Genomic DNA, 115,343 nt, shown 5'->3' with positions numbered 1-115,343 from the left:
ATTAATACTGTTGCCAGACCATATTTCAATAGGTGGAATTTGTCAACTGCACCAGCTAACAAAAAATATAATGACCTTAGCCCAAGTATAGCAAATATATTGGATGTAAATACAATTAAAGGCTCACGAGTTATAGAGAAAATAGCTGGTACTGAATCAACTGCAAAAACTATATCGGTTGCTTCAAGAAAAACCAATGCAACAAATAATGGTGTAGCATTCCTAACTCCATTAATCTTAATAAAAAACTTATCTCCATCAGTTTGGTGAGTTACTGGTAGAAATTTTTTCATTAATCTTACAAGTAAATTTTTTTCAGGTTCAATTTCTTTCTCACTTGCAAACAGCATTTTAATTCCAGTTAATAACAAAAATAATCCAAACACAATAATAACCCAATTATACTCCATTAAAGCAGAACCAATGGCAATAAATATTGCTCTGAATACTAACGCACCTAAAATTCCATAAAATAATATTTTGTGTTGATATTTTAAAGGTATAGAAAAATAACCAAACACCATTACAAAAATAAATATGTTATCAACAGATAAAGATTTTTCTATGACATAACCAGTTAGAAATTCCCATCCAACACGGCTTGCTTCTTTCATTGCATCAAACCCAGGTATGGCTAAAAGTCTTGGATCTGTTGTAAATTTCCATAATGCATATTGATAAAAAAGATAATTAAAAATCAATGAAAGTGATACCCAAACAACACTCCAAATAGAAGCTTCTTTAAATGAAACCTCATGAGATTTTTTATGGAAAACTCCAAGATCAAGAGCTAACATTAAAAATACAAAAACTGTAAAACCTACGTAAAACAACCAATAGTCTGAGAATGGAAAAAGTTCTATCATACAATTATACTTAAATATTTAGGAAATTAAAATGGAATTATCAATTTAAAAATTAATTATTTATGGAGTTTAATAATCCATAAAAGTTACTTTACCTGAAGTAATATCATAATATGCACCTACTATTTTAACTTGTTTATCATTAACCATATCACTTATCACTTTGCTTCCATTTAAAATATCAGTTATTGTCATTTTCACATTGTTTTTTGAAGATTCATCTAGCATTGTATCTTTGTCTGTAGAATCACCTTTAATTGCAGGTTTAATTTGGTCAACAAGTTGAGTAAGATTCCCAAGTTTTGCATTGTCAATTGCACCTTTTACTGCACCGCATTTATTATGCCCCATTACAACAATTAGCTTTGTTCCCTTAACTTTTACAGCAAATTCCATACTACCAAGAATGTTTGGATCTTCAACATTACCAGCAACTCTTGCAACAAATATATTCCCAAATCCTTGATCAAAAATTATCTCTGGTGGTACTCTAGAGTCTAAACATGATAAAACTAATGAATGAGGATGTTGATCGTTTTTATTTTGTTCAATTTGTTTATCATAATTGATATTCTTCATTTTATGTTTTAAAAATCTTTTGTTTCCTGCTTTCATTTCTTCTAATGCTTCATCTGGTGTGTTTATCTTTTTGTGTTCATCCTTAGGGTTACCAACTTTTTTGATTAATAAATCAACAGTTGCTTTATTTTCACTACCTCCAAAACTAACATTTGGACTAATAGTTAAGGATAAAAAAGTTAATACTAAAAATGATAATAATATCGTTTTTTTCATTTGTTTGTTAAATAAATTTAGTTAAAATTAAGATTAAATATTTTGTTTTGAAAATAATAAAAAAGACCACTAAGAAATCTTCTATGATTTTCTTAGTGGTCTTGCTATAAATTAAAATATATGATAAAATATTTCTAATCAATTTAATTATTGCCGGAAACATATATGTTTCGTACTGACGACAATAATAATCCTGTTACAGGAAAAAGCTACTCCCCAACTTTAGGCTTTGACGAAGATTGGTTTTATATATTTTAAAAATTATTTATTTAATAATTAAATTATTTAAAATTATAACTTAACCTACCAATTATCAAACTCCCAATTGCCGGAGCTCCAATAACCTCTGCATGCCTTTGAATAAATGGATTTCCATTACCACCATCTACAAAAGTTAACAAATTAGTTGCACTTAATGTAAAAGATGCTCCATCTAAAAAAGGTAATTGATATCCAACTGTAAGATCAACTACTGAATAAGAAGGAATGCTACCAATATAAGCTCCACTATTTACTCTGAAACTATCAATATGTCTTAGCTTTGCTTCAGCATTAAAACCTAAACTATTATTATGATAGTTAACACCAAAAGCATATTTAAATTTTGGAGCATTTAATGCAAGATCAGCTACACTATCAAGATTTTCAAAAAAGTTTTTATTTACACCAGACATATTTCCAACTATAGAAATATTATCAAAAATATTGTATTGGAATCCAAAATCATAACCATTGAGAGTAATATCACCATAATTCCTATATGTAAGTATTACTGCTGTTGGGTCATTTATCGCTTCTCTTGGAGTAATCTGCCCAAGTGGAATGCCAGCACATCCAATTGCAAGCCCAGCAGCATTAACTGCTGCAGAATCTGCTCTCATTCCAGAAGCTTTAAGTACATCTGTGAAATAATTTTTCAAATCGTTATATCTCATAAAAACAGTTGGAGTTATAACTTGCAAAGGACCTACAAAATCTTTATAATGAGAAGTATAAAGATCTAAGCTCAATGACAATTTATCAAATAATACTCCTTTATATCCAAATTCAGTTGTTGTTGTAATTGTTGGAGCAACTGGTTTTCTATCTGAAACTAAATTACCTGTTAACGGAGGTAGAGAGAAATCTCCAGCACTAGTATTTAAGCTTTTCACATCAACTTTTACAACACCAGCAGGAGGTGCAGGAATAGAAGTAATATCGTATCCTTTTGTTTTTAGAAATCCTTGAATCTCAGGCCATAACCTATTTATACTATCAATTGGAATTGCTTCATTTTTATTAGCTTTAAATGGAGAGTGCATTAAAGGCCTTCCATTAAACATCTCAAATGTAAATCCATTTTTTGGAATTCCAGTAGCTCTGATATTAAAAGCTGCACTTTTTCCAGCTATAATATCTAAAAAGAGTTCATTAGTTCCAGGAGTTGAAAATGCTCTATTAAATGTTAATCTTAATGATTGATCTTTAATTGGATTATAAACTATTGCTGCTCTTGGGGAAAAAATTACATCTTCTAATCTACTATGTTTATCAATTCTACCAGCTCCAACTAAATTTATTTGATCATTCACTTTAATATCACTTTGTAAATAGCTACCAATTTCTGTTGTGTTATCATCATTTTCATTAGATCCAGTTATAGTAGAATCAGTTACTGGATTTGTTAGTACTAAATCTGCTCCATAAGTCAACCTGATTATAGATATCGGTTGATAAGAATGTTGAATTTGAGCTGAAGTTGTTGTGCTTTTATCTAAAATTTGTTGTCCTGTTCTGAGTAAATATGTAGTACCCGCATTGCTTTGGTTCCTAAAGATTTGAAAGAATAAATCTTTAAACAAAAATCTACCTTGAAAATACATATACTGCCAATTTTGAGCTTGTCCAGCTCCAACACCAGTTAACTCCATGTTCTTTACAGCGTTGTTAAAACCAAAAGCACCAATAATTGTCATGTCGTTCATTGGTAAATAATCTAATCTTAATTCTCCACTATATTTTTCAATCGTACTATCTCTAATCCCAATTTTACTTCCATTAATATTTTTAGTTGTATCTGCTTTCCAATCGCTTATAGCTTTTACTTCTGCCGGATCTACATAACTCCAATCAGTCCCCTTTAAGTATTGACCAGAAATTTTATAACCAAGATTTTCTCCAATTACTCCAGCATGCCTAATTGTACCTTGTAACAAATCTCTAGTTCCAGTTGAAAAACTTAAATTAGTTCCTTGTGATGAAAATGGTGACTTTGTAATAATATGCATTACTCCACTTGCAGTATTCGGTCCGTATAAAGCTGCACCAGGACCTCTAATAACTTCAATTTGTTGAATATCATCATTTACTAAAGGGATAAAATTATATGCATTTAATCTTAAGGATGGGACACTAGCAATTTTGTTGTCAGTAATAACCATTAGTGCACCAGAAAATAAATTGTTAAATCCACGAGCAACAATATTATTTTGAGTTAATCCAGATTGAATAACATCTAACCCAGTTATACCTTTTAAATGATCAGCAATTGAAACTGTAGGCTTTTCTTGAATTGTTCTAGTATTTATTATAGAAACTGAAGCAGGGGCAGTAGTAACCTTTTCTTGCCTTCTAGAAGCTGATACTATTATTTCATCTAAGTTTAAATTGCCAGGACGAATTACAATTTCAAGTTCAGTTGTTTTGTCAGCAGATATCTCAACATTTTCTCTTTCAACTGTTTCGTATCCAATGCAAGAAACAATAACTTTATACTTCCCTATTGGTATGTTCTTTACTTTATACGAACCATCTCTTGATGTTATTGCCCCTAATTGTCTTTGCGAACTTTCATTCTTTATAACTTTAACAGTAACCCCTGTTATCGGTTCGCTGTTTGATTGTTCAATTATTTTACCAGTTAGAAAACCGGTTTGAGCAATTAATAATTTTGAAGATATAAGTAAAAATACATAAAGAAGAAAAATCGAAAAATGTGATTTCATAAAATTAAATTATATATTTAAAATTTTGACTCGTCAAATTAACTCAAAGAAATTTCGGGTAATTTATGATTTAAAAATTTGTTTTTTAGTATTATTAAACTATTATACAAAGATACGATTTGATTTATTTTATAAATTACAGTTTATTTAATAAATAAAAATCCCAATTACTATATATAAAAGTAATTGGGATAAATAAGTAAACTAATTTATATCTGATCTAACTCTTAATTAGTTATTTAACAATACTAACCATTTTTTTATCTATTAATTCTCCATCAGTTGCAATCAAAATATACATTCCACTTGATAATTCTTTAAAATTTAAATCAGTAGAATAATCTGCACCAGATTGTACATTATCCAAATTCTTACTTAAAATTAAATTACCTTTCAAATCATATAAATTGATTGTTATTTTTTCTGAATTACTATTGATAGTAACATTCATTTTGTCATTAGCAGGATTAGGTGTTAATCTTGTTATACCCAAAGATCCACCTCTTGTGCCACGTAATCCGCCACGTGTACACATATCCAATGCTTTAAAGCTACCATTTTTAGTATCAGCAACTATTACTTTTCCACCAGACCATACTGGTGCTGAATAGAATTTCAATGGTGTTACTGAATCATTTCCTAAAAGAATATACATTGGTATTGTTACAATTTTCCCTGATTTTGGGATATTACCAGATAAAACTACTGTCATTATTGCTGTATCTCCACTAAATGTAATATTTCTTCTTAAATTCTCATCTACAGGAGTTAGCATTGTTCCATTAAATGAAATTTTGAATGTTACTCCAGTCGGATTTACTTTTTCCAATTTAATTGGAGGTGTATTATAGCTAATTATAATATCAGTCCTTGAATCAGGTTTTGAATCAGGTTTCTTTGTAAATCCGGTTGTATCATTCAATCTTAATGTTACAATAGCTTTTCCATCTTCACCATTTGCTTTTATTGGAGCTGAAAATGTTTTAATGCATGGATCTGTTACGGTAATTCTAACTGTATCATATCTTTCACCAACTTCTGTTGGGGTAAATCTAACTCTAACAACAAACTCTTGACCAGGACCAATCACAGCAGAAGGTAATAATGCTGGTGTTGTTGATACAATCGAAAATGGAGCTAATAAATTTGAAATACTGCTTACTGTAACTGGCAATGTTCCATTATTTTTAAATCTTACATCTTCTTCTCTTAGTGTATCAATTTCAGTTGTATCCATTACTGTAATAGTATTAATTGGATCTAAAATTGAACGTTTGAGTGTTAGTTTTGTTGGATTACTAGTTACATCTGGTTTACATGTACCACTTAAAACAACATCATAAATTGAATTATCATCTTGATCTGTTGTATTTGAAGTTGTATAAGTTGAATTTGTAGCTCCTGGAATTATTATACCATTTTTTCTCCATTGATAAGAAACTCCAGTCCCGTTTCCATTTGTTGAAAATGTTGCTTGAGACCCTATACACACGTTTTGATCAGTTGGTTGAGTAGTAATAGAAGGAGCTAAATTTACTACAACAATTGTTTTTCTACTCGTTACATCCGGTTTACAATCTCCACTAATAATTACTTCATATTCACCAGCATCGGATGCACTAGCACTTGTTAATATCAATGTGCTACCATTAGACCCAGGTATATTAACACCATTCTTCTTCCATTGATATTTAATATTTGTTCCAGTTGCAATAACTCCTAGACTCACTTGATTACCTGCACATACTGTAACATCTTGAGGTTGAGTTGATACAACTGTTGCGTTATTAACAATAAGTTTTCCAACTTTTGAGACTATGCTGCTACATGGTAATGATACAGTTACATCATAATCACCTGCATCATTATTTGTTACAGGATTAATAGTATAAGATGATAAAGTAGCCCCATTTATGTTTACACCATTTTTTCTCCACTGGTATGTTACTCCACCACCTGCAGTAACATTGAAAGTATAGCTATCACCTGGGCAAACAGTAGATCCAACAGGATCAATTGTTATTGAAGGTGAAAGTTCAATTTTTAATTTAGCAACTTTAGATGTAACATTAGGAGGGCATCCACCACTGATAACAACTGTATAATCTGCTTCATCGCTAGCAATCGCTGAGGCAATAGTATAAGTTGATGTTGTTGCTCCGTTTATTAATTGACTATTCTTGAACCATTGATAATTAATATTAAATCCAGTAGCAGAAACTGAGAATGTTGCTGATTTATTTAAGCAGACCGCTTGAGATACTGGTTCAGTTGTAATTTTTGGCTTTCTATTTACTGTTAAAATTACTGTGCCTGTCACTGCTGGAGCACAAGTACCTGTTACAGTTACTACATAATTTCCTTCATCAGCCGGAACTATATTATTAATTGTTAAATCCCCATCTGAAGCAATTGAAAATCTTCCACCATTAGTTATAGCATTATTTGTTGGACCCTTCCAAGCAACGCTAACTCCTGTGCCACCAGTTGTTATATCATAAGTAACACTTCCATCTTCACAAATAGTTTTATTTACTAATCCCGAAATTGTTGGAGATGTTTGAACTATTAACTGTCCTGCACTCTTTGCCTCTCCACATTTGTTTTTTGCAATTAATGTATAAGTTGCAGCATCTGCATTTTTTACTCCAGTAATAGTTAAAGCTGTTGTTGAAGCACCACTATAAGTTGATCCAGTTCCTGTTGGTCCATTTGCAATTGCAACATTATTTTTTGCCCAACTATAAACTACCGTTCCAACTGGAATACCTGTTACAATTGATCCAGCAAATGTTACATTACCTCCAGGGCATACAGTTTGATTTGACAATTGTGTATTAATTGTAGGAATATCTAAAATATCTAATCTAGATGAAGATGTTACTCCAACACTGTTACAACTATTCTTTAATGTAACTGTATAAATTCCCGCATCAGTAAATCCAATGTTACTTATTTGCATATCTCCATTGGCATTTATAGTAAATCTGCCACCTGGGGTAATTGCTCCATTAGGTCCAATCCAATTTACTATAAAAGCAGATCCTAATCCATTTACTGTAAATGTAGCATTATTACCAACACATAATTCTTGATTCAACATACTAGATAAGCTAGGTGGTGTTAACAAAGAAATTTGTTGATTTGGAACATTTAAAGTACCACAATAGCCAGTTATATTCAAATTGTAATCATTTCCAGCATCCGCTGCACCAGCATTTGTAATAACTAATGTTGCTGAATCTGTTCCTGATAAAGTTGAGCCTGTTCCTGTTGGACCATTTGATAAGTTTGATGTGCCTCTTCTCCATTGATAGATGTAATCAGTCTTTCCTGTAGGAAAAGTACCTGTAATTCCACTAATTAAAATTCCAGTAGTGGCGTTTTTACATACTTCGACTGGAGAATTTGTTCCAGTAAATTGAACTGCTGTTTTAACAGATAATGAGCAAGTTAAAATTAAATCCGAACAACTGTTAGATGATTTTATAGTTGCTTGATAAACTCCTTCATCAGATGTTGTTGTATTTAATACAGCGAATGAGCCTGGACCTGGAAGTCCTCCTGAAATTGTATATTTAGTACCATTTGTTAATGGTACTGATGGACCTGCTGGATTTGTTGGTGTGAATGTCCAGCTAATTAATGCTGAAGTTCCACCTAATGTAAAGTTCCAATTTGCATTGTTTGGAGAACAAACAATTAAGTTTGGAGTCAACCCAGTTACTACAGGACCCTGATTTATAGTATAATCAATAAATTGACAATCAACTATATTTGGAAGTCCACCTACTATACAGCCTGTTCTAGCAACTACGTAATATCTATAAGTACCTGGAGTTGCTGGTGAAGGTAATGATATAGCAGTTATAGGAGAAGTTCCTGTTATGCAACCAGGTGCTATGTTTTGATAAGGCAAACCTGTTGCAATTATTGAACTAGGAGTAACCTCTGCCCAACCAGCAACTATTCCATGAGGAGTGTTTGGACAAGTCCAAGCTGGATTAGTGTTTACTACTGAATTCCTATAAACATCATATGTTACAATATTAGCGTAACCTGGACAAGGTAAATTTATTCTAGCATCAATTTTTATATTATCACTTGTACAAATTGTTGTTGCTGCAGGATTAGGAGCAATTAAAGCAAAGTTTAATCCTGTATTTCCATATACTTTTATTATATTAGAATAAATACCTGGAAGACATCCTAATGAACTAACTTTTAATCTAAATTGTGTTTCTCCAACTGGTACTGTTCCAGGAGGAGTAAATGAGAAAGTGATTCCAGGTGGTAGCCCAGGAGTCGTAACATCAGTCCAAATAACACCTCCATCAGTACTCATTTGCCAATTTGTTAAATAATTTAAACCAGGTATTGGTGTTTTAATAATTTCAGCATCAAGTTGAGGAAAAGATCCATTAACACATGTTGTTGTTGGTCCTGGAGTTGTTATCTTAGCTCCAGAAGGTAATTCTTGTACATCTACTCTTACATCATTACTCATAAGTTCAGCACAAGGAGCGTTTTGCAATCTAACTCTATAAAAACTAATACCTACTTTTGTTGAAACATCATAAGTTGGTGATGAACCCGTTTGAACATTAGTCCATGGAATTGCTCCATTAGAACTTCTCTCAAAAATATATGTTGCTGCTCCTCCACCTGCAGCAGCTGCTGTAATAATTTGGCCACTTCCTTTACATACATTAAAAGTAGAACCTGGAGTTAAAGTTAATGAGTTAAATGGAATTATAATATTAACATTAAATACAATTCTTACAGGACCACAGTTATATGGTGGTTGTGATGCTGCAGACACACAAGGACTAGTTGAGCTTCTTTGACAATCATAAATTTCTAAAGCCCATTGACCTCCATCTGCAGCCGCAGTGTTAAATGTCCAAGTTGTAGTTATAAACCCAGCAGTAGGTAATCCTACATTTGATACCATGTCAACCCAAGTAGAGCTCCCTGCATCATATCTTGTCCATTTATATCTATAATTTCCACAAGCTCCTGTTCCAGTAACTTGTCCAGCACCAGCTTGGTTTAAATCTAAAGTTCCACCTGCACAAATAGTTATATCTGGTAAAGTTCCAGAGCCACCTAAAGCTGCTCTTACTTGAAATCCTACCGTTTGTGTACTTCCAGCATTACAGCCCTGACTTAATTTGACAAACCAATTTCCAGGTACTGTTGGAGGTGCCCAACTAACTGAACCTCCTGGAGATGAGCCTGTTGCAGTTATTGTAGTCCAAGGTCCAACAATAGTAGGTCCATATTGAACAATTGTATTGCATGTTGCATCTGCATTATTCCAAGATATGGAAATGTTACCCGCAGCATCTACGCAATAACTTTCATTTGATAAAGGTCTAATTAAACAAACTGGAGGATTTGCTTTTAGTAAATTCTGACTCCCACTTATAATGGAAACAATAAGAATTAGTAAAAAGCTTAAACTTTGAAATTTACTTTTCATAATTTTTTGCTGTTAATATAAATATTATATTTTTGATAATTAAAATCGATTTTCTTTTTTAAACACTTTTATTTTTAAAAGGTTTCATAAACTTTTATTCATAAATACCAAGTTTATTTGTAAAATTCTTTTCAAGTTTAGTTCATTTTGATTTCAACTATGTATGAATAATAATAAAAGTAACTATTAAATTCCAATTATTGTTTATTTATATAGTAAGTGTATTAAAATTGTTAGTAATTGTATCAAAAAAAAGTCCTCTCAAAATTAATTGAGAGGACTTATTAATAACAACTTACTTAATTTATTTTACTATAGTAAGTTTACGAGATACAACTGGAAGACCATTACCGACTAATTTGTAGATATAATTTCCAGCAGATACTGTAGTACCATTTTCATCTTTTCCATCCCAATTAACTGAAGTTCTTTTACCTGATTCAGCATTGAAACTTAAAGAACGAACTGTCTTACCATAAATATCTGATATTTCAATATTATAGATTCCTGCTGTTTTAACATTCACACCAAATGCTGTTTGATTAGACATTGGATTAGGAGTGTTTTGTTCTAACATAGAAAGCTCTCCAGCGCGTACACTTTCTATTCTTCCTTCACGAACAGCACTATAATTTTTACTTCCATCTATATCTTCTTGACGTAAACGATATTGATAAGTTAAATCACGCTCAACATTTGCATCAGTAAAGTTATAATTCTGAGGAACATTTGTTGTTCCATTTCCTTTCACAAATCCTGAAGGTACATTTGACCAAGCATCAGATCCTTTAACTCTACGTTCAACATTATAACCATAGTTATTTGTTTCACTAGATGTTCTCCAATCTAATCTAATCGCATCTGATAATTCTGTTAAATTAAACTCAGTCATTTCAACAGGTAATACAGTACAATCATTAGCATTTTTTGAACCGAAGTAAGGACGAAGCATAGGAATCCATGAACCTCTTGAGAAGTTAGTTCCTGAACCAATTCCGGTGCTACCTAATAAAGTAACCTCACCTTGGAAACCAGCCCAATTGAAGTGAGCATAACCTGGGTTACCTCTATCTCTCATGAATGGTAACCAAGTACCAGAAGCACCTGCATTATTTTCCCACCAGAATTTCTCAGCACCACCTAAATCACGATAAATCGCAGGAGAAACATTTCCAACTCCTGCACTTGGAGGTGCTTGAGCTAATGTAATTACCTGACCCATGTGATAAGCTGAACCTCCTAACTCAATACCATCTTCTCCTAATTGTTCAACAGCAACATAATAATTGCCTGGAGTTAAAACTAATGGTGTATCTAATAAGAATGTAACATACTCATCAAATGCATAAGGATAAAGTGGATCTGAAGGAGCACCACTCATTCTAAAGCCTTCTCCACGTTTTGCATATCTTCTTGATCCTGTAATTGGTACACTAGGTGCACTACCAGGATTGTTACGATATACTAAATATGAAATTTGATCTGGTGATTGATTCATTGAACCAAAAAGCGCTGTATAACCTTTTAATGTATCAGTTACAAATATTGGGAAGTTCATTGCAAATGCACCTGAACCTAATCTTGCTGTAGGAATTTGTTGACCACCAGCTGATCCAAAAGGAGATTCATTTTGTCCATCTTCTGGAGTACCCATTGTATTCAATCCTTTACCAGTATAAGTAGCAAATGTTGGAACATCATTTGTACCAGTTGGACTTGAAGCAGGATCATAAGCATAGGTTGGTCCTAATCTTAATGCAAAATCTGTGTATTGTAAATTATTCTGTTTACAATAATCACAATTTGCTAATGAAGATGAGAAGTTTGCCTCATAACTATCTGAAACTTTAGCAGATATTCTATAATTAGTAGAAATAGATTGATTTGGATTAGCTGGAGTGATTTTTGCTCCGCATTCTTGAGCATTCCATGCTGGATAATTCTCAAATCTTTCTTGTCCTGCTGGTAATGCAATTACAGATTTATATCTATAATAGCTATAATTACCTGGTGCAGGAGGTGCATCTAAATTCTCTACAAATACTGCCATTCCGAAAGCTGTTGAAGCACTAGATCCATTGTTAAATACTTTTGCACTTAATGGAACTTGTTTTGCTTGAGAAGCAGGTGCTTCAGTGAAAGGCCAATCTACTTTTACTTTTACAACTTCAATCTCAGGATATAATGGCTCAGTTAAATTGATATTATCAACAAAGAATGGATCATCATCATCAGCAATGTTTCCTGGAGGAAGTCCAGCAGGAGTTACTGACCATGCATGATTTCTTACTGCAGCACGTACTCTAAAACGGAAAAACTTTGCAGAATTACCATCATAAATAGGATTAGGAGCTAATTGATAAATTGCTGCCCAACTAAATTCTTGATAATGTGCTGATGGAATTGGAATCATAACTCTAGTAAATTCAAAATCTTTACCTGGATCTAATTCATTCAATATTATCTTTCCTGCTGTATCTAAACCTGAACCACCATTTCCACCTAAAACTCCCCAACGTGGGTAAGGTGTAGCAACTTGAGTTCCTGTTGGGAACAAAGTATATGGAATTGTTGAAGCTCCTTGATTTAAATAATTAGCAGCAGGCCATTTAACAACTCTTGGTGTATATGATGTTACTGAACCATTAGCTAAATCACCAAATGGAGCGCCAGTTGCTGAATATGCAAGTGCATACCAGTCACCACCATTTGCACTTCCATTTTCATAAGGAGCTCTTGAAACACCTGGGTATTTTAACCCAATGTTTGTCATTCTATTACAACCATTATTACTTGGTCTTGCAAAATCAACTACTAAATTATCAGGACAACCTACAACGTAATTAATAAATGAAATTTGGAATGTCCAATTATTATTTCTATCAGGTTGAGTAGTTAAAGCATCTGTTCCAATACGAGAAGCATCACTCCATCCGCGAGGATAGTTATTTACACCTGAGCGTTGGTAAGATAAATTAATTACAGGACGACTTGTAACTGAACTGATATTAATTGGGAATGAAATTAACAAATCGCCTCCAATTCCAGGTGATGGATAACTTGATTGTGGAGGTTGTTGAGATGTAACTAAGTTAGGAGGTGTTGCTCCACTTTGTCCCCAACCAATTCTTGTTGAAGAATATCCAGTACCATTGAAATCTCTACCATCCATTCTAACTAAAGGAGAGTTAATATTTAAATCACCTTGTGGTCCACGTGGAGAAGGAGGATCATAAGTATTAGCTTCACCATCAGAAATACCAGCACCAATTGTAACCCATTTTTTAACATTTGGAATAGGTCCTTCTAAGAATGAATTACTATAATCACTAAATGTATTGATATATGGAATTTCTTCTCTTCTTATTCCAAAAAGTAATTGAGAAGATGTATCATCAAATGGCCATTGTTCTCCATATCTAGCTCCTAGTGGAGAGATATCTGATACAAACATCTCAGCTTTAAATCTACCTAATTGGTTAGCTAAAGTTTGATTTGTAATATACGGAGGGAATACCATAACTTGGAAGTTAGGAGTATTACCTGCTACATAAGGAGGTCCAGCATTTGCTGAGTTATAAGAAATTGGATATAATGAAAGAGTTCTTGCACTATTTTGATAAGGAATATTACCAAATGTAACTAAATCTGTAATTCTAAATGTTACCTCGAACGATACAGGTTGTTCTTGATTATTTACCCAAAATGCTAAGTTGCCTAAAGAGTTGCTTGAGTATGTTGGATTAGCTGGATTATTTATAGCATTCCATGCATTCCATGTAGTACCAATACCCACTGGACTGATATTTGGATTTTGGAAAAACAAGTTTCCTAATCTAGTGTCTGCTGTTAAATTTTGAACAACACCTTGTGGTTGTAAAACGCCTAATACTGGATGCCCTAAAAGAAGCTCAAAGTTAAAAGTAGGGGCTGCAATATTAAAAGTATTTGGTGGAGGTTGAACAGTTGTTGGTACTCTAGGATCACATAATGTATAATCTGGAACATTATACTTAACATTTAAAATTCTAGCAACGTTTTTCCATTGTTTGAATTTAAGAGCCATACCTGCTGATGGTGTTGAACCAATATCTCCATCAACATATACACCACCTCCATTTGGACAATCGTTGAATGTGTATCTTGTAAATTGACGGCTATTTCCAGCAGCAACTGTAAATCCATTTTTAACTGAACCAAAATTATTTCCTGTACCAATTGTACCGGTTGTAGTATTTTGGACTCCGTTATCATTATTAATAAGATCTGAACCTTGTAAACCTATAGTTGCATTAGCTCTAAACATTGCCGAAGCTGGTGGAGGAGGAAATCTAGCAACTGTACCAGTAAAAGATACATAGTTGAAGGTTACAGTACTATCATAACGATCAAAAGTTACTTGAAAGTCAGATTTAATTACATTATAGCCAGGTGTAACTGTATTACATAAGAATGCATGTGTTTTAGCTCTTGAAGCCATTGCAAGATTCTTAAAGTAAATTGTCATTTGGTTACCAGTTGGATCAATTCTCCAATAAACTTTACCGATATCTTCACCAATACCTGTTCCGCATGGAGGTTTATTACCAGAAACATCTGGAGTTACTTGTGGTAACTCACAATCATCCCATAAAGGTGCAATTACAGATCTCCAAGAACCTCTATCAGTTGACATTGCTCCATTTGGTAAAATAAAATTTGGTTGAGCTGAAGTAACTGAAGTATTTACACCTACTAAAGTAGTTGGAATACCAACAACACCATTTGCAGGAAAATTTTGATTTGACGCAGAAGGAGATGTTCCAGGAGGTCCTGATAACATTGTTAATGCATTCATATATCCATAATCATCATTAACATCTTGAACAAGAATTGCTTGTTGAGATGGTGTTGGATTTACTCCAGGTAAGTTAGTCCATAATGGACGTTGTGGATTATCACCAAATGGTTCGTAATCAGCACGATTACCTAAAGCATCATATTTATAACGACGATTTGAAAGCATAATCAAACCGTTTGTAGATACGTAAAAACTATCATACTTAACTCCATAATAATAGAAAGGGAATCCTATACTTAATGGTCCAGCAAATGCATCATCAGTAGAATCATATCCTGCTGCACCACCACCTGTTACTGGGCATGGAGCACCGAAAGATGGTAAAACCATTTGTGGATTTCTAAAATACTCAACTCCAAAAGGACCAGCAGGTGCTGGAGTAAATGGAATTGGACTGTTTTGGAAAGGTCCAGATGCAATACGTCTCCAAGAAGAGGCAAGTGAACCACTTATATCCAAGAAAGTGTAAGTTGGTTGCCAAGGAGCTCCATATTGAGCTGCTGCATTATCCATTGCATAATACCCAGTTGAAATTGGGTTATGGTTTGTTGCATATCCATTTGGATATGAACCAGTTGCGTTTACACTAGTTGTAAATGCATTTGTTGTTCCTAGAAGCGTCTGTGTTCCTAATGGATTTGGACTTGGATACAAAAGCGATCCAGCAAAAACACTTAGGTTTGCCTCAGAAGCAGCATTAGCTGTTGGATTTGATACACTTGGATTTAAATAGGTAGTTGGAACCGAATTAGTTGCAGCATTCGGATATGATCCGAAAGGTGCAACGCTCTTACGTTGTTCCTCATCCTTTTCCTTTTCAGTATCCTTAGCATCTTTCGACTGTTGAGTCCCGCTTGAAACTGCTGCAGGAGTCATTGTCTCGTCCGTTGGTGGTGTTACACCACCGTCAGTTGCAACGGTTGGGCTTGTTTGTGCATTTAATTGCAACGAAACAGCACAGAGACCAGTCAAGAAAAGCATTAACAATCTTTTCATAACGACTTTTTTGATGTTAAAAATTAAAATTTTGGATTTATATATTATTTATTACTTAATTCTATTGAAAAGAACACATTACTAAACACATCACAAACTTTTTTGTTAGTAAAAAAAATTTAATTTATAAAAAAAATAAAAAAACTAATTAAAAGATGGAGTAAATCAACTATTTATCAGAATAAATTCTATAAAGAAACTCTTAAAACACATATTATGTATGGTCTAAGTGGTTTTTATAGTACCTATTTGTAACAACATGTTACTTTCAATTTCGCAATATAACTAATTTTCTATAATTAATAATAACTCTTTTTTAAAAAATTCATTATTTAACCCCATAAATTGATTCAAATACTAATTTTATTCCAACAAATACTATTTAACAATTAATATTATATAAGAAAACTTTTTTTTATAAATTGCTATAAATTAATTTTTTACTTTTAATAATGAAGCTTTATTTGATTTCAATTCTACTATTCCTTTTTCCAATAATATCTTTTTCTCAAGCTTGGACTAAACCTTCAGGAGAAATTTATGCAAAACTTTTTTATGGATCAGTAACTGCAAAAGAACAATATGGTTTTGATGGTACTCAAAAACCAATGGCTGATAACGTTACTGAGAATGCATTTTTTGATAGAAGTTTTTATTTATATTCAGAAGGTGGATTAAATGATGAAGTAACAATATTTGGCTCGTTACCATATAAAAGAGTAATAACAAGAGACGCTTCATTCAAGTATTCAACTTTTGCTTTTGGCTCATTAATGTTAGGTGGTAGATACAAACTAAATAATCTAGTTGGAATTTCTGGCTGGTCGGATGTATTATCTGCAAATTTGGCATTTACATTACCTACAGGATATACTAGAAACTTTACACCAAGTGTTGGAGCAGGACAAATAGACGCAGAACTTTCATTGAATTATGGTAAAAGTTTTCACCCATTACCAATTTATGCTCAAGCTGGTTTGGGGTTTAAATACAGATCTAGTATATATGCTTTATCAAAGTCAATACCTTGTCAAGATGGAGTAGATAAAAATTGTTTTAATGATTTAAAACCTGAATATGGGAATGAGATAACTTTTGCACTCAACGGTGGGTATTTTATTAATGATTGGTTATTATTTACTTTACAAGCAAATGGAGTAATGTCTGTTGTAAAACCTACTGAAGGATTTTCAGTAGCTAACCCAATCCCTACAAAACAAAGATACATTAAGCTAGGAGGTGGTTTAAGAGTAAATACTTATGATAAATTAGGTGTCTCTTTTGATGCTGCTATTATTCCATCTGGAATGAATATTTTTAAAGGAATAGAAGTAACATTGGGAATAGATTATACTTTTAAACTTTGAAGAAATAAAATTAAATTTTAAAAAGTTATATTTTTAATAACAGGTGTTTACAGTAAATAATGTTATCACCTGTTATATTTTTCAATTAGTTTTATTTGATTTTGCATTAATAATAATATCTGCTAACTCACGAATTGCTCCATCACCACCATTTTTAACGCATACATAATCTACTATTGGTAACAAACTGCTATGAGCATTTGCTACTGCAACTCTTATTCCACATAAATTCATGGCATCTATATCGTTTACATCATCTCCAATAAATACAACTTCTTCCTTTTGTAAATTCTTATCAAGTAAGATTTGCTTTACAATTTCAACTTTATCATAACAATTTAAATGTACAATTTTAATTCCTAATTTCTTTGCTCTATTAGAAATATAATCAGCTCCCGAACCTGATATTATAACAACTTCAACATCGAATTTTTCTTGCAACAAAACAATACCCATTCCATCAAGCGAATTATATTTTACAGATACATCTCCACTATTTGAATAATAAAAACCTCCATCAGTAAGCACACCATCATTATCAGTTAGTAACAATTTTATTTTTGAGAAATCCATTTGAGTTTAAAATAAATATTATAAGGATTTTATAAATTACAGTGATAGGAATTACTCAATGTCTTTAAATTTTGCATCTTTGATTTCATTATTCATAGGAATAATTACTTGCTTATTATTTTGATTTGTAATTTCATCTTTTAAATCAACAGAATTATTTTTAGTCATTTTTTTTCGTTTAAACAATATCTCAAACTTTGAATTTGAAATTACATTTCTTATTACCTGATATATTATAAAAGCGAATGCTAAATAGATTAGAGGTTTAAACATTTTCGTTTGATATTAAAACATTAGTTATTATTAAATCAATGTAAATTATTACTAAATTTTGAATGATAGATAAAACATACAACAAAGTCTAAATAATATAATACAATGAAAAAATAAAGACTATTATTAGATAACATTGTTGTAAAATATCTATTATTATCTAATTTAAAATATGTTAAGATAAATTATTGAATTTCAATTAAGATTTTCTTTTTATAAGATTTGGAATAGCAACAAATATTAATACTAACAAAGACGTAATGAGCCTTAGTTGGTTTGGATCAGCTCCTAATACTAATACCAAAGCTATTAATAAGCGGAATATAACACTCCCTAATGCAACTCCAATTAATCTGAAGATTATATTTTTTAAATTAAATAAATTCATAATTGATTCCCCAATCATAACAGAACCTAATCCAAATATTACAATTCCAATCCCCATATTAATATCAGCAAAACCTTGATATTGAGAAACTATTGATCCACTAAGTCCAGTCAATCCATTTGCAATACCCATTCCAATTATCTTCATATTATCTGTGTTAACACCAATTGCTCGAACCATTAATTCATTGTTTCCTGTTGCTCTCATTGCAAGTCCAAAATCTGTTGATAATAAATATGCAACTAAAGAAATTAATAAAACTGAAATTATAAGTATAATTATTAACTCGGAAAAATGAGTTTGTGTTTTTGAGAACTTAGTAAAAATAGTTTCTACAGAAATTAATGGCAAATTGGATCTACCCATCAATATCAAATTGATTGAATAAAGACCAGTCATAACAATTATACCAGAAAGCAAAGAATTAATCATTAATTTGGTATGAACAATCCCAGTAATTATTCCTGCTAAAACTCCTGCAACTATTGATGTAAAAATAGAAGTTCCTAAACCATAATGTTGAGTAAGCATAATTGAAGTTACAGCTCCACCTAAAGTAAAACTTCCATCAGTGGTTATATCTGGTATATTGAATACTTTAAGGGTAATGTAAATCCCAATTCCTAAAGCTGAAAAGGCTAACCCTAAAGAAATTCCTGTAAGTAATAAATTGATAAATTTTAATTTGTTTTTATGTTAACTTTTTAATACAATATTAATTAAAATAATTATCTACTAATATGTAAAGTCTCCAAGGCATTGAATTGACCTGCTAATAAAATAATGAAGTATTTACCATTTGGTAAATCATTAGAAGTAAATTTTAAAGTGTATTCTCCACTTCTATTAAACTTATTATTTAATGGAGTATAAACTTCTTTACCATTCACATCAACAATTTTAATTGTCGTTTCAACATCTTCTAACTGACCGAATTTTATGACTATATCACTTGAAGCAGGATTTGGGTTTGGTTTTAATAAAAAGTTTTTTCCATATCCTAAATGAGTTCCATTTAGATAACATCTATTATTTACCTGTATTGTAGCAGAATCTTGACAAAAAATTGGTATCAAAGTAGTATCTGAAAATTTAATACTATCAATTTTAATTATTGGATTAATTATGTTACTTCCTAGAGTTATAAATTTTAATTTTAGTGTTTCATAATTTAATTCATCAATATTATTGATTTTAATTTTAGATCCATTTTTACTATCATTAATTATTGTGTCAGAAGATTTAAAAGGTAGCAAAAGTAAGCTATTTTTGGAATAACTTAAATAGATTTCAGCAGTAGTTTTGTTTAATAATTTTCTAGGTGTTTGATTTACTATTTTGACCTCTAATGTATCACCAACATTACTCCCATATTTTCCATTTATACACATAAAGATATTCTCTTTTCGAATATATCCTTCTCCTGTTAGCCTTATATCGTTTGTAAAATTGCAAGGTTCAGAGTAAAATACTTTATTAACAACAGATGCATTTCCTATAATCTCCGGGACAAATTCATAATTAATTCTAAACGACTCCCGATTTTTAATAATAATTGGTAAACTAGGAATTACACTAATTATTCTAAAAGGTTTTAATATTGAACTCAGTGAATCTACACGAACTTCTGCATTAGTTGTGTTAAAAATTAATACAGAAGTTTTACCAGTATCTCCAATAGAAATTGGTTGGAAAATAGGAAGCTCAGCAAAAGGTAATATTGGCTCATCAACAGTACCAATCATTTTTATTATAATGGTATCATTACAAGGGCTAAATACAATTTCTGCCTCAGCATTGAACAGACCACTCATAGTAGGTTCCATTCTTGCAATGATATTTAATGTATCATTTATCTTCAAAGATTTACCAATTATATCAGGATAAATTTTAAATATTTGAGAACCATTTATTTTAACTGACTTCACAGAAATAATATTTCCTAATCCACTTTGAGAACTGTTTTTAATTTTTAAAAGTACCTCTGGAAACTGTAGGATATTGCAATTTATAAGTGGAGGGAATTTAATCTCATTGTTATCAATCATAACAACATTCCCAAATTTCTTTGCTTTTATTGCTACTTTTTTTACATCAATACATGGATAAGAAATAAAAAGTAATACTGTATCGGAAATTTCATCTGTTGTAAGTGGTGTGAAATGAATTTTTACTAAAACACTATCTAAAATTGGGACAATTATTGGAAATTTTTCTTCTCTTATGTTTCCATTTATAGATTTTAAAGAATCAATTCTGAAAGCTGTTTCATAATTATTTTTTACAATAAAAAATGTATCTAAACTAGTTTTACAAGTTTCAATTTCTCCTACATCAAAGGGTTCATTAGTACTGATACTTGGAGAAATGCTCTCACCTTGCGTAGTAACAATAAGAGTATCATCACAAGTTCCTGAGTAAAAAGGAAATTTAAAAACACCCAAAATATTACCTGTAATTTTTGGTTGATATCTAATTTTAATTTTCATTTCATCACCAGGTTTAACAACATAAGGAAAATTAACTGGTTCTATAATTTGAAAATGAGTTTGTACTTGGCTTGGTAAAATATTTACAATAACATTTGAAATATTTTTAAAAACTAATACTGAATCAACAAATTTATCATTACTACAAAAATAAAATTTTCCATAATCAACATTTAAAATAGGCGGATTAACAGGTGATTTAATTCCTTCTGAGAATATATTAACCTTCAATTCAAATCCACAAGGATTAGATAAAAAGTTAATATTTCCTATAATTGGTGCGTTGCTCCCATTATAAGAATAAACTAAATTTAAATTTAAAACTTTACCAGGAAATAGCATAAATGGTAACTTCTCAATTAATTTAAAACTTTTATTACTAATAAATACTGAATCGATTTTGACTGGAATATTCCCATTGTTTATCAAGTTAATTTGTTGTGTATCAGAAATAACTCCATTGCATACATCCAATGGTTTATATCGAATTGTATCACCAGATAAAGCCTGGAAGGAAATTGAATCAATAACTGATTCTATTGGGATTTTAATTTCACCATTACATTCTTTCAAATCTACAATTAGGGTATCTTTATATGTATTAGCTGATGTAATATTTCTTTTAATATTAATTGGAATTGAAATCTGTTTATTTACCACTAATGGGAAATTGTATTTGCTATTAACAATATAATTTTTACCAGAAGACATTCTAATTCCAATAATCGAAACCAAGTCATCACCATTATTTTTAACATTGATGGTAGTATCATTTATAATTGGGCTATCACAATATGTTGTTTTGGGGAATTTTACTGAAATATTATTAAATTCAATAGTGGGGGAAATTCTAACTGCTGAATATTTTATTTTGTTATACTTATAAGGCTTTTCTTCATTTGTTAAAAATACTAATTCAGATACTTTGTTGGCATTAATTCTAGTTGAAAACTGAACTATAATTTTCAATGGAGTACTTTTAGCAGCCACTAAATAAGTGCCTGAACTAGGAGGAAAAACAATTTTATAGAATCCATCATCTGGTAAAAAATATGGTCTTCCTATTACTAAGTCAGAATCACCCTGATTAAAAATATAAATGGTATCATACCTAACTGTATCGCATATTAATGTATCTAAATCACGGCTGTTAGGGAAAACGGCAAATGGTCTGTTCTTAAAAGAAAAACGGATAACAAAAGCATCAAAATTAAAACTAGAGGAATTAAGATTTAATATGTTGTCATAAGCGTTTGAAGTTTGAAGTAAATTTGCAGAATTAGTTGTACCACAAATATAAAAATCGTTATACTTTGAAAGATAACTTCCCTTTGCAACTTCATCTATATTTGTACCATCAATTGAAATTGCAGGTAAAAAATTTCCTTTAGGGTCAAATTCAATAAATTTCAAATCTGGTCCACTACCGCATACAAATGAGTTTCCTAAAGAATTGCATTTCATAGTAGTGGTTAAAGCAGAATTAATATTTCCAACCATTCTACTATATTCCAAAGAAGGGATTCCAACTAATGAATTGAATTTTATTAAAAACCAATTTCCAATTCCTGATGCAGGTAAGTTTGGGAAATCACTAGAATTTGTCCATCCAGAAATAAAAATATTATTTAAAGAATCAGCACATATTGAAGATGGTTCTTCTTGATTTGCACCACCAAAATATGTACCATAATTTACAACATTTAATTGTCTATTTAATCTTACTAAATAACAATCCTCACCAGCGATTGGAGTTAATCTATAACCATTTTTAGTTGGGAAATTTGATGATTCGGTTTTGCCTGTAACACAGACATCACCATTAAATGCAAAACAAATTGATATTGCTTTATCATTACTATTTCCACCTAAAAATGTTGAAGAACTAATTGAATTTCCATTTGGATTAAGCTTTGTAATAAAACCATCTTCGCCACCCATATAAGTGCTTTGAAGTACGTTTAAACTTATTGGAAAGTTGTTAGAATTTGTTGAACCAACTAAATAAATAGTATCCTTATTATCAAGAATTATATCTTCAATTTTATCATCAAAATCACCCCCTAAAAAAGTTGAAAATTTAAGAGAACTACCAGTTGGATCTAATCCAAAAACTATCCCATCTAACCCGTTTTTTTTTATTTGAGAATTATTCACTCTAGGGAAATCTATTGAAGATGTTGCACCACAAACAATAGCAGTACCATCTTGAGAAACTTTTATTCCAGTCGATTCATCAACACTACTTCCTCCAATCAATGTTGAATAAATTATACTTGAAGCACTTCTATTAAACTTTGTTACAAAAATATCATAGGTACCATTTGCAGAATTTAAGGTTATATCGTAAGCCCCAAGAGTTATTGGAAATTCTGTAGAACGAGTCAAACCTGTAACGTAGATATTACCAGAAGTATCAACATCTAATGATCTACCAAACTCATCACCAGCTCCTCCAAGATAAGTGTTTAAGCTAACCGAAGGATCTATAATTAACGGTTCATTTGTATTATACGATCCAATACTAAATGAAATAGTATCATTACTAAGTTTGAATTTAGCATTTACTACTACTTTATTACCATTAATATTTTGGTAACAAACTGGAATATTTTCAACCACTTCTCCAACAGAAGTTTTTATAACTAATTCATCTTTCAGTAATTTATTATTGTACCTTAATGTTGGCAAACCAACAATACCTTCAAAATAATACTTGACAACATTAGGGTCATTACCTGGTAGAACAACAATATCATACTTGAATTCATTAGAATTAAAATAGTATTTTATATAAACTCCAGTGTAGATGTCTTGTTGTACAATTTCTTTGAAAGCTGGTACATCGGCTGTTCTTGAGGGAATTGAATTTCCCTTAATGAAATTGAAAGTACCAGGTAAAATATTATCACTAATAGTTTTAAATTTTTGACTATTTATGAATTTTTGTTTAAAAACATGACCAACATTTTTTTTATTTATATCAGCTTGTAAATCAAATAGATCATATATAATTGCATCATTTGTAAACCAAATATTGTTCTTTTCAATACGAGTTTGGAACAAAGCATTTTGATGCCATTGACCTTTGTTTTTTATGAAACAAGGAGAGTTATACGATGTTAGTATATTTTGTGCTAAAGTAATTGAAACACAAAAAATCCAAAGCAATATTGATATCTGGAATCTCAAATAAAATTATTTTAAATAATGTGCTAATATACCAATTAACAAATGATTGAGTAAGTAACTAACCTTTAACTTTGTACCGAAATTCATTTGTAATAATTTATTCAAAAGCAACATTTATCTTTGTTCCAAAAGTATAAAAATTAAATTTAAATTTAAAAAAGTACACCTTGTATTAAGTTTTAATTTTTATTTTAAACTAAGCTTAATCTACTTATTGTTGGTTGTAATATTAACCCCATCAAACTTAAATTAGTACTTACTTTATAAAAGAATGAGATTCCTAATAAATGATTCAATAGAACTTGGAGTTCAGTTAAAACGATTAAGAGAATTAAACGGATTTAAAGCTGATTTAATTGCAAAAAATATAGGTATTTCAAAATCTTATTTATCAATGATTGAATCTGGGAAAAGAATTGCTCATTGGTCTCTACTAAAAAAAATTTTAAATGCTCAGAATGAAACTCTAATTTCATTTTTTACTAAAGCTGAGAACAACCAAAAGCCTGTTGACGAAAATCATTTAACTAACAATTTTTCCATTTTAATTGAGGGTGAGTCTAATGCTTTAAACACTGAGATTATATACTCTAAAAGTAAAAACACTACTATTTTTTTAACCCCTTTTCAAAAAAATTTAAATTGTCAATTAGTAAATATTTGTCTATTACCAAAGAGTTATTGGACTGAAGATTACATTACATATAACTCTAAAGTTACTTTACTATGTTCAAATGGTTCAGTATTATTTGAATGTAAAGATGTAGATTCTGGGCAATGGGAAAAAGTAATTCAAAAAAATGAACTGTTAATTTTTGATGCTAATAATAATCATAGAATTAGAAATCATACAAATGAGACATCTCATTTTACACTCATAATATCTAACCCAAAATTGTAAATAAATTTTTAAATTTTTTATGTAAATAATTTATAATGTATTTAATCGTTATTATGGAACTAATCCAAAAAAATTCTTTTTAGAAAAAAATATGAATAAAATATTATCAAATTTCCTGTTCATTGGTCTATTATTTTGTTTTATTCCATCAAATGCTCAGTTCCCAAGAGGTAACCAAATACCTTCTTCAATGAATGCAAGCTTAAAGGGTAATATAATTGGAATAGTTAAAGATTCTTTAACTGATCAGGTGTTAGAATATGCAACAATAACAATCAAGTTACCTAAAACAAACAAAACATTTGGTGGGGCAATCTCTAAATCAGATGGTAAATTTATTGTTGATAAATTAAGAACATCTGAAGAATATAATGTTGAAGTAAGCTTTATAGGTTACCAAACTAAAAAGATTGATAAGATAACAATTCAAGATGAACCTCCTGTTTTCGATTTAGGAGAAATTAGAATTTCTCAAAATCAAACATTAGGAAATGAAGTTGAAGTTACAGCGAAAAAAGAATTTCAAGAAATTCGCATTGATAAAAAAGTGTTTAATCTAACTGCAAACCCAACTTTCATAGGAACTAATCTTAGCGATGCACTTGCTAAAATTCCAGCTATTGAAGTTGATCAAGATGGGAATATTTCATTAAGAGGCAAAGGCAACCCAACAATTCTAATAGATGGAAGACCCTTACCAATGAGTTCTGAACAATTAAATAATTTATTTAAACAAATGCCAACTTCAATGATTGATAACATTGAAGTTGTTACTAATCCATCTGCCAAATATGAAGCTACTGGTATGTCAGGGATTATAAATATAGTAATGAAAAAGAATAGTGAAACTGGAGAAAGTTATGGTGGAGGGGTTACATTAGGTTATGGAACTTGGGATAGATATAATGCATTTTTAAATGGTAATTATAGGAAAAATAGTTTTAGTGCATTTGCTAGCGCTGGTTATTCAAGAAACGTTATGGAATTTAATTCCTTAGTTAGTAGAGACACCAAAGATTCATTAGGTGCAACAGTAATAAAACTAAACCAAACTTCTGAAGGATCAAGTAATGGAAATAATTTGAATGCAAACTTAAGATTAGATTATAACTTTACTCCAAAAACTTCTCTTTCACTTTCAAGTTTGTTTAACACTTATTCAGGACCAACAACTTCTTTAGGTAAGTATGATCAAACTCTGGGTAGCCTTACTAACAATTTCTTAAGTTACTCAACAAGAGTTGGTGATAATTCTTCTAGCAACACCTTAATAAATGGATCTCTTTCTTTCAAGCAACAATTTGAAGGTGAACATCAATTAACTACAGATATTAATTTTACTAATTCAAAAACTAAGGATGATCAAAAATTTACTTTTTCTAATTTTATAAATGATAAAACAACTCTATTAGGAAAAGAAAATATTCAAAATGATAATTTATCTATAAATAATAAAGGATTAACTTATAAACTTGATTATTCTTTACCAATATCAAAAGGGACTAAAATTGAAACTGGTTATAAAGGTGAAATGAGAGAAATTAATAACGATGTTGTTTCCCAAATTTATAATGATTCTTTAAAGCAATTTATTTCTAATCCTTATAATACTAGTACTTATAAATATGATGATAATTATAATGCTGGATATTTATTAGTTAATCATGAGTTAACTTCAGAATTCAGTTTGCAAGCAGGTGTAAGGGTAGAAAATACAAACATAATTGGGGGTTATAACAACAAAACTGATATTGATAAAAGTTTTCTAGATATTTTTCCAAGTGGATCAATCCTATATAAAATCGCAGATAATTCTCAACTTCAACTTGGTTATAGCAAAAGAATTAATAGACCCAGATTTGATCAACTAATTCCATACACAAGCAGATATGATGTTTATTCTAGATATATAGGCAATCCAAATTTGAATCCAGAATATACTCATGCAATTGAATTAAATTATAACACTTTCGGTGATTGGGGATCTTTTACTTTATCTCCATTTGTAAGAGTTGAAAACGGTTCAATAAGGCATGTAACTTCTCTGGCAAATAATATAACAACCACAACTCAAGTTAATTTTGGTACATCAACAACATTTGGAAGTGAAATGTCAATTTCTACAAAACCATTTAATTGGTTAAACTTTACGTTAAATTTAAATGGTTCTAGTCTTACAAATGATGGAAGTGAAATTGCTGGTGATGTTTCTAGTAATGCAGTAATTGTTGGTGGGAATTTAAATGCAATCTTTTCAATTTATGATGGTTTAGACGCAGTATTTTCCTCGAGATATAGATCAAAAGGTCAAATTGGATATTCAAGAAGATTACCAAATTATGGAAGTGATTTGGCAATTTCTTATAGAATGATGTCTAATAATTTAATTTTTTCTTTAAGGTTAAGCGATTTATTTGATACTCAAAGAATGGCTTTTCAAACTGAAGCACCAGATTTTTACTCTAGTTTTGAAATGAAATCTGTATCAAGAATTGCTTTTTTGAATATAGTTTATAATTTTGGTCAGAAACTTAATTTGCCAAGACAAAAACAAAATGATAGCCCTCGTAATGATGATATGGGCGGGTATGGCATGTAAAAATATAAATTTTTATCTTGAAATAAATTTTTTAATTTTAATTAATAGCCTAATTTTTTATTAGGCTATTTTTTTTTCATTTTTGTAACTTAAATCTTTTGTTTGGGTTTAAGAATAATTGTGTTTGTTACTTTAATACTTTAGCTTTTAATTAGATTTTTTTTAACTATTCAAATAACATTTCATTGATTCAATGGAATTAATCAATACTGCAATATCATCAAATGGAATTCTAAAATCACTACTATATGCGAATATCTTTTCATGCCCATTAACTCTTAAAGAAATTTCATTTTATCATAATCAAGAAATTACTAACTCAACCGAATTAGTTTATTTGTTAGAAGATTTAATTGATAAAAAATTAGTTTTTAAGTTTGGCAAATATTATTCTGTTTCAAATGATAAGAGTATATTTTTGTTGAGAGAGAATGCTCTTAAATTAGCATTAAAAAAAATTGAAGTAGCTAAGATAATGACAAAGATTATTTCTTGTTTTCCATTTGTTCGTTCAGTTATGCTTTCTGGTTCAATATCTAAATTGTATATGAAACCAACTTCCGATATTGATTACTTTATTGTTGTTCAGCATGATAGGTTATGGATTTCACGTACTTTATTAAAATTGTTCAGATTTGTTTTTCTGTTCAATTCTTCAAGGAATTTTTGTCTGAACTATTTCATTAGTGATAATAAATTTGAAATAGATGAGAAAAATTTTTTTACTGCAAATGAGCTTATAACTCTTATTCCATTATATGGATTTGATCATTATTCTTCTTTAATGTTCAATAATAATTGGATTTCAGATTATTTCCCAAACTTTTCTAGAAAAACATTTAAACCTTCATCAAACTTAAACTCACCATTTATAAAAAGATTTTGTGAATCAATTTTATCATTTAAATTTATAGATAAAGTTGATGAATTTATAATGAATAGAATGAAAATGTACTGGAGAAATAAGTTCCCTAAATTGAGTAGTAAAGATTTATCTCACTCATTCAAATCAAACAAAAATGTTTCCAAACAACATATAAACAATTATGAAAAAAAAATTCTCATAGAATTCGATTTAAAGATAAAAGAGTTTGAAGATATGAATAATATTTCAATAAAATAATGAAGGTCTTATTTAGTAATTCCTACTTTTATAATTTTGATCAAAAGCAATCTTTGTTCAAAAAACCTTATCCACCTATTGCAACAATCATTGCTGCTAATTCCCTCAGAAATAATGGTTATGAGGTTTCTTTACATGATACTAGCCTTTCTAATTCCCCACTTCAAATCATTCAAACTATAGTTGAATTCAAGCCTGATGTATTAGTGATTTATGAAGATGGATTCAATTACTTAACTAAAATGTGCCTAAGTAAAATGCGTAATGCTGCATTTGATTTAGTTAAAATTGGAAAAGATTATAATTGCAAAGTAATTGTTAGTTCATCAGATTCTACCGATAATTATTCAGATTATTTAACTCAAGGAGCAGACTTTGTTTTAATTGGCGAAGGTGACAAAACATTAATTGAACTAATAAGTAATTTGGATACAAAAAAAGAAATTGGGCATGTAAATGGTATTGCTTATTCAGACAAATTTGGCAAAATAATTAAAACTTTAAATAGAGATGTTTTATCAGATATTGATTCTATTGGTTATGGTTGGGATTTAATCGACATCCCAAAATATAAATCAATTTGGGAAAAATATCATGGTTACTTCTCACTCAATATTTCTACAACAAGAGGGTGTCCGTTTAAATGCAATTGGTGTGCCAAACCAATTTATGGTAACCGATACAATGTTCGCTCTGTTATTAATGTTGTAAATGAAATTGAATTTTTAATTAATAAATTTAATGTAAAGCATTTTTGGATGTGTGATGATATTTTTGGGTTGAAACAAAATTGGGTGCAAGAGTTTAGAGATGAAGTGTTAACAAGACAACTTAAATTCAAATTTAAAATTCAATCAAGAGCAGACCTTTTAATGATTGAAGATTCTATTGATGCATTGGTTGCTTCTGGCTTAGATGAAGTATGGATTGGAGCTGAAAGCGGTTCGCAAAAAATTCTAGATTCAATGGAAAAAGGGACCACAATTGAACAAATCAATTTGTCAACTAAATTACTGAAACTAAAAAAAGTTAAAGTCTGTTATTTCATACAGTTTGGTTATTTGGGCGAAACTATGATCGAGATTAATGAGACTATAAATATGATTTTAAAGAACATGCCACATCAAATAGGGATTTCTGTTTCTTATCCTTTGCCTGGTACAAAATTTTATCAAATTGTTAAAGATCAAATGAATGAAAAAACAAATTGGAATGATTCTAACGACCTAACAATGATGTATGAAGGGAGTTTCAATACAAATTTTTATGTTCAACTTTATAAGTATGTTCACTCAATTTATCGATATAAATATGGAATCCAATCCTTAAAATTATTTTATAGAAATATTTCAATTGAAAACTTAAAATATGTTTTATCAGGTTTTTATTTTTTACCTAAATCTATATATGAAAAATATAAACTCAATAGATTAATTTAAGATATAAGTTTCTTTATTCCTTCAAAATTTATACTCTTTGAAGTGATAGCTAAAATTACAATCAAACCACCAATTACTGCAATAAAAGAAGGATACTCCAAATAAAAAAGTGCAACCCAAATTGGATTTAAAACTGGTTCAATTATAGGAACCAAAGCAGATTCAATTGCTGTAACTAACTTAGTTCCTTTTGCAAAAAATAAGTATCCAAATCCTAATTGTATAAATCCTAAAAACAATAAATAAATTAAGTTGTTCGATGATGGAATTTCAAATCCCGATAAAGGAAGAGCTATAATTGAAGTTATTATATTCCCATAAAGTACTGGTTGCAATGTTGAATTCATTTTCTCTCTTCTTATTGAAATAACAGTAAAAGCGAAGCATACTCCGCTGAAAATTGCGGTTACATTTCCAATCAAATTATAGTTGTTAGTTTGAGTTTTAGAACTAAATATGTTCTCTGCAAAAAAAAGTGTCATACCTAAAATTGCAACAATTATAATTATCCAATCTTTCTTTTTAATGTTTTCGTTTAATATTCTTCTGCTTAATAATCCAACATAAATAGGTGCTGTATACTGAATTAAAATCGCGTTGGCTGCTGTTGTTAATTTGGTTGCAATTACAAAAAGTATTACTGTTCCAGAGTAAGATAATGCACCAATCAATGACCATTTTGAAATTGCTAACTTTTCTTTTCTTACAAAGAATAACATTATTATTGCAGCAAAAAAACTTCTCCATCCTGCAATTGCAAGGGGTGCCATTGATATTAGCTTGATGAACAACCCACCAAAACTCCATATAAAAGCACCTATAATTAGATATACTATTCCCTTTGTTCTTAACTGCATAAATCGGTTTTACGTTAAAATAAAATTTATTTTAAATAATTATTTTTATTTAAATATTTAAAATTATATTATGATTGATAAGCAAATTTACAAATACTTAATGCTTAGAATTTATTTACTTTTGCGTTTAACTAATTCTAATCTGTCTTGTTTATATTAGATAAATTTCATTTACTATGATTAAATATTTACTCCTTTTTATTTTTATTTTTTCTTTTAATGTTTCTAAGTCACAATTTCGTGTTGATACTTTATTAACAATGAGTGATGGAAAAATAATGAATTTAGCATTTTTTACTCCGTTACAATTAACTCCGAAAGGTGGCTTTCCTGCAGTATTGTTAGTTCATGGTTATGCTGGATCTAAAGAAGACATGACTGCAATTGCAAACCTGTTTTCGTTAAATGGATATTATTGTGTTGAGTTTAGCGTTAGAGGTCAGGGTGCTCCTGCTGGATACCCTTCTGAAGGTGAATTTAACTGGATGACTGATGATAGGATACTTCAAGATACCAAAGAAATTATTTCTTGGATGCAAAAAAGAAGTGAAATTAATAAAGATAAAATTGGTATGTTAGGAGGTTCTCAAGGTGGAATGATAACTTGGAATGCTGCTGTAAATAAATTACCAATTAAATGTGCAATCCCAATTATTGCAGTCCCAAACCTTGAGAACGCATGCTTAAATAATGGTTGCTTAAATTACTTTTGCTATAATGCAATAACTACTGGTGGGAAATCAATTAACTATGGACCTTTTATGCGAGATACTTTAATGCCTTTGGTTGTTAATGATGATTATTATGCAATTAAAAATTATGTTTCAAGAAAAGATATAGTTAATAAATTATCAAATATTCAAATCCCTTTATTGATTGCACTTGCTTGGCAAGATGATTTATTCAGAGTTTTAGATATTGCTGATGAGCTTAAATTAATCTATTCAGATAAAAAATTAATTATATTTCCAGGTGGACATGGCTTACCAAAAGACCCATCACAATTGCTAGGTTTGATGAATCTTTCAATTAGATTTTGTGATTATTGGCTTAAAGGAATTAAAACTGAAACTATCATGAATAAAGACTCTGCTATAATATTAATTGATGCCTCAGAAAATAAAATTAAATATTTGACTGAATCAAATTTCAATAATTGTTTTCCACCCAAAACTATACCAATTACATATTATCTAACAAATAATAATAAATTAATTGAGAGTGTAAATTCAAATGTGTTAACTACAGAATTGCTTGAAAAAAGAAAGTATATAAAAAATATAACAAATGATATTTCATTGAAATTTTTCTCAGATCCAATTAAGAATGATGCTGAGTTAATGTCTTATAAAACATCTATTTGGGTTAATTCAGATGCAATAAAATATCAAGCTAACGTATTATTGTATGACTATAATCCAATTTTAAAAACTAGTAACCCAATAACCAGAGGCTCATATCAGGTTAGGTTATATTCAAATGAGAATAAATCTAAAAGGGAAATTAAGTATGATTTAAATCCTCAGTATTATTTGATTAGAAAGGGTCATCAAATTGAAGCTAGAGTTAAATTTGGAGAATCTCACCCTAAAGCGTCAGATGAATTTGGGTTATCTCCTTTTCCACCTCAATCTGATGCAAATGATACTCTTTTCAGCAGTTCAGATTTTCCAAGTTTCATTGAACTTTATCCAATTATTCAGAATAATAAATCAGTTGAAAAGAGTGTTTTAAGTAGTAAATTTGATTTAGTTTTTGATAAAAATTTAGTTACAAAAGGTGAACCAATTTCATTTCAATTTAATAGTACAAAAGATATTGAAATTGTTCTTTTCAATCAGCTTGGTGCTGTTGTCAATAGACTTTATTTAAATAAATTAATTAGCAGTTCAACAATTCCAACTGATGAACTTTCACCAGGAATGTATTGGATTTATGCTTGTTCTGGGGAGTTTGTAAAAATACATAAAATAATAGTCATAAAATAATTATTGAAATTTATTATCATTTTGTTATTACATTTTACTTTAAAAATAATTAAATGTTTAAATGAAAAAAAAAATTAACTAGCAATAACAATTAACCCAGAGATTATTAAAATTGCACCCGAAATTAATTTTAAGGTTAGTGGCTCTTTAAGTAGTAAAAAGGAGAGCATTAAAGTTATTACAATGCTCCCTTTATCAATAGTTGCAACATATGAAACTTTCCCTAATTTCATTGCACGATAGTAGAAGATCCAAGAAAGTGATGTTGTTATTCCAGAAATAACAAGGAAGAGAATTGTCTTTGGTGTAAGTTTCCCAATTTCGTTAACATTTCCAAGTAAAAAAGAATTTGCTATTACAATTATAAACACAACTCCAGTACGAATTGCCAAGCCTAAATCTGAACTTATATCTTTCAAACCTACTTTTGCAAGAATTGAAGTTAAACCTGCAAAAAGCATAGCCAAGAGAGAGTACAATAGCCATGGTTCCATTTCTTGAATTATTTAAAAATTAATTTACATTTGAGTTTTAATCAATTCCATTATTTGTAAAGTGGAAACTGATTGCAAAACTCGGCTACATCTTTTTTTACTTTAGTTTGCAAATCTGTGTTGCTAATATCTCCTAAAATTTTATGAATAAAATCCGCAATTTGTTTGAACTCATTTTCGGACATCCCCCTTGTTGTCATAGCAGGAGTACCAAGCCTTATGCCAGATGTAATTAAAGGGGATTTATCATCGAATGGAACCCCATTCTTATTACAAGTAATTCCAGCGTTATCTAATGCAATTTCAGCTGCCTTACCTGTTAAGTTATGATCCATTAAATCAATTAATAGTAAATGATTATCAGTCCCTCCTGAAACAACTTTATAACCATTATTCATCATTGCAATTGAGAAAGCCTTTGCATTATCAATTACATTTTTAGTATAAATTTTGAAATCATCTTTTAGTGCTTCACCAAAAGCAACCCCCTTTGCTGCAATAACATGCATTAATGGTCCACCTTGTATTCCAGGCATAACCCAACTATCTATTAATTCACTCATCATTTTTTTTCTGCCAGATTTTGGAGCAACAACGCCAAATGGATTTTCGAAATCTTTACCAAGCATTATTATCCCCCCTCTTGGTCCTCTTAGGGTTTTATGTGTTGTTGATGTAACAACTGTGCAATGCTCAATTGGTGAGTTTAGCCATCCTTTTGCAATCAATCCAGCAGGATGGGCAATGTCTGCCATTAGGAATGCACCAACTTCTTTAGCAATGTCTCCAAATGCTTTGTAATCAATGTTTCTGCTGTAAGCTGATGCTCCAACAGTAATCATTTTAGGTTTGTGCTTATGAGCTTGTTCGCGAACAATATTATAATCTATCAAACCCGATTCTCTATCAACTCCATAAGAAACAAAATTGTAAAATTTACCAGAAAAATTTACTGATGAACCATGTGTTAAATGTCCACCATGAGATAAATCCATACCAAGAACAACATCACCATGTTTTAGAAAAGAAAAATAGACCGCCATATTTGCTCCTGATCCTGAATGTGGCTGAACGTTAACATATTCAGCATTAAACAATTGCTTTAGCCTATCTTGTGCAATAGTTTCTGCAACATCAACCCATTCACAACCACCATAGAACCTACGCCCCGGATACCCTTCTGCATACTTGTTAGTTAGAACAGAACCCTGAGTTTCCATTACTGCTTGGCTTGTAAAGTTCTCACTTGCTATTAGTTCAATCTTGTCATTTTGCCTTTTTGTTTCCCCCATTACTGCGGCAAAAATTTCTTTATCCTGCTCTTCTAAAAAATTCATTATTGTTTTATTAAAAATGTTTTTATCTAATTGCAAATTTAGAATTTTTTGAGTTGTGTTATAATTATTTTTATTTATTCAATCAATTATTATTTGGTATGATATTAATTCATTTTATAATTTATCTAATAATTGCAATTTTGTTAATTAATATTTTATCTCCTGCTTGAATTATTACTCAATTTTTCACAATAATAAATTTCCTTACTTGAGCATCTTAAATTAGTCAACTAATCAAATTCATCATTCAAAAATAACTACTACCAAAATAGAAATAATAAGAAAAAACTATTATAGGAAATGTCTTAATATTGTATTCCATTATCAGGCTTTAATATGACGTGGAAACTTATTTTTAGAAAGTGGCAATCAATTTTAGTTTGCCCTAATAAATGGCATTTTTAATGTTGTTTGACAGATAAGTTAATATTTCACAAAAGCATTAGAGCCATATATTACCAACGTACCAACAGACAAAAGTTATAACTTGCGACTTCAAAACGAATAGAAAAATAAATGAATTTAGACCAGTACATAAACAACTTAAATCAGCGTTATAAACTTGGTAATTCTACCGAGCATACTTTTCGTGGCGACTTGCAACAACTGTTAGAAAGTTTAGTGCCTGACATTAGGGCGACCAACGAACCCAAAAGACAATCTTGCGGAGCACCCGACTACATTCTGACCAAAAAAGAAATTCCAGTAGGTTTTATTGAAGCAAAGGACATTGGCGACAAAGACCTTGAAGGAGCAAAGAAAACGGGAAATAAAGAACAGTTCGACCGATACAAGGCTTCGCTAAACAACTTAATTTTTACCGACTATTTAGACTTCCATTTATACATTGACGGAATTTTTATTACAAAAATTGCAATTGCTGCCCTTCGACAAACTCAGGGTGACAAGTATGAAGTAGTTCCGCTATCCGAGAACTTTGCAACTTTTACAAATCTCATCAAAGACTTTGCTACCCACGTTGGGCAGACAATAAAAAGTTCAAAAAAACTGGCAGAAATGATGGCGGGCAAAGCCCGCCTTCTTTCTGATGTTATTGAAAAGGCGTTGACAAGTGATGAAACTCATAATGAGAATAGCACACTTAAAGACCAAATGAACGCCTTTAAGCAAATTCTTATTCACGACATTACGCCCAAAGGATTTGCTGATGTGTATGCTCAAACCATTGCTTACGGAATGTTTGCGGCTCGTTTACACGACCCAACTTTGCCCACTTTCAGCAGACAAGAAGCCGCAGAATTAATTCCAAAATCAAATCCGTTTTTACGCAAACTGTTTGGCTACATTGCTGGTCCCGAAATTGACGACCGTATTAAATGGATTGTAGATAGTTTGGTGGAAATATTTTTGGCTTGCAATGTTGAAGAAATTTTAAAAAACTACGGGAAGTCAACAAAAATGGAAGACCCAATCATCCATTTTTACGAAACATTTTTGAGTGAGTACGACCCGAAATTGCGAAAGGCTCGTGGCGTTTGGTACACACCTGCACCAGTTGTAAATTTTATTGTTCGGGCAGTTGATGATATTTTAAAAACCGAGTTTGATTTACCGCAAGGACTTGCAGACAATAGCAAAACAAAGATAAAGGTTGATGTACAGGGCAAAAAGACAGAACAGGAAGTTCACAAAGTTCAAATACTTGACCCAGCAACAGGCACAGGAACTTTTTTAGCTGAAGTAGTAAAACATATTCATAAAAAATTTGAAGGACAAAAAGGAATTTGGAGCAATTATGTAGAAACGCATTTATTGCCTCGCCTCAATGGATTTGAGTTGCTAATGGCAAGTTACGCAATGGCACATTTAAAATTAGATTTACTTTTAACTGAAACAGGCTACAAAGCAACAACAAACCAAAGGTTCAGAGTTTATCTTACCAACAGTTTAGAAGAACACCACCAAGACACAGGAACTCTTTTTGCAAATTGGTTAAGTACAGAAGCCAACGAAGCCAATCACATCAAAAGAGATACACCAGTAATGTGTGTAATTGGAAATCCGCCATATAGCGGAGAAAGTGCAAACAAGGGAGAATGGATAATGAGCCTGATGGAAGATTATAAAAAAGAACCAGGCGGAAAAGAAAAACTAAAAGAACAAAATTCAAAAATGTTAAATGACGATTACGCAAAATTTTTGCGTTATGGTCAACACTTTATAGAGAAAAATGGAAGCGGAATTTTGGCTTTTATCAATCCACACGGATTTTTAGATAATCAAACTTTTCGTGGAATGCGTTGGAATTTATTAAAAGCCTACGACAAAATTTATACTATTGATTTGCACGGAAATTCACGAAAAAAAGAAATTTCTCCAGATGGAAGTGCAGATGTAAATGTTTTTGATATTATGCAAGGAGTTTCTATAAACCTATTTATTAAAACTGGAAACAAAAAATCAAATGAATTAGGAAAAGTCTTTCATTTTGATTTGTTTGGAAAACGTGAATTCAAATACGATTTTCTAATTGAAAATTCAATTAAAAACATTAATTTCAAAGAATTACCAAATGTTGCTCCAAACTATTTTTTTGTAAAAAAAGATTACGGAGTTCAAGAAAAATATGATGCAGGTTTTCAAATAAATGAAATATTTATTGTCAATTCAGTTGGGATAACTACATCAAATGATTCAATATTAATTAATAAGAACATTGATGAGTTAGAGCAAAATGTTTCAAACTTTTATTCTATTGAAATTGATAAAAAATTAATTTGTCAGTTTCCATATAGACCATTTGACTATCAAAAAATATATTTTGACACTAAAAAAATTGGAAGGGCAAGAGAAAAGGTAATGAAACACTTTTTTAAAAATAAAAATATTGGGTTAACTTTTGAAAAAATTGTTTCAATAATTAAACCTGATTATAGTGATATTTTTGTAGTCAATTCTATGGTTGATAAACATACACTTGGCGGAGCAAGTTATTTAGCACCTTTGTATCTTTATCCCGAAACCAATGGACAACAAACCATTGGGCAAACAGCAGAAAGAACACCAAACCTAAACACAGAAATTGTAAAGCAAATAGCAGATAAATTAGGTTTAACCTTCACCAACGAAAAAGAAACAACCAAAAACACATTTGCACCCATTGACATTTTAGATTATATCTATGCTGTTTTACATTCACCAACGTACCGAGAAAAATACAAAGAGTTTTTAAAAATTGATTTTCCGAGAGTGCCTTTTCCAAAAGACAACGGTACGTTTTGGCAATTGGTAAAACTTGGTGGTGAAATACGGCAAATACATTTATTAGAAAGTCCAATTGTTGAAAAATATATAACGCAATATCCAAAAGATGGAAGCAATGTTGTTGTAAAACCAAAATACGAAAACGGAAAAGTTTTTATTAACGATACACAGTATTTCGACAATGTTCCACAAGTTGCTTGGGACTTTTACATTGGTGGTTATCAACCAGCACAAAAATGGCTCAAAGACCGCAAACAAAGAACACTTGAGTTTGATGACATTTTACATTATCAAAAAATAGTTATAGCCCTTTCTGAAACAGATAGATTGATGAAAGAGATTAATAAAATTGAAATTGAATGAAATGGATGCACTTGGCAGCCAAACAGTTAAGAAAAGTGGTGTTTCAATGCTTCTTATTTACATTTGTTTATACTCAAACATGAGATTCTTCACATCTTAATTAGTAGTAAAAATCGCTACTTTTAAAAAATCACAAAAAGTTCTTGGCGTAATTACAGGTAAACATTTGTCAATAATATTGAAAGTTAATGATACGAATTTTAGAACTTAACAATAATGAAGCAAGGCAATATCTTTTGAAAGAAGAAAGTTATTTCAGTCTAAACTTACCTAAATATTTTGGTGTTTGCCTGAGAGGGGGGGGTAGAGATTAGAGAAATTTTTTTCAACAATTTTCTAAAATAATTTAGGTTAATTTTCATTTTAATTAATTAGTTTAAGTTAATAAATAATAACAAAACAAATCAGCAAATGAATACTAATAAATATAATTTTTAACCTTTAAATTTATACATTTATTACATTAATCGAACTTACAAATTTATTTCTTACTAATATATTTTATTTTATTGCTTAAACAAATTTTTGTCTGCAAATACAACCAAGCTATCATTCATTACCATTGTTGTTAAAATCTCTAATGGTCTTTTTGGAGGACCACCAATTGGCTCTCCCTTAGCATTATACCTTCCATGATGGCATTTACATTTAAATTCTTTGTCAGTTTTATTCCATTCAACTTTACATTTTTTATGAGTACATTCCAAATTTAAAGTGTAAAATTCTCCTTTATCGTTTTGCATTAAAATTGCTTCTTTTTCACCTACATCAAATTCATAATGCGGGAAGTTTTGAAATTCATTTACATGCCCAAGTTTAACTATTTCAGGTGTTTTAAAAATGAACTTATATAATAAAAATATGATCCCTCCAATTAAAGAAATAAAGAATATTTTAATGAAATTTTTCCTTTGCATTTATTATTAATAAAAAATAATCTATGTGAAAACTTAAATGATAATTATTTTCGCAGTCCGAATTAATTTATAATTTTTAGAAAGCAAATCTAAGTTATAAGTTTTAATACATTCGTGAAAGTTTTAGTTTATAAATATCTTTAAATATAATAATTTTAAATCTCAAATCAAATGTCATTTACTTTACAACCTCCAGCTGAGGGGGAAGCATTATCAATGCAAAATGGAAAACTTCTTGTTCCCAACAACCCAATAATTCCGTTTATAGAAGGCGATGGAACTGGTGCAGATATATGGCGTTCATCTGTTCGTGTTATGGATGCAGCAGTAGAAAAAGCATATAATGGAGAACGTAAAATTTGTTGGTATGAAGTTTATGCTGGAGAAAAAGCTAATGAAGTTTATGGAGAACAAGTTTGGTTACCAGAGGACACTTTAACAGCATTCAAAAAATATTTAGTTGGAATTAAAGGTCCGCTAACCACTCCAGTTGGTGGTGGAATTAGAAGTTTAAATGTTGCTTTAAGGCAAATTCTTGATTTGTATGTTTGTTTGCGACCAGTTCGTTGGTTTACTGGTGTTCCATCACCTGTAAAAAGTCCTGACAAAGTTAACATGGTTATTTTCAGGGAGAACACAGAAGATATTTATGCTGGAATTGAATATCAAGCAGGAAGCCCTGAAGCTCAAAAAGTTTTGAATTTCATACAAGAAAATTTTCCAGATAATTTTGATAAAATTCGTTTTGGAACAAAGGAAAAAGCATCTGAATTTTGGTCTCAAGTTGGATCAGATATGGTTGGAAATGATGTGATGGTTGGTATTGGTATTAAGCCAGTTAGTAGAAGCGGAAGTTTTAGATTAGTTCATAGTGCAATAAGTTATGCAATTGAAAATAATCGCAAATCTGTTACAATTGTTCATAAAGGTAATATCATGAAATATACAGAAGGTGCTTTTCGTGATTGGGGATATGGTGTTGCTAAGGATGTTTTTGGTGCTGTAGAAATTGATGGTGGACCTTGGTGTATAATACCTGAAGGCAAACCAGGGGCTGGCATGATAATAAAAGATGCAATTGCAGATATTACTTTACAACAAATTTTAACTCGTCCTGATGAGTTTGATGTTATTGCAACTTTAAATTTAAATGGTGATTATTTATCTGATGCTTTGGCTGCTCAAGTTGGTGGAATAGGCATTGCTCCAGGCGCAAATATAAATTACATTACTGGTGCTGCAATTTTTGAAGCTACACATGGTACTGCACCAAAATATGCTGGTTTAGACAAAGTTAACCCAGGTTCTGTAATTCTTTCCGGTGAAATGATGTTAAGATATATGGGCTGGACTGAAGCAGCAGACTTAATAATTAAGGGGATGGATGGTGCTATTGCAGCTAAAAATGTAACTTATGATTTTGCAAGATTGATGGATGGTGCAAATGAAATTAAGTGTTCAGAATTTGGAACTGAAATGATAAACAATATGTAAAATCAATTTTATAATTTGTATGAACGCGGAAATTTATTAATATCTTTCCGCGTTTTTTTATTAAATTAAATTGGTTATTTTTTTTAAAATATTGAAGTTATAATTGAAAAAAATTCTTGTAGTTTGTACTGGAAACAGCTGTAGAAGCCAGATGGCAGAAGGATACTTGAGAAAATATTCTAAAAACAATTTAGATTTATATAGTGCTGGAATAAGTCCAGATAAAATTAACCAGAACACTATTGATACTATGTTTTTAGATGGAATTGATATATCAAATCATACTTCAAACAATGTACTTGAATATTTAGATTATAAATTTGATTTTGTAATTACTTTATGTAATAACGCAAAATTGAATTGCCCTTCATTTGCATATAATCCTAAAATTATTCACAGAAATTTTTTAGATCCATATAATTCTCAAGGTAATGACATCCAGATTAAATCAGTTTATATGAATGTTAGAGAAGAAATTAAATTGTTCTGTCAAGAATTCATCAGCTCAAATTTTAAAGATTTATATATAAATGAATTTTAATCCTGACGATATTTTCTATTTTTTTTATTTATCTAATTTTAACTTTTTTTAACTCTTAAATCCATATAATTACAAATTAGTTTTTATCTTTAAGTGATATAATTTAAATTTAATGAATTACTCAGATACAAATATTCCAATAAGAGAACGAGTACAAAACTATTTTCGTTCCTTACAGTTATCTATTTGTTCAGCTTTGGAACTTGAAGATGGGAAAGGAATATTTATTGAGGATGAATGGAGGCGAGAAGGGGGTGGAGGAGGTTTTACAAGAGTGATTGAAAATGGAAATGTAATTGAAAAAGGTGGAGTTAATTTTTCATCAGTTGAAGGTGAACTCCCAACCACTTTAGCAAAAAGAATGAATATTGAATCAACAGATTTTTTTGCTACTGGAGTATCTTTAGTTATTCATCCTTATTCGCCTAGAATTCCTACTGTACATGCTAATTTCCGGTATTTTGAACAATCAAATGGTGACTCTTGGTTTGGAGGAGGCGCAGACTTAACCCCATTTATTCCAGATGAATTTAGTGCTATTCATTTCCATAATACATTAAAAAGTAGTTGTGATCCTTTTGGTTTTGATTTATATCCTAAGTATAAAAAATGGTGTGATGAATATTTTTATATAAAACATAGAAAAGAATCAAGAGGTATTGGTGGCATTTTTTTTGATTACATTCGTGATGCTTCAAATAATCAAGAGTCAAATTTTGCTTTTGTGAGGTCATGTGGAGATTCATTTATTGAATCATATTTGCCAATTGTTAAAGCAAGAAAGTTTGAAGAATTTACTGAAAGAGAAAAAAAATTCCAGTCTTTACGAAGAGGAAGATATGTTGAGTTTAATTTGGTTTATGATAGAGGCACAACATTTGGATTAGAAACTGGAGGCAGAACTGAGAGCATTCTAATGAGCCTACCACCAGTAGTTAACTTTGATTACAATGCAGATTTGCATACTAATGCTAATGAAGTAAAGTTGATGAAATGGTTTGAAACTCCTATTGATTGGGTAAGTTACCAAATTTAAATTATAGTTTTTTTAATAAATTTAATTTGAGATTTTTTTTTAATATTTGAATGTTTAAAATTATTTTAGTTTTTTTGATTCTTTCAATTTCAATTATTTCTTGTTCAATAGAAGAAGTTCCAAGGCTCGATGAGAGTGGTACTTCTTTAGAGGGTAAACCTGAAATGGAGATTGATGTTTCAAGCCCTACTTTTGGAGTTGTACAAATATTAAGAGTTAGTGGTGCAAAAATTGAAGTTGTTGGAGAAACAAAACAAGATTTCTTTAAAACTAAAGGTTATGTTTTAAAGATAAATGGAGAATCATTTGTAGATGTTTTTGAATATGAATCTTCTGAGAATCTTGATGCAGCAGCAAATGGAATTTCTAAAGATGGTATGACCATAAATAGTATTCAAGCAAAATGGGGTTCAACTCCTCACTTTTACAAAACTAATAGAGTTATTATTGAATATATTGGAGATGATAAACAAATTCTCAAACTCCTTGAGAATGTTTCACCTCAATTTGCAGGTGGTATTTAGATTCTTTGTTTTATCTTTTTTTTTAATTAAAATATATTTCAATCAATAACAACTTTATTTAAATTACTTAAATCAGTATAATGATATTTGAAGAGATTTTCAAAGTCAATGAGTTATGGGTAAAAAAAAAATTAAAAGAAGATTCTAAGTTTTTTGAGAACCTATCTCAAGGTCAGAATCCTGAGATACTTTATATAGGTTGTTCTGATAGTAGAGTAACGGCTGAAGAGCTTATGGGAGCTAATCCTGGCGAGATATTTGTTCATAGGAATATTGCAAATTTAGTTATTAATACAGATAATAATTTAAACGCAGTTGTTCAATATGCAGTTGAGATTTTAAAAGTTAAACATATAATTGTTTGTGGACATTACGATTGTGGTGGGGTTCAGGCTGCTCTTAACCCAAGCGATATGGGGCAATTAAACAGTTGGCTCCAAACATTGAGAGATGTGTTTAGGTTACATAGAGTTGAATTAGATTCAATTCAAGATGAGCATAAAAGGTTTGACAGATTAGTTGAACTTAATGTTTATGAACAATGTATTAATGTTGTTAAAATAGATCATGTTCAAAAATCAAGATACAGTACTGGCTTTCCTTCTGTTCATGGATGGGTGTTTGATGTTAGAACTGGTAAGTTAATAGATCTTGAAATGGACATTGTAAAGTTATATAAAAATATTTGGAAAATATATGATATTAAACCATTGAAATAATTTTCTCATTTTTTTTTAAATTAAGAATTTCAATCAATTTTATATGGCATATTCTATTGGATCAGTTATTCCTGCTAATTCAAATCCTCGTTGCCTTAAAGCACAACTATCACAGTTGCCACAAGCCAAATCTTCTGATTTATAACAAGACCAAGTTAGGTACAATGGAGCATTTAGTTTTTTACCAATTTCAATTATTTCTTTTTTTGATCTATTAATAACTGGCGTTAAAATTTTAATGTTTGAATCTGGTTTGGTACCTAATTCAATAGTCTTTTCAAACGAATCATAAAATTCTCTTCTACAATCTGGATACCCACTACTATCTTCTTCAACTGCACCAATTGCAACAAAATTAGCAGATATAACTTCAGCCCAACTTACTGCTATACATAAGATATTTGCATTTCTGAATGGAACATAACTTGTTGGAATTTGAGTTGAGTTTATGTTAGGTTTTGAGACTTCAATTTTTTCGTCAGTTAAACTTGATCCGCCAATAACAGATAAATGTTTAATATCTACTGAAAGTCTTTTTTTTACATTATAAAAATCTGCAATATCATTAAATGATTTTAGTTCTCTATTCTCAGTTTTTTGACCGTAATTAGTATGTAGAAAATACATATCATAACCCAAAGAATTTAATATGGCAGCCACTACACAGCTGTCCATACCTCCACTAAGAAGCACTACAGCCTTTTCACCAGAATTGTTAGATTTATTCCCAATAGTCATTATCACAAATTTTTTTGTTGGCAAAAGTAAATAACTTTAATCAAAATTTTATAACTTCATTTTAACAATTTTGAATTTCTATATAAGTTTTTACTTTTTCGAATTGTTTTTTACTAAACACTTTATATTATCAATAATCGTCATTAGCTATTAATTAAATTCATAACTTCTTTATACTTAAATCATTTATTATGAAAACTAATTTTTTTAAAATAACAATTCTATCACTATTTATTTTTCTTATGTCATTCCAAGATCAATTCGGAAGAGTAATTCCAATGAAAGATTTTTTTAAGAATCCTGAAGTAGCAGGATTTGAAATATCTCCAGATGGTAACTACTTAGCATATCTGAAACCATATGAAAACAGACTTAATGTATTTGTTAAAAAGATTGGAGAAGAAAAAGAAGTTCGATTAACTAGTTCAAAAGATAGAAGTATAACAAACTTCTTCTGGAAAGGAAGTAATAGAATTGTTTATTCACAAGATAAAGGAGGTAATGAAAACTTTCACTTGTTTAGTGTTGATATTACTGGTAAAAACATGAAAGAACTAACTCCATTTGATAAGGTAACAGTTAGAGTTACTGATTATTTAGAGGAAATTGATAGTGAAATTTTAATTGAAATGAATAAAGACAACCCTCAAGTTTTTGATGTTTATAGAATTAATCTCCTAACTAATAAAATGGATAAAGTTGCAACGAATCCTGGTAATATAACTGGTTGGATGACTGATCATGATGGGAAGCTTAGAATAGCCTTCAGCAACAATGGAGTTATGAATACATTACTTTATCGTAAAACTGAGAAGGATGAGTTTAAGCCAGTAATTACAACTAATTTTAAGGAACAATTATCACCAGAACTTTTTACTTTTGATAATAAATTTATTTATGCTAATACTAATATTGGTCGTGATAAATCTGTAATTATTAAATATGATATTGAAAATAAAAAAGAACTTGAAACTATATTCGAACATCCAGAAGTTGATGCAGGCGGATTATCTTTTTCTAAAAAAAGAAAAGTTATTACTTCCGCAAATTATACAACTTGGAGACCATTCAAAAAATTTTTTGATAAAGATCGCGAAGATTTACAAAAGAATCTTGAAAGTTTATTACCTGGAAAAAATGTTGGTATTGCCGGAATGAGCAAAGATGAGAACAAAATGGTTGTTATCACTTATGGAGATAAATCTTATCCAAATTATTATTTTTATGATGTTACCAAAAAACAACTAACAAAATTAGCAGATGCTGCACCTTGGATTATTGAGGATGAGATGTGTGAAATGAAACCAATAAGTTATCAAAGCCGAGATGGTATGACTATAAATGGTTATTTAACTTTACCAAAAGGAGTAGAACCAAAAAATTTACCAGTAATTATTAACCCTCATGGAGGACCATGGGCAAGGGACAATTGGGGCTATAATCCTGAAGTTCAATTCCTTGCTAATAGGGGTTATGCTGTACTTCAAATGAATTTCAGAGGTTCAATTGGGTATGGAAAGAAATTTTGGGAATCAAGTTTTAAACAATGGGGCAAAACAATGCAAGATGATATTTCTGATGGTGTTAAATGGCTAATAAATCAAGGTATTGCAAATCCAAAAAAAATAGGTATTTATGGTGCTAGTTATGGTGGTTATGCAACTTTAGCTGGTATGACATTCACACCAGAATTGTACGCCTGTGGAGTTGATTATGTAGGTGTTTCTAATCTATTCACTTTTATGAAAACTATTCCACCTTATTGGAAACCTTTTTTAGATATGATGCATGAAATGGTGGGAGACCCTGTTAAGGATAGTGTTCTAATGAGGAATGCATCACCAGTTTTTCATGTTGATAAAATTATTGCTCCTTTATTCATTGCTCAAGGTGCTAACGACCCAAGGGTTAATAAGGCAGAGGCAGACCAGATGGTTGAGGCACTTAAAAAACGTGGTATAGATGTGCCTTATATGGTTAAGGATAATGAAGGTCACGGATTTCAAAATGAAGAAAATAAATTTGACTTCTATAATGAAATGGAGAAATTTTTAGCTAAGTATCTAAAGTAATTTATTGATGTAATAAAAAAAAAAAGCGTGAAATAAATTTCACGCTTTTTTTTTAACAATACTAATTTACTCTATAGTAGTTGCATAAACTTTAACCAATTCATTATACTGATTTGAATCAAGTTTATTTTGAAGGAACTCTTTTTCAGAAGTCCAAAAAGTACGTAATTGTCTGATTGCTAAACCATTATTATATTGCAATACAACAAGCGAACTTAAACCAAGCAACTTATTATTCAAATTTTCTATCTTACCACTAATCACTTTAATACTATCTGTTAGAGGATTTAATGAATCTATTAATGGATTTACTAATTTTGACCTTACACTTCTTATGTTAGAATATTCCTTTAAATAAACTTCAGCTTCATTGGTGAAAAAACTTCTATTTTCGGTTTTAACACTCACAAACTCTCCTGATCTAAATTCTAATAAATCATCAACATAAACAACGGATTCAGCATGCGAAAATAATTCTGGGTAATAACTTTTATGAACTAATATTAAGTTTCTCCCCTTTACAGTTCTAACAACAGGAGAATTCTCTAATAACTTAAATATTCTTAATGTAGCATTACCAACTTGTGAAAATATAATAATTCCATTTGAAGCAATCTCATCATTACCACCACTTGATGTATAAACTATAACATCAAATTTGTTATCACCAGTAACATCTATAAAATTAACACCAACTATCCATTGTTGAAAGTCTGTTATTGATAAATTATATCTTTTGTTTAAAGTATCGTAAACATAAATATTAATTCCGTTTGGCTGAGAATTAAAGGGGCTTGATGTATCTAAAGTTGATTTGCTAGTAACAGCATATATTGGCTTGAAAATACCCTCAGGATTTGAAGTGTAAACTGAATCAATAATCCTTCCTGTTGGAAAAACAGGAAGGACAAAGTTAGTATCATTAAAAACTGGAGTAATAAGCGTACTATCTTTTAAATACAACTCTTGTGGTTTGTTATTTTCACAAGAACCTAAAAAAAATAGAATAAGTATAAAAAAAACAATATTAAATACTCGATTAAAACTTAACATTTTTTAAATAAAATTTTCTAATTAGAAATTCCAAGAAAGTATTTTTAAAATACTTTCTTCGCAAAGTTATGGAAAAGTAATTCTAATTAATTAATCAATTAATCAATTTGAGAATCAAAATTTATTTAGCTTGTTGTTGAATTTTAAATCAAATACTAATAAGATTTAATCAATATTTTTTTTAGATTGAACATCATCACGAATATCCTGAGCTAATTTTCGTAATTGTTGCATGTGTTTTCTAACACGAACTCCAGCAGCATTATTTTCTTTTTCATAAAACTTTTGAAAATCAATTTTAAAAGTTTCTAAAAGGGTTTGAATTTGATTAAATTTTTCCATAATTAAATTGTTAGTTATTTGTTGAAGATTATTTAAATAATATTTGTTATAAAGTTTAATTAGATTCTTTAATTACAATTAATCATATTTCATCAAATATATATTTAAAATAAAATAAATACTTTAAAAACTAATATTTGAAACCTTTTTGATATTATAATCAATGAAAATTAATCCATTTTTTTGTTCAGGTATTTCACCTGTAAATTTCACATTAACAGAAATTAAAGTTTGAATTGGGGGCATCAATTCTTTAACTGGTATTGCAAAATCTATATTAATATTCATATTTCCCGACTTTGTTTTAATTTTTGGAATCTCTAGTTTAGTTGTAGAAATTGATACTCCATAAATTAGACTTTCAGTTCCATTAATTATCTTTTTTTCTTTTAAAGATACAATACCTATAAATTTTTTCATTGCTAAACCCCCTTCTAAATTAGATGTAAACTCTTTGATTTCTTTTTCACCTAGTTTCCATTTCTCACCAATTTTACGTGGTTTGTCCAATCCAATCATTGCTACTTGTCCTGTTCCACCATTTTGAACAAATAATTCTTTGAAGATTTTATAATTTGCTGAATCAGTTAGTGGTTTAGGAATTTCTGTTGAGTCTGAGATTTCAAATAATGGTAACTGATTTAAAGTGTAAGTTGCAGTAATAATTTGACCACTTTTTAAGATTTGACTTTTCTCAGCACCATCAGCAAGCGTAAAACTTGACACTTTTAAATTTTTTCTAATTTCTCTTCCTGATTCGTCAACATCTATTATGGATACACTACCATTAAACGAGTACGACTTTAATGAACTAGTATCCATAACCTTAATACCAGAAACAGTAGCTTTTTGACTACCTGATTCTGTGTATTCAGATTCAAAAAGGTATTTGTCGCCTTTATGTAGCGGTCGGTTTAATTCAGGTTTAAATTTTTCTTGAGATTTTAAAAAATTTAAGCTGAAAATTGTTAAAACACATATAACAATGATTTTTATTTTCATATATTTAATTAAAATTATTAAACTTATTTATAAATTATTAGATTAGAAAAGGTCATTTTTCACATGACTTTTTTTAATAGATAGTGCATAATATCATCTATTTGGATGAACCATTTCTTCAGGTTTTACCCATTGAGTAAATTGTTCATCAGTCAACAATTCGAGTTCTAAAGCAACTTGGCGTAAGGTTTTACCTTCTTTATGGGCTTTCTTTGCAATCTTAGCTGCGTTATCATATCCAATATGTGGATTTAGAGATGTAACTAGCATTAAAGAATTCTCAAGATGTTTTTGAATAACGTCTAAGTTTGGTTCAATACCAATAGCACAATTATCATTAAAGCTTTCACATGCATCACCTAACAAACGGATTGAATTTAAAAGATTAAATACAATTAAAGGTTTATATACATTTAACTCAAAATTACCACTCGAACCACCTATATTAATTGCTACATCATTACCCATTACTTGTGCACAAACCATAGTCATTGCTTCACTTTGAGTTGGGTTAACTTTCCCAGGCATTATTGAACTGCCTGGTTCATTTTCTGGAATACTAATTTCTCCAATGCCACTTCTTGGTCCGCTTGCAAGCCAACGAATATCATTTGCAATTTTCATTAAAGATGATGCTAATGTTTTTAAAGCTCCTGATGCAAAAACAGCTGCATCATGTGTTGCTAAAGCTTCAAATTTATTTGGTGCAGACACAAATTTTAACCCAGTCAATTCTGAAATTTTTTCTGCTACTTTATCCGCAAATTTTGGATGAGCATTTAATCCAGTTCCAACTGCGGTTCCACCTTGAGCAAGTTCATACAATCCATTTAAAGTAGCTTCAATTCTAGAGATTCCCATTGTAAGTTGATGAGCCCATCCAGAAATTTCTTGCCCTAATGTTACAGGCGTTGCATCCATTAAATGAGTTCTTCCAATTTTGACAACACTTTGGTTTTCTAAGGATTTTTTATTAAAAGTATCTCTAAGTTTTTCAATTCTAGGGATTAAATGATTATTGATTCTTTCGGCTGCAGCAATATGCATAGCAGTTGGAAAAACATCATTAGAAGATTGACTCATGTTTACATCATCATTAGGATGTATTGGTTTTTTAGAACCCATTTCTCCTCCAGATAATTCAATTGCTCTATTTGAAATTACTTCATTTGCATTCATATTTGATTGAGTGCCACTACCAGTTTGCCAAACAACAAGAGGGAAATGATCATCTAGCTTACCACTGATAACTTCATCTGCAGCTAAAATGATAAGATCCATTTTTTCTTGTGAAAGTAAACCTAAATCAAAATTTGCTAATGCAGCTGCTTTTTTAACAACTCCTAGAGCACAAATAAGTTCTCTAGGGAATCTATCTCCTCCAATTTTAAAATTAGTTAATGACCTTGCAGTTTGTGCTCCATAATACCTATCTGTTGGAACTTGCACATCACCCATAGTATCCTTCTCAATTCTGAAATCCATTTTTTTAAATTTATTTTTATTTATTTATTTTTTCATTAACAGATTTTTTTAACTGACAAAATAGTTTATAAATTATTTGATTATTTAATCATAAAACTATTATTAGAATGATTTAATTATACTTTATTAATGTTCTTTTTAGAAGAAATTATTTTTAAACAATGAAATTTATTTTACAAAAATAATTTAAATTTTAATCACACTATAAATCTATTATAACTTGATTAATAAAAATTATACTTAAATCCAATATAGATATTCCGTAGGTTTGTTAACAAACCTGAGTCTTGAATATTTTTTGTGTCAAAAACATTTTGAATATTTAAAAGCAATTCTGCTTTAATTGGAACAAAATTGGATAAATAAATTATTGAATTAATATCTAAATTGGATATACCAGTTCTATTACTCACATTGGAATTTAATAACTCAAATAAATGATCTGGTTGACTACTTTTATTACTAAATTTACAATTAAAACCAAATTTGAAATATCTAAAATTATACATAAAATTTGCAATAAAAATTTGTTCTGGTCTTGAAGTTAAAGGGGTATTAAATTTTAGTTCTTTAGATGTCATTGTTATAAAACCAAGGTCAATAAAAAACTTTTCATTTTGAGGAGTAACTTTAAAAATCAACTCTGCTCCTAAAATCTTTGCTCTGCTAATATTAAAATATTTAGAGAATAAACTATCATTTAAAATTTGATATGAAGGTGAAATTAAACTAAACAATTCATTCACAAATAATGCTCCATCTGTTAAAAATGTTAAATCATTAAATTTCAAATAATGCCTGACTCCAATCTCACCATGCCATACTCCTTGAGTAATAAGTTTATAATTAGGGTTGTTGATTATACCATTATTATTCCCAATGGAAAACAACTCGAACATTGTAGGTGATTTATATCCACGAGTAAGAGAAGCTCTAAGAAAAGTATCATCGAATGGTTGATAAGAAATTCCTATATTTGGGCTAATTTGCAAATCATATTCATGTTCAATACCAGGAGTATGAATCAATTCAAATCGAGCTGAAATATTTCCAACAATATCTTCATTATTCAGGAAGTTCATTCCAGCTGAAATTTCTGAAATTTGCCTGTACAATACGTTATTAAATAATTTACCGATAAATCTACTTGATGATAAATTTGACCCATATTGAAAATTGATATATTGGGAAATAGTAGATTTAAACTTACTTGCAATTGATACGGTTCTATAACTTACAATTATTGAATCTAAATTATTGTTAAAGGTAGTTCCACCTAAAATTCCTGCAGATATTATAAAATTAAAGTTTTCAGAAAATGCACTTTCATAATTAGTATTAAACATATATCCTAAATTTGAAAATGGTTTTTGAGAATATTCTAAATCATTATTCAAACTATCTATTTTTAGATTTGCAATTAAATTGTTTTCAATATTATATCCAGTTAAACCTAAGAACCTCATAGCAGTATTATTATCAATTTGGTAATTAGTTTTTATTAATATGTTCCCACTAGAAAGTTGGGATTTTGAATTAATAATATTTCCAAATTTTACATTTGAACCTAACAACAAATCCATTTTTTCTGCATTCGTTTTTAAAACAAAATCACCAAAGTAATTCATAGAATTTTTATTCACCCTATTAAATTCAACAGAATTATCAAGAGATGAAATATTGTTTTGAAACCCAATTTGAAAATTCATTTTTTTTAAATTTGAATTATCAGTCACAAAATTTACTGCTCCGTTAGAAGCTCCATTTCCATACAATCCAGAGCATGGATTTTTCAAAACTTCAACTTTGTTTAAAGAGTTTACTGGTACTATTTTGGAAATGTTAAAATTATAGTCAGGATTCTGAAGAGGAATACCATCAATTAAAAATAATGAGTTATCATTCGCTATTACTGATAAGCCCGAGCTCCCTCTAATCCCAATTCCATTTTCGAAACTACTTATTCCAGAAACCTTATTGAATATACTTGATGAATTATTTATATTAAAATTTTCAATTAAATTTTTATCAATAATTGATACAGAATTTGGTGCGAAATTTAATGTAATTGTCTCTTGAGTTGAGATATAAATTCTTTCTGAATTAGGTATATAACTTTTTAATTCTAAATCATATTTTGTAACTTCACCTGCAAAAATATTTATACTATCTTCTGTATCAGATTCATACATTTGACCATCAAAAGATATTAAGTATTTGCCTGGCTTGATTTCATTAAATCTGAAAATGCCGCTCTCATTTGAGAAGGTTGAAATTGATTCACTTAATATTTGAACTAATACTCCAACTGCTGGAATACCATTTTTATCGTGAAGTTTACCAATTAAAAATCCGTTTGTAGTTTTGCTTAACTTAAAATTTGGGAATGTTACTTGGGCAGTTAAATCTAATTTTACTATTAAAATAAAATTCAATAGTAACAAAAACTTAAGTTTACTTATTTCAGATTTAAATATCAATTTTTAAATTACTTTATTTTAATCAATTTTAGGCTTTGAAATTCAAAATTTTAATTTAGTAAATTCTAATATTTCAAAATATATTAAATAATTTCACTTTAAACAAAACATTTTTTCCAATTAATTGGAATTAATTTTATTAAACAAAAAAAGCTTCAAGTTGAAATTCTTGAAGCTTTTGTTAAAAAATCAAAATGATTTATGTATAAGGGCAAGCAACAATATGTCCTGGTTCTATCTCTACAAATTCTGGAAATCCATTAGCACATTCTGGTTGAGCAACAGGACAGCGAGTTCTAAACGGACATCCTGATGGTTTTGCTAATGGAGTAGGAATATCTCCTTTGAGTACTACTCTGTTTTCTCTAATTACATTAGGATTTGCTTGAGGAACAGCAGAAATTAAAGCCTTACTATATGGGTGTTTTGGATTAAAATATACTTGTTCACTTGTACCTTGTTCAACAGCATGACCTAAGTACATAACAGCAATTCGTGAAGAAATATGTTCTACAACAGATAAATCATGAGCAATAAATAGAAAAGACAAGCCAAATTCATCTTGTAAGTCTTGCATTAAATTTATCACTTGTGCTTGAATTGAAACATCCAAAGCTGATACTGGTTCGTCACAGATTATCAATGATGGATTAGTTGCTAAAGCTCTAGCAATACCAATCCTTTGCCTTTGCCCTCCTGAAAATTCATGTGGAAATCTATTTGCCTGTTCAGGTTGCATTCCCACTTTATCCATCAACCAAGCAATTTTATCATTGATTTCAGATTTAGACATTTTAGTGTGAAGCTTCAAGGGTTCTTCAATAATCTGAGCAACTGTCATTCTTGGATTAAGTGAGGAAAAAGGATCTTGGAAAATCATTTGAATTTTACCTCTCCAAACCCTCATTTCATTTTTATTGAGTTTCACAAAATCTACAATTGTACCATCTTCACTGTGAAAAAGAATTTCTCCTTTAACTTCAGCATCAGGGCTCATTATTCGTGTAATATTAATAAGCGCTCTTCCAACAGTTGTTTTCCCACAACCGCTTTCTCCTACTAATCCTAGTGTTTCACCACGATATATGTTAAAAGACACATTTTCTACAGCTTTAACTGTAGCCACACGACGTTGTAAAATTCCACCATGAATGGGGAAATGAACTTGTAGATTTTTTACCTCAAGAAGAATTTTATTTTCGGACATTTATCTAAATGTAAATATATAATGGATCAAATTGCTTTTTAAGTACAAATATCAATTTATAAAACTTATTATAAAATAAAAATATAGGTTTAGAATTTTGACTTTATGGAATAGTAAAAATGTCTAAAGGAAATAATTAAAATTGTAATTTTCTTTAATGAAGTAAAATTCAAATCACATCAGAATAAACGAATCTAAATTAGTTATAATTGATCTCTTTGTAATAGCTGCATTTGTTTTATAAGTTATATAATCTATTTGCTGGATAAAAGCACCTATTTTATAAGAATAAAGAAAATCTGAAACTATATTAGAAGTTTGAGTTATAACTGTATCTCGATAAGTTGTCTGAGTAAAATTCCTTCTAATTTTTTCGCAAGTATAATTAGTACCATTGAAATTTATAATAGTTTCACCATTATTTGATAAAGTATCTTTCAAAAGGTATCTTGTACCTTTAAAAGAGACATCTCTATATGAAGACGAAGTTTTTTTAATTGATAGAATTGGGAATGCAGTCCAAAGTGAATCTCTGAAGGTCTCGTAAATACTTAAAGAACCATTAGATTCTACAATTTGATGGATTGAATCTTTTTTATCAGATACTAGTAATGTTGTTTTTTCTTTACCTTTAAAGTAGAGACTATCATTTAATACTTCATAATTCGAAGTATCAATTAAAGATGTAGGAATTTTATTACCATTTGAATCAATTTCAAAACTTATATAAACTAACTTTGAACCTTTTTTTAACTTATTAATTGACTTAGGTGGCTCTGGTGTTTCGGGGTTAATTGTACAGGATGAAACAATAACTAAAAGACTTAAAAAAGCTAAAAGAACAATTTTATTACAAGGACTATAATTTAGGATATCTTTAAAGTATTTTTTTATCATTATATAAAACTATAAATTGATTATTATATGGTGTTTGAATTTAACTACAAAATAAGCAAGTAAAATTTCTCAACTTAAAATGCTAATTATCTCTCCATCTTTATGAAGGTTACATCGTACAAAATGACCTGGTTCTTTTTCAATTAACTGTGGTTCAATTTTAAAACATTCTTCATTTGTTTTATCACAACGAGTATTGAATTTACATTCTTTAGGCATTTGTAAGATATTGGGAACCATACCACGTATAGCTTTCAATCTGTGTTCATGGCTTCCTCTAACAGAATGTGGTATAGATTCTAACAACCCTTGAGTATATGGATGTAATGGATTATTAAAAATTTGTTTTACATCTCCAATTTCTTGAATTTTACCCCCATACATAACAATAACTCTTTGGCATGTTTCAGCAACAACTGCTAAATCATGTGTAATTAATGTAATTGCAGAATCTTTCCTTTTTGATTTTAGTTCTAACATAAGTTCAAGTATTTGAGCTTGAATTGTTACATCTAAAGCTGTTGTTGGTTCATCAGCAATCAATAGAGAAGGATTACATGCTAACGCCATAGCTATCATAACTCTTTGTCTCATTCCACCTGAAAATTGATGAGGATAATCTTCCATTCTTTTCCTTGAGTCAGGAATTCCCACCAAATCTAACATTTCAACACCTTTATCATATGCTTCTTTTTTTGGCATATTGGGATTATGTTGAAACAAAACTTCAGTTACTTGAAATCCAATTGAATAAACTGGATTTAATGAAGTCATTGGTTCTTGAAAAATCATTCCTATTTCATTTCCCCTAAGTTTCCTCATTTCAGGCAATGGGAGCTTTAGCAAATCAACTCCATTCATCATAATAGAACCACTTACAATCTCACCTGGTGGGCAAGGGATTAATCGCATTATTGATAGTGCAGTGACTGATTTTCCAGAACCAGATTCACCAACAATACCTAAGGTTTCACCTTTATAAATGTCAAATGAAACTCCATCAACTGCTTTAGCTACTAAACCAGAATCAGTTTTAAAATGAGTCTTTAAATTACGTATTTCAACTAATGTTTCAGCCACTTTTTTATTTATCTATTGATTCAATTTTTTTAACTAATTAGTAACAACTCAAATAATAAAAACAAAATTAACCGTTAAATCTAATTAAACTTTGAAATTACCTTAATCTAGAAAAAGCTCTTGGATCAAAGGCTTCACGAATTGCTTCACCAATAAATGTAATAAGCATAAGAGTAATAAACATTGCCCCTAAAGGAACAATAATCAACCACCAAAAATCTATATTTCCCAATCCTTCGCCTACCATTTGTCCCCAACTTGGTGTTGGAGGTGGCAACCCAAAACCTAAATAATCAAGACCGACTAATGAACTAATTCCACCAATAACTGTAAAAGGAAAGAATGAAATTAATGGAGTTAAAGAGTTTGGTAAAATATGTTTAAAAATAATTGTTCTATCTTTTGCACCTAATGCTACAGCAGCTGCTACGTAATCTTTTGCTTTTTCTCTAAAGAATTCTCCTCTAATGTAATAAGTTATTCCAATCCATCCAAAAGCTACTAATAAGAATACTAATAAAGTGAAATTTGGAATTATGATTGAACTTACAATAATAATTACATATAAAGCTGGAAGGTTGCTCCATATCTCAATAAATCTCTGCCCAAATAAATCAACTTTACCTCCATAATAGCCCATTATCCCACCAATAATAACTCCTAAAATTTCAGATAAAAAAGCAAGGATTAAAGCAAAAGATATTGAGATATTAAATCCATAAGCCATCCTCGCAAATACATCTCGACCAGTATTATCAGTTCCAAATATATGATTAGAAGATGGTGCTTGAGGATGTGGATCTGTAGATTCAAAATCATTTTCTAAAGGATTCCAAGTCCAAAAAGGCATAAACACCCAGTTCCCATTATTTTCTTGAGTAAAAGTTTGTTTTAATTTCCTATAATCGGTTTCAGATGATCCTGTTTCTTTTTGATTGAAAGTATTCCCATCATAAAATCCATGGAATATTGGAAAATATTTACTCCCATTGTAATTTACAATTACTGCTTTACTATTTATCAATAAAGGCAAAGCAAAAGAAAGTAAGTAAAGGGTAATTATTATTATAAGAGAAAGATAACCACGTTTAAGTGATTTAAATTTTCTCCACCTCTTTTGTAATATGGATATAGAATCAGTTTTTTTAGTTTCTTTCATTTTAAGAATAAAAGAGTAAAAGATAAATTTGAATTAATAAAGAATGTTCAATAACTAAATGATAGAAATAAATTTTAAGAAGAAAAGAATAGAAAAATTAATAAATTAATTAACTAAATCTAATTCTAGGATCCACTGAAGCATAAATCAAATCACTTAAAATGTTACCAACAAGTTGAATAACAAGTGAAATAACTAATATTCCTAACGCAACTGAATAGTCTCTTGCTTGTAAAGTTTTAATACCCAACAAACCAATCCCATCAAGGTTAAATGTTTTTTCAATTAAAAATGAACCAGCTAAAATTAGTCCAAATGCACTACCTAATCCTGTAACAATAGGAATAAGTGAATTACGAAATGCATGAACAGAAATTACTCTTCGTTCGGGTAACCCCTTTGCAAACGCTGTTCTTATATAATCTTGTCCTAAATTTTCAAGTAAAGAATTCTTCATTAAAATTGTTGAAATTGCAAACCCATTAATAACATAACAAAAAAGTGGGAGCAACATATGATGGGCTTGATCTAAAATTCTTTTCCATGTACCAAAGTCTTCCCAACCTTGGGAATGTAAATCACCTAAGGGTATCCACCCTAGTTTCCCACCTAATAGTGGCAACAAAATTGCTCCAATTGTCCATCCTGGAATTGAATAGAGCACGAATATTAAGGCAGAACTACCAACATCAAAACCAGAATTATGTTTAAGAGCTTTCAAAATTCCAAGAGGTACGCTAATAGCATATCCTAAAATAAATCCTGTTAATCCGAATGAAATAGAAACAGGGAATTTACTTGTAATTACATTTAGAACTGGTTCAGAGTATACATAAGATGTTCCAAAATCTCCAGTCACTATATTTTTTAACCAAGTTAAGTACCTCATATAAACAGGCTTATCTAAACCAAAATATCTTTTCAATTCTGCTTTTGCTTCTTCTGGAATTTCCATTTGACCACCTTTGCCACTGCCACTACTGCCTCCACCTCCTTCTCCACCTTGAGCTGCTCGTTGCTGAAGCTCCATCATTTTCATTTCAAAAGGACCTCCTGGGGTAATTTGAAGAATTGTAAAAACAAGTATAGTACAGGCGATAAACGTCGGTATTATTAATAGGAATCTTCTTACAAAATAATTAAACATCTTTTAGAAGTATGAAGTATGAATTAAAGAATATGAGCAATGAAGTACTCAACATTTATATTAACTTGATAAAATTTTTATAAATATAATCTCCGCAAAAAATGATATAATTTAATGCGGAGAAATAAATTATTTATTTAGCAGTTGAAGTTATTGTTGATTGTGAATGACTTTTATTATAAGTATCCCAATACTTTACATCTGTTTCTCCAATTGGCATTGTAACAGTTTTATCTTTCATTCCTTTGTTTACTGTTTCAGCTTTGTCTGGATCGAACCACCATGTAGATAAAATTCCTTTCCAATCTGTAATCTTCCCTAATCCAAACTCAGGCATTGATAGATTATTCCAATACACAATTCTTTGATAACCAGCATACCAACTTAAAGCATAATGTTTTTCTTGCATTAGAATACCATCTAGTTCGCGTAAAAGTTCTATCCTTTTCATTGGATCAAATTCTGATTGTTCAGCATTGCATATTTCATCTATTCTACTGTTTTTCATTCCAGTAATGTTGTTAGTATTTTTGACATCTGCCAATTTACTTTGCCAAGTGCTAATTGGATTTGGATACAATAAACCACCCCAATTTTGATAAACTATTTTAAAATTCCTTTCGTTAACCATTTTAAAGCTCGTTACTCCATCTATTAAACGAATTTTCATATTTACTCCAGCCTTTTTAAGGTCTTGCTGCACAGGCGTAACAATCCTTTCAGCACTTTGATCTATTCCAATTTCAAACTCTAAAGGTTTTCCATTTTTTGTTAATATTCCATCTTGATTTCTTGTAGTATATCCAGCTTCAGCAAGAAGTTGAGCAGCTTTTTCAGGATTATATCTATACTTTGGATTATTTGGATTTTGATATTGTGAATTTGGTTCATAAGAATCTGAAATTGTATATTGATTGAACATCAACTTCTCTAATAATTGTTCGCGGTTAAATAGACAAATAAATGCTTCACGAATTTTAGGATCATTGAATGGTTCTTCACGTGTATTAAACCCAAAGCCCCCAAAGCCAGTTGGATCATCTGTATATATTTTTCTTTTTTGAACTATACCTCTTTTAATATCATCATAATTAAATTCCTCTCTCCAATATTTAGCTCTTGCAACAATATAAAAATCCATCTCTTTCTTTTTAAATTTCTCTAATGTTAGTTTTTCGTCTTGAATAAATTTTAGAGTAATCTTATCGAAATTATTTTGCCCCACATTTAAAGGATCATCATGTCCCCACCAATTAGCAACTCTTGTTAAAGTTAGAGATTGAGGTTTCTTTACATCCTTAGGAAGAATTATATATGGACCACTTCCAGGCATCATATCATATTGAAATTTTGTTAGATAATCACGACCTGACATACCCTTAATTATATGAGCTGGCAGTAATTGCAATCCCCCATAATAAAGCATATTTTTCCAATTTAATTTCTTAGAATGAACTTTAAAAATATATTTACTTATTACTTCAGGTTTATCAAATTCAGCATAGAAAGAATTAGTATAAGGAGATAATATAGTTGAATCTCGTCCTAAATTATCTGTTGCAACAACATCATCAGTTGTTACTGGATGTCCATCAGAAAAACGAGCATTAGGATTTATTCTATAAAAGAAAGTTTGTTTGTCATCACTAATTTTCCAATGAGTTGCTAACACTGGAAGAAATTCAAGTGTAAGTGGATTTGTTGTAATTAAAGGTTCATAAACTAACTGATGAACCATTCTTGTAGTTGCAGTGTTTTCATCTTTACCCATAGATCTAAAAGTTGCTGGAAAATCGATCAATGCAAATGAAACTTGCCCTCCTTTTTTAGCATTTACATCGGCTACATATTTCATATCTTCTTTGGAAATAGTTCCAGTTTTCCAACCCATTTTATCAGCAACTAGTTCAAAACCTTTTCCACCTAATGTATCTGCAATTGTTGGATCTGCTCCTGGTGGAACATTAAATTTATTCTCGGTAGTTACTGGTTCAGTTTTAGAAATTGAATTGCCAGATCCAGGTTTATCACCACTACAACCTGCTATTAACATAACTGAACAAGTAGCTAACATCAAAGATAGTTTATACAACTTCATAAAGTAGATAGTAAAAAGAAGTTAATTATTAATTTATAAAAATTTTTATTTAAGTTGCAATGATTTGAAAAATACTTTTTAAATAAAATCTTCCATTCAATATTTAAGAACTAAAACTCAATTAATTGAATAAAAATGAATTTATTTAATCTGACACAAACTGTTACATTTTGATTTAGCAATATAACTAAGTATTAAATTCTTTTAATAATTTTTTTCTGATTTTTTTAACATTCCATTTCTATGAAAATATTTTCAACCATTTTTTCCCTTTTGATATCGTTTAACTTTGTTTTCTCACAAGGGATTGGAATAACAAATAGTTATCCATTCAATATCCCTCTTGACGATACTACTCAAAGTGAATATCTACCAAATTATCCTAAAGAAATTGCTGGAAAGCATGGTTTTCTATTAAAGACTGATGATGGAAATTTTAAATTTGAGGATGGAACTCCAGTTAAATTTTTTGGTACAGCTTTGTCTTTTGGTGCAGCTTTCCCTGATAGCTTATCAGCAATTAACACTGCTGGACATTTAAGGAAATTAGGAATTAACTTAGTTAGATTTGAATACATTGACAACATTTATTCATGGGGTCAATCATTTTCTTTTTTAGATGTTTCATCTGGTAGAAAATTACACGAAGAGCAAATGAAAAAACTTGATTGGTTTATTTATCAATTAAAACTTAATGGAATTTATACATATTTAACATTACATTCAGCCAGAGCACTTTCACCTGAAGATGGGGTACAATATCCAGATTCTGCTCTTTGGCTTGGGCAAGGTGTTTATCAGATTTATCCTCAAGCTAGATCAGCACACAAACTTGTTTCTGGGTTATTATTAAATCATATAAATAAATTTACTTCAATTGCTTATAAAGATGATCCAACCATTGCAATGCTTGAGATAATGAACCAAGGCAGTTATTCATCTTTATACAAAAAGCAATTAGTAAATTATATTAAAGATGGTTACAGTTTATCTTATCATCAAAGTAAGAGGGTTGATACTTTATTTTCAGATTTTCTTAGAACAAAATATGGCTTAACTTCAGGTTTAAAAAATGCTTGGAAAACTGATGTACCAACTGGAGGATTTCCAAATTTATCTAAAGAAGGTGGATATGAAGGGGAATTTGAAAAGTATTGGAATATATTCGGAAGCGATGCAACTATAACTCCAATTCTATCAAGCTCTGATAGCGTACCAGAGGGATTATTAGCTCTCCAACTTAGAATCAGAAATTCTCAAGGGAATATTTATGGGGCTTATATGGCTCATGTTGTAGATTTAAAATTTGATCATATCTACAAACTAACTTTTAAGTCAAAATGTAGTAACCCAAATGGAAGGGATATAATTATTCAGAATAGCGAGGCATCATCTGATGGCTTATATGCTGGTACTAGCACAAAAGTTAGTATAACTCCTTATTGGAAAGAACATGAAGTCTTGATGTATTTACCAATAAAACCATCTGTACCTATAGCAATCTATTTCTATTTTGGAGATATTGATGGAGATTTGAAATTTGATGATATGAAAATAAAAGAAATCGAACCTGTTGGTTTGATAGACAATGAAACTCTTGAAAATTTCAATATTGGTAGAATAAATTCTCAGAATAGAAATTTAGGTTTGTTAAGTTCAAAAAGAATTCAAGATCAATCTGAATTTTACAATTTTTTAGATAAAGATTACCAAGCTGACTTGATGAATCATATTAAAACTTATATAGGTGCTAAACAATTAGTTACTGGTATGGGGTCTTATTGGGCAAGTGATATGAACGATGTTTTGAAACAAAAATATACAGATTTTTCTCAAACAACTACTTTTTGGGATTATATTAATGATGATGGTACTAAATGGACAATTCAGAATTATTCGCCACTTAGGTATTACGGATATGCAACGAATTTATATGATGTATCATTTAAAGCTCATGATAAGCAACCATTGATGGCAAGTGTACAGCAACCTTTCCCTAATAACTATATGAGCGAAATGGGATTATTTCTTCCAAGTTATGCATTACATCAAGATTGGGATGGTATTGTTTGGAATTATTATAGTCAAGGCTTAAATGATGTTACTAAAGATGTAATTGATAGTGCACAGTGGAATCAAAATAGTAAGAATCCATCATTTATAGCTGTATTGCCTGCAATGGCAAATGTTTTTAGAAACGGCTTAATTAAAAAATCTAATAATACAATTAAAATTCAACAATCTGAATCTCGAGTTAATTTATTAGCTCGTGGATCAAATTATTGGGGGAACTTCGCAATTCCTGGTTCTTTTCCAGGGTATACAATGGCTGTTAACAGAATTGTAATTGATTCAATCAATGCTCAAAATCCATCTCAAATAAATGATATTGGTTTTCCTCCACAAACAGCTGGTGATGCAATAACTGACACTAGGGAAATTGATTGGGAGTATGGTGTTGGAGTTTTAACTGTAAATACTCCTTTTGTTCAAGGTGCAAGTGGATTACTTTCAAGGTCGGAAGGTGCAACTACAGATAATTTGAATATCACTACGTTAACTCAAAATGCCACTTCTACAGTTATTTGGACTGGTATAAACCCAAAACAAAAGTTAGATACAATTGGAAGATCCTTTCTTACAATCTCATCTAGATGTGAACCAACTGGATGGCAATGGGTTGATACTAACTCGGCTAAAGGTTGGGGTGTTGCACCAATGATTATGGATGTTGTAAAAGCTAGATTAGCAGTTAAAGTTAATTCAAATGTAAAAGCTATTCGTGTATTACCTTTAAATGAAAAAGGTAATAAGTTATCTGAACCTTTTTATGCTACTAAAATTGGTGATGAATTTAGAATTACTATAGATCAGAATCAAACAAAAACTACTTGGTTTTCTCTTGAACTTCAGGATAACACTAACTCAATTGAGTCTGAAATTAATACAGGTGGAAAGTATTCTTTATCAGCTTCCCCAAATTTAATTTTTGATTATTCTAAAATTACAATTGATGTTCCTTACTTTGTAAAAGATGCAACTCTAGATTTAATTAATTTATTAGGCGAAAAAGTTGCTTCAATTCATAATGGATCTTTAAATTCAGGTATTTCTGAATTCCAATTTGATTCACATGATTTTCCATCAGGAAATTATATTATTAAATTAGTATGTGAAAACAAAAAACAGATTTTTCAAAATATAAGAATTCAAAAATAAATTGACTTTGGATTTTATTTTATGTTAATAATTATTTGATCTTGTTTTTAATTTTTGTTTTTTATTACTTTACTGGCAAACAACTCTGTGAAATTCAACATTTGATTTAAGTTAATTCTTACATTAATGTTTAAATTCGCAGAGTTTATTTTTTCTTTTTTTCTTTCTCAATTTTGTTAAATTTTAGTCTTTCATTGCTAACTATTCAATTTTTTAAATTTTAATTTTAGAATTTTTCTTCTTTTTATATATGAGTAATTATACAAAAGAGACTTTGTCTCCAATCCTTGAAGCCCTATTATTTGCTAGTGAAGAGCCATTATCAACTCGAAAAATTATTTCTTTATTGACTGGAGATGATGACAGATTAACAATTGAAACAAACATAGAAGATTCATCACAAGATGTTAGTCTTGATGAAGTTATGTCTCAAGAAGTTAGCTTAGGCTCAAAGAAAAAAGGTCTTGATAACGATTTGATTCGAGATGTAATAAATTCTTTGAATTTTGTTTTTAATGAAACAAACAGAGTTTTTAGAATTGTTGAAGTTGCTGGTGGTTTTCAATTTGCGACCCTTCAAGAATATGGGAAATATGTTGCCCTATTATCAAAAGATAAAATTAAACGTAGGCTCTCTCCAGCAGCATTAGAAACTTTATCAATTGTTGCTTATAAGCAGCCAATATCTAAATCTGAAGTTGAAATTATTCGTGGTGTTAACAGCGACCAAGTTATAGTATCTTTAATGGAAAGAAATCTATTAGCTATTTCGGGGAGATCTGAGTCGGTTGGTAGAGCTTTATTATATTCTACAACGGATGATTTCTTACGTACTTTTGGTTTGAAATCAGTAAATGATTTGCCAAAACTAAGAGAAATAGATGAACTTATGGAAGAAGGTGCTTTTGCTCCAATGAAGCCTGAGATTGTTATTGTAAGTCAAGAAGCTAATGCAGAAAATATTGAAGAAGCAGTAGCACATTCTAAAAGTTAGAAATGATTCTATTTGATATTTTTGAGCAATTAAAATATTGAACTAATATTGGAAATTATTAAATTTACTGAAGTTGAATCTACTCAAGATTTAGCCTTTTCATTTGCAGAAAATAATTGCAATCCATTTACTTTTATTCTGGCAGATTATCAAACAAAAGGTAGAGGACAAATTGGTAGATTTTGGCATGGTGAAATTGGAAATTCTTTATTGTTTTCAGTGGTAATTTATCCTTCATCTCATTCAAATGCATCTCTAATTCCAATTAGAACTGGAATAGCATTAACTTCGGTTTTACAAAAATATTGCTCTGAGGAAATTAAGCTCAAATGGCCAAATGATTTGTTTGTAAATCATGGGAAATTATGTGGAATTTTATGTGAAGCCAAAACTCATAAGAATAGTATTCATTTGGCTTTAGGGGTTGGTCTGAATTTGATGAAATTTGATTTTAAGACTCAAATTAATAATCAAATTAACCCTGCTTTTCTTCAAGATTATTCTAATGAAATTATTGATAAAAATTCTATTTTTACTGAGGTTGCAAATGAGCTTGTTATTAAGTTATCCAACAATTCAGAAATTTTATCTAGTAAAGAAATTGAAGAGTTTAATTCTATTAATTACTTATACCAAAAAGTTATTAGTAAAGACTACTTAGGGAAAAAGCTGCAAGGTATTGGAATTGGTATTAATGAATTTGGACATTTTAAAGTAGTTCAAAATGATGGTGAAATTATTTGCTTAATCAGTAACCTTTGATACAGAAAACTAGATTTAATATTTCTACAAATTACTTTAACATTATTAAAATTTAAATTCAATATTTAATTTATGAAAAAAGAAATTATATACACAGAATCTGCCCCAGAACCAATTGGACCATACTCTCAAGCTGTTCTATGCCAATTAAGGGGAAAAACTATTTATACTTCAGGTCAGTTAGGTTTATATAGCGATGGGACTTTATCTGAGAATGTTTCAGATCAAACTATTATGGCAATGACCAACCTTAAGAATGTTTTGAATGCCGCAGGTTGTGAAATGGAACATGTTGTTAAAACAACAATTTTTTTAAAGGATCTAAACGACTTCAATCAAGTAAATGAGATTTATGCTAAATTTTTTACTTCAGATCCTCCAGCCCGCTCAACTATTCAAGTGGCAAGACTCCCAAAAGATGCTTTAGTTGAGATTGAAGCAATTGCAATTAGGGTATTCAGTTTGATTGACTAAGTAAACATTCCTATTTAATTTGAGATCAATATTTAGTAATAAAATTTTGTTTAAGTTTCAATATTGGTAGCAAATTATTTTAAAATTATTTAAACCCTAATTTAGATCTTAATACCGTATCAGCCAATGAATGATGACTCCAGTAATTATCCATAAACGTGTGAGTAAGTCTTGCTGTTGTTGTTAATTCTTTTGCCGAACTACCAAACCCATCTATGTATGTTTCTGACCAACCTGTAATTGTATAGGGGAATGAAGGTAGGAAGTCTATTGTCAAAGACCTTGAATCTGTTGTATAATTTATACTGTATTTCATACCCTCAGAAGTTTTCTCAAGTATAGCATTTGCTTCATGAACTTTTGGTTCCACATGTCTCAATCTTCTTGATAATGAAGAAGGTATAATATTAATTTTTCCTATTGGTAATTCTTGTGGAGAAATTCTTATTAGAGTAAATAAAGCCTCCTCAACAATAGCTTTCGATAAATCAATTTCTCTATCCCCCTCTTTTTCAAAATAGGAATGTTCATTTAAATGATAACCATTTTTTGTTAAATTCATTTGAGTGTAAATCTGACCACACCATTCTTGTCCGGAGCTAACAGTTTTTAAAACATCTGGATATTTAACTCTATCAACTGGCATAAATACTGAAGACATTAAAGAATAGGGATAAATTCCAGTTATAAAAGTTTTTTGTAAATTCAGTTTTAACACTGAAGTATTTTCACGACCTGCTGGATTACTTTCTAATTTTATTTTTTTGTCAACAAGAAAATCTTCCGTAACAAAAATTGCAACTGCATCACCATGACGAAGCTCACCATATCTAGCTTGTGTAAGTTCATATCTATTTAACTCAGCTTTCCCTTGATACCAATATTTTTGAAAATCATCACTCGTAGATTTAATAATGTCTTTTGATACATCAACAATAACTTTATTGGAATTCCCATTTGCTGAATCACATGAAGGAATTAAAAAGGTTGAAGCAACAATCAGAATTACAAAAGAAAATTTTAAAAGACTATTTTTCATAAAGTTGAATAAAGTTATGTTTGTTTTTATAAAATATTAACATAATGAGAATTTTAGGAATAGATCCAGGAACTCTAGTAACGGGTTATGGGGTAATAAATTGTGAAGGAGATAAACTTTCATTAGTTGAATGTGGTGTAGTTCAAATGTCTGGTAAACTCCCAATTGATGTTCGACTTAAAGAAATGTTTCTAAGATTACAAAAAGTTATTAAAAGAAGTAAACCAGATTTATGTTCAATTGAATCTGCATTTTACCATAAAAATGTTCAATCAACATTAAAGATTGGATATGCAAGAGGCGTTTCAATGTTAGCTGCTTCATTAGGAAATTTGCATGTATCTGAATATTCACCAAGAAGTATTAAGTTAACTGTAACAGGAAGTGGAGCTTCATCAAAAGAACAAGTTGAGTATATGGTATTACAAATTTTAAATTTGAAGGAAAAGCAAAATGATTTATTAGATGCTACAGATGCATTAGCTGTTGCAATTTGCCATCATTACTCGTTAAATAAAACTATCAAGCCTGAAATGTCCGTTAAAAAAACTAAATTGAAAAAAGGTAGATCAGCATGGGGAGAATTTGTAAATAACAATAAAGAATTAACAAATATAAAGTAGTAATTTATTATTTGTTCATTTAAATTTAAAACTAACTTAAATTTAAATACCCTTAAATTTAATTTTTTTTAAACAACATTGAATATTTAGATTTGCACTATGGCTAAAATGAAAATTGGAGATATAGAAGTTCAGAATGGATTATTACTAGCACCAATGGAAGATGTTACAGATGCACCATTCAGAAGAGTATGTAAACAATTTGGTGCAGATATTGTATATACGGAATTCATTTCAAGTGAAGGATTAGTTCGTGATGCTAAACGATCTCTTCATAAGCTAACTGTCTATGAAGATGAAAGACCAATTGCAATACAGATTTTTGGAGGACGTGATGAAGCTATGTCAAAAGCTGCACAAATGGCTGAGGATGCCAGACCAGATTTTATTGATATAAATTGTGGATGTTGGGTAAAAGATGTTGTTGCTAGAAATGCTGGGGCAGCATTATTACGAGATTTGCCTGCAATGGATAAAATTGTACGGTGTGTTGTAAATTCTACAAAACTACCAGTCACTGTAAAAACTAGGTTAGGTTGGGATCGTAATTCAATAAGAATACTAGAAGTGGCTCAAATGCTTGAACAAACAGGTATTGCGGCTCTAGCAATTCATTGTAGAACACGAGATCAAGGGCATGAAGGTTTAGTTTCATGGGAATACATTGAACAAATTAAAAATGTAATTTCTATTCCTGTAATTCTTAATGGAGATGTAAAAACTTGTTATGATGTTAAAAGAGCATTTGAAGTTGGTGCCGATGCTGTTATGATTGGAAGAGCTGCTATTACAAACCCTTGGATATTCCGTGAAGCTCATCATTATCTTAAAACTGGAGAAATTCATACCCCACCTACATTACTTGAAAGAATAAAAGTATCTTTAGAACATTTAAGGCATAATCTGGAGTTTAAAGGTGACAAGTATGGGATTTTAGAAATCAGAAAATTTTGGGGGGGATATTTGCATGGATTACCTTTAGCCAGCCTAGTTAGAAAAGACATTATTGTTATGGAAACTTATGATGAGATTGAAGCCAGACTAATGAAATATCCACAAGAAGTTGAAGACTTTCTGAAACTTAAGGATGCTTATCAAAAACATGAATCTGAGATTGTTTAAATAATAAGTTTAGTAAGATATTTTAATTAGTAACAACAAATTCTATAGATATGATTCCAATAATTTTTACATTCAAACTTGATTTTATAATTTTATTTAATTAACTAATTTGTTGAGCCAAAATATTAGAATAAGAATATTAAAAGGAGTACTATATAAATACTCCTTTTTGTTATCCAATAAATTTTATAAAGCTCCTGAATCATAAGCAATTTCACCATGTAGTGATGTATCTAAGCCTTCATCCTCTGCTTCATGAGATACTTTAACTGGAATAAAAATGTTAATTAATTTCAACATAACATAAGTAAAAACAAATGCATAAATACAAGCACCAACAACAGCAATTACTTGATGTAAAAAGAATGTTGTTCCACCATTTATTAAACCATCTGCGCCAGAAACATTTACACCTTTAGAAGCTAAAACTCCTAGCAAAATTGTTCCCAAACATCCACCCACACCATGAACACCCCAAACATCAAGAGCATCATCCCATCCCATTTTATTCTTTAAATGGACTGCAAGATAACATACAATACCTGATAAAATACCTATTAGAACTGCACCATTTAGCGATACAAAGCCTGCTGCTGGAGTTATAGTTGCTAATCCAGCAACAGCGCCAGTTAACAGACCTACAAACTTTGGTTTTTTTTGAACTTTCCATTCTATAATAAGCCATGTGATTGCAGCAAATGAAGCAGCAATATCTGTATTCAAAAAAGCTAACCCAGTAACAGCATTTACATCTAATGCACTCCCAGCGTTAAACCCATACCAACCAAACCATAACAAGCCAGTACCTATTGCAATCAACGGAATACTATTTGGAGGAGATTCTTTATTCCTTCTTTTTCCAACATAAATAACTGAAGCCAAAGCAGCAAAACCAGCTGTAGCATGAACCACTATCCCACCAGCAAAATCAAGAACTCCCCATTGCTGCAATAATCCACCCCCCCAAACCATATGAGCAAAAGGATAATAAACAAGCAATTGCCAAAGAACTAAGAATACGATATATGATTTGAATGTAACTCTATTAACAAATGCACCTGTAATTAAAGCAGGGGTAATTATTGCGAACATCATTTGGTATGCCATAAAAACAAATTCAGGGAGCTTTGTATTACCCGAAAAAGTTGAATTTAAATTTACTCCCATCATAAATGCTTTATCTAAATTCCCTATAACTCCTCCTAATGCATCACCACTAAAACATAATGAATATCCACAGGCATACCACATTATTGTTGTTATTCCCATTGAAACAAAACACTGCATCATTATACCCAATATGTTTCTTTTGCCAGAGAGACCTCCATAAAAGAAAGCTAAGCCTGGAGTCATAAGCATTACAAGACTTGTAGCTAATAACATAAATCCGGTAGTTCCAGTATCGAACATGTTTTTTTGTGTTGGTTAATTAATGATTATTATTTTAGAAAGAGATTCCAAGATTACTCAATACTTCAAAACGACTATTTGTAAGAGGATTTTTAACTCTAAAAATTTTTTGATCACTATCCATTATTAACTGCCTACCCTCTATTCTTAAATAAGAATTATCAGTTGGCTTGTATTCAACTCCTGCAGTTAATCCAAAAAGCTTAAACCCAGTAGATTTATTTTTACTATCAATAATTACTCCAGACAAAATTCCATTTGGATCTTCAAAATATTCACCACGACCATATAAAGAATAATTATCATTAAATATATATTTCAAACCTAATATTCCACTTATCATACTTGCAGATTGCTTTAAGTTAGAAACATCTGAATTCTGCTTAATTGCATAATCAAAACCAATTTGATATTTTAAATTTCCTACTTGTGAATTAAAGTATAAATTCTGTTGCAATAATAAATGACTTATACTATCACCTGATGATGGAGTATCATCTCCAATATAATTACTGTAACTAATGATGCTATTGTCATTAAAATTATATGTCACCAAAGATCCAAATGACTTTTTAGTATTGTTATCAATAAACAAATTATAACCATTTAATAAATAAAAATTAATTGATAATTCTTGTATTGGATTATAGTTCAATCGGAAACCACTTTCAATTGAAGCCTCATAAAATGAACCAACTGCAGATGAGATGGTAAAATTCTCTTTTGGAAGGATACTTTCTGTACCTAAATGTGCCTTGAAAAATCCAGCATCTAACCATAATTTAGGGAAGATTCGAACACCAACATGAGCCTACATGATTGGGTTGAATGTACTTGGCCATGCGCTTGTTGCAATATCACCATAATGGATTGATGCAGCACCTCTTATTTTTTCTGCTTCAAGTTGTATTGAAAACATAACAATATTCAAACCAAAACCATTTCTAGATGAAATTAATGGGAATTTCTGGAAATTCCCTGCTCCAACACTATCAGAAAAGAAAGCATAATAAGCATCTATATATCCATTATAAGTTAACTTTACAGTTGAATCGGATGTTTGCGATAAACAATTATTATTTACAATAAATAGTAAAAAAACTATACCTATAAATACTTTAACTAATTTCAACTTATTTATCATGAAAATTTTTGATTTAAAATACAACAAATAAAATTTACTTAATTAATAAAATATTCAGAATGTGAAATGATAGAGAAATAATTTGTTTAGAATTTGAATTTGATTTTTATTTTTTAAATATTAGCTTACTTTTTATAGAATTAAATTTACCACAAATATTTATAAAGTAAACTCCATCTTGATAATCTTTCATACTAATTTGAACCTCATTATTACCTTTACTTAAATATTTATCCTTTAGAAATGTAGTTTCCTTGCCATTCATATCAGTGATTATCATATCGTAATTGCATGAATTTTTTAATAAAAATTTCAAATTAAATATATTGTATGATGGATTTGGTGAAATAATTATTTCGTTTTTTGTTTCGTTTTCATTTTCATTAATTGTACTTGCAACTTGTGTTTTACGAATAACAAATGCACCAAATATTGGAAATTGTGATGTAGACGGTTTCTTGGATCCAATAACTGCAGAAAAAGTATGCCCAGTCATTGGTACATTTATAATTCCATCATTTGGTACTATACCAGAAATAACATCATTAAAGTAATCCATTGTATTAATTAGCTCATATTTATCTCCAGCTTTAAGTCCAGAATTTTTAATATTAATTTGAACAATATTAGCACTTTCCCAATTATAGATTACTAGATGAGAACGTTTTAAATCATATTTGTTTGGTAGAATAAAATACTCTAAACCAATTGATGGTTGAGTTGATAAAAATTTGTTTTGAGGGTAATCAGTCTCAGCAAAGCCCCACAAATAATATCCATAACTTGGCAAAATACCTGCAATGAAATTATTACCTTTTACTGATGCATCAAATAATGAAGTATTGTTGTAACCCAATCTAGTTTGACAAGTGAAGTAATTACTATCTAGAACAAAATTTTTAACTCCAAAATTTAGACCAAAAGCATTCACTGGTGGTCTAGGTGAATTATTTCCCGAATAAGTATAATTATTCTTAATAACTGTATTTATAATTGGATTATTGGCACCATTGGCAACTACAAAAAAATTATGTGTTCTATAATTATTACCAACACCACCCATATTTTCAGATGTTGTTCCACCATTAAATACTATATTTTTTTGTATATCAAAATTACCTATTGCTGCAGTTGTAGTTGTTTGCCAAACTTTTATTCCATATCCAAATGTATTAAAAACAATGTTATTGTGAATGTATTTAGTACCCATAGTATCATTTTGTAAATACATCCCATGTCCATGACCCTCCCAATTAACACCATTTGCAAGATTATTACCAATATTGTAAATTATATTTCCATAACTTTCAGAGTTCTTAGAAGTTTTCCATAAATCTAATCCACTACCCATATCATGTACAATCAAGTTTATAAATTTTATATTTTCAGCAGTACAATAAACATTTCCAAGCCTATCAATAGTTGGATGATCTCGGTCTGCTGTGCTTGAATTAGTGAATTCTAATCCCCAAATCCAAGTATAACTGCAATTACCTAACACAAAAGACATGGTATAACTTAACTGCCCATCTATAGTAACTCTTTCATTGTTTAAATTTCTAAAAATAATTGGGGCATTAACTTTTCCATTTGTTAAACAAGTAAATGAATTTTGAGCATCTAAAGTGTCGGTGTAAGTTCCACCTTTTAACCAAACCCATACAGTATCCACAGGGTTAGTAATAGAAAGCGGAGAATTTAAAGCTTGTTGAAGTTTCCATGGATTACTAATGCTACCATTTCCAGCACCTGTTGCATCAGCTGAAACAAAATAATTACTTGCAAATATGTTGGAATAATACAAGAAAAGAATTATCGAAATTGAAATGAATTTACACATTTTTAAAATAATTAAATGATGTTAATGGTAATCAGAAAGTTAAGAATGAATAGTGACAATTAAGTAAATTTAAAACATACATTCTTAATTTCACATAACTCTATTTGTAAAATTATAAATAAATACTTTTTTTGATTTCATAGCTTTAAAATGTTTTAATGAATCATCTAACGAAAGAATTTTGTATTCTAAAGTCTCGCATCCATAAATTGCAATTTTAGAATTTTTATCAAAATGAATCCCCCAACCATATTTTTTAGTTAAAGGTGAAGTTCTTAAGCAAGGCTGACCTTTTGAAAAAATTCAAGTCTAGCTTTCTTTAAATCACTTTTATTTATTTCATTTTTGATAGAAAAAACTTGAAACAAAACATCATCGGAAGTAAACTCATAACGGCTATAGTTAATAAGATCAAATTGCAAATTTGCAGTACTCTTTATTTTAACTTTTTATGGTGATATTTCACCACTTATAGCTGGACAATCTTCAGATATTTCAATAAATGAAGCATTGTAATTAGTTGTTTGTATTTTCAATATAATTAGAGAATTTAAATTTTGCTTTTACTTCAAAAATTAACTATAAATTCCTAAATGTTTAAAATTTACAAGACTTATTAATAATTAAAAATCTAATTATTTTAATTTTTATATCTAATAACCATTTTTCAAATTCAAATCAAATAACTGAAATAAAACCTATTACAATACTAATTAATAAATGCTCTATTTCAAGTGATTTGAATTCAAAAAAAGTGGTTAAAGTAGGTATGTAAATTAATAGTCCAGTTATAAAAACACTTAAACTAATGATAAAAGGAATCATGTTATTTTTATAGAACAAAGTTGTTAGTATTGAATAATAATTTGAGCGATTTACTAAAGTTAAAAACACATTTGAAGTAATAATAACTATGAAAATCATTGTACGAATATAAGCTTCATCAAAAGCTTTGTAAATTGAATATTGGTAAACTAATAGGATTCCAATTGTTATAACTAAACCTTGTATTATGCTTGTAAATATTTCCATTTTATTAAACAAAGAGTTAGTTAACTGTCGAGGAGGTAAGAGCATTGTGGTTTTTTCAATTGGTTCATTTTCAAAAATTATGAAACAAGTAGGACCCATTATTAATTCTAGGAATATTATATGAATTGGAGATAAAATATTTGGGTATTTCCAATTTAAAGCTAATGGAATAATAACTGTAAGTACAATAGGAATATGTATAGAAATAATATAATGAATAGCCTTTTTTAGATTTGTATAAATTCGCCTTCCTATTGCTATAGAGTCTAACATTTTAGATAAATCATCTTCCAATAAAATCAAAGAAGCTGCTTGTTTGGGTATCTCTGTACCTTTTTTACCCATTGCAATACCTATTTGTGAGCAGCTTTTAAAGCAGGACCATCATTCACTCAATCACCAGTCATAGCATCAATTTGGTTTTGAAATTTCAAAGAATTGATGATCTTAAGTTTTGCATCTGGGAACATTCTAGTAAAAATATTAGTTTCCAATACACATTTTCTCAAATCATATTCATTCAACTTCATTAATTCTTCACCGGAAATACTATCGTCATAACCAATAAAGTTAATCTCTTGGGCAATAGCTTTTGTAGTTTCATAATTATCACCAGTTATTATTTTTACTTTAATTCCTGCTTGATAAAAATGGTCTCAAACCATGCTTATATTCTTTTTAGGTGGGTCATAAAATGCAACAATTCCTTTAAATATAAATGATAAATCTTGTTGATTCTTAGGGGAATTATCTCCAATAAAAAAAGATTATGCAACTCCTAAAACTCTATGCCCATCTTTTGTTAAAGTCTTTAAAATTATATTAATCTGTTCTTTTTCAAAAACAGAAAAGTTTGAGACATTTATAATTGCTTCAGGTGAACCTTTTGCTGCTATTATCGTATTTATTATATTATCTCTAAAAATATGAGTCATCATTGGTGGCTTTCCACCTAATGGATATTCATGTATAAGATTATAACTGTGCCTTAAATCAATTTCAACATTCTCTTGATAAGCATTATGTAAAGCAATTTCCATAGGATCAAATATAATTTTACTGCTATTCAACTAATTAGAAATTTCAAACCAGTTAAATTATAATTGTTGAATCTAAATTCAATTGAAATTTAACGTCAAAATATTATTTTTATTACTTTAGTTATAACTTAAAATTAGTACTTAAACAAAATATTATAATACAAAATTCTAAATGGAAATTCAATAATAAGTCTCATATTATTTAGCTAAAAGTTACAATTATTTTAGAATCTTTTATTAATTGTTATAAATCTAATCTATTATTCCTAAAAATTAATTTTAAATATTTGTGAATCACTTAAAATTAAATTTTCTAATATTATAATAAAAACCCCAATTGATTTTACCATTCCAATAACTCCAAAATCTTTTTCTTAAGTTTTGAACAAGGTAAATAATCAGCTTCCAAAATTGGGTTAAATGGAACAGGAGTATCCATAGAACATAGTCTCATTACGGGTGCATCAAGAAAATTAAAGCAGAATTCACTTATCAAAGCAGAAATTTCTCCTCCATAACCACCAGTTAAAGTATCTTCATGAAGTACTAAACATTTGGAAGTTTTTCTTATTGAATCATAAATTGTCTGTTTGTCTAAAGGTAATAAAGTTTGCAAATCAATCACCTCAATACTGTAAATATCTTTAAGTTGGTTTGCCACTTCTATTGCCCAATGAACTCCCCAACCATAAGTAACAATTGTGGCATCATTTCCATTTTGAACAACTCTAGCTTCTCCAATTGGAATAGTATAATATCCATTTGGCACAATCCCTTTAATGAGCCTATACAAATGCTTATGTTCAAAATACAAGACTGGATTAGGGTCTTCAATAGAGCTTATCAACAAACCTTTAGCATTGTATGGAGTAGATGGGTAAACAACTTTTAATCCAGCAACATGAGTAAACCAAGCTTCATTGCTTTGAGAGTGGAATGGTCCTGCTCCAACTCCAGCACCTGTAGGCATTCTTAAAGTAACATTAACCGACTCACCCCATCTGTAATGGGTTTTAGCAAGGTTATTAACAATCTGGTTAAATCCACATGAAACAAAATCTGCGAATTGCATCTCAATTACAGAATTAAATCCTCTTAAAGCAAGACCAAGACCAGCTCCAATTATAGCTGATTCACAAAGAGGAGTATTTCTAATCCTTGCTTTTCCAAAAGTATTCAATAATCCATCTGTAACTTTAAATGCTCCACCATATTCCGCTATGTCTTGCCCCATCACAATTAATTTCTCATTTTGATTTAAAGATTCTGTTAATCCTTCAGAAATTGCATCAACAAATCTAATTTCATTTTCAATTAAATTATCATTTTTGGGTATTGAGAATTTTCTTTTTTTCACAGAATAAACATCATTAATTTCTTCTTGTTCGTTGGAAATAAATGGTAAATCTGTAAGCATAATATATACTGCTTCATCAATCTTACTTTTAATATTATTTCTTATTTGAATTTTTGATGATTCATTTAGAATTCCAGAATAAAATAATTTATTTTCAAAATTTTTAATTGGATCTTTTTTTTCCCATTCTATAATCAACTCACGAGGAACATATTTATTACCTGAAGCTTCTTCATGACCTCTCATTCTAAAAGTCACTGCTTCTAGAATTACAGGTTTTCTATTAACTCGCATTTTTGATGCAATTTTTGAAACTGTAGAATAAACCTCTAAGATATTATTACCATCAACTTGAACACCTTCAATACCATAACCAATTGCTTTGTCAATAAATTGTTTGCATCTAAACTGTTCACTTGAAGGAGTTGATAATCCATAGCCATTATTTTCAATTAAAAAAATCACTGGTAAATCCCAAACTGCAGCTGTGTTAATTGCTTCATGAAAATCACCTTCACTTGCACCTCCATCACCACTAAATACAAGTGAAATTGAATTTCCTTCATTCTTAAGTAATCCATCTAACTCTAAATCAGATAATTTATTATTTTTTTCTTTTAAAAGATTACTCGCTAAGGCTAGCCCATCTGCAACACCAAGCATTGCTCCAAGATGTGAGATCATGCCAATTATTCTATGTTCCAACGATCCAAAATGAAATGATCTATCTCTCCCTTTTGTAAAGCCTTCTTTTTTACCTTGCCATTGAAGGAAAAGCTTATCAAGAGGAACTCCCCTAGAAGTAAAAACTCCAAGGTTCCTATGTAGTGGTAAAATGAAATCTGTTTTTTGCAAAGCCTCTGTTGCTCCAACTGAAATTGCTTCTTGTCCAATTCCAGAAAACCATTTACTAATTTTCCCTTGTCGAAGAAGAATCATCATTTTTTCTTCAATCAATCTTGGCAATAAAAGTGATTTATACAGTTTTAATTGCTTTTCGTTTGTAAAATACATTTTTATGATTTAATTTTCAAATAACCTTCTCTATTTGCAATCCAAGAAGGAATTAATGTTTTTTCAACAGATACAATATCTTGTTCATAATTTATAGCTAATTGTTGGGTTCCTTCGTGTGTATACAGTTCTGGAGTTGGGTTTTTTATACATTCAATTATTTTACTTGCTATTTCTTCAGGTCTTAACAAAGGAATTTTAGGTTGAATAATTCCTTCAGCTTTCGCAATTTCTGACCCTCTTTTAGATTCATATTCAAATAATTCAATCATACTTCCACCTTCGGTATTTACAGCCCAATCAGTTAGTACTCCAGCTGGCATTACAACTGTTGCATTAATATTTGTACCAACTAACTCACACCTTAGCGCTCTGTTAAAGCCTACAACTGCGTGCTTAGCAGATACATAAGCTGCATTTGATGGAAAACCAATTTTACCTGCAATAGATGAAATATTAATTATATGCCCTGAGTTATTAGGTCTCATGTATTGAAGAGTTTTTGCTGTTGTATACCAAAGTGAAAAGACATTAACTTTAAATATATTATCAATTTGCTCTTCTGTTGTGTCTTCAATATATCCAAAATGACCTCTACCAGCATTGTTTATTAATACATCTATTTTACCATACTTTTCAATGATTTTATCTATTGTTGATTCTGTTTCATTTTTTAATGTTACGTCACATTCAATCCCATAAACTTCAGCTCCTTTAATTCTAATTTCTTTTGATAACTCATCTATCAAATTTTTTCTTCTAGCTAGAATTACAATTTTAGCTTTATAATTTGCTAAAGCCAACGCAATAGCTCTCCCAATTCCAGAGCTTGCACCAGTAATCACAATTACTGTTTCAGAATTAATTTCCATTTGTATTGATTTATTTTTGATTTGCAAAATTAACATCAAACAAACAAGTAAAAATTTTCAACAATTTATGATTGATTAAATTTGCAAATTATTTTATAATTATTATTTTTATACTATTGTGATTAGGCACAGAATTCTTTTAGAAAAAGAGATTGAACTATTAAGAAAAGTTATTGTTAATACTACTTTAGCAGAATGTTTTTCCCAAGATAAGAACAGAATTGTAATGCGATTTCTTAAAGGGATTGAATCAATTTTTGTTGAAACTTCAATTGACTTGCAAATTGGATATACTATAATTCTTAATGAATTCAATCGGGCAAAAAAAAATACTATTGATTTTTTCAATGATGCTTTAGGTGAAAAAATTGTAGATATAAATATACATCATTCAGAAAGAGTTGTAAATTTAATGTTGTCAAACAATAAATGTATTTCAATAATATTCTTTGGTTCAGGCAATGGAAATGTTATTTTCACAAACAATAATTTAATTCAAGAATCTTTCCAAAAATTTGATAATAATTTTGATGATATTTTGTTTGGAGAGCTACAAGAAGAAGTAACTTCATTTTCAAATCTATACAAGAATATTTTATTGAGTGATGAAAATGCTTTAAAAACAATTGTTCAATTAATGCCACAAATAGGGCGTAGAATAGCACTTGAGTCGCTATTTAGATCTAATTTAGACCCAAATTTTATTTTAAAAAATATCGATAAATCTGTACTAGATTTATTATTGAACCACATAGATATTGTTTATTCTGAATGTGAATTAAGTAATTTGTTTTATATTTATTATACTCAAAATGAAGTGATTTTTGTACCAACAAAGTTTCTTTCGTTAGAAGAAAAATCTGTGAAAGTTGAAAGTTTTGATAACTTAAATAAAGCAATACGGACTTATAGAGCTATTACAGGAGTAAACTCATCGTTTGAATTATTAAGGAAACAGATGCTTAATAAAGTAACTGATGATATTGAAAAATTACAAGCAACACTAAAGAAAAAAATTAAAATAGAAGAACTCGAAAAGAAAGCTTTTGAATCAGATGAAATTGGGAAGTTAATAATAGCAAATATATTTAGGATAGAAAAAGGGGCGAAAAAAATTGAAGTTACAAATTTTTATGATCAACAATTTGAGATATTTTTAGATGAGAATTTAACTGCTGTTGAAAATGCAGAACGTTACTTTAGGAAATCTAAAAATTCAAAATTGGCAATTGTAAAAAATGAACTTGATTTAGTGAGTACAAAAAAACGAAGAGATATATTAATGAGATTAGAGTTTAAAGTTAAAAATAGTAAAACAATAAAAGAATTGGAGTCTATAAAAAAAGATAATTCAAAATCATTTCGTCCAGTTGGAGAGGCTCATATTGCAGGTGCTCCAGAAAGATTTAGGAAATTTATTGTAAATGAAAAGTACGAAATTTACGCTGGAAAAAACGCTACAAATAACGATGAATTAACTACAAAATTTGCAAGACAAAATGATTATTGGTTTCATGCAAGGGGGAGTTCTGGTTCGCATGTAATATTAAAATGGGATAATTTAAAAGAGAAACCTACTAAAGAATTAATTAAAACTGCAGCAAGTATAGCTGCTTATTTTTCTGGAGCAAAAAATTCAAAAATGGTTTCAGTTGCATATACTTTAAAAAAATATGTTCGAAAACCAAAAGGTTCAGCAATTGGATCTGTTATTATAGATAAGGAAGAAGTATTATTAGTTGAGCCAAAACTACCATAAATAAAATTACTAAAGGATATCATCAAATAAATAAACTCCACTCTTTCCTTGATTCAATATCCATTTAGAAGCAATAATAGAACCTATAGCAAAACCAGATCTATTTCTTGCTCTATGAGTAATTTCAATAGTATCAGCTGAACAATCATAAGAAACAGTATGAGTGCCAGGAGTATCCCCTAATCTGCTGCTAGTTACATGAAGCTGATTGCTGTCAATTTTTTGATGTGATGTTTCGTACAATGTTTCACTTTTTCTATTTACTTCATCGAGTACTATATTTGCTAAAGAGATTGCAGTTCCACTTGGAGAATCAACTTTTCTTACATGATGAATTTCATTTATTGCAATATCATACATCTCTTGATTATTAAACAAAGCTGAAGCATTTCTGATAATTTTAAATAATAACTGCACACCAACTGAAAAATTACTTGCATAAATCAACTTACCATTTTTTTCTTGTATTAATTTCTCAACTTCACTCAAATTTTCGTACCAACCAGTAGTTCCAATAACCATAGGTTTATTTAACTTAGTTAGCTTTTGAATATTTTCTAATACTGCACCTGGATGTGTGAAGTCAATTGCAACATCAAAGTTATAATTTCCAGTTTCAGAAATGGGAGAATCAATATCGAAAATGTCTGTAATTACAGCACCATTAGCTTCAGAAATTTTTTCAATTTCACGACCCATAGCTCCGTAACCCAATAAAGCAATTTTTATTTTTTGATTAATCATATCTAAAACAATTTATCATAAAAAATAATATTAAAATTTACCTAACGTTTTGAATCCAATTTTTTTTAAATGTTTTAAATAGCATTTTTAACTACTACAAACAATTTCAATAAAATCTTTCGGTGGCTTTACTGGTTTGAAATTTGAAGAATCAGCAAAAGCGTGGCAAGTAGTACCAGTAACAAGAAGTTCATTCTTCTCATTTAAAATTTCATAATCAAAGTACAATCTAACACCTGTTAATTTACGCAGCTTAGCTTTTAAAGTTAATACATCATCATATCTTGCTGGCTTTAAATAACTACATTCAACTGAAAGTACAATAATAAAAAAACCTTCCTTTTCAATTACAGAATAAGGCAGACCTTTGGCTCTCATTATCTCGGTTCTTCCTATTTCAAAGTATCTTATATATTGGGAATGATGAACAACTTGCATAGAATCGCATTCAGTAAACCTAACTCTTAGAGTGGTTTCACCAGTGGCAACATAATTACTCATCTTTGTTTATTCTCTTCTAATATTTTCATAACAACATCAAAAGCTGTAGTAATTGAATACTTCAAATGGTTGTTAAATTTATCTCTTATTATTAGAAATGGTGATATACTAATTGAATCGGATTGCTCATTTTTAGGAAGATAAAATATAGTTGCAGGATTTTCATCTGAAAAACCACTAACCCATCTGCCTTTAGATTGGTTTTTTATAATCTCTCCTAAATAAGCTCCAAAGCCTAAGATAACTTCATTTGGTATTGGCTTTGTTGTATAACCCCATTCATTTGAAATTACCTCATCTAATAAATTGATACTATTATAAGTCATGTCTAATGTTAAATCAAAATCTTTCTTAACAATACTTATAAATATGGTAGCAACTTTTTTCATTCTTACATTTGCTGGCTCATGTTCTATTAACTTTAAATCTGAAATTCCTGAAATCATATATTCAAAAATTGGTTTTGGTTCAATATAAATTATTATGAAGTAAAATGATAAAATCAAGTGAGATAAACTATAAACACAAAAAAGAATCGATATGTAGCCGAAAATATTGATTAATTATTAGCAATTAAATTTTAGGAATAAATTTTAAATATTGATATTAGCATCTATTAAATTCAAATGTTGATTAAATCTGTTTTTTTTCTAAAACGGCAAACAGTTCTAGCAATCTTTCTAAATCTACACTTGAGTAATAATCAATGACTACCGAACCAGAGCCAGAATTATTTGATTTAATTTTTACTTGAGTACCTAATACCTGCCTTAATCTTCCTGAAATCTCAGTTAATGTTAACTCTAGTTCGTTGTTAATTTCAGTGGCATTTACATTGTTATTTAACAATTGCTTTAATTTTGCTTTTCCTGCTGTAGCTGCTTGCCTAACTAAATCTTCAGTTTTCCTAACCGATAATGTGCCTTCTACAACTCTCTGCCAAACCTCAAGCTGCAACTCTACTTCTTGTAATGTTAACAATGCTCTAGCGTGACCCATAGTAATTTCTCCATGCCTAACAGATTCTTGAATTTCATTAGGTAGTTTTAGCAATCTTAAAGTGTTTGTTACAGTAGAACGATCCTTTGAAATTTTTCTTCCTAATTCCTCTTGTGTTAAATCGCATTCTTTAATTAGCCTTTGATAACCAATTGCAATTTCTATTGGGTTAAGATTTTCTCTTTGAACATTTTCAATGAGAGCCAATTCCATCATTTCACGATCGCTTTCAACATTAATAATATATGCTGGAATTAAAGTCATGTTTGCTTCAATTGAAGCACGCACTCTTCTTTCACCTGAGATTAATTCAAAACCTCCAGGTACACGCCTTACAGTGATTGGTTGAATGACACCATTTTCTTCAATAGAATTCTTTAGTTCATCGAGTGCTTGTTTATTAAAATCAATTCTAGGTTGAAATGGATTTTGTCTAACTTGTGCTATATCTATTTTACAAATAACACCAACTGATTTTCCATCATCATCAGATAAGTTGGTTTTTGATTCTCTTATATCTGTTGTTAAGTCAGCGAGCAATGCGCCAAGCCCTCTACCTAATGGAGTTTTATTCTTTGACATAAATATATATATTCTATTTTTTGGAAGTCAATTTTAATAAGTATCTAAATCAATTATTCTTAAACAACAATTTATTGAATTTTATAAATTAGGTAATTTGTATTTTCTGTAATAATTTGAAATTCAAACTAACAAATTTTAAGAATTTTCTTTTTTATCAATCAACAAAGAAGTAACAGATTCAGGTAAATTCTCAATTGATACAACATTTTCCTCTAACGTTGATTTTTCAATAGCAAGTTCGGCATTTCTCATTATTTCACTAGCTAAATCTAAATAATTTTTAGTACCAATAGATAATGCATCATATAATATAACTGGTTTGCCGTGGCTTGGTGCTTCACTTAATTTTACGTTTCTAGATATAACTGTATCAAAAACTTTATTACCTAAATAACGCCTTACCTCTGATATAACTAAATTTGATAATTTTAATCTTGAGTCATGCATAGTTAACAAAATACCTTCAAGTTGAAGCTTTTTATTAGCACTTTGCTGAATATCAAAAATTGTTTTAAGCAATCTTCTTAACCCTTCAAGTGCGTAATATTCACATTGAACAGGTATTATAACAGAATCTGAAGCTATCAATGCATTTAAAGTTAAAAATCCTAAATTTGGAGGACAATCCAAAATAATATATGAGTATTTTTTCTTAGCTTGCTCAAGTGCTTTTGATAAAACGAAAACTCTATTCCCCCTTTCTTTTAATTCAGGTTCTGCTCCATATAAATTCATATTTGAAGGAATGATATCTAAATAACCTAATTCAGTTCTCATAATAGCCTCATTTAAAGGTAAATCTTCAACTAGTACTTCATAGATAGTTTTATCTAATTTATGAGCATCAATACCAAAACCGCTTGAAGCATTCCCCTGAGGGTCAACATCAAGCAATAGAGTTGGTTGTTCAGCAGTAGCTAAAGAAGCAGCCAAATTAATGGCTGATGTAGTTTTACCAACACCCCCTTTTTGATTTGCCAATGCTATTATTTTACCCATATATATTTCTTAATTATTTAGTATAAATTTTAAGTTGAAACAAACGTTAACTGATAGAAAAAAATAAATATTAACTAATTGATTTTACAAATTAAAATATTAAAATTCTTTTTAAGTTTATTTGAATTTTTTAGATATATCCTAAAATGTAAATATAACTTATTTCGTGAAACATTTTGTATTGTTTCACAAAAAAGCCAATATTAAAATAATAGAAAAACATAAATAAACATTTATTCTCCTAAGTATAACTACTCTCCATTCTGTTATTTCGTAAGGAGATAAATCCTCATCTACTTCTTTTTCTACTCTTGCTGTTTTTAGTTCTTTATATGAAATGCTCATTAAATAATTTACAATTCCAATAATTGTAAACAAAAATATTTTACCATGTAATAACCAGCTATATAGCGAATTAAATGTAAACAAACTAAATGATTTATTATGTAAAGTAAGTACTACTCCTCCAAATAACATTGCAAAATAAGCCATCCAATTAAACCCAATAAGTCTGCGTTCAAGTTTAGAAATAATTTCAATAACTTTTATATCGTAGTGATTTACATCCTGATAATATTTAACAATTGGAGTTGCTATTCCTGCCATAAACAATACTCCTCCAATCCAAATGAATGCTCCAAATATATGTGCCAGTTTTGCAGTATATCCAAATAATGAGTAATAAAAATCTTGCCAGTTATCCATTTTTTAATTTTATTTAAACTAATTTTGCTACTAAGATAAGCATATTAAATATTTGAAAAATAATTGAAAATACTTTTTACTCACGGATACTTTTTAAGCTCAGATATTAAAGAACAAAAAGTAATGAAACCTTATCCACCTTTAGGGATTTTAGGTTTATCTAGCTATCTCAAACTAGCAGGTTTCGATAACTTTGTTTATGATACTACTTTTTCAAGCAAACAAGATTTGCGTAATTATTTGACCTCTTATTGTCCTGATGTTTTAGCTATTTATACAAACCTCATGACTAAATTCAATGTATTAGAATTAATTAAATTTGTTAAGGAAAATCTAGATTCAATCATTGTTCTAGGAGGACCAGATGTAACTAATAATTATTCTGATTACATTTTAAATGGGGCAGATTTTATAGTTATTGGTGAAGGAGAGCAAACAATGTTAGAACTTGTTCAGCACTTACAAACTACAAATGATAACGAACCAAATGAAATTGCTGGGTTAGTTTTTAAGTCCAAATCTGGTAGTGTTGTAAAAACATTAGAGCGATCTAAAATAAAAGATATAGATACTTTACCATTCCCTGCTAGGGATCTAATTGATATTAATAAATATAATACTATTTGGAAACAAAATCATGGGTTAAGTTCTATAAGTATTAGTTCGCAAAGAGGTTGCCCATTCTCTTGCAATTGGTGCAGTACTGCTGTTTATGGACAAAGTTACAGAAGGCGATCTCCTAAAATCATCGCTGATGAGATTTCTTACTTGAAAGAGCAATACAATCCTGATACTTTATGGTTCGTTGATGATGTATTTACTATAAATAAAAAATGGGTTGAGGAATTTTCAAAAGAAGTTAACTCAAGAAAAATTGTTACTCCTTATGAATGTATTACAAGGGCTGATTGTTTGGATGAAAATACTTTAAATGTTTTAAAAGAATCTGGAGCTTACAGAGTTTGGATTGGTTCTGAAAGTGGATCTCAAAAAATTATTGATGCAATGGACAGAAGAGTAAATGTAAAGTATGTTAGAGATATGATAAAACTTGCAAAATTAAAAGGATTAGAGACTGGTACTTTTATAATGTTAGGTTATCCTACTGAAACTGAAGAAGATATTCTTGAAACAATATTGCATTTGAAAGATGCTAACCCTGATTTCTTTACTGTTACAGTTGCATATCCAATTAAAGGGACTAAATTTTATGAAGAAATTAAAGACTTGATTTCAATTCAATTACCTTGGGAAAATAGCACTGACAGAGATATTGATTTTAGAAGAACTTTTAGTAGAAAATATTATAATTATGCAACAAGCTTTGTAACTAATGAAGTAAACTCATTTAAAAATTTAAATGAACAAAAATATTTGTCTGCATTAATTTGTAAATTAAAATCTAAAATTAATAGAGGCTTAATGAGTTTTTCAAAATAGGTAATTTAGAAACTTTTATATTCTATAATAACTGAAGCATAATAAAATTCTTCATCAATATTTTCACAAATATTTTATTTTAAAATAGAATATTTCTTTTTAAATTATAAATAAAAACTCCCTGTAAACCTCTTATATACTGGCTTGCAGAGAGTTTTGAATATATATCTTCTTCTTTTTTATCGCTGTATAATAAATTTCTTAACCTCTATTTTATCACCCAATTTTATATGTAAATAATATACTCCATTACTTAATTCTCCTACTCTAAAATTCTTTATATGTGGTCCGAAATTCTCATTCATTGATAATATTGTTTTTATTTTCTGTCCTAAATTATTCCACAATTCAATTTCTGTTTTTCCTTTCAGATTACTATATGTTATGCTTGCATTTTCATTTGTAATTGTAAATTTTATTTGAGATTCTTTTTCTGCATTTGTTACTCCTTTTGTACTTGTATTTATTCTTGCCATATATGAATAGAACACCGCATCTGGGTCTGTGTCATATCTTCCACCTACAATATAATCCCCTTCTCCTACTCTTATTACTGCTTGTAAACTTTGTGGTAATGTATCTATTTTCCATTTGAAAAAATTTTGTACAAATCCTGTAGAGTCTGTTTCAAAAAGTATCATTCTTTCTGAGTATGGGTTATAATATCCTAGTGAATCAACATCTGCTGCTTTTCCTACTACTACCAAGCCATCATTTGGTAATAGCTGCGTCTTTGCTCCTATAACTGCATCGCTCAAATAAGAAAGGTATCGAACAGGTTCTATTTGATATCCATCTTTATCTAACTTTGTTATTACTAACATTAATCTGTTTTGTACTATTTCACCAAACCGTGATCCAACAACTAAGAAACTTCCTGAACTTAATTCTTCAATACTATAAATGGATCTTGTAAACGGCGTGATTTGTTTACTCCACATGATTTTCATATCTTTATCTAACCTCACTACTAAACCAATTCTAAAGAGCCTCAAATCATCATGTACTGAATTTGCTATTATTACAAAGCCATCATCTTTTAATTGTGTGATTTTGATTGGTATATACTTTAATTCATTTGGTAGTCCGTCATAAAATTTACCTGTATAAATCAACTTACCATTTGTATCTGCTTTGTAGAAAAATAGTTTATGTGTTGTTGTGTCATCTTTAGGAAAGATATTCCTTCTTGTACACATTACAAACTCATCCTGTTTTGAAAAAGTATGTGTTGTGAAATTTCCAGGGCTAAACATATCTTTCCTATCTTTCAATCCACTCTCTATTTTTCCTGTATTCCTGTTATAACTTATTTGGTTTATTGGCCCTATTAAAAATGGGATTTTATCTCCTAACTCAGATAATTGAGAACCAATGTGAATTCTATTTGGATCGTTTTGTCTCTCATAAATATAATTTGGGCTTGCATAAAGTGTTTGATTATCTGGTAGGGATATATTAGATTTCCAATTTATATTTCCATTGAAATCCATTTTGTAAAGGTTCATTCCTAATGCTATCCTATCTTCAGCAACAAATAATTCATTCTTTTTAGTAATGTAAAAATTGTTTATTGAAGTTCTTTGAATTGTTCCATCTGTATTTGTATCATACATTCTTTTCTCCCACAATATATTACCCCTTTGCCCAATACAAGGCAAAGAGGTTATTGTTATTAGAATAATTATAATTAATGTAGTTTTCACAATTATTTGCTATTTGTTAAGGTTTCATCTCTTTTGTCTTTATTGTATTCTAAGCCACCATAATCACAAGGATTTGTGCAGTCTGATGTGTTTGTTGGAGTAACTCCATTTAAAACTTGACAGTTTGTTGGGGGAGTATTATTACAACCTGGTATTCCTACATAATATGACCATAGAACTGGCTGTCCATCATAACATTCTATTTGTGTTATACAACATGTATAGTTATTCATACATTGTACTGGTAATATTGCACAATAGGGATTTCCTCCATTTTCTGAAACTGGTGGATTACTAAAATCATAAATACAAAACTTGGTACATCTTCTAATTATATATGAATTGGTTACTCTAGGAAACAATTGTGTTCCTGCGTTTAATAATAATTGATTATATAAATCCCATGCTATTGATGGGTTGGTATAACTACTATTAGATATTGGATTTAATAATGCTCTTACCCAATTACATGATCCTATCAAATTAAAACCTCCAACGATTTCTATTTGAGTACTTCCATCTTCACAAGTTCTATATCTAAATCTGTATTGTAGCTTGCAAGTGCTATTTGGGTTAAAAATTCCTCCTAATGAAAATATAGGTACTTCATTTGGTGGTGATCCTATTGGTGGTACATAAAACCAAGCTCCGTTACATGGTGGATTGCAAGTTAAAGTCTGTGCAAAAGTTTTTTGGTAATTAAATAGTGAAATTGATGAAATAACCATAATACAAAAAATTGCTATTAATCTTTTTTGATTGAAGTTATTACAATTTTTTCTACAACTCTTGTTTGTGCTGTGTTGTGCTGTGCTGTGCTGTGCTGTGCTAAATTTCTTTTGTTCATTTTTGAAAATTAAGTTTTGTTTTTGAATTTCAAAATATCTTTTTTTTACACTTTTATTTTAGGGGTTAGGTTGAGTTTAGTTTTCTTGTTTTCTAAACTCCTCTCAACTTGCTTTTTATGTTTGTATTCTTATTATCTTATTTACAAATCTTTCGCCCATCAAACTTATATAATTATTTTGAATTAATTTTCCATTTTATTTATTTATTTTTTGTTTATGCTTACTCTATTCGGTTTTCAGCGTCTCCGTCTTGTTTTATTTTTGTTTATCAAAGTTATCTACTTGCAGTCAAGTTTGAAGTTCCGATGTCGTCAAGCATGACGCATAACGGTTTGCAGCTTTGCGATGGCGGGGATTTTGAGCATTAAACTTCATTAGATGCACAAAGCTTGAATTGAGCACTTTGACTCGTCCTAAAAAAAGTTTACAGTTTAATTAATTAATCCTACTATTAGTTTACAGTTTCTTTTTTGAATTGATATTGTAATATTTCTCTGGTTATTTTAATTGTCTTGAAGTGGTTTAACGCACTGAAAAATGCTATTGATAGAAATTGAGTAGTGCCATAAACCACAAGGAAAATACTGAATGGAATAAAGAATTTTCCCTTGATAAAAAAGTCTAAAATACCTTTGTAGTCATTGTAATTAAGCCAAGTGTAATTGCCGTAACACTTTTCATAAATGAACGAAGCAATGCTGATATTAAATAGCAAATTCAGCATTCTGCGGAACGCAGGATAAACAGATTTGCCCTTTAAGTAATCACCAGCTATGATAAATATTTCGTTCATCTTATCTGAAAATTGATATTACATTTTGTTTTGGTAAATCGTCAAGATTAACATTAAATGTTTCAATGTTGCTCCAAGAAAGTTCAAACCTAGGTGATTTTATATTTCTTGATTTTATGTGCTTGATTGCTTCTGTCCAAGGCACTTTGTAAAACTTAAGAATTTTGTAATAAGGCGTAAATTCTATGATAATTAATTCATCAATTTTTTCGGTTTCGTTTCTGTCAACTGCCGACCAGCGATTATTATTTCCTTCTGATTTGGCGTGTGCTTTCACCTGAATGTGATAACCATTTACATCTATATCCCAGCCTTTCTGAATACTGCTAACTGCTCTCTTTCCATCGTAAATTGTTTCAACAAGCCATTCACCGATTTGACTTGTGAAATCGTGTTTGCTTTTCAAGATGCCTAATGTGTGCAATTCTTGCAAAGAAGTGATATAATTCTCTATGGCTTTTTTTTCGTTGTCCATCTCATTTTATATGCTCCAAACATTCACCGTTTTTGCATCGAACACACGAACGGGAACTTTAAATTTCTTTTCTATTGATTTTATGTGTTTCAAGTCAGCTTCTGAATAAACACCGATGTAAACACTTGCAAGGAATGGAAGCCATTTATCGTTTTCATCTTTTCGTTTCTTTGCTGCTTTGTTGATTGCTGCAATAATGTGTTCGTCATAATTTCCGAAACCAAAACCATAACAAATAAGTGAACCGCCAATTGAAGAAAGGCTTTCGTAACAATTAGCTAAATACTTGTTGTGCACTATATGCGAATGTTTTTCATAATCATTTCCTGCCGTTACGAAAATCGGATATTCCTTTTTCTCCATTCGGGCTTTAATGTTCTCCAACAAAAAATGTTCGCTTGTATATTCTTCTTTTATAACTTCTACGCCTGTATCAAATAATTGCAATGCCCCGTGCAAGTAGTGAACCGTTTGGGTGCTTTTGTATTTTCCCCAACGAAGTTCAGAATATTGTCTTTCATCTTCAGGAATCCATTCGTCACTTTCTTCTGCATCTCTGCCAAAACCATCAATTGCATTTTCAATTTCATTTCGCATTAGCACCCAATACAAAAGCAAATCATAATTGGTTGTAAAGATTTGTCCTTCCTCTGCAAGAAACGAATTTAAAAACGCTGCACAGGCTTTGCTTTTTTCTTCGGGAATTGAAAAAACGTGTTCGGGATGTAATTCTTTGATAGCATCAATTAGGCTTTCTTTAAGGGTTTCAGTTGCCTTTCTGATATTTTGAACAACCTTTTTATCTGCTCCAAAAACTTCTGCAATTTGAGCCACGTTGTCCAATTGCTCCATCAACAATTCAAAGTTGCTGGTTTTGATAATCTGAAATAGCTTTTGCAGAATATCATTATCGAGGTTCTCTAAAAATTTGCTTAAAGCATTGTAAGAAAAGATGCCCGAATCATAAGACATACTAAAACCATTGCCAAGCAATAAGTGTTTCTGTCGCTTTTTATCATTAAGCGATTTTATTACTTCGTCATAGGTATATACTTTGTCTAGGCTCATTTTATTTATTGTATTCAGTTTGTGGCTCTGCTGCCATTGATAAAGTTTCTTCCTCCTTCACGCCCCAAACCTCACCAATTTTTGTTTTTATTTTTTGCTCAAATATTTCTATTAAGCGTTTGTTGGCATTTACCAATTGCATTTCTTCTTCTATGGCTTTTACGATGGTTTGTTGTTCTTCGAGTGATGGAAATGGAATTTCAATCTTTTCAAATCTCTTAGATAATCTGGTTGCTTCATGCTTTAGTTTCTTCTTTAAAAATCCTTTGTACATATCTTGAAGATAAGTAAAAGATAAAAAAGCTTTTAGCAATAAATTTGTTGGTTTTGTTCTTAAAAGTCTTGTTGATTAACAGCATTTTTATATTGTCAGGAACAAACAAAGTTTAATGCTTCCAACAGATAATTGGAACATGTTAGAATGCATCACACTTTTTTCAATTGTTGTGAATTTTTTATGTTTTATAATAATCACTAAATCTAATAATCAGAATCAACTTCCTTGTCAACTATACTTTGTTTGTACAGTTTTTGCTTTGTCAATTTTTAATTGATGAACCAAATGGACCTGCTTTAACTCCAATTTTGGGATCACAAACCTCGCCCAACTCCACCATTTCCCAATCAGGGTTGATGGTAATAGTAGGTTTGTAGTTGTTTACGATTTGTTTGGCTCCGTCTATTATTTTTTGATAGCTTTCTATTTCGGCTACTATTTGTTGTTGTATTTCAAGCGGTGGGAGGGGGATTTCGATATCAGATAAAACAGCTTTAGTAATAAAGCTAACTGTTCCACCTTTTTGAAAATTCGCATAATAATTATCTCTTTCTAATTGGTCAAGACAGTACTTTAAATATTGTGGCATTAGTAAGTCTGTATCGCAGGATATTTTAAAAATATTCCAATGGATTAAAAAATCAATTGAAGCCATTTTTAAATCAACGATTATACTTTTACCTATTGTCCCAATATTTGTTAGCAATACATCACCAACTTTTGGTTTATACTTCAAATGATATTTATCCCAATACTCTTGACTCATATATTTCATATTGTCAAAATCCAAATCACCGCTTGTAATATTTCTTGTCTGAATGATGGGATACCCTTCCATTACAAATTCAACTTTGTCACCAGCTGTATTGATACCTTGATGCATTGAAGTTGTTATTTCAGAAAGTTTTTTGTTTCCCAATTACTATGAGATTGATTTGTTGCTTCAAAATATCTTTCAGCACTCAATACAAAATCTTTATTCCCTAAAACAATTTCCTTTTCAACTAAAGTCGCTAAGCTCGGTAAATCATCAAAAGTCCCATCATTACCCAAACATTCTTTGTAGTCTTCTAAAGTTTGCAAAGCCAAAGGCAAATCGTTTTTGTCAATTTCTCTGCGTTGTGCTCCTAAATCAAAGCCATCGTTTTCAATTTTTAAAAACAAAATGTGTTGGCTTTTTTTCGCCAAGCGTTTGTCTAAAATCAATACCGATGTTTTTACTCCACTGTATGGTTGAAACACACCTGCTGGCAAACTAATTACGGCTATCAAACTATCTTGCACCAACATTTTTCGCAATTGTTTGTAAGCGGTTTGGCTTGTTGCCACAATTCCGTTGGGTACTACAATTCCTGCTCGTCCGTTGCTGTTTAAATGTTCAGCAATATAATCGGTAAACAGAACTTCGGCTTTGTTGGCTTGTACGCCAAATTTTTTGTGTGGTCTGATGCCGCCTTTCGGTGTCATAAATGGCGGGTTTGCCAATATCACATCAAAGGTTTCTTGCCAACGGTCTTCGCTGCTCAAACTATCGTACTCGTGTATGAGTGGCGTTGCAAAACCGTGTAAATACATATTGGCTAAACTCAAGCGTACCATATCGGGGCTAATGTCGTAACCCACAAAATTAGTAGCGAGTTTTTTTCTATCGTCTGGCTTTAGTTTATCGCCTTGGCGTTTGTCGGTATTTTGGTTGAGTATGTGTTTATAGGCACTCAATAAGAAACCAGCTGTTCCGCAAGCAGGGTCAAGCACGTTTTCGTTTTTCTGTGGGTTTACACAAGCTGTTACAAAATCAATAATGTGTCGGGGTGTTCTAAACTGCCCTGCATCGCCTTGGCTTCCCATTACACTCAACAAGTATTCAAAAGCATCGCCCAATTTTTCGCTGTGGCTGTATTCAAACTCGTTGATGTATTTTAAAAACAGTTTTAAGGTGCTTGGGTCACGGTAAGGCAAATAAGCATTTTTAAAAATATTGCGGAACAGTTCAGGAATATTGGGATTGGTATTTAATTTCTCCAATGCTTCGCTGTACAATGCCAGCATATCTTGTCCGCTTAATGATGGGTCAAATAATTTTCGCCAACCGTATTTGGCATATTCGCCTGAAAAGAATTTTGCTTTTCCTTTAAATTTCTCAACGGCTTCTTTATCCATATCGTCCATAAACTTATAGATAAGAGCCAATGTAATTTGTTCAATTTGGCTTTTCGGGTCGGGCACTTTACCTACCAACACATCACGGCAATCGTCAATATTTTTCTTTGTTATGTTGTCTAGCATTGTTTAGGCAGATAAAAATTTATTTAATGGAACGTAAGTTTTAATGTAGTAAGGCAGTTTGCTTTTCATTTCATCATCCACACGGTTAAAATCTTCTACATTAAAACTTGGGTTGTGATAGAGTTCTGTAAAATCTTGTTGGTCAATTATGTTTCTTACACTTTGGTCGGTGATGTAAGCATAAAAGAAATAGCGTAAGCCTTGCAAATCTTCAATGTTGGAAACATTGTTGGTGCTGATGAATTTTTCAAATTCATCACTCAACAAATCGTCTTTGCCTTTTATTTGGTTGCCAAAATAAATGAGTTCCAATAATTCACGCCAACCAATTTTGCGGTCAATTTTTAATGACTTGCGAAGTTTTTCTAAGTCAAAATATTCTTCGGGTTTGTTGTCGTATTTCTCTTTGGCTCTTGCTGTGGCTACTTCCACATCACCAGCTTCCATCAATTGTTTTATTTCATCATCGGTTTTTACCTTTTCTTCAAACTGCTGAAAAAACATTCGGTCAACTTTCATTCCTGAGAAGTCAACTTGTTGCTCGTGCAAAGAGTGAATTCTATCATTTTCTTTGTACTCGTAACCTTCTCGTTTTGGTTTGATGGTATTGTCGTCCACCGTTGGCATATCATCCTCCTTGTCGAAGTTTACAGGCAGTTTTAAAACTTGGTCGTATTGATATTTTTCTTCAAAGTATTCGCAAGTAGCAAAGAAGTCAAAGAGTTTAAAGGCTGATTTGTCAATGGAAATTGATTCTTCTTCTCCAAGGTCGTTTTTGAATTTGTGTTCAAACTTGTGAATACGGGTTCCTCGTCCTTTTATCTGAATAAATTCTGTTGGCGAAAAAATGGGTCTCATTAAACCAAGGTTCAAAATATTGGGGCAATCCCAACCTGTGGTCATCATTCCAACGGTTACACAAACTCTTGCTTTGCTTGTTTTGTATGATTCTAAAATTTCATTGTCTTTCGCAAAATGGCTAAAGCCCAATAATTTGTCGTTGCTAAAATCAACAGTCATTTGCTGACTGTTCTGCACATTGGAAGTTACCTGAACAGCAAAGTCGCTTTGATACTTGCCAGGGAAAAACTGGTGTGCATATTCATTGAGAAGTTGAGCCAATTTTGCAGCGTGATTTTGCGAAACAGCAAAAACCAAACTCTTTCCAAACTCTCTGTTAATCGGGTCTTTCAGTCCATTTTCAATAAATGTTTTGCAAAACACACGGTTGGTTTCTTCACTGAAAAACTTCCGTTCAAAATGATTTTGCTTGTAATTTACTTCTTCTAAAATGTCTTCTTTTTCGCTACTGGCTACCGTTACCATAATGCCGTAACCTTGTTCCGATAAAAGTTTGGTGGTAACGTCTGTTCTTGCGTCAACTACAATCGGTTGTCGCAAATAGCCATCTTTTGCACCGTCCACAAGCGTATAACGATACGTTGGAATGCCACTCTCACAACCGAAGGTTGTGTAAGTGTCCAGCAACATTCTTCGTTCCAATTCTCTTGGGTCGTCAATGTCGTCTGCGTCTAAATGTTTTAAATAGTCTTTTGGTGTGGCGGTTAAACCCAATTTGTAACCCAAGAAATATTCAAACAAGGCTCTGCTGTTTCCGCCACCTAACAGTCGGTGCGATTCATCAGAAATAATTAAATCAAAGTCTGTCGGTGAAAAAAGTGTTTTGTATTTGTTGTTTACCATCAATGATTGAATGGTGGTTACAACAATGTCGGCTTTTCGCCAATCGTTTTTCTTCTCTTTGTAAACAACCGTTGTAATGTCGTTTTTCAAATAGTTGGTAAAATCTTTTCTTGCTTGTTCTTCCAGTTCCAAGCGGTCAACCAAAAACAAAATGCGTCTTGCATTTCCAGTTCTGTAAAAGAGTTTGATTAATGCAGCAGCAGTCAAAGTCTTTCCTGTGCCTGTTGCCATTTCCAACAAGAAACGCTTTTTGCCTTCGCTTACTGATTGTTGAACGGCTTTGATTGCCTCCACTTGATAATAGCGAAGAAAACGAAGTTTTAAATTGAAGATTAAATCTTTCTTTTTTTGTTCGTCTTGAAATTCGGGTATTTGTTTGTAGTTCGGAAGTTGAGTTAAAACAACATAGTCGTCATTTACTTGTTCGCTAACTAATTTGCTTGGTTCGGGATTAAAATGATAATACTGTTTAATCGATTCCAATGTCGGAAACACTTGAATTTGTTCAGGGTTTCCAGTTTCGATATTCCATAAATAGTGTAGCGTTCCGTTTGAAAGAATAATGAACTTAACCTTTTGTGATTTAGCGTAATTCCTTGCTTGTTCCTTTCCAACAAGTGGATTCAAACTTTCTTTCTTCGCCTCTAAAACAAGAATTGGGTTTTGGTTTTCGTCAACCAGTAAAAAATCAATGAAACCGCTTTTAGCATTTTCAAAATCTTCGCCTAAATCGTCCATTTTGATGGAAGATTCAAGTTTAATAGTCGCTTTACCTTTGTCCGTGTCAAAGAAGCTCCACCCTGATTCCTCAAGGAGTTTATTAATTTTTATTCTTGCTTTAGCTTCTTTTTCTGCCATCTAATTCAGTTCAGTTTTTTGTCGGTCAAGATACGATTTTTCGCCTTTAAAACGGTCATTGTCGTGATGTGGCGGGTGGGAGAATTGGCTCTTTTGCAAGCTTGGGTTTGTGTGTCGGCTTGTGCGGCTTGCAAATGTGCCAATTGTGCAGTGGCAGAATTTCAATTTTTTTTGTGCGGTGGGGAAAAAATAAAAAACATAGCGTTGGTCAGCGTGTCGGTTTAGATGCTGTCCAGTTGCAATATGGTCTGTATGTTTTTGGTCACCTGTCAAAATGGTTTGTCTTTGCTTTAATGTTTAAATTTCAGGTCGGTCGGTCTTCTTGTAAACGGTCGTCCTACCATTGGCTATAACGGTTTGCAGCTACAAGAAGTTGGCGATTTTAATCACAAAACTTCATACGAACAACTGCACTTAAATATACGAAAAATTGTCATACGAAGCACTGAACCGCCAATTTCTTGTAGGTGCTGTTATCTGCTGGCGTTTTTGTCGATAGAAATGTTCTATTTATTCTGTCTTTAAGTGAAACTACTTTATGAGTATAAAGTTGCTTGTGGATTTTGCATTAATCCAATGCTTGATGTTAGGTTCAATGTTTACATAGTCACCTGTTGTCAATGTCAGTTTAATACCATTTTCGTTCTCAAAAATAGCTTCGCCTGTCATACAAAGCAATAAAGCTGGCACTTTTGTAATATGTTCTTTTAATTGCTCGTCTTCCAATATTTGAATTGAGGTAACATTGCTTTCTGTTGTTTTAAATAAAGAAGCTGTTGAAATTGCTTTTGTGTCTTTATGCAAATCCTTTATGTTCATTTGATTGTCTTTTTATTAATAGTGAAATATGCAAATAGAGTAAATCCCAAAGTCAAAGCAATTCTGAATACCATTGCCCCAACAGTTTTATTTTCGTGAATACCACCTGATTGGATATAGAAAAGAAAACCAACAAATGCAAAAGATAAAATTATCGTTGAAAGTCCTAATGCTTTATATGTCCAATTTTTTGAAGTAAGAAGTCCATAAGCTGAAATAAGATAAAGGAAACTACTTATGAAATTAGACCATACAACGAATAAAACATAGTTTCCTTCTTTTGCTCTAACGTCAAACAAATCAAAAATTACAGAAGTGCTTAAAAATATTGTCAACAAACCAAAGCCTGTCAGTACAGCAACTACCAAATAAAGTATTACCTTTTTCATAATTGAGTTAATGGCTTCATTTTAAGAAATGCAATTCCAAGCCAAACCACGGAAACTGTCATTGCAATTGCACCTATTAAAACTAAAACAGGCGGTAAGCCAAAATAAACTTCGGATAAAATTCCAAGTGGCATTAATAAACCCGTCAGTGCTAACCAAGAAATGGCTTTGACATTTTTAAGTTTGTCGCTAAAACGAAGCAATAAATAACCAATGAGTATATTTAGAAATGCAAAAAGGTTTCCGTGAACGTGGGCAAGTCTGGTTTCAAAATGTTTTCCAATACTATAAGAATTTGCCCATTCAACTTTCCCTGGTGCAAAGTCACGAAGATAAATTAACAGAAAACCAAAAGCCATAAAAAAGCCCATTGTCAAAAATCCTATTGCGATGTTGTTTTTGCCGTTCATGATGTTTTAAATTTTATTGAAGCAAAGTTAGCTATAATGTCACCATGAACTGTTACACAATTACAGAAATAAGTTGTATAAATCCCACGTTCTTTTTCAGAAGTCTTTCTGTTGGTCGGGGCAGTCGCTACGCTTGCAGGTAACGTTTTTTGCCTATGAGCTTAAAGGGAATTCATAGATCATCTGCTTGGTAAAAGTACAACAGATTATTAAAGAACCAAATGATCGAATTGCTACTCAGCCCTTTTTGCTCATAGGCAATGTTAGCGGATGTGCTAATCTCAAATTTGTTGCTCAACAAAATACATATCCACTTCACCCTTACCTTTAGTCATAATTTTTCCTCTATGCGTGCAGATAAATTTTTGCTCAATCAATTCATAGGTATTCCTTGAGATATTCACTTTCCCTGCTCCGCCATGACTTTCCATTCTGTTAGCAAGATTTACTGTATCGCCCCAAATGTCGTATGCAAACTTTCTCACACCTATGATTCCTGCTACAACCGGACCTGAGTTGATACCAATTCGAATCTCAAATGGAACTTCTCCTTTTGCCACCTTTTCTTTGTTATGATTGGTCATAAAATCTCTAATCTCTAAAGCCGCTTTTACTACATCTTCTGCATGTGAATGATTGGCAACCGGTAATCCCCCCGCACACATATACGCATCACCAATAGTTTTTATTTTTTCTACGCCATACTTCTGTATTATACTGTCGAATGCTGAAAAACAAGTATCAATTTCCTTGACTAATTCTTCAGGGCTCATTTCCTCACTGATTTTGGTGAAGTCTTTAAAATCAGTGAACATGACCGTTGCTTCATCAAAATTCTTTGCTTTGGAAGTGCCGGTATCTTTCAACTCTTCTGCTACTTCGTAAGGAAGAATATTCAATAAGAGTTCATCGCTTTTTTGTTTGCCTTTTTTGATTTTGTTCCTTTGGCGAAAAAATATGCCTGCAAAAAGTGCCATTACAGCAAAGCCTCCTATAAAACCATTACGCAACAAGCGTTGTTTGTTTTTTTCGTTGTAGTATATCAAATCCTTTTTAGCCTGTAAGGCTATGAGCGAATCCTGCTTTTTATCAAAATCATAATTCATTTGCAGAGCCACCGTTTTCTTTGTGTATTCATTATTTACCAAACTATCACGGTAAATAATAAATTGTTTGTGGTGCTCATAAGCTTGTTTAAAATTGCTCTTTGAGCTGTCTAATGTTGCTAATCTTAAGTAACCATCTTTAATTCCTTCCAAAGCACCAATTTCCTTTGAAAGCAATATTCCTTTATCCAAATATTCAGAAGCAGCATTATATTTTTTTAGTTTCGTATAAACATTTCCGATATTGAGGTATGCTAGGGAAATACTTTGTTCAGCCCCAATTTCTTTGGCCATTTTTAAAGAAGCAAAATAATTCTTCAATGCTTCGGGATAATTGCTTTGATCTTCATAAATATTTCCAAAATTTTTGTAAGAAAGAGCTATTCCTTCTTTCTCTCCGATTTCTTCATTGATTTTTAAAGAAGCAAAAAGATTTTTCAATGCTTCGGCATAATTGCTTTGTTTACCGTAAATCAATCCAACGTTATTGTAAGAGTCAGCCAGATCCAATTTATTCCCGATTTCTACATAAATTTTTATAGCAGCAAAATGATTCTTCAATGCTTCGGGATAATTGCCTTGTTTAATATAAATATTCCCGATGTTACTAAGATTAATGGCTTGCCATTTTTTATTTCCTAATTCCTCATTCATTTTTAAAGCAGAAAAATAATTCTTCAATGCTTCGGGATAATTGCCTAGGGAGTAGTAAATCAATCCGATGTTATTGATTGAACCTGCAATGCCTTTTTTATCTCTAATTTCCTCTCTTACCTTTAATGACTTTTTATTAAATTCCAAAGCGGGTAAATAATTTCCTTTTACATCATGTGTACATCCTATAACGCTATATGCATTGCCTATTCCTCTTTTAAAATCAATGTGCTCAGATAAAGTAAGACACTGATTTGCAAGTTCCGTTGCCCTATCAGGATTAATTCCAATATAGGTTGTAGATAGAGAATATAAAATATTTGCCTTGATAGTATCTTCCTTTGCTGTTTTTAAAAGGGTTGATAAGGAGTCGATGAGGTGTTGGTCTTGAGCGAAGCAATTAACCCCCAAAAGAGCAATAATTAAGAGAGTTATTAGTTTTTTCATATTATGATGCTATTTAAATTGGCTTTGGTTTAGTCGTGGGGGCATTTCCGCTAACGGTTTGCAGCTACAAGAAGTTGGCGATTTTTACCACAAACCTTCATACGAACAACTGCACTTAAATATACGAAAAATTGTCATACGAAGCACTGAACTGCCACTTTTGCCAAACCGCTGTTAGTGGCTGGGCTTCTTGGGTTTCTTGCTTGATTTTGCTTTGCTATTAAAGTCAAGGGCAAGGTTAATCCAATAGTCAAAGTCGGCTTTTGATTTCATTCCGTTTTCGTCTATCATAATATAACCTTTCATTGGTCGTTTGGTAAAGTCCATTGTTCGGCAACCAATTTTTTCAATTACTGTTTCGTGTAATGTTGGGTCAATTCGGCACATCAATTCGTCTTTGATAATGCCTACACACATTTTGTTATTATACATAAATGTCAAGCCACCCATCATTTCTTTTTCTTCAACGTTGGGTAGCTCGACAAATTTTTCTCTTACTCGATTTGCTAAATGTTCATCGTAAGCCATTTTATTTTTCAGCGTAGTTTTTTAGTCCTGTCAGAAATTTATTAATACCTGAATTGAACTGTTTGCCTATCATCATTTTGTCCATAAGCACTCCAAGAATACCAAACTTTACAGTATATTCCATTACTTGTTGTACTTTGGTTTGGTTGCCAATTTTTTGAAAACTGTAAGTGTGTTTCAACGCCTTGATTGGAAATGAACAGTCAGTTAATTGATAAGCTAACTCTTCATTAGTTTTGAAAATTGTTATTTTCTCATCAAACCAATTTTTGCCGTCTTGCATAAGCACTTTTCTTTTTGCTTCAAGCCCTGTTTTGTTTTCAGAAATTAACGTTGCTTTTTTAACGGTTGGGTCGGTTTTGTCCAAAAGTTCTAAATCTGTGAGTATGCTCCAAATTTTGTCGATGGAAGCGTTTATTGTTATATCATTTACTAATTTACCCATTGTTTATTTTCTTGAGTGTAACGCAACCTTATTGCCTTCAGTGTCGGTAAAATGAGCCATAAAACCATTTGCACCAATAGCCGTTTTTGGCATTACAATTTTTCCACCTGCCTTTTCTATTTTAGAAAGAGGTGTGGATAAATCATCTCCACCATTAAGATAAATCAATGCACCTTTTGAAGCAGGTTCATAGCCTTCGGCTTTTGTGATACAACCGCCTATACCGCCACCTTGCATATCAAAAGGAAAGAAAGCTGATTTCATTCCTCCCATTTCCATTGGCTGCATTTCAGCATCCATAATTGTCTCGTAAAATTTTTTTGCTCTTGCGAAATCTGATACTGGGATTTCGAACCAATTAATTGAATTTGTCATTTTTATTTTTTTTTAAATTGTGAACTGCAAATATACAAAACTACTTTAAATTTGCAAGTGGTTTTATTTTTTTATATTTTTGCGCTATGAAAGCGATTAAAAGAAAGTCGGACTGTCCGATAAATTTTGCATTAGAAATATTTGGCGATAAATGGACATTCTTAATTGTTAGAGATTTAATGTTTAAAGGCAAGCACTTTTATGGTGAATTCCTGTTGTCGGAAGAAGGCATTGCAACAAATATTCTTTCTGATAGATTGTCTTTACTTGAAAGTAACGGAATAATTAGCAAGTCAAGCGACCCAAGTCATAAGCAAAAGATAATATATCGTCTTACTCGAAAAGGAATTGATTTAGTTCCTTTATTAGTCGAATTCATTATGTGGTCTGCCAAATATGATAAAGATTCGGCTGTCGATATGAAGTTTGTCAAAAGTGTCAAACGAGATAAGGTCGGTATGATTTCTCAAATTACCAGTAGTCTTGTCGATGAGTTGGGTGTCTCCTAGCCTTGCCACTAACGTTTTGCCGCTTGGCGAAGTGGCGGATTTAGAAGCACTTACTTTCATATTAGCACTAATGTTCATTTGAAAACCAAATGTTCAATTTAGCACTGAACCCGCTTTTTCGCAAATACCTTGTTGTGTGCAGTGCTTTTCTATTCATATTTTTCTGTTGGTTCAAATAATGTCAATTGTTGTTTTTCGGGCAACGCTTCTAAATAATTTGATATAAATAGTTCTTTTCCTTTTTGGTCTGCACCTGCTGTTACATTTCGCATTCCGTACATAAGTTCCCAAGGCATAATGTTTGCAAATGAAAACAAATTTCTAATGTATTCGCTGTCGTCATAAGTTATGAGCCATTTATGTTTGCAATTTTTCATATTTTCGGCAAACTTAACGTGGTCAAATGATTTGTGCATATTCCCATTTTTACCATATAATGCAGATTTTGTCGCTGAATAATAAGGTGGGTCAAGAAAAATAAAAACATTTTCGCCTTCTTTATTTACTAATTCTTCGTAGTCAAGGTTTGTGATAGTTGAACCATTAATGACTTTTGCAAATTGATTTAAACGTTGTATACTACTTTCTGTAAAGCGACCTGTAAAAGCGTGTTCGCTAAATCCACCACTTAAACTTGTCCCTGAAAAAGTAATCCGATTGTAAATAAAAAAGGCCGCACCACGTTCTAAATCATTAAAATTTGCTAAATTTTCATTTAAAAATTTATGCAATTCTTTTCCTACTGGAAATTGATTACGCCATTCATAAATTTTATCAATAAGTGTATCTACATCTTTTTGGGTCATTTCCCAAAACTTATAGAGTTCAAAATAAAGGTCGTTAATCCAAAATGTTTTATTTGGAAATCGTTGTTTTGCATATATAAAAATAGAACCACCACCTAAAAATGGTTCTCTAAATTCGTCAAATTCAGGAATAATGGTAGAAATTAAATCTACTGACCTGCTTTTTCCTCCTGGGTATCTTAATGGACTTTTTATCATTTTGAATGTTGTATTTGAATGATAAAATTATTTTGTTTTGCTTCTGAAAATATTGTTTCTACAAGTTTTATTTGAAGGTCAGAAAACGAGTTTTCGGAAAAGAATTGAGTAATATCCTTTTTTGTACTTGTAGAAGCAATTACGCCTTTTAATTTAGAAGAAGTTAAATTCAAAATGGCTTCGCTCTTTATTTTCTTTCCATTTGCAGTAACTTCTGAAAGATTACAGTATAAAATCATTTTCAATAACCCGTCTTTAATGTCGCCCTTACTTGGTAATATAGCGTTTTTACTATGTTTGCCTTCAATTAAACTGACTTTGGTTGGTGTAATTTTTATTTCATCAACAGTTAAAAAGTATTGACCGCCTAAATAATTGGTTATGGTAACTTTTGCTTTTGAAAGTGTAGATAAACTTTCTTTTGGTTGAAGAGTAACAAATTCTCTTGATTGTGCTTTTTGTGCTTTGTCTCTTGAAAATGCCATAAAAAGTGAAACATCTTTGCCTATTTTCTCCTTAAAGTTGTCTAAACCACTTGTATTGTGCAGTTTAACTTTTGTGGTTTGTTCAATATTGGCATAAGAGGTTTTGACTTTATCAATAATTTTGTGCAAATTAGTATTCAACTCATTCAAATTCCAATGTAGAGCAGAACTATGATACTGTTCAATTTCTTTTATTTTAGAAAGTACATATTTATTGTCAAACTGTTGGTTAGTTATCTTTTTGTCTGCTTTATCCGCCTTGTCATAATATGCAAAAATTACAAAAACGTCTAACAAAGACATTAATGAAACTGTATCCCATTGTATAAAATCCCTGTCGCCTACTGCACCTTCATCTTTAACAATTGGAATTACAGTAATTTTCTTAGAAATATTTAAGGTGTTAAATACTCGTTCAAAAGGATAGGAACGAGTTCTTTTGGGTGAAACCCATTTTGAAATAGCAAATGTGTTTTTATTACTTGTCAGCAAGCAAGACGAAGGCATTTCATTTATGTCAAAACCTTTTATTTTCATATCTTTCAAATTCTCTGTGAAAAGAACTTGATATTTTATGCCTGTTATTTTGCCAATTATGTCCATTTATTATGATTATTAAATTCTAGTCAAAGATACAAATTTATGCGTAGGTTGTTTGTAGTACGGTGTCTTTTAGCATTGCACACAACTCTGTTATATAAAGAGTTTTACATCACAAAACCCTCCAAAACCTGCCATTTTTAGACGGCTTTCCCCGGTTTTATGTTTTTGAAACACTGCTTTATTTTCATAGTTTTAATTTCATTTTTTCAATTGGACTTACAACTCTACCAAGTCCTTCAGTACTAACATGAGTATAAATTTGAGTTGTTTTTGGACTTTTATGGACTAACAATTCTTGAATGTATCTCAAATTAGTTCCGCCTTCTAATAAATGCGTTGCATAACTTTGTCTTAATGTATGCAAGCTAACACTTTTATTTATTTTTGCCAACTTTTTGCTTTATGAAACACCTCCTCCAAACTACTTTCAGTATATTTTCCTCCTTTTTGTCCTTCAAACAAGTATTCCTTTGGTTTATGCTCCAAATAATACATTCGCAATAGCTCTAGAACAGTTTCCGACATGAGAACAATTCTATCATTTTTTCCTTTAGCCATAAATAGGTAATATCGGACACCCATATTTGGTTAGGGTCTACTGGAACAATGTCTTTTATCAAATATGGATAACGATTGAAATGGTGATAACTACATGTGGTTTTAACTCTGTATCTTTTGGTTTTAATAAGTAAATGGTTTTCTCTGAGCAAGTCAAAAAACTTATCTCTACCTAATTTTATATGATGAGTTTCCATTTCATGTTTCAAACTTTAGTGCAGATTTCTACCGCTTCCACGTTTCCATAATGTTCTTTTTTTTTCGATAAGCCCAAGCATTATTTCATTAGTAATTGACTTAAGTTCAACTGATTTAAGTTGTTTGTAGTATGCTTGTTTTGTTTTACCAAAGGTGGCACACATATCAATTACTTTTTCTTTTGGTCTTTGCTCTTTAATTGATGCAATGCTTGGGCTCTAAACTTTTTCGTGATTTCAATATCAAACTTTTCTTCTGTAATTTCAATGTTGCGTTGCCAGAGGTCAGCTCGCAGTTCTGCCACACGTAAAAGCACCCGAAGCTCTTTATTTTCTTCTTCAAGTTTTTTGTCTGTAAAATTCTTTTTCATTTCGGTAAAATTAGCAATTTGTTTGGGTAGAGCTAAGTCTCTTCCACTCAGACCCTGGCTTTGTCTGATCCAATAAAGTATAGTTGCTTTGCCTATTATACCATAAAGATTAGATGCCTGAGTTTTATTGAGTTTACCACTCAATACTTCATTTACAATTTTTTGTTTGAACTCTTCTTTATAGAAAAGTTTTTGTGCTTCGGCTCGAAGAGAACTTTGTTTTTTACTCATTTTTTGTCCTGTTTTAAGTTGACTTATCCGCTTATTTAGAGTCAACCTATTTCAGGGCTATACAGTGTGTAGTAAACACCACCTGCTTTTCTTACTTCGGGTTTTAGTTCAGTAACTGCTTTCCCACGGTTATTGATTGTTATGGTTTTTCCTAAAAATTGCTCGTAAGCACTTCCTAAAATTTCAACACTAAAAACATAAAATTCATAGGGCCACTCTAGATAATACAATTGATTAATAATTGTTTTGAGTGTTTTATTATTTATTCCAAGTGTGTTGCTTAATTTGTCTTTTTTAAAATCAAAAAGCCCACTATTATATTTGTTATTTGTTTGTATAAATTCTTGTAGTAGATTTTTGTAATAGTCTCCATTTTTAATGCAGTCTAGTAATCTTCCTTAAGGTTCAATACTACGGTCTTCGCAAATGCATAAAAATATAATTCTATCTAAAGTTTGTTGAACAACAAAATTTAGTTCGTCTTCGTCAAATTACTTATTTTCTCTGCTTATCGTTTCTGCAAGTAAAGTTCTCCAAGTGTCTAATGAAATTAAAAATTCTTTATCTACAGTTGCAGTTCCTTTTTTGTTGACATTACTTCCAATAAATTTGTCAAAACTTCCTTTTAAAACTGCTTCTTTGCTAAATGTACTCCAAAGAAAATCCCATTCGATTTCGTAGTCGTTGAATGTAATATATTTAACTCTTGCAACACTACTTTTGTCTGTTGGGTTTGATTTTTTGGTGCAGTCGTAAACGGCAAATTCTTCAAAATCTGTAATTACACTTATGTTTAATTTTGCACTCCAGCCATATCTACGAACTTGGTAAGCTGGTTGAATATCGTCTTTTTATTAATACACTTGGTTTTTTTTCTTCTACAAAAAATAAGCGTTGTCCTCCACTTAATCTAAATGAATAATCAGGTGCTTTAGTTGCTTTCCCAACTTTTACTTTGTCTTCGTGTATTACTTCTCTATAACTTTCGGTAAATCCCTGTTCGTTATCAATGTCCCAACCTAATGCTTTAAAAAATGGGTCAATAAAATCTCTACGTGTTTGATTTTCATAATAATCTGATTTTTTATATGCAGGATATTGCTCGTTAAATCGAATAACTAATTCTTGTACTTTCTTTAAACCATTTTCTTTATTAGTCATTTATTTTTAATCAAAATTTTATCTGCAAATTTATTTAACATTTAATAAATTAATCTCTGCAAATTTAGTTAACATTTAATAAATTAATCTTAGTATTCAATTTGGCAATACATTTTTACTAACAAATCAAAATTTCAAGTGTTTAGTAATAGCAAAAGTGTTTATTTTGCTTCTTTGCTTTAACAACAAAGATTTTCAACTCCGAAATAATAAGATAATGTCGCTTGCAGATGTGTTTATAAAACGTAGCAATCAAAACATATCCGAGCTCACAGATGATGAATTAATGAGTTTAATTGGTAGTGGCGATAAGTTCGCATTCCAAGTAATTTATGAAAAGTATAAAGCTAGAATATTCCATTTTTGTTTGAGAACTTTAAATGACCGAGAAGCTGCAAAAGATGTATTACAAGAAGTTTTCATAAGAGTTTTCAAGAAAAATGAATCCTATAAAAAAGGGACTAGTTTCCCAGGTTGGTTGCATTCTATTGCTCGTAATTTGTGCTTAAATGTTATTAGAGATAGAAAAATTACTGTAGAATTTGATGAATTTAATTTTGGCTATAATGCATTAGATACATCAGAACAAGATGTGCTTTTGAGTGAAATATTAAACAAAGAAATACAAAGGTTACCAGATATATATAGGGAAGCAATTATTTTATTTGAATACGAAGGTTATTCATATCCACAAATTTGTGAGTTAATTAATGTTCCTTTATCAACTGTTAGATTCCGAATTTTTAAAGCTCGAGAAATTTTAAGAGGAAAACTTGCATCATTATTCAAATTTCCAGAAGAGTAAAATTTCTAAATTTATTTAATTAGAATTATAATTTAAATCTAGATTCAAATATAAGATTGAAATTTAAAGAATCTTAGACTTCAGATTTAATAAACCAATAACATGACTACTAACGAAATTCAACAGTTACTTGAGGGTGGTTTGTCTGATGTAAGAGCAACAGAGCTTTTACATATTCTTAGCGTAAGCCCAGAAAAACGTGAGATTTTTTTACAACATATCAAACTAAATTCAGTATTAGAATCTGATAGATTTGCAAGCGTTCTAACTTCGAATGAGGCTGATTCTATTTGGAGTAACATTAGCAATTCAATCACTCCTAATATTCCTTTATCTGCTAATAAATTCTTGTTTAACAAATTTATTACCAAATGGGCTTTAAGAAGTAGTGCTCTTATTTGTGCGGGTGTTATTGGTTACATCTTAGGTTCTAATTTATTATTCAATAGTAATTCTACAAATAAATTTTCTAACAAAGGCATCCAATCTTTAGCAGTTTTAAATGAAGGATCAATTAATAATTTGGATTTCAAAACTCAATTGTCAAAAAGTTCTTCATCGTTAAATAAAACTGACGATAAATTATTAATTGAACCATCAACAAAATCAAATACTAATTTAATTTCTTTAAATAAAAGTTCAAATCCAAAAGTAATTTATAGAGATAAAATTATTGAGAAAAAAGTTCCTAGTAGTGTTAAAAGTGAAAATGATAAATTTTCTAAAGATAATGGTTTTAAAAACAGATTAACAGCTTTACAATTTTCGAATGATTCTTTAAATTTAGCACTAATCAAATCAAAAGTTTCGACTAGTAAACCAAATGAAGAAGTTAAATTAAGTGAGAATTTGAAAATTGAAAATTCAGATTTAGGTAAAACCCAATTCAAAAAGGATGAAAATTTATCTAATCCTTTGATTGAAAATAATGTTAAAAATCCATTTACAAATAATGGTATTGAATTTAGCTTTAATGAAAGAATTGGATTTATTACTCCAGAACCAATAGGCATTTTTAACCCAGATTTAGAATTTTCTAATAGAAGTTTAGGAATAAGTTATAGATTTTTAGATGGAAGAGTTGGAGTTGGTGGTAGGGCTGCTTATGGTACAATATCAACAATTTCATTATCAACAAGAAATCAAACAGAGACTGGATATCCAATTCTAGATCCAAAAATGATCGCAGAAAAGAAAGTTTGGTTTGAAATTTTTGGTAACTATAGGTTACCAATTTCAAAGATATTAGCTGCTGAGATTGAAGGTTCTTATGGTGGTACTAGTACAAGTAAAAAATCTGGTGCAGATTTAGTTATTCTTTTGATGTTATCTAATAATATTGGTCTTCAATTTGGTGGTGGCTTATCTCAATATAGTTATGATTTAACTGCTGAAAGAGAATCATTTAAAAAAGTAAATAAGAATATTGGTACTAGTTCACAAGCACTAGATAAATTTCAAGGTACTATGATTGAAGGTAGATATGGGCTGTATGTTAGATTCTAATTCTCTAGTAATCAGAAGGTTTTGATGCTAAATCATAATCATTAATTTTAAAAAATTTAGTAATTATTTATGAAAAGTATATTGTTTGTTTTGTTAAGTTTTCTATTTGTTAATTCATGTGGAATTACTTCCCCGAGTGAAGAACAATGGCAAGATGTTAGTTCATTTTCTTGGCCAACTAAAGTTGGGACCTTAATGAGGTATCGAACAGAAGCAGATGTAAATGGATCTAAGGGAGTTTCTAATGAAGATTTTTCTATCCAAATTTCTAATAAAGATTCTTATAAAGGTAGATATTTTTTTCAGATGAAAGAGAAAGGTGGTTCATCTGGTAATAATTTTGGATTTATACCTTTAAATAAAGATACTTTAATAACTATGAACGTTCCTTATGCAAAATATGCTCTGGTTGGACCTTTGGTTAAAGATAAAACTTGGATTTCTGATTATAAAGATGATATTGAAACTATTCCATTAACCAGAGCAACTGTTATTGAAAAGCTTAGTGAACTTCAATTAGAAGGAGTTAATTATCATGACATAGTTGTTGTGAAGTATGAACTTATTGATATAAATAGTCTTGATGAAGGAGATATTATTTCATCATATATTAGATCTTATGCAAAAGGAGTTGGAGCAATACAAACAATAGAGAACTCTGTTCCACGTAGAAAAAGTCCTGTTAATAACCAAGAATATCTTATTTCAAGTAGTGTATTGTTAGAGACTGTTCCATCACCATAATTAGTTTTAATTTTTTTATATTTAGTTTTCTAGAAATTTAATATTTATATTTTGAGATTATTATTTTTTTATATAACTCTGTTTTTAGTTTTTAATAATGCTTTTTCACAAAGCATTGAGTCATCTTTAGTTCTTCCATCAACAATTGGCACAGATTATTATACAGCATTCTTGCCAAATGATAATGCTTCTGCTTCTAGATTTATGGGTCTTTATTTAACTTCTGAAAAGAACACAGTTTGTACTATTGAAATTCCTAATCAACCATCTAAAACTGTTAAATTAGAAGCTGGTAAAACATCAATTATAAATATTGATTTAACTTTAGAACAAAAGGTTTCTGAAGTTCCAATTTATGGTTCAATTCATATCACATCAAGGATTCCAATTTCTGTATTTACACTTAACTCACGTAATAAATCATCTGCTGGGTTTGCAGTAATTCCAATAAATTTTTGGGGTACTAGTTATTTATCTGTTACTCTTCCAAATGCAGACAATGACAAAGTTTGCCAATTCTTAATTATAGCTTCAGAAGATAGTACACAAGTTACAGTAATTCCAAGTGCAAACACTACAAAGTATTCTGCAAATCAGAAAGTAAACTTCAAATTAAATAAAGGACAAACTTATTTAGTTAGAGCAAGGCAAGGTGAGCTTGGAGTTAGAGATTTAACTTCTTCTGTTATTAAATCGAATAAACCAATTGGTTTGATTTGTGGGCACACTAGAACTCCTATCACTGTTGATGCTAAATACCAAACTGGACTTTTTAGTTCACATCAATCATTTATGATGTTGCCAGACAGTCTATGGGGAAAAGAATATATTGCAATACCATCAAGAAGTGAAGGAGATAGATTTAGAGTAGTTGCTTCCAAAGATAGTACTCGCTTAATAGTTAAAAATTTAAGACCATTTTTACCTGCAGATATTGACACATTTAAAATGGATAGAGGTGATGTTTTAGATTTATCTCAAATAAATTTTTTACGTTTAAATAATACCACTATTTGGAGTTCAAATAATCCAGTTTTTATTTCTCAGCTTCGTGTTTCTGGTGGAGATTTCCCCGTAGCTGATAATGCTCCTAGTATGATTCCTTTAGTTCCTATTTCTTCATACTCTTCTAATACTATTTTTAGCGCTCCAATTGATATCAATTCCGATAATTTTAAAACTCATAAAGTTGTTATAATTGCTAAAGGCGACAAGTTAAAAGCAATTTCTGATTCTTCAAATCCATTAAATAAAATTACCCTTGATGGAGTTAAATTAATTGAAAAATTTTCAAGCATAAATTTTAATCAAATTAATAAATCTGATTGGTATTGGGATACAATAAATATATCTTCTGGATCTCATATAATGGTTTCATCACCAGAATTTCCAATTTGCACAGAATTAATAGGAGGTAATGCTGTTGGGGATTTTTATAGATGGACAAATCCTACATGGATAACTCAAATTGAACCTGATACAAAAGCTCCAGTTTTTTTAGGAGTTATTGAAAATAAAGTAAAGGGCACTTTAAAAGTTAAAATCTCAGATAAATCACAGAGTTATTCGAGTGGAATAAATGAAATTAATCTTTTTAATTCACCTGGTTGGAAAATTGTTGATGATGGAATTTCTGGTAACCTAAATGATGATGCTGAACCTATATTTAAAGCCATATCAGATCCAAGCGGTGAATTATTAATTTCGATATCAGATAATGATGGGAATAGTAATAATGTTAAAATATATGATAACATTTGTTTTAAAACTGCTTTAATTAGGGATACTATTATTAGGATTTCTATAGAACAGAATAAATCTACTTCGATTTTTAAAGAGTTAACAACAAATATTTGTAATGATAGTTCAAAAATTAAATTAATTGATTTAACTTCTGGTGACGCTATTAAACATTTAAAAGTTGAGTTTGTTAACTATAAAGTTCCTTTTATCCTAAATCCAAATTTAAAAGCTGGTATTAAAATAACTGCTTCTCCAGATATATATACATTACCAGGCCTTTATAAAGCTTTGCTTAGAGTTATGGCGGATGATTCTACACTTTTAATACCGATTGAACTTGAAGTTAAAAATATTGGAACAGTTGATTTTGTTTCAACTAATAAAATTGCCTTAATTTCCCCAAATCCATTTCGTAATTATTTAATTATATCAATTAATGATAAAAGTATTTCATCAGTCACAATAATGAACATTCTAGGACAAGAAATTTATTCATTTCCTATTGAAAATTTGATACAAAGAAGTTTAATTTGGGATTGTAAAGACATACATGGTAATTTACAACCAGCTGGCACTTATTTTATTAGATTTAGTAAGGTTAATAAAAAGTATTTATCTAAAATTGTACTTATTGATTAGATTTCAAGCACCAAGTTTTTCTAATTTGTTTAACATTTGTACACCGTGAACTAAAGATGCTCCACCCCTAACAGCTCCTACAACATGAATTGCTTCAGTCATTTGGCTTGGATCTGCACCATTTTCTAGACAACCTTGAGTATATGCATCTATACAATATGGACATTGAATAGTATGTGCTACAGCTAAACCTATCAATTGTTTCTCCCTTTTAGATAATGCTCCTTCTGTACTTGTTGCCATTGCATAATATTCAAAAAACTTATCCATTAACTCTTTATTATGCTTTCCAACTTCAGCAAATCTCCCTAAATCTGATGATTCGTAATAATTTGACATTTTTTTTTATTTATATTAAACTTAACAAAAAATTTCTATTTAAACTTTTATTTTACATTGCTTTCCTTATCTTGCAAAATAGAATTAAGATTGCTTATTAACCCTAAATTTATTTTCTATGAAACCAATTGAGAACTTATCCTCAAAGTTAGGTATTACCAGATCAGATGTTATAATTGCATTTTCATTAAGTGCAATTGGAATAATAGGTTTTGTATTTTCACTTTTTTCAAATGATAATGTAGATGTTCAAACTAAAGATATGCTCAAACTTGCAATTCGATACGATTCAATTATAAACGCTAATACCGATAAAAATATTGAAAATGTTATTAATAAACAATTTCAATCTGATACTATTTTTTCAAATTCTAATGATACTAACTCTTTAAATAACACCAAAACAAATTCTGAATTAACATTATTTATTCCCTCAAGTAATATTGAAAATAGTTCAAATATTAACGACTATAAACACAATGAAAGTTATAAAAAGGATTTACCAAAAGTAAAAATAGATATAAATAATGATCCTATTGATGATTTGATTAAGTTACCTGGTGTTGGGCAATCTATTGCAGAAAAAATTATTGAGTATAGAAAATTAAATAAGTTTTCATCGACAACAGATCTTTTAAATGTTTCCGGTATCGGTGACAAAAAGTATAACAAAATGAAAAATTTTATAAAAGTTAAATGAGAATTATTTCAGGGGAACTGCGTGGAAGATTAATTAATAGTATTAAAGTAGATGGTTTAAGACCAACAACTGATAGAGTAAGAGAAAGTTTATTTAGTATACTTAATTCAAGAATTAATTTTAACAATTTAAAAGTTTTGGATTTGTATTCTGGTACTGGAGCTTTAGGAATTGAATCATTAAGTCGTGGTGCTTTATCTTGCGATTTTATTGAACTTAATAAAATGTGTTCAAACAATATAACTCAGAATATTAATGGTCTAAATTTAATTCAAAGAGCAAAAGTTTACAACATGGATTGTATTGAATTTCTATTGAATTCCAAAACTGATAATTATGAGTTAATTTTTGCAGACCCTCCTTATTTTTCAAGTGCATATTTTAATTTGAATTCTTCAGATTTAATTTCTAGAACTTTAAAATTTTCAGGTATTTTTGTTTTTGAGCATTCAAATTTTATTAAAGATTTGCAATTTACTAATTTAAAATTGCTTCTCACAAGGTCTTTTGGTGAATCAGTTTTAACTTTTTATACTAAATAATAATTTTTTTGAAATAAATTACACATATTTTTCTTTAATTCTAATCCATTTCATTTAAACATTATTTTTAAGTCGTTAAAAAAAATCAATATTGGCTCAGATTTGATTTTATCTGTTATTTTGCAAGGATTTGGAGCTATTATCTCCTTTGCTACTACTGCATTAATTTTTAGGTCATTAACTAAGGATGATGCTGGTTTGTTCTCATTAGTTTCTTCATATTTAATTGTCACTATATCATTTATTGATTTTGGGATAATTGCTACTGTTTATCCTAAGATATCGTTAACAAATGGAACCAATTCACCAATATTTAAAGCTGGTTTTATTTTACGTTGTGTAACTATATTCCTCGGGTTTTTAGGGATAAATTTATACCTTATACTTTACAATAAATCTGATTTACTTTGGTATGTTAATTTATTTTTTGGGGTTGCATTATTTAGTAGTAAAGCAAGTGGCTTAAGACAATTTTTTGAAGCTGTTTTAAGGCTTAAAGGAAGAACTTATCTGGTTTCTGCAATCTCACTAATTGATGGAGTTATTGGAATAGTATCTATTTTAATTCTTAAATTTTACAATACACTGACATTATTTAATATATTTTTAATTTTAGGTTCTTCAAGTATTTTAGGGTTTTTAATTGTTTCATTACCTTTATTTAAATTTTTAATAAATGAAAAGGTATTTAAATACAACATTAAATTTAAATATTATAAATCTATAATTTTAACTACATTACCAATTGCTTTAATGTCTGTAATTGGTCAGTTGTTCTCACAAGTTGAAACTTTTATAATTAGTGGTCATTTATCAAATTCAGATATTGCTGGTTATAACGCAGCATTTAGGCCTTTTCAAGGTATAGTTTTTGTTCCAGTGATGCTCTCAATTGGAATTGCTCCAGTTGTTACCCAATTGTACAAAACACAAAGAAATGATATAAAAATGGAAAGCTTATTAGAATTTGTGTTTAAAGTATTTTTGTTAATTTCTCTTACAATTTATGTTATTATTAATATATTTTCTGAAAATATTATAACAATTTTTGGATCACAATACTCAAGTGAAACTCATTTATTAAAAATTTACAGTATAACTAGTGGGTTAAGCTTTATTATCATATTTTTTGATCAAATGTTACTAGCGATAGGATTTAGAATTAAAGTATTTTATGGTTCATTACTTGGTTTATCTATTGCCATTTGTTTACAATTAGCTTTAATTAATTCATTTGGAGTTGTTGGTATTATGTATGTAAAAATATTTTCAACATTATGTGTAATATTGTTTCAATTATATTCTATGATATTAGAGATGAGAAAAGGCATTTTAAATGGTTTCATAAAATTCTTACCTATTTTATTATTAATTCCATTAAGTTTATATCTATGTGTAGATTTAAATATTGTCCTAAGAATTTCTATTCCTATTATAATTTTAATAATTTCTTTTATGTTTCTTAGAATTTTTAAAATTAAGGAATTTAACTTAATTAGAACTTTAAAATTATAATGGATAATTTTAAATGTGATATAAGTGTTATAATGTTAAGTTTCAATACTTGTAACTTAACAATTAATGCAATTAAATCTGTTTATGAATCAATTATTGATAAAACTATAGTTTTTGAGATTATTGTTGTAGATAATTTTAGTAATGATAATAGTGCAAATTTAGTTGAATCAGAATTTCCTCAAGTAAATGTAATTCGATCAAATGTTAATCTTGGATTTGGTAAAGGAAACAACTATGGAAGCAAATTTGCACAAGGGG

Annotated in this window: 91 protein-coding genes and 1 pseudogene (2 of these 92 only partly in view); 30 read left to right on the top strand and 62 right to left on the bottom strand. The window is 30.2% G+C overall.

The annotated features are described in order from the left end of the window. From IPP08_01580 to IPP08_01560, 5 genes are all read right to left on the bottom strand, one after another. Nucleotides 1-866, bottom strand: partial view of a TerC family protein gene (locus IPP08_01580; protein QQS66889.1) — the 5' portion only. Its footprint begins 154 nt before the window's first position; 866 of the gene's 1,020 nt are visible here — the first part of the coding sequence; the start codon lies at nucleotides 864-866; its stop codon lies beyond the left edge, outside the window. A gap of 69 nt (nucleotides 867-935) precedes the next feature. Beyond that, on the bottom strand, nucleotides 936-1,661 hold the full coding sequence (locus IPP08_01575; protein ID QQS66888.1) for a carbonic anhydrase: 726 nt from the start codon (nucleotides 1,659-1,661) through the stop codon (nucleotides 936-938). A gap of 281 nt (nucleotides 1,662-1,942) precedes the next feature. Continuing rightward, the gene (locus IPP08_01570) at nucleotides 1,943-4,648 is read right to left on the bottom strand and encodes a TonB-dependent receptor (GenBank protein QQS66887.1); all 2,706 of its coding nucleotides are present in this window, start codon (nucleotides 4,646-4,648) and stop codon (nucleotides 1,943-1,945) included. 235 nt (nucleotides 4,649-4,883) lie between these two features. After that, on the bottom strand, nucleotides 4,884-10,133 hold the full coding sequence (locus IPP08_01565; GenBank protein ID QQS66886.1) for a T9SS type A sorting domain-containing protein: 5,250 nt from the start codon (nucleotides 10,131-10,133) through the stop codon (nucleotides 4,884-4,886). 304 nt (nucleotides 10,134-10,437) lie between these two features. Continuing rightward, nucleotides 10,438-15,969: a hypothetical protein gene (locus IPP08_01560; protein ID QQS66885.1), complete on the bottom strand. Its 5,532-nt coding sequence runs from the start codon at nucleotides 15,967-15,969 to the stop codon at nucleotides 10,438-10,440. A gap of 452 nt (nucleotides 15,970-16,421) precedes the next feature. On the opposite strand from IPP08_01560, the gene IPP08_01555 reads away from it, so the two are divergent. Then, on the top strand, nucleotides 16,422-17,336 hold the full coding sequence (locus IPP08_01555; protein QQS66884.1) for a hypothetical protein: 915 nt from the start codon (nucleotides 16,422-16,424) through the stop codon (nucleotides 17,334-17,336). Between the two features lie 81 nt (nucleotides 17,337-17,417). Here IPP08_01555 and IPP08_01550 read toward each other — a convergent pair whose 3' ends face one another. From IPP08_01550 to IPP08_01540, 3 genes are all read right to left on the bottom strand, one after another. After that, a complete protein-coding gene (locus IPP08_01550; protein ID QQS66883.1) occupies nucleotides 17,418-17,909 on the bottom strand; it encodes an HAD hydrolase family protein in 492 nt (163 codons plus the stop codon). Between the two features lie 472 nt (nucleotides 17,910-18,381). Beyond that, nucleotides 18,382-19,245 (bottom strand): ABC transporter permease, encoded by an 864-nt coding sequence (locus tag IPP08_01545; protein QQS67809.1) that lies wholly within the window; start codon nucleotides 19,243-19,245, stop codon nucleotides 18,382-18,384. Nucleotides 19,246-19,298: 53 nt separating this feature from the next. Beyond that, a complete protein-coding gene (locus tag IPP08_01540; protein ID QQS66882.1) occupies nucleotides 19,299-24,251 on the bottom strand; it encodes an SBBP repeat-containing protein in 4,953 nt (1,650 codons plus the stop codon). A gap of 271 nt (nucleotides 24,252-24,522) precedes the next feature. On the opposite strand from IPP08_01540, the gene IPP08_01535 reads away from it, so the two are divergent. The 4 genes from IPP08_01535 (at nucleotide 24,523) to IPP08_01520 (ending at nucleotide 30,313) form a co-directional block, all read left to right on the top strand. After that, complete coding sequence (locus IPP08_01535) at nucleotides 24,523-25,152, top strand: helix-turn-helix domain-containing protein (protein QQS66881.1); 630 nt, start codon at nucleotides 24,523-24,525, stop codon at nucleotides 25,150-25,152. 91 nt (nucleotides 25,153-25,243) lie between these two features. Next, nucleotides 25,244-27,751, top strand: coding sequence for a TonB-dependent receptor (locus tag IPP08_01530; protein QQS66880.1), 2,508 nt, complete (start codon nucleotides 25,244-25,246; stop codon nucleotides 27,749-27,751). Between the two features lie 193 nt (nucleotides 27,752-27,944). Further along, nucleotides 27,945-28,874, top strand: coding sequence for a hypothetical protein (locus tag IPP08_01525; GenBank protein QQS66879.1), 930 nt, complete (start codon nucleotides 27,945-27,947; stop codon nucleotides 28,872-28,874). Continuing rightward, on the top strand, nucleotides 28,871-30,313 hold the full coding sequence (locus tag IPP08_01520) for a radical SAM protein (protein QQS67808.1): 1,443 nt from the start codon (nucleotides 28,871-28,873) through the stop codon (nucleotides 30,311-30,313). The genes IPP08_01525 and IPP08_01520 overlap by 4 nt, the downstream gene beginning before the upstream one ends. Here the strand turns inward: IPP08_01520 and IPP08_01515 are convergent. Continuing rightward, nucleotides 30,310-31,170 carry a DMT family transporter gene (locus tag IPP08_01515; GenBank protein ID QQS66878.1) on the bottom strand — a complete coding sequence of 287 codons (861 nt, stop codon included), beginning with the start codon at nucleotides 31,168-31,170 and terminating at the stop codon, nucleotides 30,310-30,312. The two genes, IPP08_01520 and IPP08_01515, sit on opposite strands and share 4 nt — an antisense overlap. 176 nt (nucleotides 31,171-31,346) lie before the next feature. On the opposite strand from IPP08_01515, the gene IPP08_01510 reads away from it, so the two are divergent. Continuing rightward, a complete protein-coding gene (locus IPP08_01510) occupies nucleotides 31,347-33,158 on the top strand; it encodes an alpha/beta fold hydrolase (GenBank protein ID QQS66877.1) in 1,812 nt (603 codons plus the stop codon). Between the two features lie 74 nt (nucleotides 33,159-33,232). Here the strand turns inward: IPP08_01510 and IPP08_01505 are convergent, their stop codons facing one another. Then, a complete protein-coding gene (locus IPP08_01505; protein QQS66876.1) occupies nucleotides 33,233-33,652 on the bottom strand; it encodes an EamA family transporter in 420 nt (139 codons plus the stop codon). A gap of 50 nt (nucleotides 33,653-33,702) precedes the next feature. Beyond that, on the bottom strand, nucleotides 33,703-34,989 hold the full coding sequence (locus IPP08_01500; protein ID QQS66875.1) for a serine hydroxymethyltransferase: 1,287 nt from the start codon (nucleotides 34,987-34,989) through the stop codon (nucleotides 33,703-33,705). Nucleotides 34,990-35,505: 516 nt separating this feature from the next. On the opposite strand from IPP08_01500, the gene IPP08_01495 reads away from it, so the two are divergent. Beyond that, nucleotides 35,506-38,577 (top strand): N-6 DNA methylase, encoded by a 3,072-nt coding sequence (locus IPP08_01495; GenBank protein QQS66874.1) that lies wholly within the window; start codon nucleotides 35,506-35,508, stop codon nucleotides 38,575-38,577. A 506-nt stretch (nucleotides 38,578-39,083) separates the two neighbouring features. On the opposite strand, the gene IPP08_01490 is transcribed toward IPP08_01495, so the two are convergent. Beyond that, complete coding sequence (locus IPP08_01490) at nucleotides 39,084-39,494, bottom strand: Rieske 2Fe-2S domain-containing protein (GenBank protein ID QQS66873.1); 411 nt, start codon at nucleotides 39,492-39,494, stop codon at nucleotides 39,084-39,086. Between the two features lie 171 nt (nucleotides 39,495-39,665). Here IPP08_01490 and icd point away from each other — a divergent pair, with 171 nt between their 5' ends. The 5 genes from icd (at nucleotide 39,666) to IPP08_01465 (ending at nucleotide 43,808) form a co-directional block, all read left to right on the top strand. Beyond that, nucleotides 39,666-40,988, top strand: a complete 1,323-nt coding sequence (icd, locus tag IPP08_01485; GenBank protein ID QQS66872.1) for an NADP-dependent isocitrate dehydrogenase — start codon at nucleotides 39,666-39,668, stop codon at nucleotides 40,986-40,988. Between the two features lie 103 nt (nucleotides 40,989-41,091). Continuing rightward, the gene (locus tag IPP08_01480; GenBank protein ID QQS66871.1) at nucleotides 41,092-41,529 is read left to right on the top strand and encodes an arsenate reductase ArsC; all 438 of its coding nucleotides are present in this window, start codon (nucleotides 41,092-41,094) and stop codon (nucleotides 41,527-41,529) included. Nucleotides 41,530-41,641: 112 nt separating this feature from the next. Beyond that, nucleotides 41,642-42,565 (top strand): oxygen-dependent coproporphyrinogen oxidase, encoded by a 924-nt coding sequence (gene hemF, locus IPP08_01475; protein ID QQS66870.1) that lies wholly within the window; start codon nucleotides 41,642-41,644, stop codon nucleotides 42,563-42,565. A 74-nt stretch (nucleotides 42,566-42,639) separates the two neighbouring features. Next, on the top strand, nucleotides 42,640-43,089 hold the full coding sequence (locus tag IPP08_01470; GenBank protein QQS66869.1) for a hypothetical protein: 450 nt from the start codon (nucleotides 42,640-42,642) through the stop codon (nucleotides 43,087-43,089). 80 nt (nucleotides 43,090-43,169) lie between these two features. Then, nucleotides 43,170-43,808: a carbonic anhydrase gene (locus IPP08_01465; protein ID QQS66868.1), complete on the top strand. Its 639-nt coding sequence runs from the start codon at nucleotides 43,170-43,172 to the stop codon at nucleotides 43,806-43,808. A gap of 39 nt (nucleotides 43,809-43,847) precedes the next feature. Here the strand turns inward: IPP08_01465 and queC are convergent, their stop codons facing one another. Next, the gene (gene queC, locus IPP08_01460) at nucleotides 43,848-44,546 is read right to left on the bottom strand and encodes a 7-cyano-7-deazaguanine synthase QueC (protein ID QQS67807.1); all 699 of its coding nucleotides are present in this window, start codon (nucleotides 44,544-44,546) and stop codon (nucleotides 43,848-43,850) included. A gap of 191 nt (nucleotides 44,547-44,737) precedes the next feature. Here queC and IPP08_01455 point away from each other — a divergent pair, with 191 nt between their 5' ends. After that, complete coding sequence (locus tag IPP08_01455) at nucleotides 44,738-46,618, top strand: S9 family peptidase (protein QQS66867.1); 1,881 nt, start codon at nucleotides 44,738-44,740, stop codon at nucleotides 46,616-46,618. A 66-nt stretch (nucleotides 46,619-46,684) separates the two neighbouring features. Here IPP08_01455 and IPP08_01450 read toward each other — a convergent pair whose 3' ends face one another. From IPP08_01450 to IPP08_01400, 11 genes are all read right to left on the bottom strand, one after another. Continuing rightward, on the bottom strand, nucleotides 46,685-47,671 hold the full coding sequence (locus IPP08_01450; protein QQS66866.1) for a hypothetical protein: 987 nt from the start codon (nucleotides 47,669-47,671) through the stop codon (nucleotides 46,685-46,687). A gap of 165 nt (nucleotides 47,672-47,836) precedes the next feature. After that, a complete protein-coding gene (locus IPP08_01445) occupies nucleotides 47,837-48,013 on the bottom strand; it encodes a histone H1 (GenBank protein QQS66865.1) in 177 nt (58 codons plus the stop codon). 123 nt (nucleotides 48,014-48,136) lie between these two features. Further along, nucleotides 48,137-49,015 (bottom strand): hypothetical protein, encoded by an 879-nt coding sequence (locus IPP08_01440; GenBank protein ID QQS66864.1) that lies wholly within the window; start codon nucleotides 49,013-49,015, stop codon nucleotides 48,137-48,139. Nucleotides 49,016-49,108: 93 nt separating this feature from the next. Next, complete coding sequence (fumC, locus tag IPP08_01435; GenBank protein ID QQS66863.1) at nucleotides 49,109-50,500, bottom strand: class II fumarate hydratase; 1,392 nt, start codon at nucleotides 50,498-50,500, stop codon at nucleotides 49,109-49,111. 224 nt (nucleotides 50,501-50,724) lie between these two features. Next, nucleotides 50,725-52,935 carry a TonB-dependent receptor gene (locus IPP08_01430; GenBank protein ID QQS66862.1) on the bottom strand — a complete coding sequence of 737 codons (2,211 nt, stop codon included), beginning with the start codon at nucleotides 52,933-52,935 and terminating at the stop codon, nucleotides 50,725-50,727. Nucleotides 52,936-53,179: 244 nt separating this feature from the next. After that, nucleotides 53,180-54,187 carry an ATP-binding cassette domain-containing protein gene (locus tag IPP08_01425; protein ID QQS66861.1) on the bottom strand — a complete coding sequence of 336 codons (1,008 nt, stop codon included), beginning with the start codon at nucleotides 54,185-54,187 and terminating at the stop codon, nucleotides 53,180-53,182. Between the two features lie 174 nt (nucleotides 54,188-54,361). Continuing rightward, nucleotides 54,362-55,084 (bottom strand): hypothetical protein, encoded by a 723-nt coding sequence (locus tag IPP08_01420; protein ID QQS66860.1) that lies wholly within the window; start codon nucleotides 55,082-55,084, stop codon nucleotides 54,362-54,364. A 69-nt stretch (nucleotides 55,085-55,153) separates the two neighbouring features. Next, entirely contained in the window at nucleotides 55,154-56,164 is a 1,011-nt protein-coding gene (locus IPP08_01415; GenBank protein ID QQS66859.1) for an ABC transporter ATP-binding protein, read from the bottom strand. A gap of 97 nt (nucleotides 56,165-56,261) precedes the next feature. Beyond that, the gene (locus IPP08_01410) at nucleotides 56,262-57,323 is read right to left on the bottom strand and encodes an ABC transporter permease subunit (protein QQS66858.1); all 1,062 of its coding nucleotides are present in this window, start codon (nucleotides 57,321-57,323) and stop codon (nucleotides 56,262-56,264) included. Between the two features lie 109 nt (nucleotides 57,324-57,432). Then, nucleotides 57,433-58,470, bottom strand: a complete 1,038-nt coding sequence (locus IPP08_01405; GenBank protein QQS66857.1) for an ABC transporter permease — start codon at nucleotides 58,468-58,470, stop codon at nucleotides 57,433-57,435. A gap of 133 nt (nucleotides 58,471-58,603) precedes the next feature. After that, nucleotides 58,604-60,568 carry an ABC transporter substrate-binding protein gene (locus IPP08_01400; GenBank protein ID QQS66856.1) on the bottom strand — a complete coding sequence of 655 codons (1,965 nt, stop codon included), beginning with the start codon at nucleotides 60,566-60,568 and terminating at the stop codon, nucleotides 58,604-58,606. Nucleotides 60,569-60,841: 273 nt separating this feature from the next. Here IPP08_01400 and IPP08_01395 point away from each other — a divergent pair, with 273 nt between their 5' ends. From IPP08_01395 to IPP08_01380, 4 genes are all read left to right on the top strand, one after another. After that, the gene (locus tag IPP08_01395) at nucleotides 60,842-63,787 is read left to right on the top strand and encodes a hypothetical protein (protein QQS66855.1); all 2,946 of its coding nucleotides are present in this window, start codon (nucleotides 60,842-60,844) and stop codon (nucleotides 63,785-63,787) included. A 250-nt stretch (nucleotides 63,788-64,037) separates the two neighbouring features. Continuing rightward, complete coding sequence (gene scpB / locus IPP08_01390) at nucleotides 64,038-64,781, top strand: SMC-Scp complex subunit ScpB (GenBank protein ID QQS66854.1); 744 nt, start codon at nucleotides 64,038-64,040, stop codon at nucleotides 64,779-64,781. Between the two features lie 48 nt (nucleotides 64,782-64,829). After that, entirely contained in the window at nucleotides 64,830-65,543 is a 714-nt protein-coding gene (locus tag IPP08_01385) for a biotin--[acetyl-CoA-carboxylase] ligase (GenBank protein QQS66853.1), read from the top strand. 72 nt (nucleotides 65,544-65,615) lie between these two features. After that, the gene (locus IPP08_01380) at nucleotides 65,616-66,017 is read left to right on the top strand and encodes a RidA family protein (protein ID QQS66852.1); all 402 of its coding nucleotides are present in this window, start codon (nucleotides 65,616-65,618) and stop codon (nucleotides 66,015-66,017) included. An 85-nt stretch (nucleotides 66,018-66,102) separates the two neighbouring features. On the opposite strand, the gene IPP08_01375 is transcribed toward IPP08_01380, so the two are convergent. After that, nucleotides 66,103-67,056 carry a septum formation inhibitor Maf gene (locus tag IPP08_01375; GenBank protein ID QQS66851.1) on the bottom strand — a complete coding sequence of 318 codons (954 nt, stop codon included), beginning with the start codon at nucleotides 67,054-67,056 and terminating at the stop codon, nucleotides 66,103-66,105. 44 nt (nucleotides 67,057-67,100) lie between these two features. On the opposite strand from IPP08_01375, the gene ruvC reads away from it, so the two are divergent. Together ruvC and dusB are read left to right on the top strand one after the other, a co-directional pair. Beyond that, nucleotides 67,101-67,679: a crossover junction endodeoxyribonuclease RuvC gene (gene ruvC, locus IPP08_01370; protein QQS66850.1), complete on the top strand. Its 579-nt coding sequence runs from the start codon at nucleotides 67,101-67,103 to the stop codon at nucleotides 67,677-67,679. Between the two features lie 108 nt (nucleotides 67,680-67,787). Next, entirely contained in the window at nucleotides 67,788-68,801 is a 1,014-nt protein-coding gene (dusB, locus tag IPP08_01365; protein ID QQS67806.1) for a tRNA dihydrouridine synthase DusB, read from the top strand. A gap of 186 nt (nucleotides 68,802-68,987) precedes the next feature. On the opposite strand, the gene IPP08_01360 is transcribed toward dusB, so the two are convergent. From IPP08_01360 to IPP08_01330, 7 genes and pseudogenes are all read right to left on the bottom strand, one after another. Next, entirely contained in the window at nucleotides 68,988-70,211 is a 1,224-nt protein-coding gene (locus IPP08_01360) for an ammonium transporter (protein ID QQS66849.1), read from the bottom strand. A gap of 34 nt (nucleotides 70,212-70,245) precedes the next feature. Beyond that, nucleotides 70,246-71,004: an outer membrane beta-barrel protein gene (locus tag IPP08_01355; GenBank protein QQS67805.1), complete on the bottom strand. Its 759-nt coding sequence runs from the start codon at nucleotides 71,002-71,004 to the stop codon at nucleotides 70,246-70,248. A gap of 18 nt (nucleotides 71,005-71,022) precedes the next feature. After that, nucleotides 71,023-71,355 (bottom strand): hypothetical protein, encoded by a 333-nt coding sequence (locus IPP08_01350; GenBank protein QQS66848.1) that lies wholly within the window; start codon nucleotides 71,353-71,355, stop codon nucleotides 71,023-71,025. A 106-nt stretch (nucleotides 71,356-71,461) separates the two neighbouring features. Then, the gene (locus tag IPP08_01345; protein QQS66847.1) at nucleotides 71,462-73,195 is read right to left on the bottom strand and encodes a T9SS type A sorting domain-containing protein; all 1,734 of its coding nucleotides are present in this window, start codon (nucleotides 73,193-73,195) and stop codon (nucleotides 71,462-71,464) included. A gap of 678 nt (nucleotides 73,196-73,873) precedes the next feature. Then, nucleotides 73,874-75,267, bottom strand: a pseudogene (locus tag IPP08_01340) (cation-translocating P-type ATPase). 343 nt (nucleotides 75,268-75,610) lie between these two features. Then, the gene (locus IPP08_01335) at nucleotides 75,611-77,638 is read right to left on the bottom strand and encodes a dehydrogenase E1 component subunit alpha/beta (protein QQS66846.1); all 2,028 of its coding nucleotides are present in this window, start codon (nucleotides 77,636-77,638) and stop codon (nucleotides 75,611-75,613) included. A gap of 2 nt (nucleotides 77,639-77,640) precedes the next feature. Continuing rightward, a complete protein-coding gene (locus IPP08_01330; protein ID QQS66845.1) occupies nucleotides 77,641-78,510 on the bottom strand; it encodes an SDR family oxidoreductase in 870 nt (289 codons plus the stop codon). 118 nt (nucleotides 78,511-78,628) lie between these two features. Between IPP08_01330 and IPP08_01325 the strand changes: the two genes are divergently transcribed. Then, a complete protein-coding gene (locus IPP08_01325) occupies nucleotides 78,629-80,269 on the top strand; it encodes a DUF814 domain-containing protein (protein ID QQS66844.1) in 1,641 nt (546 codons plus the stop codon). A gap of 9 nt (nucleotides 80,270-80,278) precedes the next feature. Here IPP08_01325 and dapB read toward each other — a convergent pair whose 3' ends face one another. The 6 genes from dapB to IPP08_01295 form a co-directional block, all read right to left on the bottom strand. Continuing rightward, nucleotides 80,279-81,013, bottom strand: coding sequence for a 4-hydroxy-tetrahydrodipicolinate reductase (gene dapB, locus IPP08_01320; GenBank protein ID QQS66843.1), 735 nt, complete (start codon nucleotides 81,011-81,013; stop codon nucleotides 80,279-80,281). An 87-nt stretch (nucleotides 81,014-81,100) separates the two neighbouring features. Continuing rightward, nucleotides 81,101-81,514: an acyl-CoA thioesterase gene (locus tag IPP08_01315; GenBank protein ID QQS66842.1), complete on the bottom strand. Its 414-nt coding sequence runs from the start codon at nucleotides 81,512-81,514 to the stop codon at nucleotides 81,101-81,103. Continuing rightward, the gene (locus tag IPP08_01310) at nucleotides 81,511-81,960 is read right to left on the bottom strand and encodes a hypothetical protein (GenBank protein QQS66841.1); all 450 of its coding nucleotides are present in this window, start codon (nucleotides 81,958-81,960) and stop codon (nucleotides 81,511-81,513) included. The genes IPP08_01315 and IPP08_01310 overlap by 4 nt, the downstream gene beginning before the upstream one ends. 187 nt (nucleotides 81,961-82,147) lie before the next feature. After that, the gene (locus IPP08_01305) at nucleotides 82,148-83,095 is read right to left on the bottom strand and encodes a ParB/RepB/Spo0J family partition protein (protein QQS66840.1); all 948 of its coding nucleotides are present in this window, start codon (nucleotides 83,093-83,095) and stop codon (nucleotides 82,148-82,150) included. A 138-nt stretch (nucleotides 83,096-83,233) separates the two neighbouring features. Continuing rightward, on the bottom strand, nucleotides 83,234-84,097 hold the full coding sequence (locus IPP08_01300) for a ParA family protein (protein QQS66839.1): 864 nt from the start codon (nucleotides 84,095-84,097) through the stop codon (nucleotides 83,234-83,236). Between the two features lie 186 nt (nucleotides 84,098-84,283). Continuing rightward, nucleotides 84,284-84,802: a hypothetical protein gene (locus IPP08_01295; GenBank protein QQS66838.1), complete on the bottom strand. Its 519-nt coding sequence runs from the start codon at nucleotides 84,800-84,802 to the stop codon at nucleotides 84,284-84,286. A gap of 63 nt (nucleotides 84,803-84,865) precedes the next feature. Here IPP08_01295 and IPP08_01290 point away from each other — a divergent pair, with 63 nt between their 5' ends. Then, complete coding sequence (locus IPP08_01290; protein ID QQS66837.1) at nucleotides 84,866-86,242, top strand: radical SAM protein; 1,377 nt, start codon at nucleotides 84,866-84,868, stop codon at nucleotides 86,240-86,242. A 179-nt stretch (nucleotides 86,243-86,421) separates the two neighbouring features. Here the strand turns inward: IPP08_01290 and IPP08_01285 are convergent, their stop codons facing one another. The 15 genes from IPP08_01285 to IPP08_01215 all read right to left on the bottom strand — a co-directional run bounded on the left by IPP08_01285 (nucleotide 86,422) and on the right by IPP08_01215 (nucleotide 101,430). Continuing rightward, nucleotides 86,422-87,948: a T9SS type A sorting domain-containing protein gene (locus IPP08_01285; protein ID QQS66836.1), complete on the bottom strand. Its 1,527-nt coding sequence runs from the start codon at nucleotides 87,946-87,948 to the stop codon at nucleotides 86,422-86,424. A gap of 2 nt (nucleotides 87,949-87,950) precedes the next feature. Next, entirely contained in the window at nucleotides 87,951-88,676 is a 726-nt protein-coding gene (locus tag IPP08_01280) for a hypothetical protein (protein ID QQS66835.1), read from the bottom strand. A 914-nt stretch (nucleotides 88,677-89,590) separates the two neighbouring features. Next, the gene (locus IPP08_01275; protein ID QQS66834.1) at nucleotides 89,591-89,995 is read right to left on the bottom strand and encodes a hypothetical protein; all 405 of its coding nucleotides are present in this window, start codon (nucleotides 89,993-89,995) and stop codon (nucleotides 89,591-89,593) included. A 75-nt stretch (nucleotides 89,996-90,070) separates the two neighbouring features. Beyond that, nucleotides 90,071-91,132, bottom strand: a complete 1,062-nt coding sequence (locus tag IPP08_01270) for a DUF4917 family protein (GenBank protein QQS66833.1) — start codon at nucleotides 91,130-91,132, stop codon at nucleotides 90,071-90,073. Between the two features lies 1 nt (nucleotide 91,133). After that, nucleotides 91,134-91,445, bottom strand: a complete 312-nt coding sequence (locus tag IPP08_01265; protein ID QQS66832.1) for a restriction endonuclease subunit S — start codon at nucleotides 91,443-91,445, stop codon at nucleotides 91,134-91,136. 226 nt (nucleotides 91,446-91,671) lie between these two features. Next, nucleotides 91,672-92,328: a restriction endonuclease subunit S gene (locus IPP08_01260; GenBank protein QQS66831.1), complete on the bottom strand. Its 657-nt coding sequence runs from the start codon at nucleotides 92,326-92,328 to the stop codon at nucleotides 91,672-91,674. Then, nucleotides 92,301-93,695 carry an N-6 DNA methylase gene (locus IPP08_01255; protein QQS66830.1) on the bottom strand — a complete coding sequence of 465 codons (1,395 nt, stop codon included), beginning with the start codon at nucleotides 93,693-93,695 and terminating at the stop codon, nucleotides 92,301-92,303. The genes IPP08_01260 and IPP08_01255 overlap by 28 nt, the downstream gene beginning before the upstream one ends. 3 nt (nucleotides 93,696-93,698) lie before the next feature. Next, nucleotides 93,699-96,257 carry a DEAD/DEAH box helicase family protein gene (locus IPP08_01250; GenBank protein ID QQS66829.1) on the bottom strand — a complete coding sequence of 853 codons (2,559 nt, stop codon included), beginning with the start codon at nucleotides 96,255-96,257 and terminating at the stop codon, nucleotides 93,699-93,701. A 531-nt stretch (nucleotides 96,258-96,788) separates the two neighbouring features. Then, nucleotides 96,789-97,076 carry a hypothetical protein gene (locus IPP08_01245; protein QQS66828.1) on the bottom strand — a complete coding sequence of 96 codons (288 nt, stop codon included), beginning with the start codon at nucleotides 97,074-97,076 and terminating at the stop codon, nucleotides 96,789-96,791. Further along, nucleotides 97,073-97,465, bottom strand: coding sequence for a hypothetical protein (locus IPP08_01240; GenBank protein QQS66827.1), 393 nt, complete (start codon nucleotides 97,463-97,465; stop codon nucleotides 97,073-97,075). Before IPP08_01240 ends, IPP08_01245 begins: the two co-directional genes overlap by 4 nt. Continuing rightward, nucleotides 97,462-97,875, bottom strand: a complete 414-nt coding sequence (locus IPP08_01235; protein ID QQS66826.1) for a hypothetical protein — start codon at nucleotides 97,873-97,875, stop codon at nucleotides 97,462-97,464. Before IPP08_01235 ends, IPP08_01240 begins: the two co-directional genes overlap by 4 nt. 281 nt (nucleotides 97,876-98,156) lie before the next feature. Continuing rightward, the gene (locus IPP08_01230; GenBank protein ID QQS66825.1) at nucleotides 98,157-100,082 is read right to left on the bottom strand and encodes a tetratricopeptide repeat protein; all 1,926 of its coding nucleotides are present in this window, start codon (nucleotides 100,080-100,082) and stop codon (nucleotides 98,157-98,159) included. A 174-nt stretch (nucleotides 100,083-100,256) separates the two neighbouring features. Next, nucleotides 100,257-100,610: a TfoX/Sxy family protein gene (locus tag IPP08_01225; protein ID QQS66824.1), complete on the bottom strand. Its 354-nt coding sequence runs from the start codon at nucleotides 100,608-100,610 to the stop codon at nucleotides 100,257-100,259. A gap of 1 nt (nucleotide 100,611) precedes the next feature. Next, nucleotides 100,612-101,055: an SRPBCC family protein gene (locus tag IPP08_01220; protein ID QQS66823.1), complete on the bottom strand. Its 444-nt coding sequence runs from the start codon at nucleotides 101,053-101,055 to the stop codon at nucleotides 100,612-100,614. Between the two features lie 3 nt (nucleotides 101,056-101,058). Continuing rightward, nucleotides 101,059-101,430: a VOC family protein gene (locus tag IPP08_01215; protein QQS66822.1), complete on the bottom strand. Its 372-nt coding sequence runs from the start codon at nucleotides 101,428-101,430 to the stop codon at nucleotides 101,059-101,061. Between the two features lie 86 nt (nucleotides 101,431-101,516). On the opposite strand from IPP08_01215, the gene IPP08_01210 reads away from it, so the two are divergent. Then, the gene (locus IPP08_01210; GenBank protein ID QQS66821.1) at nucleotides 101,517-101,939 is read left to right on the top strand and encodes a helix-turn-helix transcriptional regulator; all 423 of its coding nucleotides are present in this window, start codon (nucleotides 101,517-101,519) and stop codon (nucleotides 101,937-101,939) included. Between the two features lie 149 nt (nucleotides 101,940-102,088). Here the strand turns inward: IPP08_01210 and IPP08_01205 are convergent, their stop codons facing one another. The 8 genes from IPP08_01205 to IPP08_01170 all read right to left on the bottom strand — a co-directional run bounded on the left by IPP08_01205 (nucleotide 102,089) and on the right by IPP08_01170 (nucleotide 106,549). After that, nucleotides 102,089-102,943, bottom strand: coding sequence for a DNA adenine methylase (locus tag IPP08_01205; protein ID QQS66820.1), 855 nt, complete (start codon nucleotides 102,941-102,943; stop codon nucleotides 102,089-102,091). Then, nucleotides 102,940-104,031 (bottom strand): hypothetical protein, encoded by a 1,092-nt coding sequence (locus IPP08_01200; protein ID QQS66819.1) that lies wholly within the window; start codon nucleotides 104,029-104,031, stop codon nucleotides 102,940-102,942. The genes IPP08_01205 and IPP08_01200 overlap by 4 nt, the downstream gene beginning before the upstream one ends. 184 nt (nucleotides 104,032-104,215) lie before the next feature. Next, nucleotides 104,216-104,422 carry a tyrosine-type recombinase/integrase gene (locus IPP08_01195; protein ID QQS66818.1) on the bottom strand — a complete coding sequence of 69 codons (207 nt, stop codon included), beginning with the start codon at nucleotides 104,420-104,422 and terminating at the stop codon, nucleotides 104,216-104,218. Then, complete coding sequence (locus IPP08_01190; protein QQS66817.1) at nucleotides 104,410-104,589, bottom strand: hypothetical protein; 180 nt, start codon at nucleotides 104,587-104,589, stop codon at nucleotides 104,410-104,412. Before IPP08_01190 ends, IPP08_01195 begins: the two co-directional genes overlap by 13 nt. A gap of 212 nt (nucleotides 104,590-104,801) precedes the next feature. Beyond that, on the bottom strand, nucleotides 104,802-104,951 hold the full coding sequence (locus IPP08_01185) for a hypothetical protein (GenBank protein QQS66816.1): 150 nt from the start codon (nucleotides 104,949-104,951) through the stop codon (nucleotides 104,802-104,804). Between the two features lie 5 nt (nucleotides 104,952-104,956). Continuing rightward, nucleotides 104,957-105,388: a transposase gene (locus IPP08_01180; GenBank protein ID QQS66815.1), complete on the bottom strand. Its 432-nt coding sequence runs from the start codon at nucleotides 105,386-105,388 to the stop codon at nucleotides 104,957-104,959. Nucleotides 105,389-105,429: 41 nt separating this feature from the next. Further along, nucleotides 105,430-105,618 (bottom strand): hypothetical protein, encoded by a 189-nt coding sequence (locus IPP08_01175; GenBank protein QQS66814.1) that lies wholly within the window; start codon nucleotides 105,616-105,618, stop codon nucleotides 105,430-105,432. 586 nt (nucleotides 105,619-106,204) lie between these two features. Next, nucleotides 106,205-106,549, bottom strand: a complete 345-nt coding sequence (locus tag IPP08_01170; protein ID QQS66813.1) for a hypothetical protein — start codon at nucleotides 106,547-106,549, stop codon at nucleotides 106,205-106,207. Between the two features lie 217 nt (nucleotides 106,550-106,766). On the opposite strand from IPP08_01170, the gene IPP08_01165 reads away from it, so the two are divergent. The 4 genes from IPP08_01165 (at nucleotide 106,767) to IPP08_01150 (ending at nucleotide 111,986) form a co-directional block, all read left to right on the top strand. Beyond that, nucleotides 106,767-107,354 carry an RNA polymerase sigma factor gene (locus IPP08_01165; GenBank protein QQS66812.1) on the top strand — a complete coding sequence of 196 codons (588 nt, stop codon included), beginning with the start codon at nucleotides 106,767-106,769 and terminating at the stop codon, nucleotides 107,352-107,354. Nucleotides 107,355-107,456: 102 nt separating this feature from the next. Beyond that, on the top strand, nucleotides 107,457-108,860 hold the full coding sequence (locus tag IPP08_01160; protein ID QQS66811.1) for a hypothetical protein: 1,404 nt from the start codon (nucleotides 107,457-107,459) through the stop codon (nucleotides 108,858-108,860). A gap of 69 nt (nucleotides 108,861-108,929) precedes the next feature. After that, on the top strand, nucleotides 108,930-109,604 hold the full coding sequence (locus IPP08_01155; protein ID QQS66810.1) for a hypothetical protein: 675 nt from the start codon (nucleotides 108,930-108,932) through the stop codon (nucleotides 109,602-109,604). A gap of 51 nt (nucleotides 109,605-109,655) precedes the next feature. Continuing rightward, nucleotides 109,656-111,986, top strand: coding sequence for a T9SS type A sorting domain-containing protein (locus tag IPP08_01150; protein ID QQS66809.1), 2,331 nt, complete (start codon nucleotides 109,656-109,658; stop codon nucleotides 111,984-111,986). Between the two features lie 3 nt (nucleotides 111,987-111,989). On the opposite strand, the gene IPP08_01145 is transcribed toward IPP08_01150, so the two are convergent. After that, nucleotides 111,990-112,325 carry a carboxymuconolactone decarboxylase family protein gene (locus tag IPP08_01145; GenBank protein QQS66808.1) on the bottom strand — a complete coding sequence of 112 codons (336 nt, stop codon included), beginning with the start codon at nucleotides 112,323-112,325 and terminating at the stop codon, nucleotides 111,990-111,992. A 118-nt stretch (nucleotides 112,326-112,443) separates the two neighbouring features. On the opposite strand from IPP08_01145, the gene IPP08_01140 reads away from it, so the two are divergent. The 4 genes from IPP08_01140 to IPP08_01125 all read left to right on the top strand — a co-directional run. Continuing rightward, nucleotides 112,444-113,025 (top strand): helix-hairpin-helix domain-containing protein, encoded by a 582-nt coding sequence (locus IPP08_01140; protein ID QQS66807.1) that lies wholly within the window; start codon nucleotides 112,444-112,446, stop codon nucleotides 113,023-113,025. Then, complete coding sequence (gene rsmD, locus IPP08_01135; protein QQS66806.1) at nucleotides 113,022-113,567, top strand: 16S rRNA (guanine(966)-N(2))-methyltransferase RsmD; 546 nt, start codon at nucleotides 113,022-113,024, stop codon at nucleotides 113,565-113,567. The genes IPP08_01140 and rsmD overlap by 4 nt, the downstream gene beginning before the upstream one ends. Before the next feature lie 102 nt (nucleotides 113,568-113,669). After that, entirely contained in the window at nucleotides 113,670-115,082 is a 1,413-nt protein-coding gene (locus IPP08_01130) for a hypothetical protein (protein ID QQS66805.1), read from the top strand. Then, nucleotides 115,082-115,343, top strand: partial view of a glycosyltransferase family 2 protein gene (locus IPP08_01125; GenBank protein QQS66804.1) — the 5' end (the start) only. 662 nt of this gene lie beyond the right edge of the window; only the first 262 of its 924 coding nucleotides appear in the window; its start codon is at nucleotides 115,082-115,084; its stop codon lies beyond the right edge, outside the window. The genes IPP08_01130 and IPP08_01125 overlap by 1 nt, the downstream gene beginning before the upstream one ends.

The sequence above is a fragment of the Chlorobiota bacterium genome, from assembly GCA_016700335.1.
Lineage (GTDB): Bacteria > Bacteroidota > Ignavibacteria > OLB7 > OLB7.
The sequence above is the reverse complement of the archived record's forward strand: the minus strand, read 5'-3'. Positions and strand labels throughout refer to the sequence as shown.

Coding starts and splice junctions, on each gene's coding strand:
- IPP08_01215 (QQS66822.1), bottom strand. CDS start 101,430: ATGACAAATTCAATTAATTGGTTCGAAATCCCAGTATCAGATTTCGCA.
- IPP08_01530 (QQS66880.1), top strand. CDS start 25,244: ATGAATAAAATATTATCAAATTTCCTGTTCATTGGTCTATTATTTTGT.
- IPP08_01455 (QQS66867.1), top strand. CDS start 44,738: ATGAAAACTAATTTTTTTAAAATAACAATTCTATCACTATTTATTTTT.
- IPP08_01425 (QQS66861.1), bottom strand. CDS start 54,187: ATGTCCGAAAATAAAATTCTTCTTGAGGTAAAAAATCTACAAGTTCAT.
- IPP08_01405 (QQS66857.1), bottom strand. CDS start 58,470: ATGTTTAATTATTTTGTAAGAAGATTCCTATTAATAATACCGACGTTT.
- icd (QQS66872.1), top strand. CDS start 39,666: ATGTCATTTACTTTACAACCTCCAGCTGAGGGGGAAGCATTATCAATG.
- IPP08_01375 (QQS66851.1), bottom strand. CDS start 67,056: ATGAAAAATAGTCTTTTAAAATTTTCTTTTGTAATTCTGATTGTTGCT.
- IPP08_01495 (QQS66874.1), top strand. CDS start 35,506: ATGAATTTAGACCAGTACATAAACAACTTAAATCAGCGTTATAAACTT.
- IPP08_01140 (QQS66807.1), top strand. CDS start 112,444: ATGAAACCAATTGAGAACTTATCCTCAAAGTTAGGTATTACCAGATCA.
- IPP08_01165 (QQS66812.1), top strand. CDS start 106,767: ATGTCGCTTGCAGATGTGTTTATAAAACGTAGCAATCAAAACATATCC.
- IPP08_01295 (QQS66838.1), bottom strand. CDS start 84,802: ATGGATAACTGGCAAGATTTTTATTACTCATTATTTGGATATACTGCA.
- IPP08_01525 (QQS66879.1), top strand. CDS start 27,945: ATGGAATTAATCAATACTGCAATATCATCAAATGGAATTCTAAAATCA.
- IPP08_01550 (QQS66883.1), bottom strand. CDS start 17,909: ATGGATTTCTCAAAAATAAAATTGTTACTAACTGATAATGATGGTGTG.
- IPP08_01420 (QQS66860.1), bottom strand. CDS start 55,084: ATGATAAAAAAATACTTTAAAGATATCCTAAATTATAGTCCTTGTAAT.
- IPP08_01255 (QQS66830.1), bottom strand. CDS start 93,695: ATGCTAGACAACATAACAAAGAAAAATATTGACGATTGCCGTGATGTG.
- IPP08_01535 (QQS66881.1), top strand. CDS start 24,523: ATGAGATTCCTAATAAATGATTCAATAGAACTTGGAGTTCAGTTAAAA.
- hemF (QQS66870.1), top strand. CDS start 41,642: ATGAATTACTCAGATACAAATATTCCAATAAGAGAACGAGTACAAAAC.
- IPP08_01300 (QQS66839.1), bottom strand. CDS start 84,097: ATGGGTAAAATAATAGCATTGGCAAATCAAAAAGGGGGTGTTGGTAAA.
- IPP08_01170 (QQS66813.1), bottom strand. CDS start 106,549: ATGACTAATAAAGAAAATGGTTTAAAGAAAGTACAAGAATTAGTTATT.
- IPP08_01345 (QQS66847.1), bottom strand. CDS start 73,195: ATGTGTAAATTCATTTCAATTTCGATAATTCTTTTCTTGTATTATTCC.
- IPP08_01505 (QQS66876.1), bottom strand. CDS start 33,652: ATGGAACCATGGCTATTGTACTCTCTCTTGGCTATGCTTTTTGCAGGT.
- IPP08_01235 (QQS66826.1), bottom strand. CDS start 97,875: ATGAACGGCAAAAACAACATCGCAATAGGATTTTTGACAATGGGCTTT.
- ruvC (QQS66850.1), top strand. CDS start 67,101: ATGAGAATTTTAGGAATAGATCCAGGAACTCTAGTAACGGGTTATGGG.
- IPP08_01445 (QQS66865.1), bottom strand. CDS start 48,013: ATGGAAAAATTTAATCAAATTCAAACCCTTTTAGAAACTTTTAAAATT.
- IPP08_01500 (QQS66875.1), bottom strand. CDS start 34,989: ATGAATTTTTTAGAAGAGCAGGATAAAGAAATTTTTGCCGCAGTAATG.
- IPP08_01465 (QQS66868.1), top strand. CDS start 43,170: ATGATATTTGAAGAGATTTTCAAAGTCAATGAGTTATGGGTAAAAAAA.
- IPP08_01490 (QQS66873.1), bottom strand. CDS start 39,494: ATGCAAAGGAAAAATTTCATTAAAATATTCTTTATTTCTTTAATTGGA.
- IPP08_01190 (QQS66817.1), bottom strand. CDS start 104,589: ATGGCTAAAGGAAAAAATGATAGAATTGTTCTCATGTCGGAAACTGTT.
- IPP08_01230 (QQS66825.1), bottom strand. CDS start 100,082: ATGAAAAAACTAATAACTCTCTTAATTATTGCTCTTTTGGGGGTTAAT.
- IPP08_01575 (QQS66888.1), bottom strand. CDS start 1,661: ATGAAAAAAACGATATTATTATCATTTTTAGTATTAACTTTTTTATCC.
- IPP08_01315 (QQS66842.1), bottom strand. CDS start 81,514: ATGAGTAATTATGTTGCCACTGGTGAAACCACTCTAAGAGTTAGGTTT.
- queC (QQS67807.1), bottom strand. CDS start 44,546: ATGACTATTGGGAATAAATCTAACAATTCTGGTGAAAAGGCTGTAGTG.
- fumC (QQS66863.1), bottom strand. CDS start 50,500: ATGGATTTCAGAATTGAGAAGGATACTATGGGTGATGTGCAAGTTCCA.
- IPP08_01565 (QQS66886.1), bottom strand. CDS start 10,133: ATGAAAAGTAAATTTCAAAGTTTAAGCTTTTTACTAATTCTTATTGTT.
- dapB (QQS66843.1), bottom strand. CDS start 81,013: ATGATTAATCAAAAAATAAAAATTGCTTTATTGGGTTACGGAGCTATG.
- IPP08_01560 (QQS66885.1), bottom strand. CDS start 15,969: ATGAAAAGATTGTTAATGCTTTTCTTGACTGGTCTCTGTGCTGTTTCG.
- IPP08_01185 (QQS66816.1), bottom strand. CDS start 104,951: ATGTGTGCCACCTTTGGTAAAACAAAACAAGCATACTACAAACAACTT.
- IPP08_01160 (QQS66811.1), top strand. CDS start 107,457: ATGACTACTAACGAAATTCAACAGTTACTTGAGGGTGGTTTGTCTGAT.
- dusB (QQS67806.1), top strand. CDS start 67,788: ATGAAAATTGGAGATATAGAAGTTCAGAATGGATTATTACTAGCACCA.
- IPP08_01220 (QQS66823.1), bottom strand. CDS start 101,055: ATGGGTAAATTAGTAAATGATATAACAATAAACGCTTCCATCGACAAA.
- IPP08_01380 (QQS66852.1), top strand. CDS start 65,616: ATGAAAAAAGAAATTATATACACAGAATCTGCCCCAGAACCAATTGGA.
- IPP08_01155 (QQS66810.1), top strand. CDS start 108,930: ATGAAAAGTATATTGTTTGTTTTGTTAAGTTTTCTATTTGTTAATTCA.
- IPP08_01210 (QQS66821.1), top strand. CDS start 101,517: ATGAAAGCGATTAAAAGAAAGTCGGACTGTCCGATAAATTTTGCATTA.
- IPP08_01250 (QQS66829.1), bottom strand. CDS start 96,257: ATGGCAGAAAAAGAAGCTAAAGCAAGAATAAAAATTAATAAACTCCTT.
- IPP08_01330 (QQS66845.1), bottom strand. CDS start 78,510: ATGGAAATTAATTCTGAAACAGTAATTGTGATTACTGGTGCAAGCTCT.
- IPP08_01305 (QQS66840.1), bottom strand. CDS start 83,095: ATGTCAAAGAATAAAACTCCATTAGGTAGAGGGCTTGGCGCATTGCTC.
- rsmD (QQS66806.1), top strand. CDS start 113,022: ATGAGAATTATTTCAGGGGAACTGCGTGGAAGATTAATTAATAGTATT.
- IPP08_01245 (QQS66828.1), bottom strand. CDS start 97,076: ATGAACATAAAGGATTTGCATAAAGACACAAAAGCAATTTCAACAGCT.
- IPP08_01145 (QQS66808.1), bottom strand. CDS start 112,325: ATGTCAAATTATTACGAATCATCAGATTTAGGGAGATTTGCTGAAGTT.
- IPP08_01555 (QQS66884.1), top strand. CDS start 16,422: ATGAAGCTTTATTTGATTTCAATTCTACTATTCCTTTTTCCAATAATA.
- IPP08_01440 (QQS66864.1), bottom strand. CDS start 49,015: ATGAAAATAAAAATCATTGTTATATGTGTTTTAACAATTTTCAGCTTA.
- IPP08_01240 (QQS66827.1), bottom strand. CDS start 97,465: ATGAAAAAGGTAATACTTTATTTGGTAGTTGCTGTACTGACAGGCTTT.
- IPP08_01400 (QQS66856.1), bottom strand. CDS start 60,568: ATGAAGTTGTATAAACTATCTTTGATGTTAGCTACTTGTTCAGTTATG.
- IPP08_01450 (QQS66866.1), bottom strand. CDS start 47,671: ATGTTAAGTTTTAATCGAGTATTTAATATTGTTTTTTTTATACTTATT.
- IPP08_01570 (QQS66887.1), bottom strand. CDS start 4,648: ATGAAATCACATTTTTCGATTTTTCTTCTTTATGTATTTTTACTTATA.
- IPP08_01205 (QQS66820.1), bottom strand. CDS start 102,943: ATGATAAAAAGTCCATTAAGATACCCAGGAGGAAAAAGCAGGTCAGTA.
- IPP08_01335 (QQS66846.1), bottom strand. CDS start 77,638: ATGTATTTTACAAACGAAAAGCAATTAAAACTGTATAAATCACTTTTA.
- IPP08_01515 (QQS66878.1), bottom strand. CDS start 31,170: ATGCAGTTAAGAACAAAGGGAATAGTATATCTAATTATAGGTGCTTTT.
- IPP08_01225 (QQS66824.1), bottom strand. CDS start 100,610: ATGGCTTACGATGAACATTTAGCAAATCGAGTAAGAGAAAAATTTGTC.
- IPP08_01360 (QQS66849.1), bottom strand. CDS start 70,211: ATGTTCGATACTGGAACTACCGGATTTATGTTATTAGCTACAAGTCTT.
- IPP08_01310 (QQS66841.1), bottom strand. CDS start 81,960: ATGATTTCAGGAATTTCAGATTTAAAGTTAATAGAACATGAGCCAGCA.
- scpB (QQS66854.1), top strand. CDS start 64,038: ATGAGTAATTATACAAAAGAGACTTTGTCTCCAATCCTTGAAGCCCTA.
- IPP08_01180 (QQS66815.1), bottom strand. CDS start 105,388: ATGAGTAAAAAACAAAGTTCTCTTCGAGCCGAAGCACAAAAACTTTTC.
- IPP08_01270 (QQS66833.1), bottom strand. CDS start 91,132: ATGAGCCTAGACAAAGTATATACCTATGACGAAGTAATAAAATCGCTT.
- IPP08_01410 (QQS66858.1), bottom strand. CDS start 57,323: ATGAAAGAAACTAAAAAAACTGATTCTATATCCATATTACAAAAGAGG.
- IPP08_01350 (QQS66848.1), bottom strand. CDS start 71,355: ATGATAAATAAGTTGAAATTAGTTAAAGTATTTATAGGTATAGTTTTT.
- IPP08_01280 (QQS66835.1), bottom strand. CDS start 88,676: ATGGTTATTTCATCAATTTCACTATTTAATTACCAAAAAACTTTTGCA.
- IPP08_01510 (QQS66877.1), top strand. CDS start 31,347: ATGATTAAATATTTACTCCTTTTTATTTTTATTTTTTCTTTTAATGTT.
- IPP08_01200 (QQS66819.1), bottom strand. CDS start 104,031: ATGGACATAATTGGCAAAATAACAGGCATAAAATATCAAGTTCTTTTC.